This window comes from Robertmurraya sp. FSL R5-0851 (genome assembly GCF_038002965.1).
In the GTDB taxonomy this organism is placed as follows: domain Bacteria; phylum Bacillota; class Bacilli; order Bacillales; family Cytobacillaceae; genus Robertmurraya_A; species Robertmurraya_A beringensis.
The window spans coordinates 4,607,512-4,722,854 of the sequence record NZ_JBBOOE010000001.1 but is presented as its reverse complement, the minus strand read 5'-3'; the positions used below and the strand labels follow the sequence as shown (position 1 = coordinate 4,722,854).

Sequence of the window (115,343 nt, the reverse complement as noted above, 5' to 3'; positions counted from 1 at the left end):
CCCTACTCATATTAATCGTAATAAAGAATTATTTGCTGCAGGTATTACATATGCAAAAAAGGGTGGGTATGTCGACCTGACGACTAGTACCATTCCTCAATTTTTAGAAGAAGGGGAAGTGAAGTGTTTGACAGGTTTAAGATTAATGCTCGAAAATGACATCCCTATTAGTAGTATTACTTTTTCATCAGATGGGCAGGCAAGTCTTCCTTATTTTGATGAAATGGGTGAATTTAAAGGGCTAAAAGTGGGGAAAACGGATTCGTTATTCCGGGAGGTAAGGGATGCAGTCTTAAATGAGAAAATCCCTCTAGAGCAAGCAATTACAGTGATTACATCAAATCCAGCCCAAGTTCTCAAACTTTCTCAAAAAGGGAATATTCAAAAAGGGAAGGATGCGGACCTTGTAATTTTAGATAAAGAAACATTAACGATTCAAACGGTTATTGCAAAAGGTCAACTAATGGTGACAGAGGGCTCTCCTTTAGTGAAAGGGACATTTGAGTAAAATTCTACAAGTAAAACCTGTACCTAAAAAGGTAAGTAGTTCGGTTGTGAAGTACAAAATAGAACGAACCCAAAATAAACGGAGAGATTCCGTTTATTTTGGGAAATACCAACATTTCCCGCAATATAAATGGAGTTTTTCCGTTTATATGAACCTAATCTTTAGATTTAGGTATATATAGAGAAGTTAATCGGAATATTTCCGCTTATATCTGCTTCTTGAGCCCTACTATGCAGAGTAACCGGAATTTCTCAGTCTATGAATTCCCATACCTCCTCGAAAAATTCAACAATGAATAACAACAGTGTGTTTTCTTTCAGATAACTGGTCTTTCTAACTTGAATATCCAAACACCTATCTACCACTTTCAGGACATCAATTCCCAATAGTTTTTGTACTCGAAAGCCGAACCCGTTACTAAGATGGTGCGGGTTTTTGCTTCCTCAAATTATGTAGTCTATACTTTCAAGTTCCCAAATAAAATTAGAGGATGGGGATTTTTGTTTGTAAGGGGGAAGGACATGATAAAACCTTTAAACAGTGAAATACCTGATGTTCATACCAGGATAACCATCCAAGCTGCAGTGGACGCCATTCTGCAGGCTTCTCCAATGGATGAAGTGATTTATGGGTATGTTATAGCGGTTTTGGATCAGACTTTGCCTTCTACAGGAAATCAAGGAGTAACGATCCCTTTGTCAAAACAGACAGCAGATTTATTAGATATGGCTGCTATTCAACTATTGTACATAGAAAAAGGAATTATAACGGAATTTTCTAGAGAAGGGGTATTCTCTACTCTGTCACGTAGTGAGCGGTTAAAGGCAATCAATTTGCTAGAAAGATTAGAAGTACCTTTGGTGAGCTTACCAGAACCGGGGGAATCATCATGTCTAATCCAGATGTTATAGTCATTGGTGCAGGAGGTGGTGGAGCAGTAATAGCGAAGGAGCTTGGGGAAAAGGGATTAAAGGTATTAATTGTAGAAGCGGGCCCATGGTACGGAAATCAAAAGTGGCCGAGTCCCAATCTTCAATCTGGGGAAAAAGAAAGTTCCGAAAAAATGATTTAGATATTACTCTTTATAGGCAACAACTAAACAAGTATGAAGACAATATGAATAATTTGGTTACAGGTAGATTTCGATGGGGCCCAGCAAATAGAGATCGGGCACCATGGGTACGCCTATCACCACATAAGCAAATTATTTGGCAAAGTGCGGGTGTGGGAGGGTCCACACAGCACTATACAGCTAATTCTCCTCGTGCATATTCAGTAGCTATTGACCAAGTATGGCCCCTTTCCTATCGAGAACTCATTCCTTATTATGAAAAAGTAGAAGCCACATTACCGGTTCACTTTGCACCAACAACGGCAAAGGAAGAATTATTTTATTATGGAGCAAAAAAAGAAGGCTGGCAGCTAAACTCCACACTAAATGTTACAAGGCCTGGCTATCGTCCACAGCCCAACGCGATCTTACCCTTAAATAAGAATCTTAATAATGTAAATGTTTCACTTGAACAATTATCGTGGATGGAAGGGTGTACCCTCTGTGGACATTGTATAAATGGTTGTCCACATGGCCCTTCCGTAGATAAAGTTGCCAAGAGATCAACAACCGTTAGTTACATCCCATTGGCTTTGAGTACTGGTAATGTCACGATTAGGCCCAATTCGTTTACCATAAAAATCTTAACAGATACCGGTCATTCACGAGAGTTACAGGCGACTGGAGTCCGAATTAGGGATACATGGACAGGAGAAGAGGAAGAATTAAGAGCAAAGGTGGTTGTTCTTGCTGGAGGTAGCATAGAGAGCCCGCGACTTTGGTTAAATTCTAATCTTCCTGAAAATCCATGGGTTGGTAAGGGGTTAACGAACCACTATATGGACTGGGTAACGGGAATCTTTAATGAAAAAGACCTTATGTCTATCTTAGGTGAGCCTGATATCCATCCTTTTATTGGACATACATGTGGTGCAAGGCTGGATATACCAGGATTAGGTTCCTTGCAAACGGTCGGTATGAGCCCAGGACTAACAGCTTCTCTTTCCTATGGAATTAGTCAATTTGGATGGAGTATCTATGAAAAGGAACAGTCTCAATGGGAATCTTATCATCAAATTGTTGGAAGCAAATTAAAAGATTTAATGTTGAATTACAGAAAAACGTTGAATGTACTAATCACTACAGACGATGAAGTTGATCATAGAAATGGAGTGAACTTATGTTTTTTTTATTAGGTACGGAAACGTCATTGCGCAACGAGGAACTAGGGTACAATTTAGCTCAGGATGAGGAATTAAAAAGGATCATCTTGGATTCAAAGGAGAACGTACATATTCCCATCAGAGACGAGTTAAGAGAATTCTTAATAAAAGAAGGAGTCCCACTACCAAAAAATACACCAGAAAAACCTGTAGGAGATTTTCGTGATATACCTGAGGGTGCCAAATTAAATGATGAAGAGTTAGCTAACTTAATGTCATATAACTTAGCAAGTGGTGTCGCATACGCTGCAAGAGGCCTTACAGAGTCCATACGAGCAGACGTTGGGTTACTTTTTTCAAAGATTATTATGAAAAAAACACTTGCAGGGTTACAAGTAAAACAGTACTTAGAGCAGAAGGAATGGTTACGCATTCCTCCTTATTACAAATCATAAATACAAATTAGGTCTTACTTGAAGTAGGACCTTTTTGAATGTTACTGGGTGTTAACCTGAAACAAGCTCTTTGTTTACAAAAGTCGTATACATGTTTACTTAATGTAAACAACATGTATGCTTTTATGTTTACATGTATACAAAAGTGTATGCATCCTAGTTTAATCATATGTATACGTGTTTGTCGTGGTTGTTTACAATTACGTATACAAAAAGCCATTTGTTTACAAGCTGTTTACAGGTTTACAATTTCATTTCTTTTCAGCAAGGTTCATTGAATAATCTAGTATTTTCCTATACGCTTTAATAGAAAGATACATAGAAATAATCAGCAACTATGAACTATAAATCTATTAAACGAGAAGGGATGATCTATTATGTCAAACTCTAGAATTGCAGCAGTAGATGTTGGAAATGACTCGATTAAAGCGATCTTTGGGGAGATGGAATATGAAATTAATATGCCTAATATTGTTGCCAGGGATACGGAAGATCGACCGGTCATTGGAATAGAGGAACTGGATAGTAAAAATCCCTTTGATGGCATCCACATTAAAGTGCATTCTCCTGCTCTAAAAGACAATAATGCCATTTACCGAGTAGGCCATCTTGCAACGAAAAGCAACAATGCAACAGAATTAGATCCTGGAAGTAGCAAATCAGAAGAAGACCAAACATTGGTCATGCTTTTTGCTACCTTGGCAATGGATGCGGTGAAAGAAGAGAATTCGGGTATTTTTCCTAGATCCAAACAAGTGATTGATGCCAATTACACGCTTGGTACGGGTCTTCCACTACGTGAAGTAAAGGAAGGAAAGGATGCGGGATACCGTTCGAAATTAGTCGGTTCTGTGCACCAAGTAGAATTTCTTGTCACACCTAAGTATCAAGGGTTAAAAGTAAATATTAAATTTAATGAAGTGAAAATATATCCAGAAGGTTTTGCAGCTTATATTAATCTTGTGATGGATACCCAGCTAAAGATTATTAATAAGGATTTAATTGATAAAAGAATTCTTATTCAGGACATCGGAGGACTATCCACGGATATTGCAGTGATTAAAAATCGTAATGTTGATGATGATAAGGCACAAGGGTTCAATCTAGGCGTTTCTGAATCTCTAGAAGCCATAAGAGAGGAAATAAGAACAAAGCACGGGGTGGAGTTAGATAGTCGTCGTGATGTTGTTGAAATTATTACTAGAAAGAATGATCGCAATCACATTATGGTGAAAGGCAGCCGTACGAGTGTTCATGACATAACAGATCGGATTTTACTAGAGCTAGCAAAAAAACAATACCGTTTGTTAAGGAATATTTGGCAAAAGAACTCTCAAACGGAAATCTGTTATTTTGTTGGTGGCGGTGCACATGTATTAAAGGACTATATTAAGACACTAAATAATAATTTAGATGGCTATAATATTGAATTTTTTGAAGATGAAAAAGAGAGTATTTGGATGATGGCTAATGCCTATTATAAGCTTATTACGGATTATGTAAGGAAAGTCGAGAAGCCAAAGAAAGCCCAAGAACCCGTTAAGAATTCATAGGTGATCATATGAAAAAATTAGCTTCCAATGAAGTGAAGAGGGGCCAAGCAATCTCCTTTCGAATTCCATCTGATACACCTGATCATTTATTAAAGTATTTACAAAAGTTGAAGGAAACCGAAAGAAGAAATTTTTCTAGTAAAATAGCGGAGTTTGTCATGCAGGGAGTTAGCCAGTCTTCGTCTAAGGAGCAGGAAACAATCACGATTCCCATTCCTCATAAATTAAGCAAATCCCAACGAAACTGGTTAAAGCATGAGCATTCAGAGGCTTTGCTTGGAAGTATCATGTACCAACTTTTAACAGATCCTGTTCGAGCCACCGCTTTGCTAGCGTCCTTGAATAGTAATGCTCTTGATATATCGGATGCCTTATATTTACAGGAAGAGGTATCTGATCTTGATGAACATTTGAATGATCCAATTCCTGAAATAGCTGTTTCAAAAGAGCCCGAGGCGTCAGAAGACGATTTGGATGCCTTTAGTTGGGAAAGTATCAGCCAGGAAGAACCAGAAGCAACGGACGAGGACCAAGATTACGAAAATGACCTTGATAGTCTCTTAGGTGACTTTCTCTCAAAAATGAATAAATAGTCATACCATATCCCTTTATCTATATCTAGATGAAGGGATTATTTATTATCCTAAAAAAATTTCCCAGGAAGTATTAACAACCTTTTGCCACTCGAATGATTATATATATCTTGTAATATACTTACTTTGTGTATTAAGATTTCATAATTAATAAGGTCATTGTTTGTATGGAGGAGATACAAGTGAAGCCATTTTTGATTATTACTCAAGTTCTTTATGTCCTATCTTTACTGCCTTGGTTTGTTATTTGGGGTATGTCTTTTATGAGCTTTGATGCTGGCATAGGTCTCTATAATTCTTTATTTGTCATCACTATTACCTTATATCCAGTTGCAGTCATTGTTGGCTCGATTCTTTCTTGGGTATTCCATCGAAAAAGAAAGAATCTTGCTGTTATTTTTAATTTGGTTCCGCTGGTATGGGTCATTGCCTTTGCTGTATTTATGTTATGGGTGTAATAAAACGAGAAGGACGATCATGATGAGGGATGTGCTCATGATCGTCCTTTCGTTCGTTCATCGTATTTGTCCGTTACCAGACATTATAAATTTCACCGTTGTTAAGGCAGGTAAACCCATTGGTCCGCGAGCATGTAATTTTTGAGTGGATATTCCTATCTCTGCTCCAAATCCAAGTGCTCCGCCATCTGTAAACCGTGTGGATGCATTGTGGTATAGGGCGGAAGCATCTACTAAACTCATAAACTTTTTCGCTGTTTCTTTGTTCTCAGTTACAATTGCTTCAGAGTGCTTGGTTCCGTATGTTTCAATATGGTCAATGGCTTCTTCGACGTTATTAACGGTTTTGATGGCTAAATCTAAGCTTAAATACTCGTTTGCCCAATCTTTCTCTGTTGCTGGGACCGCATTGGGAATATAAGTTTGAGCCATTTCATCGCCATGAACAGTAATACCATGTTTATTAAAAATATCAACGAGATGACTCTTGTTTTTGATAAGCCAGTCTTTATGAATAATAGCTGTCTCTAACGCATTACATACAGCAGGACGGTCCGTTTTCGCATTAATGAGTATGTTTAATGCTTTATCAACATCTGCTTCAACATCAATGTATAAGTGGCAGTTTCCAACTCCAGTTTCGAGTACAGGAATGGTTGCTTGATTTACGACCGCATTTATAAGAGAAGCACCACCTCTAGGGATGAGTACATCAATATGTTCCTTCATAGTGAAAAGCTGCTGAGTAGCTTCGCGATTTGTACTTGCGATGAATTGAACAGCCTCTCCTGGGACCAATGTGTGATCTAGTGCTTCATGCATGACTTGAACGATCGCTTGGTTTGATGATAAAGCAGATGATCCTCCTTTTAAAACAATAGCATTACCTGATTTAAGGGCAAGACCGGTGGCATCAACGGTTACATTAGGACGTGCTTCATAGATCATCCCAATAACACCTAATGGAACGGATACCTTTTCAACTAATAAACCATTATCTAATGTCCAACTTGATAGAATTTTCCCCGTTGGGTCCTCTAGTGTAGCTACTTGCCTGAGACCTTCTGCAAATTCCGATATTCTTTCTTTAGAGAGGGCCAGGCGATCCATGTAGGCGGCGTCATAGCCTTTGGCTCGACCCGTATCTAAATCAAGCTGATTTGCCTCTAAAATCACGTTTGTCTTTTTTTCTAATGCATCGGCTAAAACATGTAATACTTCATTTTTTTCTGCAGTTGATAGTTGGCTAAGGACTTTTGCTGCTTTTTTAGCAGCAATGGCTTGCGCTTCGACACTTGTAAATTCTGTAGTTACTGACATATAACTCCTCCTTTTATATGACCACAGGTAGGGATAGTTCTAATTCGCAAACAAAGTGTTCGATTGGAACAACCTCATCATTACTCAATTCTTCACCTATAGAATTCATTATTCGTTCAAGTTCTTCCGTTGAATAATTCACTACACCTAATCCCACTCTTTCGCCCTGGTGGTCTAAGATTCGAATAACAGAACCTTTTTCAAACCGTCCATTCACCTTCTCAATATGGGAGGATAGAATGCTCTGTTTACATTCAACAATAGAGAGTTTTCCGTGTTCGTTGATGAAAATCTCTCCCTTTGGACCGGAGTGAAAGGCAATCCATTGTTTCTTTTGATCTAAATTAACCGTCTCGGTAGAAACTTCGAAATATGTTCCTTTGGCGGTACCTTGAACAGCATCATTTAGTATATTTGAAATGGTGGCTTTACCAAGAAACGTACGAATACCTGAAGCCATAGCAATTTTCACAGCATCAATCTTCGACTTCATGCCTCCTGTTCCAACCACACTTCCGGATCCACCTGCACCTTGTTCAATTTCAGGTGTGATTTCGTATACTTTTTCTAAAAGTTTGGCCTGTTCATTTTTGCGGGGATCTGAATCGTATAGTCCTTCGATATCAGATAAAATAATCAATTGGTCAGCTTCAATTAAACCAGCCACTTTAGCTGATAATGTATCGTTATCACCAAACTTTAACCTGTCGACTGTGACAGTGTCGTTTTCATTAACAATAGGTATAATTCCTCGTTCTAATAATACGTTTAGTGTGTTTCGAACATTGTGATAGCGGGTTTCATCTGAAAAATCACTACGTGTAATTAATATCTGTGAGGCGATATACCCGTGGGATAAGAAAATCTCTGAATAGGCTTCAATTAGTAGTCCTTGCCCAATAGAGGCTGCCGCTTGTTTCTCTGGGAGAGATGTGGGGCGGTTAATGCAGCCTAGTTTACGATACCCAGCCGCCACAGCTCCGGAGGATACAAATACGATTTCATGTCCAGCATCCTTTAAAAGAGCAATCTCATCCGCTAATTTTTCCAGTTTTCGCCGACTAATTTCTCCATGTCGACTGGTTAAAGAACTGCTTCCTACTTTTATTACAACCCGTTTCTTCCTGTTTTCAAGGGTCGTCATTTTATCACTCCTGATATAAATTTATCTTTCCTTACTTATTTGTAGTGGATCTAACTAAGAGACTTTCTTTAATCTGCTCGCTGATTTCTTTTGAACGTTTAGCAGCAAACTCAACCGCTTTAGCTATTGCTATTCCTCCACCATTCAGATCTAATGCCTGTAGGCCAGCAGCAGTGGTGCCATTAGGGAGGTCACTTTTTCTCTCAAAACGGCAGGTGTTTCATCTTGTTCCTGAACCATTCTTGCAGCACCGACAATCGTTTGAGCGATAATTTGCCTGGTGGTTTGTATGTCAAAGCCAGCTTTGGCACCTTGTAATTCCATATGCTCCATTAAATAATAAAAATAGGCTGGGCCACTTCCCGCAAGTCCTGTGAAAATATCCATATTCTTCTCATCAATCTGAAAGACCGAACCGATGCAATTGAGTAACTCTTTCGTTTCATAGACATGAATTTCTGTTGTTTTATGACCTGGGGATATGGCAGTAGTGGATTCACCGATTGCACTTGATGTATTCGGCATCACTCGAACTACTTGCTGGTCATCATGAAGGTTTTGTTCTAGGTATGTTGTTGTAATTCCAGCTAAAACGGATAAAATAAGTTGGTTTGATTTAATTTGGTGTTTTAAATAGTGTAATGCTTGATCCACATCTTTTGGCTTCATGGCCAAAATAAAAATATCTATTTGGTCAAACGGTAAATATTCAAGTTTTATCCCTCTAATTCCATACTTTGATTCAAGTGCAGTTAGCTTTTGAGCATTTGAACGGTTTGTAGCAATAATGTTTTCTGGTGTAATCCTTTCTGATTGAACTAAACCAGCAATCATTGCTTCAGCCATAGAACCTGCACCGATAAAGGCAACTTTCTTATTGTGTAGCATCTCATCTCTCCAATTTTGTTCGTATTTTTGTTCGTAATTTATCTCAGAATTTAATACTAACACGGTGGTTTCCATATTCAAGGGGTTCAAGAAATGTTAGGAGCATTTCTTCCAATTAGTTAGTGTAAGCGTTAATATATGGAGTTGTAGCCTCGAGAAAGCCTCTCAGCATGATATAACGCGTGTCAGTCGTAAATATCAAGATTTTTCTGATATATCAGGGTAAGTTATAACTAAATAAACGAACAAGAAAAAGCTCTCAAGAGAACATTCTCTCCTGAGAGCTTTGATTTTAATATACTCTTTGAATTCTTCCTTCAGACTTGTAGTCGATAGGGGAAGTTAATGATTTAACAAACTTTACGGTCGCGTCTAAATCCACATCTCCCACTTCCATATCGGTAGAAAGCTTTCCAATGCTTGTACTGATATTGCCGTACATGTAGTTGTTTACAACTACACTATACTCTTTTGTTGGGTCAATTGGGGTTCCGTCTGGTAAAGTAATGTCCACGACTTTTCCTATTTTTGCCGAATCGTCATATGTGTACGTATACTTGAATCCAGAGATATGATAGTCAAGACCTCTTGTTGTAATTTGTTCATCTAGGATGACACGTAAATCGGCACCACTTAGATTCACTTTGTTCAGGACATTACCAAAAGGCTGAATAGCGAATAGATCACCATATGTGACTTCACCTGCTTCAAGCGGAGAGCGAACCCCACCACCGTTCATTAATGCAAAGTCAGAATCCATGGCCTCTTTCATTCCATCGGCGATTAAGTTACCTAGAGGCAAATCACTATTTTGGCTAGCAACCGTTGGGTATCCTTTTTCAAGGGTAGTAAGAGATTGTCCAACCACCTGTGCTTTAATAGGTTCTACCTTTTCTTTGTACTTTTCTATGATGGCAGCAACTTCTGGATCTGGAGTGTACTTATCTTGGTAAACCGTTTTAATTTCAGCTGATTTTTTGAAAATATCTCCTGTGAAAGGGTCGATTTCTAGGTCGACATCAGAGAAAGCAGAGCCGTAAGAATATGCTTGTACAATTAACTTATTGTCTACAACACGATTCACATACTTATGATTGTGAGCGGCAAAAATGATATCAACCTCATCATTTACTTGTTCTGCAATTTTACTGGCATCATATGCATCTGTGTATCCTTCTTGTTCCGCAGGGTTATGGGCAAGAACAACAATCGCTTCTATATCTTGTGCTTTTAATTCAGCTGTGTACTTGTTAATCGCTGCTACTTCATCTGTAATTTGGAGAGTTTCATTGCCTTTTCTAACAATCATAGATGGAGTTTCTTGAGTAACAACCCCGATCACACCAATCTTTTGTCCACCCGTCTCAAGTACAGTATATGGCTCAGTAATTAACTCACCGTCTCTTGTATCATAAGCATTTGCTGCTACAAGAGGGAAATTCATTCCGTCATAACCAGGGGTACCGTTTGGATGGTCTCCACCGTTGATGATTCGTTTTAATTCATCAATTCCTTCATCAAACTCATGGTTTCCTAGAGTGCCTGCATCAAAGCCGATTGCCTCTAGTACTTCAATTGTTGGTTCATCTTGGAAAAGAGCCGAAATAAGAGGGCTTCCTCCAATCATATCTCCAGCATGCACGATTAATGTATTAGGGTTAGTAGCCTCTTCTTGTTTTAACGCACCAGCGGTATACTCAATTTGTCCAGCCAATGAAGTACCCAATTTGGTTACCGTATCTAGCTGACCATGTAAGTCATTTACACCTAGGAGCTGAACTTTCACTCCGCGGTTAAGGTTAATATTAAAAATACCAAATCCACTTGCATCTGTTTTACCAGTATAAGAGAATGGGCTATTTTCACCAATGTATTGCTCTGCCTTTGGTGAAGTGGTAAACGTTACATTCACATCTCCAGAAATAGGTGCGATTGACCAGTTGTTATCAACTGTTGGTGTAATGACTTTTTCTTCTGAGATATAGTCCATTAAGATTTGACGGTTTTCATCTGCAGAATCAACTACTAGTTCACTGCCCTTTACTCCAGGGAAGTTACCGCCACCACCAGCACGGTAGTTGTTTGTTACAACAATAAATTCTTGTTCAGGGTCAACTGGCTCACCGTTATATTCTAGGTTTATGACACGGCTAGATTCTGGGTTTACTAGATTGCCTTTTGTATCGTACTTAGCAGGCTGTGTTACATCAATTTGATACTCAACTCCATCAATCACATCGAAGTTATAAACAGGGAAGGATGGATTTAAAAGCGATTGTTCCTCTGTTTTGGCTGGATCAATTTGATTGAATTTCCCTGCAGTCATCTCAATCCATTCCTTAACAACCGATCCTTTTACTTTCACAGCCTTTAAAGTGTTGTCGTAAAGGTATAAATCACCAGCGCTACGAATGGTCAAATCGCCTTTCTTAATTTCTGTATATTCTTCAAAACCATTTCGTCCTGCTTTAAATGGCGCACCAACAGAAAGAATAGGAAGGTCTTTTAATTCTGGTTTATTTAGACCAATATACTTTTCTACATACCATTTTTGTGCGTTTGTCACCACTTGAATAGATGGATCATCTTGCACAAGAGCAAAATAACTATAGATATCATCGGTTGTTGTTCCGATAGGAGTGTTTACATATTCAATGGTTGCTTCGTGATCAGCTGTTACAGCTTTTACAATTTTTTCGTCTGGCTTTACTGTATCTATGGCACGTGTAGAAGATTGAGAGTCCGCAACAGACCATTTTCCTTTAATCTTTTGAAGTGTAAGGTCAATAATACCTAGTGCTCCACCACCGTAACCAGCTTGCACAGCTGCAACGCCATTAATGGTTCCTTTTGCATTGTCTACGCCAGGTAGAGGTTGTCCATCCGCACCTTTAAATAATGCATCTAATGAACTAACATCTTTTGCAGGGAATACTTTATGAGTGTGTGAGAATGTAATGGCGTCAATTCCATCAACTTTACTTAGTGCATAGACGGTATCTTCTGAGTTAGCTTCGCTTCCACTAAAGCCAGAGTGAGCCATTGCGATAATCACATCAGCTCCTTCTTCCTTCATCTTTGGTACGAAACGCTCAGCTGATTCTACGATATTTTTTGTAATGACTTTGCCATCTAAGTTTGCTTTATCCCACTCATTAATTTGAGGAGGGACAAAACCGATATAACCGATTTGGATAACAGCTGTTTTGCCGTTTTCATCTTTAACTTTTTTATTAACGATTTTATAAGGTGTATATTTATTTACATCATTGGTTGGATCGTTATCATGATCATCCACATAAACGTTCGCATTAACAAACGAAAAGTCCGCATCATCATAAACTTCATCAAGATATTCTAAACCGTAGTTAAACTCATGGTTTCCAAGGGTTGCCATGTCATAACCCATTAAGTTCATGGCTTTAATAGCTGGGTGAACTTCTCCGTCCTCTAAAGGATCGATCTTGGCTTTGTAGGTTCCAAGAGGAGTCCCTTGAATGAGGTCACCGTTGTCTACTAATACAGAGTTATCTGCCTGTGCTCGTGCTTCTTTTACAAGAGTTGCCGTTTTTGCTAAACCTAACTTTGGAGCAGTTGCATTTTTGTAATAATCAAAGTCTAATAGATTCGTATGAATATCAGTTGTCTCCATGATTCGAAGTTCAACTTCTGATTGAACTTTTTCAACGGAAGACTTTGCTGCAAGTACATTAGTTGGTATTAACGGTGCTGCGATCATGCTGAGAGCAAGTGTGCTAGATAAAATCTTATTACCTTTCTTTTTGCTTTGCAGTTTCATCGATCCATCCATCCTTATTCTATTATTGAGATATTTAGGGTCTCTAAGGTGTAATATAGCATGGTTATTGTAAAGGTGGTGTTAAAAAATTATTAGGTTTATAAAGTTGATTATATAGTCCTAATTTATAAAATATTCGACAAATTTCTCTTGGATCCATCTACCTTTTAATAAAATAATCTGATGGGTCTATATAATTAGTTTGTTAAAAAATGGTATAAAGTGGAACGGTTGTTCTATTACTAAATTAACTTGACGAGTTGATCATTAGAATTTATAATATTCTGCAAAGAAATGAACGAAGAAGCGATGAGAGGAATTAGTACATCTTGTACATGTGTAAAGAGAGTGGGGTCCTAGGCTGAGAGTCCCTGCCACCGCTGACAGATCGAACCTGTCCTTGAGCAGTTAGCTAAAACTAACCGTTTCCCCTCGTTACGGGGTTTTGAGAGGCATCCTTTTTAAGGTTGCTAAAAAGGTGGTACCGCGGATTAACTCTTCCGTCCTTTTAAGGATGGAGGAGTTTTTTTATTTAGATGAAGAATTTAGAGAATGAGGGATGGAAGTGGCTAAACAGCGCATTGTTGTAAAAATCGGGAGTAGTTCATTAACGAATTCGCATGGTGGTCTATCAAAGAATAAGATCGCCGAGCATGTGGCGGCACTGTCTAAGCTGAAGAAGGAAGGAAACGAAGTGATTCTTATTTCTTCAGGAGCTGTGGCTGCAGGTTTTTCAGTTTTAGGCTATCAGACAAGACCTGTGACCATTGCTGGAAAGCAAGCGGCTGCCGCTGTGGGTCAGGGCTTACTCATGCAAAGCTACTTTGAAGAGTTTCAAAAAGAAGGAATCGTGTCAGCCCAGCTTCTTCTAACAAGAAATGATTTTTCCCAACAAGAACAATACAATAATGCCTATTCCACATTATCTGAGCTATTAAAACGTGGGGTTATACCGATTATTAATGAAAACGATTCGGTTGCGGTAGATGAACTCACATTTGGCGATAATGACATGCTTTCTGCTTTAGTTAGTGGTTTAATTCATGCCGACACGCTCATTATTCTTACGGATATAAATGGCTTGTATGACGGAAACCCACGTAAGGACCCGAACGCTAAAAAGTATAATTTCCTCCCAGAAGTTACAGAGGAAGTTTTAGAGGTTGCGGGAGGTTCTGGTTCAAAGGTCGGTACAGGCGGGATGCGTTCGAAGCTTGAGGCAGCCAAAACGGCTTTATCTGTCGGTGTAAAGGTATTTATCGGCAAGGGAGAAGGAACGGATAAGCTATTAGATATCGTTACTGGAAAGGGCGATGGTACCTATATTGGCTATAACCTAGGGACTTCATTAAAAAGTAAGAAACAGTGGATAGGCATTCACTCACAAATTGCTGGGCGAATCGATATTGATTCGGGTGCGGAACATGCTGTCATTCATCAAGGGAAAAGCCTTTTGCCAGCAGGTGTCAAACATGTTGATGGTTCCTTTACGCGCGGTGATGTCGTAGAGGTATGGAATGAAAAAGGTGAGTTAATTGGAAAAGGGCAAATTAATTATACAGTTGATGAACTTTCCAAAATTAAAGGACTTTCAAGTAAAGAAGCAAATATAGTAAATATGCATAATCGGATTGAAGTTATTCACAGAGATAACTGGGTTACTTTTACGAAGGAGAGGAAACAAAGATGACAGAATTATTAGAAAAGGCACGTCTCGCAAGTACTCTAGCAACTAGCTTAGCTCTTTGTACCACCAACCAGAAAAACGATGCATTGCTGCTTATTGCCAATCAGTTAGTAGAGGATACCCCTTTTATTTTACAAGAAAATAAGAAGGATCTTGAGGCTGGAAAGCAAAGCGGGATGGGAGATCACTTACTCGATCGTCTCCAATTAACGGAAGAACGTATTCAAGACATGGCAGAAGGAGTAAGACAAGTAGCTACCTTATCAGATCCTGTTGGAGAGATTCTAGAGGGATGGGATCGCCCAAATGGTCTTCATATTGAGAAAGTCCGTGTTCCTCTTGGAGTTGTCGGAATGATCTATGAAGCAAGACCCAATGTCACGGTTGATGCAGCAAGTCTTTGCCTAAAAACAGGTAATGCGGTGTTGTTGCGAGGAAGTTCATCTGCGATTCATTCAAATAAAGCGATTGTAGCAGTTATTCACCGTGCACTTGAAAAGAGTGAATGTCCAGTGGAAGCGGTGCAGTTACTAGAAGATACAAGCAGAGAAACAGCTTCCCAAATGTTTAAGTTAACAGAGTACCTAGATGTGCTCATCCCTAGAGGAGGAGCAAACCTCATTCAATCCGTTGTAAATAATGCTTCCGTTCCCGTTCTTGAAACTGGGGTGGGGAACTGTCATATTTATATTGATGAAAGTGCTAATCATAAAATGGCCATTGATATTGCCATTAATGCGAAAACTCAGCGTCCATCTGTGTGTAATGCGGCAGAAACGATCCTTGTTCACCAAAAATGGGCAGATCAGCATCTAGAGGATTTAATAAAAGCGTTACAAGAGAAAAAGGTGGAAATACGCGCAGATGAAAAGGCAAGACAAATGGATAAAGATTTACTTCCTGCTACTGAAGAAGATTGGGAAACAGAGTTCTCAAACCTAACAGTAGCGCTTCGAGTGGTATCTCATGTCGATGAAGCAATCAGTCATATTGCTAGCTATGGCTCAAAGCATTCAGAAGCGATCATTTCAGAAACTGCTGAGAATGTAGAGACATTCTTTAATAGAGTTGATGCAGCAGCCCTATATCACAATGCTTCTACAAGATTTACCGATGGCTTTGAATTTGGTTTTGGGGCAGAAATAGGGATTAGTACGCAAAAGCTTCATGCACGAGGTCCAATGGGCTTACCTGCTCTTACCTCTACCAAGTACATTGTTCGAGGAACCGGACAAATAAGAGAATAAAAATAGTCAAAAAGAGAGTAGCAGACTTTTCGAACTACTCTCTTTTTGGTTTAAATTTTTCCCAAAACAAAAGGGTAATTATGGTAGTATATATAGGGAGAACAATCGTATTAACCGAAATGCAATCCTGGTTTAAAGGAGTAAGTATGAAGGAACTTTATACGGAAATTAATAAGAAACTGTATTATTTTACGATAACTGTTGTTATTGCCATTATGTTAATGGGTCTATTAGTAGACAATCCATATTATAGTCAAGATGGATCAGCTTTTTTTCTCCATGCATTATTTCTCACATTCTTTGCTGTTTGTTTATTGTTGTACCCGAGAAATACATCTCATTATTGTCGATTGCTCATCATGATTACATCATTTATGTACTTTTATTCATTATTCTTTTTATATCCTGATACCTGGTCAAACTTTATCTTTTTATGTCTTGTTCCAGCTATATCGATTTTATTTTTTGATCCAAAACTCTTTTACTTTTCACTGGCACTTAATAGTTTTGCGATCCTAATGACGTTCCTATATATCATACTTGTTGATCAAGGTGCTCATTATTCTTATATTCAAGAAGATCTAGTGGGAAATATAATTAATTTTTTTGGTAGTCAAGCCATCATTTACTTTATTTTTTATATTTCCTATGGTCGTTTAAAGAAACAACAACTATATTTTCAACAAATAAAACAGGCAGAGCGTTTGAAGACGACTGGACAACTTGCAGCAGCAGTTGCTCATGAAATCAGAAATCCTTTGACAGTAGTTAAAGGATTTTTACAGTTTTACGAGCAATCCAATGAAGTAGATACTGAGTTGAAGAAACATTTTCATTTAATGGTAGATGAGTTGAATACAGCTGAACAGGTTATATCTCAATTTTTATCGATTGCAAAGCCAGCGAAGGAAAAGGAGCTAGAACCGGTAAATATCAGGCAGGTTCTTCAAAGTGTAACCGATTTGCTCCATTCCTACGGGCTATTACATGATAATCAAATCGAGTTACAAATTGTAGAAGATTCCTATGTCGCAGCTAATACAATTGAGATGAAACAATTATTCATAAATATTATTAAAAATGCAATCGAAGCATCGAATATTGGTGATGTGGTCGTAGTGGCAGCTTCAAAAATAAAGGATATGGTTGAAATTAATATTATTGATTATGGTCAAGGGATGACAGAGAAGGAAATTGAGTCTCTTGGAACTCCATTTTATTCTTTAAAGAGTAAAGGAACTGGCCTCGGAATGATGATTTGTTATAATATCGCAGAGAATTACAAAGGAAAAATAAGCTTCAAAAGTACAAAAGGAAAAGGAACAACCGTTACCATTCGTTTTCCGTCCCTTATATAAACGTCCGAACTCGGGCGTTTTTTTTTATGTACGCGTTTTTTAGAAAAGTAGATTGACAGATTTGTATATACAAGTTAGAATGAAAACGTAAACAAAACATGTATATACAAGTTTTCCGAAATGTAAGCGAATTTATTTCCCTTACTTGTTTCATAATAAAATTGTTTGGTAACTTTTTACCAGGGAGGAATACGAATGAGTAATTATACTCAACCAGCAAAAGACTTGCTTGAACATATCGGTGGTAGCGATAATATTTCCGTTGTTACCCACTGTGTGACAAGAATGCGCTTTGTTTTAAAAGATCCAAAAAAAGCAGATATAGATAAGATTGAGTCCATTAAGCTTGTAAAAGGAACCTTTACTCAAGCGGGACAATTCCAAGTGATTATTGGGAATGAAGTATCGTCCTTTTATAATGAATTTATTAAAATAGCAGGTGTTAGCGATACGTCTAAGGAAGATGCAAAACAAGCAGCGAAGCAGAATATGAACTGGCTTCAAAGAATGATAGCTCACCTTGCAGATATCTTTACTCCATTAATTCCAGCCATCGTTGTTGGGGGGCTTATTCTTGGATTCCGAAATGTAATCGGTGACATCAAAATGTTTGAAGATGGAACAAAGTCTTTAATTGAGATTTCTCAATTTTGGGCTGGAACTCATGCATTTCTATGGTTAATTGGGGAAGCGATCTTCCACTTCTTACCGGTAGGGATTACATGGGCAGTTGCTAGAAAAATGGGAGCAACTCCGATTTTAGGAATTGTATTAGGGATTACGCTTGTATCACCACAGCTATTGAATGCTTATGGTGTGGCAGGTGCAACGGAAGTACCATTCTGGGATTTTGGCTTTGCCAAGATAGACATGATTGGTTACCAAGCACAAGTGATTCCAGCGATTTTAGCAGGTATAGTTCTTTCATTCCTTGAACTAAAACTACGTAAGGTCGTTCCAAATGCGGTTTCCATGATTGTTGTTCCATTCTTTGCCCTAGTACCAACGGTATTAATTGCACATACCGTACTTGGTCCAGTAGGTTGGGCAATTGGTTCTTTCATCTCTGACGTTGTATACTCTGGCTTAACTTCTGCAGTGGGCTGGTTATTTGCAGCTGTATTTGGATTTGCTTATGCACCACTTGTTATTACAGGTTTACACCATATGACGAATGCCATTGATCTACAGTTAATGAGTGAACTTGGTGGAACGAACCTTTGGCCAATGATCGCTTTATCAAATATCGCTCAAGGTTCTGCTGTTCTAGCGATGATTTATATTAACAGAAAGAACGAAGAGGAAAAGCAAGTGTCTATTCCTGCAGCTATCTCTTGTTATCTTGGTGTAACAGAGCCAGCGATGTTTGGTATTAACTTGAAATACGGCTTCCCATTCCTAGCTGCCATGATTGGTTCATTGGTAGCAGCTGTGATCTCGGTAGGAAGCAATGTTATGGCAAACTCCATTGGAGTGGGTGGTCTTCCTGGAATTCTTTCGATCCAACCACAGCATATGTTAACATTCGCTATTGCTATGGTTGTTGCAGTCGTTGTACCGTTCATCTTAACGGTTGTATTTGCCAAGATGAATATTGGAAAAGTATCTTTTAAAAGAAAATAATGTCGAGAGGAACAATTCTTTGTTCCTCTTTTACTATTAAATAAGGGCTGGTGCTACAAAGATGACTCAACCTTGGTGGAAAAAAGCAGTTGTATATCAAATTTATCCAAAAAGCTTTAATGATACGACGGGAAATGGTGTAGGAGATATTAAGGGAATTATTGAGAAGTTAGATTACTTAGCAACGCTTGGGGTAGATGTGGTTTGGTTAACACCAATATATGAGTCTCCACAGCGTGACAATGGATATGATATTAGTGATTATTTCCGTATCTATGAGCCGTATGGGACGATGGAAGACTTTGATTCTTTATTAAAAGAAGCCCATAACCGCGGGATTAAAATTATTATGGATATTGTTGTAAACCATACATCAACGGAGCATCAATGGTTTATTGAATCGAAGTCTTCAAAGGACAACCCGTACCGTGAGTATTATATATGGAAGGATGCGAAAAATGGCGGGGCTCCGACCAACTGGGAGTCAAAGTTCGGCGGAAATGCGTGGCAATATGATGAACAAACCGATCAATACTATTTACACTTGTTTGATGTGACTCAAGCGGACTTGAATTGGGAGCATGAACCGGTTCGTCGAGAAGTTTACGATATGATGAAATTTTGGCTAGATAAAGGGGTGGACGGCTTCCGTTTAGACGTGGTGAATTTGCTCTCTAAGGATCAGCGCTTCTTAGATGATGATGGATCAACCGGTCTTGGAGATGGTCGTAAATTCTATACAGATGGTCCCAAAATTCATGAGTACCTACATGAAATGAATCAAGAGGTATTTTCTCACTATGACATCATGACCGTTGGAGAAATGTCTTCTACTTCTATTGATAACTGTATTAAGTATACAAACCCAGAGCGAAAAGAGTTGGATATGACCTTCAGCTTCCATCATTTAAAGGTTGATTATCCAAATGGAGAGAAGTGGACAAAGGCAGACTTTGATTTCTATAAGTTGAAGCAAATCTTATCTGACTGGCAAGTGGAAATGAATAAGGGTGGCGGTTGGAATGCCTTATTCTGGTGTAACCATGATCAGCCAAGAGTGGTGTCGCGTTTCGGAAATGACAAGGAGTATCATAAAGAGTCAGCTAAAATGCTTGCCACAGTCATTCATATGATGCAGGGTACTCCTTATATTTATCAGGGAGAAGAATTTGGAATGACTAACCCCAATTTCACTTCTATTAATGAGTATCGTGATGTGGAGTCATTAAACATCTTTGAGATTCTCAAAGGAAAAGGCATGGCCGAACAAAATATTCTAGATATCTTAAAGCAAAAATCACGTGATAATTCGAGAACACCTGTTCAATGGAATGATGAGGAGAATGCAGGCTTTACAACGGGTACTCCTTGGATTCAACCAGCAGCAAACTACAAAGAGATTAATGCAGAAAAGGCAATGGCCGACCAAGATTCAGTTTTCTATCATTATCAAAAGCTTATCCAGTTAAGAAAAGAGTACGATATCGTGACAGACGGAAATTATGAGTTGCTTTTAGCCAATCATGATGCTATTTTTGCTTATATACGAGATAATGGTAATGAAAAATTACTAGTCGTGAATAATTTTTATTCCAAAGAAGTAGAGTTTCAATTACCAGAGCATGTGGATACGGAAGGTGTAACTAGCACGATTTTATTATCCAACTATGCTGACTCCTCAGAAGATATAAAGCAAATGAAGCTAAGACCATATGAGTCTGTTGTGTACTATTTAAAAAAGTAAACTGGAGTTTTTAACATGACAAATAAGTATTTAACGATCCATAACGATATTGTACAGCAAATAGAAGCAGGGAGAATTGCCCCTAATACACTTTTGCCCTCTGAGCATGAGTTAAAGGACCGTTACAATACCTCGAGAGAAACGATCCGAAAGGCACTTAACCTACTATCACAAAACGGGTATATACAAAAAGTGCGCGGAAAGGGCTCGATTGTCATTAAAAGTACAAAAGTTGATTTTCCCGTCTCTGGACTAGTCAGTTTTAAAGAACTAGCAGATAAAATGGGACAAAAACCGGTCACTACAGTTCATGAACTCTCTTTGATAAAACCAGATCCATTCATCATGAAACAGTTAAATTTGTCTAGCAAGGACCAGGTCTGGCAAGTGTTTCGGGTGAGGGAAATGGGTGGAGAAAAGGTAATCTTAGATAAAGATTATTTGAATAAAAAATTCGTTCCTGCTTTAACACGGGAAATTTGTGAACACTCTATTTATGATTATCTTGAAAATGACTTGCAGCTAAGTATCAGCTTTGCGAAGAAAGAAATTATCGTGGAAGAACCGACAGAGGAAGACCGGAAGCTATTAGATTTAGATGGTCATCACAATATAGTGATAATAAAAAATTATGTGTATCTGGATGACGCGAGTTTGTTTCAGTACACCGAATCCAGACACAGACCAGATAAATTCCGCTTTGTCGACTTTGCGAGAAGAAATCATCTATAAGGCGAACCCGCCTTCTAGTTTTATAGAAGGGTTCCGTTTTCTAATGAAAGGACGTATGAATTAGCATACGTCCTTATTAACGTTTCTACGTAATTAGATTAACTTGTTAGGTCAAGAGGGTCCGTACTATCGATTGGGGATCACCTGTGCTGATAAACGGAGAAATTCCGTTTAAATTAGTATTTCCTATTAAAAAAGGCAAAATAGACGGAGAGATTCCGCCTATTGCCTTGAAAAATTCGAAAAAGGGGGATTTTCCTTTGTATTAGCGGAAAACCTTCCCTTATTTATCCCGAAACGAGCTCCATTCTGCATTTAACCGAAAAATCTCCGTTTATTTTACTATTGATGGTTACTGGATTAAGGACAAGCCCTTGCTTTGTATCGATTACGCTTCCGAATCAATCATATTAACAATTCTCTCGCATATCTCATGAGTGATAAGAGAGTCGTCGATAGATGGGTCTGGTGTAGAATGTGTTTGAACGCATTCAATAAAATGGTCCATAAGCTGGTAAAAACCACGCTTATATAGCGTCGGTTCCCAGTCACCGAATTTTGTTATGCTAACTTCTTTATCATGATATCTGGTGGTTTCTACTAGGCTGTTCACGACAAATTTCTGATGCCCACACATATATTCAATGATTTCCTCTGTTACACCACCGTTACGATTCATGATTCCGATGGCTATACAACCATCACCAATTAGCTGGATAACGAGCTGATTTAGTGTGTCACCGCTTCTTACATACTCAATCTTTACATCTTTAACCTCAGTATCCATAAGAAACCGCAGCGTATCAACGACATGGATAAAATCCTCTACTACAAATCTACGTACATAATCAGGAGCTGCAAAGCGATTCTTTTGCATGATAATCAGGTTTGGTTTCCCGTGTTCCTTTAGTTCTTTCACACGAGGGATAAATCGTCTGTTAAAACCAACCATGGCAATTTTCCCCTTGTCCTTAGCTAGCCTAACAATTCTCTCTGTTTCATGAAAGTTCATGGATATGGGCTTATCAATGTATGTATGAATCCCATGATCAAGCAACTTTTCTGCTATTTCAAAATGTCCCTCTGTCGCTGTGCTAACAATGGCAGCATCAATTTCTTTTGAAAGTAATTCGTCAATCGTCTTCGCTGTTTCTTGAACACGGTATTTGTTTGAAAGTCGAGTAAGTGTCTCTTCATTTCTCGTACAAAGGACAAGATCAATTCCTTCTTTTTCAGAAAGAACGGGTATATATGCTTTTTTTGCGATATCTCCTAATCCAATGATTCCAATTTTCATAAAAACTCCTCATTTCTATACTTATAAAAAACCCCACAATTCCTATTGTGGGGCATAAATTCTTAAATCTCAATATCTACACCGATGCTATCAAGTCTTCCAACCTCGCGGATGAAGGCAGCCACTTCTTGGTGTTGTTCATTTATTGTATAGGCCTCTACAGCAGCCACGTTTTCGAAACGAACCATAAGAATCACTTGATATTCCTTACTCTTTTCAGAAAGATTGAATGCAGCTTGAACTTCAACTACTCCAGTAATTACTTTTTCCAATGCTTTAAAGCGTTTGATGACTTCTTCCATTTGTTCCTGTGTTGTTGTTTCAGCGAACTTTAATAATACAGTACGTTGTATCATGTTGAACCTCCTATTAATTACATTTTCTTTTCTTGTATTCTATAATGTTCGAGCATATATATCAATAAATACACGAATTTCCATTTTTACTACAGAAAAGGTGTTATTTCGGCAAAATTATTTTCAAGATGAGACAAAACTAGTCAAAGGGGAAAGTTCTCATTCCTAGAAATTAAACTAGTACGCAAATTTCTAGTAGTTTTTACTAGATAGTTATATAGAAAGCTAGTTTTAAAGGAGGATTACTTGTTGAAGATAGCTAAGAACATAAAAAGTATTTTGGGAGTTCTCTTAATTACTCTGTGGATATTTACAACAGCTGTCCCAATTCAAGCGATAGTGAAAAATGATGAGGGGCAATCTTCTGTTACCGTAGACAGTGAGAATGCTTTTATACAGTTTGGAGATGCACAAATTGCTTCCTTTGAGGGAACAATCTCTGATCCATTAAAAGTGGAGGGAGATCTAATGGACCTGAATAATGCGGTGAATCCATCAGTGTTAGCCTACCCGTCCTCCTTAAGCTTTGGATTAGTTCGCCCGGTTGGAAATCAAACGTATAAGATGACCGTTACGTTAACGAACCCAACTAACGAGGAGTTAGCATATACCATTAGCAATGATGAAAATGTAAAAGTGACTGATATGGAAGTAACCATTCCTGCTAAAAAAAGTATGGATATTACGGTAGAAGTGGTGAAACATGGTACTCATGCAAGTGGCCAAGAAGGTACACCAACTTTCGTTAGCGGTTACTTGGATGTAAGCTCATCTGAGGGTAAAATTCGTATTCCATATCAATATGTAATTTATAACCGTTAAAATATATATAAGGAGATTGCCGGGGGGAAGGGCAATCTCCTTTTTCAAAGTTAAGAGATATTGTTATTAAGGTGTTGTCTAGCTCCAGTGCTTAGCCCCTCGATGGAATAATCTAAAGCCATTATTCCTAGGTCATAAGCCAAACCCCTCCAGAAGGCAGGCCTTCCTGCGGTCTTCGTCTTATGCTTGTCGGGGCTGATCAAAGCACTTCCGCTTTTCGAGTTATGCTGTAAAATTCCCATCATAACTCAGCATAATGGCGGATCTTACTCCATCCATTTCGGAAATATTGTTGATGAAGCTCATGTCATTTTCCCTTACGCGGATTTCATAAGTGACTTCATACTCATTACCTGGCATTACGGATTTTGATTTAATCGTATGCTTTTTCGAATTCTCTGATACGACATGTTCTAATGACTTTTCAATCGAGTGGCCATTGTATCGTACGACTAATAGATATGGATTTTCCACTTTAATACGATTTCCAAAGAAGATTAGAATGGCTCCAATGAGTAGTGAACCAAGAACAGCAAGTGGCACAAAGCCAGCTCCGCTAAGAATACCTACAATAATAGCCCAGAACAAGTAGACGATATCAATTGGGTCTTTGATCGGTGTACGGAAACGAACGATGGATAAGGCACCAACCATACCAAGTGATAATAATACATTAGATGAGATACCGATAATGACTAATGATGTGGCCATTGACATAACAATAAGTGAGATATTAAAGGTGTGTGAATAGATCACACCTGTGAACGTCTTTTTATATACCCAATAGATAAAGAGACCAATGACTAATGATGCGAATAATCCAATTAAGGAATCGACGATTGAAAAGCTGCTCGTTTGTTCAAGAAACTTAGACTTAAAAATATCCTGAAAATTAATTGTATCCATTTTCTATTCCTCCAATATTGTTAACCGAACATACGGCTTATTTGATATTTTGAATAAGTGCCTCTTCGTCTGTCATGAAGCTGAACTAACTGCTTGATGACATCAGGTAAAAACTCATCGTATTTTACTTCTAAAATGACAATACCAGGGGTTGTTTCCACCATTGGTACATCTGGATTTAATAGATCATTGTTTCGGAAGCTTGTCTTAACGGAGCTATCGAATGTGACTCGGACATTCCCATACTCATAAATAAAAACCTCTCTCTCGTAATCCACAATGGTCACGGGTTTGATCTGCAGGAGATTCATTTGCATATATAAATCTCTCATCAAAGGTCGTGAATCATTTTCCATCCAAGCGATGTCACCGATTCTTACCTTTTCGTATTCCTCAATGGTCATACGACATTTTTGTTTATAGGTCATATTGTTTCGTTTGCTCTTTTTTTCGAGATTAATGTAGCTTGTGTTATGGTCATACAGACGAACACGGAACTTATCTCGTTCGAAAAAGCCTTCCTTCTTTTGTTGAAGAACTTTATTATCAAAATTATCGAAGTATACACTTCGGATTAAGTATTTCCCGTCATTATTAGCGTTTGGGTCAGCCGTCATCACATGCTGTAACTTGCTTCTTAATAAGTAGCAATCCATTTTTGTGATTTCATGCTTAAGTTCATATCTTCCTTGAACGCCATTTAGCATCATTGCCTTCACTCTGTTCAACTCCTTTATGTTAGCGGCTTGATTCACATTATCGGTGGGCAACCTTAAACAAACCTTAAATGGAATTTACAATTGAAATTTTTTGAAAAGGAAAGCTAGTAAAATAGTAGTAATAATTTTTTCCGTTGAGATACGGAAAAAAGATAGATATAAATGAAATCGCTTTCAATGTAATATGAAATCAACAAGAAGATAACAACACATCTTCTTCATCAAAAGAACTTATCTCTGATTTATTAAACTAACTAATAAGCAATTAAAACACTTTAGGAGGAATTTATGATGAACATTCTATTATGCTGTGCGGCAGGTATGTCTACAAGTTTACTAGTAACAAAAATGGAAGCGGCTGCAAAAGATCAAGGACTTGACTCAAAGATCTGGGCAGTAAGTGCGGATCAAGTAAAAGCGAACATTGATCAAGCGGATGTACTTCTTCTTGGACCACAAGTTCGTTACCTTTTACCTCAAATGCAACAACTAGGAAAAGAAAAGAATATCCCAGTTGATTCTATTAACCCAATCCACTACGGAATGTGTAATGGTGCAGAAGTATTAAAAACAGCAGTAGCTCTAAAAAATAAGTAATTCTATTAAATACTCTCTAAGTAGAGAAGGGAATGAAACGTGATGAATAAATTTCTAGGTTTCCTTGAATCAAAGTTTATGCCTTTTGCTGGTAAATTAGCGGCACAAAGACACTTAGGTGCCTTAAAAGATGGAATCATCCTAGCAATGCCAATGATTATTATCGGTTCTGTATTCCTAATCTTAGGTTTCCTACCAATTCCTGGTTATGCTGATTTCATGGCAAGTGTGTTCGGTGATCAATGGCTAGCAAAATTAATGTATCCAACCGATGCAACGTTTAACATGATGGGTCTTATCGCAGCATTCGGTATTGCGTATCGTCTAGCTGAGCGTTATGGCATTGACGCCATTACAGCTGGGGTTATCTCACTGTGTGCGTTCTTACTAGCTACACCTTTCAATGTACCGTTTACTCCAGATGGAGCAACGGAAGCCATTGCAGTTGGAGGAGCGATTCCAGTTGCATTTATGGGAAGTAAAGGACTTTTCGTTGCGATCTTAATCGGTTTATTCTCAACAGAAGTGTATAACTTTATTCTTAAGAAAAATATCGTTATTAAAATGCCAGATAGTGTACCACCGGCAGTAAGTAAATCGTTTATTGCACTTATTCCTGGTTTTATTGTTATCAGTATTATCTTCTTCCTTCGCTTAGTGATTGAATATTTTGGAATTAGTAGTATTCACGACGTAGTTCAATTAGTACTTGGTAAGCCGCTTGGATTATTAGGCGGAAGCTTAATCGGTTCCATTGTAGCCTACATGCTTATTATGATGCTTTGGTCAGCAGGTCTACACGGAACAAACATCGTTGCAGGTGTACTAAGCCCAGTATGGTTAATGGCTACAGAAGAAAACCAAATTGCGTTCCGTGCTGGTGAAGAATTACCAAATATCTTTACATCACAATTCTTTGAAGTATTCGTCAACATTGGTGGTACTGGTGCTACATTTGGTCTAGCTATGCTCATGCTTTTCTGGGCAAAGAGCCAACAAATGAAGGCGCTTGGTAAATTATCGGCTGGTCCTGGTACATTCATGATCAACGAGCCAATCATTTTCGGTACACCAATCGTAATGAACCCATTACTAATCGTACCATTCTTCTTAACACCAATCGTGTTAATCATTGTGACTTACTACTCTATGAAATTAGGTTTAGTTGCGAAGCCAGCAGGTATTGCAATTCCTTGGACAACGCCGCCAATTATCGGTGGATACCTTGCAACTGGAGGTAAAATTTCAGGAGCGGTTATGCAGGCTGTCAACGTCGTTATCGCTTTAGCTATCTACTTCCCGTTCTTCAGAATGTGGGATAAGATGAAGCAACAAGAAGAAGGCGGAGCAAATAATTCATCTAAAGTGAGCTAATTCATATCAAGACATAAAAACAATTAGTCTCACATGAGTACATGTGAGACTAATTTTATACGGAGGGTTTTAAAATGGCATCTATGGAGGAAACGATATTTCAGATTATTTTACATGGTGGAAATGGGAAGAGCTGCTCAATGGAGGCAATTGCAGCTGCGAAGCGTGGAGACTTTACTGAAGCCCGAGCAAAGTTGCAAGAAGCGGCAGATGCCCTAAACGAGGCACACCATGTTCAAACATCATTAATCCAGGGTGAAATCAGAGGAGAAAAAGTAGAAATCTCTCTATTAATGGTTCACGCACAGGATCATCTCATGAATGCCATTACCATGAAGGATTTAGCAACAGAATTTGTGGATTTATATGAGACGATTAAGTTAGAAAAGGTATCTGGCTAATGATAATAGTCAAATATGATTAAAGGTGTGGGTTAAAACAATCCATGCCTTTATTTTGTTTTAAAAAAGAAGACCACATATGTGATCTTCTATTTTGGTAATTTCACTTTAAAGGTGGTTCCTTTGTTTTTATTTTGACTTGCCTTGATTGTTCCTTCATGCTGCTTAACAATCCAGTGAGCAATAGATAATCCTAGGCCGACTCCACCCGTTTCTCTCGAACGAGCTTTATCTTCGCGATAGAAGCGGTCAAAAATATATTTCATATTTTCTTCCTTGATCCCGATCCCCGTATCACTCACTTCAAATACAATTTTGTGGTCTTCTTCATACGTTTTCACACCAATACTATCATTTTCGCCGGTATACTTTAACGCATTATCAAGCAAAATGACGAGAAGTTGATGCAGACGGACTTCATCGGCTTCCATTTTTATGTCGCAATTCAATTGGAGCCATAAATGCTTGTCCTGTGATTCTGCAATTTCAATATAAGGAGCACAAACGTTTTTCACGAAGGTATCCACATGAATGGATTGCTTCACCAGCTGTGTTTCAGCAGAATCAGCACGAGCAAGGGTTAATAAATCAGAAGTAAGCTTTGATAGTCTTCTAGTTTCGGATAAGCTTAGCGCAATATTTTCAAACTTGTTCGCTATTTTCTCCTGAGGAGAAGTTAACAAAAGCTCGAGTTTATTTTGAATAATGGTCAAAGGTGTTCGTAATTCATGTGAGGCATTCTCCACAAACTCAGCTTGCTTTTTCCATGATAGAATAATCGGTTGCATCATCTTTTTCGATAAAATATAACTGGCTGAAATAGAAAGGACGATAAAGACAATAGAAAAAATAATGATTAGCTTTTGGAAGTTATTGATGATGGTTTCTTCCGCGTCGGTATTGATCATTAATTGTACATAGGCCACTTCATCATCTTCGTTTGTATCTTCAAATAGCAAATATCGAAAGTGGTATTGATCGTCTATTGTTATATTGGTTACCGTATCAAGATTATTTTTATCTAGAGTAAAGTCTTGTAAATAACTTTCGTAAAATAATGATCCGATTTGATCTCCCTCAATAATTTCACCATCTTTATCCCAATTTAAGATAAAAATACGTGGGTTTTTGATTGCCCTTTGGTCATTATTCGGAGGAGTACGATCGATACTATCTAAAGGTCGGTCTCCATTAGTTATATCTGAGAATTCACTCATATGTTTCTCTTTTACCATTAAAAGTTCTTCGTCCGTCTTTTTAAATAACGTCCCTTGAACCTGGCTGAAAATAATAATTCCAAAAATCGTAAAAATGATCGTAAAGGCAATAAGGTTAAAGATCATGAATTTGAGCTGTTGGCTACGGAAGATTTTCTCCTTAAACATTTCCTTCACCTTCTGAAAGCATATAGCCTAGCCCACGAAAAGTTTTGATATATTGATCATAATCGTATTTTTTTAAGTTTTTGCGTAAGTTACTAGCATACACTTCCACAACCGTCGTTGACGTATCTGACTCAAATCCCCATATTCGATCAAAAATCTGCTCTTTCGTTAAGATCGTATTTTTATTATTGATTAAATACTCAAGTAAATCGAATTGTTTTCCATTGAGTTTTATCACTTCTTCCCCAATCGACGCCGTTTTATTTTTTAAGTTTAAATGTAATTCTTTAAAGGACAGGATATTCTCTTTGAAGGAGCCAACCGAACGTCGTACCATCGCTTCTAAGCGCAGCAAAAGCTCCTCGCGATGAAAGGGTTTGACTAAGTAATCGTCTGCCCCCACCTTAAATCCTTTGATCTTATCATCTATGCCGTCTTTTGCCGTCAGGATAATCACAGGCGTCGTAATATTCTTCTTTCGCAGTTCCTCAAGTACCTCGTATCCATTCATATGAGGCATCATGATGTCTAATATGATCACATCAAAAATATTTTGTTCCGCTAAGTACAATCCTTCTTCACCATCAAATGCTTGTTCAATCTGAAACATTTCCTTGGTGGTTTCCTTAATGGATTCCGAGAGGACTTTGTCATCTTCTATAATTAATAAATTCAATTTTGTCGCCTCCTTTACCGAATTGTTTTTCCTTTAGTTAATTAAGTTCGATTATAGGGGCAAAAGCGAGAAATGCAAATTATTTCTTGTTTATAAATTTTTTTAAGGTTTTGTTAAGGTTGGACAAACATAATAGGCTTATCAAATCGAAAAGGAGCCAAGTTGATGAAACGAAAATATAAATTTACGAAGCTAATTGCACCTTTATTGTGCACCACATTATTATTTGCCTGCAGTAATACAGAAGAGGAATCAACTTCAAATTCAGGTACTAGTACAGCTACAGAGGTTAATATAGAGAGCTTAAGCACACTAGGAGACAGCGACATACAATCTGTTGTAAGTGGACTTGTTAGCTATAGTGACGATGATCTTTATACAGACTGGGAAAATGAAGAGGTAACGAGTATTCAGTTGAATGGATCAACAGCAACCTATGAAGGATCTGGCGGTGTAGTTGTTTCAGGAAGTACCGTTACGATTAAAACAGGTGGCGTATATGTACTTAGTGGAACATTAGCCGATGGTCAAATTGTTGTAGATGCAGAGGATAACAATACCGTTCGCCTCGTATTAAATGGAGTAGATATTACTAGCAGTTCTTCAGCTCCGATTTATGTGAACAATGCAGAGAAGACAGTCATATCATTGCCTGAAGGAACGGAAAATACCGTCACAGATGGAACACAATATGTGTACGATGATGTAGAAGCAGAAGAACCAAACTCAGCTATTTTTAGTAAAGGCAATTTAACGATTAATGGTGAAGGAAAGCTTGTCGTTGAAGCGAACTTTAATAACGGAATTACAGGGAAAGATGATCTGAAAATTACTGGTGGAAATATCGAAATTACCGCTAAGGATGATGCAATTGTTGGACGGGACCTGCTAGCTATTAAGGATGGAACGTTCACCATCACAGCCGGTGGTGATGGCATGAAAACGACCAATGATGAGGATGCGGAAAAAGGAAACCTTGCAATTGAAGGTGGAACGTTTAACATTACGGCAGAAAATGATGGAATTCAAGCCCAAACATCCCTATATACATTAGGTGGAGACTATAACATTACGACTGGTGGAGGAAGCCCTGAGACGGTGGCAGCAAATGAAAATGCTATGGGTGGAAGAGGCCAAAGTGAATCAACCACTACGACAACATCGACAGAAACAAGCAGCTCAAAAGGGTTAAAGGCAACAGCTGAGCTGGCTATCGCTGGTGGAACGTTTAACATTGATTCACTTGATGACGCCGTTCATAGTAATGGTAACGTCCTTATTGAAGGTGGCGAATTAACGATTGCAACGGGAGATGATGGCATTCATGCGGATTCTTCAGTCTTAACGAAAGGTGGAAATATCACCGTTACTAAGAGTTACGAGGGAATTGAAGGTGGAGTCATTGCAATTGCAGATGGAACCATCGATGTAACGGCAAGTGATGATGGACTCAATGTTGGTGGCGGAGTCGATGGATCCGGCATGGACATGGAGAGCAGCACATCATCGGATATGTTGCTTCAAATCAGCGGTGGGTATGTGTCTGTCAATGCACAAGGCGATGGACTTGATTCGAATGGAAACTTTGTTATGACTGGTGGAACAGCGGTTGTAAGTGGTCCAACAAATAACGGAAATGGTTCATTAGACTATAATGGGACCTTTGAAATCTCTGGAGGATTATTAATTGCAGCTGGTAGCTCTGGAATGGTCCAAGCAAGCTCTGACACGTCTGAGCAAAATGGCATTCTGATGACATACCCAGCAACTCAAAGTGCAGGTACACTAATACACCTAGAAGATAGTGAAGGAAATACCATAGCCACATATGCACCAGAAAAAGAATATTCTTCTGTCTATATCAGCTCGCCGGACTTAGTGAAGGACTCTAGCTACACATTAATAGACTCTCGGAATAACTAAGTCATTTTTATGGGATTTGTAAAAAAATAACTGGAAATTAGCTTCGATTCGATGAAAATTCCTTTTTTTCATTTCCTTTTTCAAAAAAATGCATACCAAATAAGCCTTGCTTATAAAATTTTTAAAAATGATTAAGCAGACTTTTTAAAAATGACATTTTCGAGATTCAGCTTTTCTTTTTTAACGTCGTACCAAGCATCAATATGTTGGCACATCATAATGGCATAAGTCCGAATGTACCACATTTTCGTGGAACGATGACGACCTAATTCTAAATGATAATCAACCTTTTCACGTTTGTTCGACCGTTCTACAGATGTACGACGCTTATAAGTTAGCTTCCACTTTTCAGACGTTCTCGGAGTCTTAGTAAACAACCGAAGGTTGTCCTTCCGGAATGTATGAAATGTTCGACCGTATTTAGCTTTAGAACAGGGATTCTCACAAGTAATTTTTGTGCCGCATGCGAGTGGACATCTCCATTTCTGCCGGTTTTTGGATTTATCAAAACCATTGGGCTTCATTTTTAACCCTGCAGAACAAATTGGTGTCCCTTCGGGAGATATTTGTATATCGCTTTCAGTGCTGAAATTTTTCTTGGTTCGAACATTCAGATCAATGAAAGGCTCGATATTATAATGATCTAGCAATTCATAAATAGGTTCCGCATCATGAGCAGCATCCAAGAGAATCTTACCAATTGTGCCCAAGGTAGTGCGTTGCGAAAATTCAATAGAACTGGCAACAAGACTGACAGAATCATGCCGGGAAGCTGGTTGAAGTCTTGGATACAAGGGTAGGTCGTATCGACTGTCGCTAGTGGATAACATGTAGAGATGGTATCCGTTGAAGTAGCGTTCCCGTGAACTGTCCCACCCTGAGTCGATGTCAGGTTGGGAATAATGACGAGGATGGTTACAATTCGTTAGTCCTTGGGCACTGCATTCACAAGTACGCTTGCTTCTTGGAAATCTAGCCGTTTCAATCGGGGTACCGTCTCCGACAACCCCTAGAGCGTCCAAGTCTCCGAGTAAGCCTAGGTTCGCTGATACATGGAGAAATTGAGATTGAAATAATTCAAATAATCGATCGCTTGGCAGCACTTTTTTCTTAGCATCATAACGAAAAAAACGATCGATTAACTTTCTAACTATACCTGGACTTGATGGGGACGCTTTTTCGCCTTTCTTGGGTTTCTTCTTTTTCTTTTTTTGGCGTTTCGGTTTGATATTGGGTTTTATATTAGCGTTATCCCTTCCCCATAAACGGTGGAAAAAATCGTAGAAAGTCCCTATACCAGGAACTTTCCCCGGTTCAAAGCCACTCATGATGGCATAGAAAGGCACTCGATACAATTCATCAACCCATTCAGTAATACTGAGAGTTGGTTTAGCCAAAAGAAGCAAAAGGTAAGAGCGCATCATAGAAGACGGATCACGAGGCTCCGGACCTTTATTCGAATAAGAGCTCCGAAGCCACGAGGTAATCTGAGAAAGGTCAGTGATCCATAACTTGTAAATAATGGGCCAATCATTATTTACAATAGTAAGGACGTTACCAGAGTAATGCTTTCTTAATTGTTCTAAAACGAAGTTTTGGTAATCTTCATGACTAACGACAGTTGGCTTCACCTCAACACCCCAATTCACGGTTTATAAGGAAATAAATCCCTTCGCCGGCGATTATTGTGGTGTTTTCAAAAAGTCAAGTATTTTCGACAAAAAAATCAACAAAATTTCACTGAGGAATTTCCAATTCTTCTTATAAAACGTGAAACATCCCCCTACTAAAAGTAGGAGGAATCAAATAAAAATGGTACAAGAAAATCCTTGTACCATCTAACTCGGCGAATGCCGAGAGTCTATATTATACTCTGGAGGAACTTCAACAGGTACGGAAACAAATGGTTTATATACGGATGGAGAATATAGTGGCGGCACGAAGGTGGTCGAGTTCACCATTTCCGACGTAGTAACCTGGCTGAATGAATCAGGTGTGACAGAAGCCCAAAGCGGTATGGGTGGAATGGGAGGCCGTGGTGGCGGTGGTGGAATGAGAGGCGATGGAGGAACACCTCCTGAAGGAATGGAACGACCAGATAGAGGTACAGCACCTGGAACGGATTCAAGCACGACTGATCAAAGTACTACAACAGGTGATAGTTTATAAGAATTTGTAAAAGGTAGAAGGGACTCCTTCTACCTTTTTAACATGGAATATGCTTTTGGTTTTTCACATCATAAAGTCCTTGAGCGGTAAGTTTAATCTCTGGAATGACGGGTAGAGATAAGAAGGATACGGTTAAGAACGGGTTGAAGCCTTCACCTACACCAATTTCTTCGAGTGCAAAGGTTAGCTTATTTAAGCCAGCGTACACTTCTTCATATGTGCCCATTGAAAGAAGGCCAGCAATAGGGAGGTGTAGAGAGGCCAACACTTCTCCATCTTTCACAACCACAAGTCCGCCCTGCATTTCTTTTATTTTTTGAGCAGCAAATAAGATATCAGAGTCGCTAGTTCCAGCGACCACTAAATTATGTGAGTCATGAGCAACTGTTGATGCAATCGCTCCATTTTTCAATCCTAATCCTTTTACGATTCCTACACCAATTTCGTTCGTATAATGATGCCTTTCAATGACGACCAGCTTGCATTGATCTTTTTCAAACGATGGTACAAAACAACCTGTTTCATTTACCATTACTTCTTCAATAAGATGATTGGTTACAAGGCTGTTTTTATTGATTTCTATAATATTTGCTTTGTTTTCAATAATAGGAAGATGTAATGCCTCTTCGGTAAAATCATGAAAACAAACGGTATTAACATATTCAGAAGAGATATCTACTTCCTCATTTTCTGGGAAATAAATTAATTGCCCATGTTCAACCATAAGATTTCCATCTTTAAATACATGGGAGATGCTTACAGATTCTAGATCATCTAGCAGTAAAAAGTCCGCGTCATATCCTGGTGCAATCGCTCCTTTTTCCTGTAAACCAAAGCATTCAGCTGTATTAATGGTAGCTAACTGAATAGCCGTAAGGGGGTCGAGTCCTTCTGAAATGGCTAATCGAACATTGTAATCAATACTACCTTCATGAAGGATATCATCAAGATGCTTATCGTCTGTGACAAATAGACAGCGTCTAGCATTTCGTTCATTCACAACAGGAAGTAGCTTCTTTAAATCTCTAGCCACGGTGCCTTCTCGAATCATCAGGTACATCCCGCGGCGCAAACGAGCCATCGCATCTTCTGCCGTGGTACACTCATGGTCGGTACGCACACCAGAAGTCATAAAGACATTAATGTCCATATCGCTCAGACCGGCAGCATGACCATCAATTTTTGCGTTTAACCGCTTTGCTTCATATAGCTTATTTAACATCGATTCTTCCGCATTTTTCACAGCGGGAAAATTCATCACCTCTGCTAAACCGAGCACTCTTGGATGGGAAAACAAGGGGGACAAGTCCTCAATCTCAAGTGTGGCACCCGCTAACTCAAAGCTAGTGGCAGGTACGCAGGAAGGAAGCATAAAATAAAAATTGAAGGGGAGATTTTCCGATGTATCTAGTAAAAGTTGAATGCCTTTTACACCCAGTACATTGGCGATTTCATGAGGATCGGCAACAATAGTGGTCACTCCTTTTAGAAGCTCAACCTTCGCAAATTCCTTCGGAGATACCATTGATGATTCAATATGAACATGACCGTCCAGAAAAGCAGGGCATACATATCGGCCGCCTGCATCAAATTCCTTTTTACCAGAATAATGCCCTACACCAACGAAGGCACCATCTGTAATAGCAACGTCACCTTCATAAATTTCACCGGTAAATACATCAATAATCTTGCCATTTTTTATAACAAGATCAGCCTCTATTTTCCCTGAGGCTGCTTCAATACGTTGTTTTAGTTTGTTTTTATCCATACTCTCCTCCTAGAGTGTCTAAAAGAGACTAGTATTCTGTTTTGCCAGAAGATACTTCCCACATTTTAAAAGGTAGATTATACTCGCCAACCGTAATTTGATTCATCATAATCGTTCTATCTTCAATTGGCAAGCTAATTTCTTCATAAATAAAGTGATCATCAAAGCCAATTTGAGCTGCTTCCTCTTTCGTACACGCATAATAGACGGCCTTTGGTCTCGCCCAATAAATCGCTCCGATGCACATCGGACACGGCTCACAGCTTGTATAAATCTCACAATCTGTCAGTTGAAAGCTGCCTAAATAGGAGCAAGCTTCACGAATCGCTTGAACCTCTGCATGGGCAGTAGGGTCATTGCTGCTGGTGACCTCATTTTTGCCTTTACCGATAATTTCCCCGTCCTTAATCACAATTGCCCCAAAGGGACCACCATGATTACTTAACACATTTTCACACGCTAACTTAATCGCTTCATTCATAAAAAATACTTTTTCCAATAGAATCACCTTTTCTAGTGAGATTGAGTAAAAAACTAACCTTTGTAAAAAGGTTAGTTTCTTTTGGGTGGAGGGATTAAAGAAGCTTCATATAATAGGTGGGTTTATTTCTGTATTATATGTATGTTTGAATATTCTGTCTGTTATGTTGTGATATTTTTTAACAACAAAAAAAGCTCTTCCCTGGAAAAGGTAGGAGCAACTTGTCAGATTATTTACGTTGAGTTAATTTGGTGTTATTTTATAGGTACAAAGAACCAATAGATTCAAATCACTTGAAATATGTTTACATTATTATTTCTAAAAAATAAGGAGTATAGAAAGGGGATTGATGAATAAAAATAATATAAGGGAGTAAGAAGAATTTACGCTGTTTTTAATATAATATTTACCTAACATTACCTAGTGTGAAATTTACATAAAACCTCTTTTTTTTTCATTTTTTTTAGTGTACACTACTAGTAAATAAGTAATGTTTATTACAGAGTCTTTTTCATTAGATAAGGGCGCGAAGAAATATGACTTGTACGTGGGCACCTGAGTCATATCGAGCGATTGGTGCAACCGACCTTTACAACTACATTCCATAGAATGAGCTGTAAAGGTTTTTTTATTCCCAAATTTAAGAAAAACCTCTCGAAAAAACATAAAAAATTAAAAGGGGGACCTTTCTTCATGTTAAAATCATTAAAGAAGAAAATGAAAGACCAAGCTGGTTTAACACTAATTGAACTACTTGTTGTTATTGTTATTTTGGGGATTATTGCTGCTGTTGCGATTCCGATGGTGATGAATAATAAGAATGATGCATTGATTAATACAAACAAACAAAATCAAACAGTATTACAAGATGCTGTTAATAGATACTACACAGTTGAGGGTTCGTATCCTTCAACAATTGATGGGTTGGCTCCAAAATATATTGATTCTATTCCTAATTGTGCAGAGGGTGGTACTGGATTCGCTCTTAATGAAGGGAAAAATAAGGTTACAACAACTTGTAAAGTAAACTAATCTATGAGTTGCCGTCGTCTTTAAAGGCGGCGGCAGTTTTAAATTATAAATAAAAAGGGGCTGAATGTATGCTCATAATAGATCTAATAGTTATTATACTGTCCCTGTTATTCGGAAGCTTCTTCAACGTAGTAGCTATCCGCCTACTAAAAAAAGAATCCATCTCCTACCCACCATCCCACTGTACCTCCTGTAATCACAGGCTAGGTTTCTTTGACTTATTTCCTCTATTTAGTTATCTATTCTTAAAAGGTCGTTGTCGTTATTGTAAAGAAAAAATCTCTCCTTTATATCCATTAGGAGAAGCTATGACTGCCATTATATTTTTTGTTGTTTACAAAGAAATAGGGCTTACTTTTGAACTAATTCCTGCCATCCTATTATCAACATTATTAATTCTTTCTGTTTTAACAGACATCCGTGAAAAATTGATTTTAGACGTCATTACTCTTCCTAGTATTGTAGTTCTTGTCATTGTGCGTATCTTTATAGGGGAAGAACCATTTTTAACATACTTAACAGGCGGTGTGGTAGGTTTTGGTTTGCTCTTGTTGCTTGCTGTTGTTAGCAAAGGCGGCATGGGTGGTGGTGACATTAAGCTATATGCAGCTATTGGAGTGGTACTCGGCCCAGCACTGACTGTAATGAGCTTGGTTTTAGCTTCATTTGTAGGAGCTGTTGTTGGGATACTATTAATCGCGTTTAAAATTGTTAAACGTAGAGAACCGATTGCTTTTGGGCCGTCGATTATGATTGGAACATTAGTGGCTTACCTGTACGGAGAGGATATTTGGACTTGGTATAGCTCATTACTCCTATAAGGGGCAGATAAAAATGAACAACGAAAAGGGAGTCACATTAATCGAATTATTGATCTCTGTTGTTATTGCTGGAATGGTGATTGTACCGTTGCTCTTAATTATGACGGGTTCATTTACCAGGACGGTAGAGCAAGGTGAAGACACGCAATTGAACTATTATGGTCAACAAATTATGGAGATTATCCGTGAAAAGGGGTACATAAGCGGAACCTCCCCTACACAATATTATTGCCAAAAAGATCAGGGCTGCGGCACCGCTACTATAGCTAACTATGATGCGAAAGTAACAATTACAGTAAATCCGGTTACGTATAGTGCGATTGAGTTCTTTGAAGTAACAGCAAAAATAGTATCAACTGACTCTTCTAGTTTAGAACTTGTCACGGTGGTGAAAAAGCAGTGAGAAATCAAAAGGGTGTAACACTAATTGAGTTACTCATTGTCATTTTAATTATGGTAAGTATCTCCGCACTTGCCTTTTCCCTGTTTAGCTATGGGACTAAAATGGAACGAGCAGTAGCAAAGGAAAATGAACTCCAGCGTGAGGCTCGTTTTATTATGGAAACGATCTCGAATACGGTGAGAGATGGAAATGAGATTAACAGTAAAATTGTTTACTCTAATGGTGAAATAAAATTAGTATCAGGAACTGTGTTATCCAAGAATGTTAAGAGCTATACGGTTACTGAACAGTTAGTAGAAGGTGGAACGAAAAAAAGATACAAAGTGACACTAGTATTAGAAAAAGGTGATCACGAGTATAAGGTTTCAACAGAAGTCTTTAATGATGCACAAAAAAGAGTTAGGTATTAAGTGGTCGATGGGGGATGAACATGATACAAAGATCAAAAGGTAACGAATCAGGAGCAGCATTAATGATTGTTCTCTTTATTGTTGTCCTTGTTAGTATCGTTGGAACAGCCATGTTATCGACCACTACTTATGGCCTTCAAAATGTTGTTAAAACAACGAAGGAACAAGAGGAATTTTATCGGGCAGAAGGTGCGATTGAAATTGTCTTGTCTGAGATGAGTAATTATAAAAACTCCAGCACAGGAAATAGTGGCCCTTTTGCCTATTTGAAGGATATTACAAATAATACGAAAACCTATCAAATTGGTGAAAAAAATGTACAGGTAAAAGTTACAACAAACCCAACAAACATAAGTTCCATCACACCAAATTCAAATATGCAAACGGTGAAAGTAACCTTACAGGCAAGCTATGCAAATGCGAACCAGTCAAAAGTTGTCCGAAATATAGATTTTGATGTTAACGTGAGTGCAGATGCATTAACTAAAACAACAACAGCATACGGTTATGTATCTCCGGGACATTTTATTGAAAAGGACCAATTCAAGGAAGGTCTTCGGATGTCCATTGCTTCAATTGATTATAACAAGGTTATTGCGGATCTAGGGATTAATTGGAATAGCTACACAACTTCAATTGGGCCTAATGAAATTAAAAAGGGTGACATATACACTTTTCCAAAAGGAATTACAAAATTCTCTCAGATCTCTATAAGTGGCGGTGGAGAAACCATAATTATTCCTAAAGGCGCCATTGTATATGTAAAAGATATAACGATTGGTGGAAGTGGAAACGCAGTAACTCAATTAGTCATTGAGGGTGTATTAATTGCAGAGTCAATTACACACAATGGAAACTCGGTAGTAACAGTAAATAGCGGTTTAATAGCAAAAAACTATAATGGGACAGCACACTTTGAAGTAAATGGAAGAGGGGAAGGCATGGAATGTTCTGACATTAAAAATGTTTGTTCCATTCTTAATGGGACAGCTTCATCAGATAAATATTCATCTAGTCTAGATTCAGATACGATCAATTTCTCAACCAATCGATAAATCAACCATAGAAAGAAGGTGCAACATGTTCAACTTCAAGAAAAACGATACATTCTCGGGCATAGACTTCCGCGATCAGTACCTAACTACTGCGAAGGTAAAAATCCAAAACAACAATCCTGTTTTACTTGATATAGATGTCATCAATACAAAGAATTCCATAATAGAAAATTCAAGAATATCCGATGTAAAAAGTATAGCCGACTTGTTGAAGGAGAAGGTGTTGGACAAGCATGTTCATCTGGCCTTTCCAACACAAAACATCATTGTGAGACGAATTACCTCGCTTCCTGATTTAAAGGAAGATGCGCTTGCGAAGCTTCTTCAATACCAAGTAGGGGAAAGTATTCATCTTCCGTTTGAAAAATCTATTTATGATTTTGTGAAGATCGGGACGATTAAGGCGGAGCCAGACGAGCAGATGGATATTGAAAAATTGACGGCTGTGGAGTTTGCTTCTGAGTTAAGAGAGATGGCAACCGATAAAGCGGATATTCTGTTTTTTGCGACATCATTACCATTATCTGAGGACCTATTGGAAGTGAGTATTCAAGCAGGTTTGAAGCCATTGAGTGCGGAGATTCGCGGGACGGCATTACAGCGATTGATTTCACATACAAACCCTGAGTGGTTGCATGATACCGAGATGGTTGTTGATTTGTCTAAGGAATCCATTGATATTCATATTTTCGCCAATGGTACCATTGCCTTTTCAAGAACCATGACAGTGGGAGCAATGGAGATTGAACAGGAAGATTTATTTTCAACCAGTGATGTGTTGCCCTTTGATGGATTTGTAGAAAATTTAGTAGAAGCAGCTGCTTCTGTTGAGGAATCTGCTCTTTATGAAGAGACCTATATTAATGATGTGGTCACAGAAATAGAAAAAGCACAAAACTTCTTTCGATTCTCTTTAAGCAAGGGAAATAGCCATTTTAAACGAGTCATTGTTACCGGGAAAAACGCTTGTCAATTTGTATCTGTCCTATCTGATCGTCTTGAGGTAGAAGTAGCGGATATTGATTTTTCAAAGATTGTCGCGAACAATTTCCATAAAAAAGACCTATTGAATTCAACAAGCGTTGCGATTGGACTAGCTCTTAAAGGAAATGAAACCGTAAAGAAGAAGTGGAAAAAGTAATGGTGGTAGATAGGAGAGATCGTAGTGAACTTTAGCATTGATTTATTGCCACAGGAGAGGAGAAACAGGTTAAATAGATTGCCGTATTTACTGGGTGCAGCAGGCTTGTTTCTTGTGATCTCCGCATTACTCATTATTTTATTTATTATGGTGAAAAGTTCGGTACACGAGCTGGACGAGAAAGTTGCAAAAAGTACGGAAGCGAGAGATACGGTGTTAGCGGAGATTACGGCCCGTCGAACGGGTGTGACAGAATATAATTTCGTAGATAAATATAATAAAATTCATGGATTTTTAAATGGGATTTATAAAAACCCAATCACCATAAAAGAAGATCTATACCAGTTTCTACCCGAAGGTGGTTCCGTCTCCAACTATACCTTTGAAAACACGGGTGCACTAACCATGACGGTTATGTTCCCAACCAAAGATGCAGCGGCAACCTACCTTCAGCAGTTGTTAGAGGCTGATTTTGTGACAGAGGCAAAGGTGACGAGTATTAGTTTAAATACGGAGACCAATTTGTACGAAGCATTTTTTGAAGCAACTGTTGTGACGTTAGAAGGTGAGCAGCAATGAAATTAGAGAGTTTGCTAAAAGAAAAGATACTAATTATTGCGATCGCGATATTGGTTTTATTTTGTGGGATCTTTTACTGGGCTATCTTACGACCAATTGCTGCAGAAAAAGCAGTAAAGGAAGCGGACTTACAAAGAATTGAAGCTGACACGACCAGCTATGAAAAGGTGCTCCAATCGTTAGAGCCACAAACGATGACCGAAGCCGAAAAGCAGGAGTTATTTCAAGGAATTCCTGGACGTCCAAATATAGAACAGGTCATCAAAGATATTGAAAAAACAGAAGGAGAAACAGGAACATCGGTTTCTACTATCTCTTTCCAAACGGAGTCAGACGAAGAGGCTCAAGCTGAAGCGACAACTACCGCTGATGGAACGGTTGAGCAGGATCAGTGGAGTACCTTATTTCCTGAATCGATCTACAAGCTTCTTGAAGAAAGAGTAAGTGAAGTTAAGGAGTTTACGGTTTCTTACAATGATGTGCAAATCTCATTGAATGGCAGTGATGAAGACATCAATGAGTTCGTGGATAAGCTTGAACATTTGCCGAGAGTGTTTCATATACAGAATGTCACATACTCTTTAAATTCTGAAAAGGGTAATATGGATGCAACCATCTCTGCACGAGTGTTTTATTGTGAAGCCTTTCAACAGATATTGGAATAACTAATGAACAAAAGGAGAGCAAACGAATGGCACTTAAGCGAAAGCGTATAGGCGATTTGCTTATTGAAACAAATGTAATTACAGACGAGCAATTAATGGATGCCCTGCTTCAGCAAAAAAGTTCTGGTTTGCGTCTCGGTGATCAATTAGTTGCGATGAATATCGTGGATGAAGACACGATTATTCAAGTGCTGGAATTTCAGCTCGGCATTAAAAAAGTGAATTTGTATGAGCTTGAGATTGATCGAAAGCTCATTAATATTATAGATGAAGAGTTAGCGAGAAAGTACCAGCTGCTTCCGCTTAAAAAGACGAATGATAGATTGCTAGTGGCGATGGTCGACCCACTCGATTATTTTGCGATTGACGATCTTCGCTTGAGCACCGGCTTCAGGATTGAGCCAGCGATAGCAAAGAGGCATGAAATTCAAGTAGCATTAAATCGTTACTATGGCATGCAAAAATCGATTGATAAAATGATTGAGGATATGCCATTAAACGAGGATGACGAAGGCTTTTTAGAAGCGCAGCAGTCGGATGATTCCCCAGTCGCGAAAATGGTGAATCAGCTTTTGAGCCAGGCGCTTCAAGTTGGGGCTAGTGATATTCATATTGACCCGCATGAACACGAAACGCTTATTCGTCTTCGTGTGGATGGGGTTCTGCGAACAGAGCGTACCCTCCCGAAGAACATGAACAATGTTCTTGTCTCAAGAATCAAGATTATGTCCAAGCTGAACATCGCTGAAAAGCGCCTTCCACAAGATGGTCGATTTAAAATGGAGATTGATATGAGAAATATAGATTTACGTGTATCAATTCTTCCAACCGTGTTCGGGGAAAAGGTTGTTATGCGTTTGCTGGACACAGGAAACGTTGTTCTCGGAGTTGAAAAGCTTGGTTTTTCAGAGAGAAACGAGGCCAATTTCCGAAAAATGATTAGCAATGCTTATGGAATCATTCTCGTTACTGGTCCTACAGGGTCAGGAAAATCCACCACCCTTTACACGGCATTGCAAAAGCTAAATACTGATGAAGTGAACATCATCACGGTTGAGGATCCGGTTGAATATCAGATCCGAGGAATTAATCAAGTTCAGGTAAAAGCGAATATTGGTATGACGTTTGCGGCGGGACTTCGCTCCATTCTCAGACAGGACCCGGATATTATCATGCTGGGTGAGATTCGTGATACAGAAACCGCGGAAATTGCTTTGCGGTCAGCCCTAACTGGTCACCTTGTATTAAGTACGCTTCATACGAATGATTCTGTTTCTGCGGTTAGCCGATTGATGGATATGGGGATTGAACCCTTCCTCGTGTCTTCAGCTGTGACTGGGGTTGTGGCACAGCGTTTGGTACGGAAAATATGTAAAAACTGCGCCAGCCCGTATGATCCAACACATGAAGAAAGAGAAGTGTTCCAATCAAGAGGAATGGTAACGAGCAACTTGAAAAAGGGGAAAGGTTGCTCGGTATGTAATAACTCAGGCTATCGCGGACGTATGGCCATTCATGAGACGCTCCTCATTGATGATGAGCTACGCAATATGATTACACAGAAAATGCAGGACTCTGCTTATCGTAAGTACGTAAACACAAAAGGCTTCGTATCGATGTTTGAGGACGGACTGGAAAAAGCTGCACAAGGGTTAACAACTTTAGAAGAGGTTTATCGCGTAACGGTAGAATAATGGGGGAAATTCAAGATGATTCAAAAACTATTATTATTCGCATTTCAAAATGGAGCATCGGATTTACACATTACGACGGCAGTTACTCCTATTGTAAGAATCAATGGGAAGTTAAAGAAGGTAGGAAGCCAAGCTCTCACTCCTAACGAAACAGAGGAAATGGCAAGAGAGCTCATGACTCCAGAGCTGCAGGAGCATTTTGACCAAAAAGGTGAAGTTGATTTTTCCTATGCCTTACCGGGAATCTGCCGCTTTCGTGTGAATGTTTTTAGACAGAGAGGCTCTGTGGGGATTGTTTGTCGTGTGATTAATAGTAATGTACCAAACTTTCTTGACCTTCATCTCCCAGACATTATCAAGGTGTTTGCACAGAAGACACAAGGATTATTAATCGTTACAGGACCAACGGGAAGTGGGAAGTCCACGACGCTTGCGTCCATTGTTGATTTTATAAATGAAAATATGAGCAAGCATATTTTAACGCTAGAAGATCCAATTGAATACTTGCATAAGCATAAAAAAAGCATCGTGAATCAGCGGGAGATTGGGTTGGACTCTAATTCCTTTGCGATCGGTTTACGAGCGGCACTACGGCAGGACCCTGATGTGATTCTTGTGGGAGAGATGCGAGATCTTGATACGATTCGTACAGCGATTACAGCTGCTGAAACAGGTCATCTGGTTCTGGCAACTCTCCACACATCCGGTGCAGCCCAAACGGTGGATCGAATCATCGATGTGTTTCCAGCTGAGCAGCAACAGCAAATCCGTACCCAGCTTGCAGGTACTTTAGTGGGGGTTGTCTCCCAACGATTATTGCCTGTTGCCAAAGATGACGGAAGAAGAGCGGCTATGGAGATTTTAGTGAATAATCATGCGGTTGCCAATTTGATTCGCTCTAATAAAATTCATCAAATTCAATCCATTTTGGAAACCAATAAAGCTCTTGGTATGCAAACGATGAATATGTCAGTCAGAGAGCTTGTTCAAAGTGGGACTATTACCAAACAAACGGCTGATGAGTTTATTCCGAATTGGGATGCTCATCAGTAATCATGGACATTACGCGCTATAGGCGGTGAAATCATGCAATTTAAATACAAGGGAATTCACTCCCTTACCGGCAAAGAGCAAAAAGGAAAACTCATGGCTGCCAATCAAGCAGCAGCAGCAGAGGAGCTTGAACGTAGAGGCTTATATATTGCTGAGCTAAAGGAAATAAAAGAATCCATTTTAAATAAGGATCTTAATATAATTATTGGAGCACCTGTAAAAAATCAGGATTTCGTTATTTTTTGCCGTCAGTTAGCTACCTTGCTGAATGCAGGAACGCCGATTGTCGATGCCATCCATCTTTTGTCCGAGCAAGTGTCATCCAAGCCGTTTCAACAAGCATTAAAGACCATTTATCAAGATGTTCGTTCCGGGACATCACTGTCGAAATCATGCTCACTGTTTCCGAAAATCTTTGACCGTATTTTTGTCAATATGGTTCTTGCTGGGGAAACGAGTGGAGACTTAGAAAATGTCATGAACCGGTTGGCGATCTTTTATGAAAAAGATCGGAAGGTAAAGGAAAAGGTAAAGTCAGCGATGGTGTACCCGATTGCTGTTTCCATTGTTGCGGTGATCGTTGTCGTGATCCTTTTAACAAAGGTACTTCCGAGTCTATTAAACAACTTACTATCTGTAGGTGGAGAAATTCCTGTTCCGACGAAAATCGTGATGGCCGCGTCTGATTTCTTGATTCATCAATGGTATATCGCCTTAGGCATTGTCATCTTACTAGTAGTAGGTTTTATTGCCACCAAGCGGAATCCAAAGGGACGATATATGCTTGATTTAATCGCATTGAAGACGCCCATCTTTGGGACATTGTTGCAGAAAACGATTTTAGCTCGTGTATCACGAACGATGGCTTCTCTGTTTGCCAGCTCAGTACCGGTGCTCCAAACCTTAACCATGAGTGCAGAGGTGGCGGGGAATTCAGTTGTTGCAAAGGTGCTGGAGGACTCAAAGAATTCATTAAGACGGGGAGAAAGCTTATCCACTCCGTTAGCAAATAGCTGGGTATTTCCTAAGATTACGACGCATATGGTACGAATCGGGGAAGAAACGGGTCAGCTTGATACGATGTTTGAGAAAATTGCCGAGTTTTATGAAGACGATGTGGAGGAAATGTCTACTCGTTTGAGTGCCATTTTAGAGCCGCTTATGATTGCGGTGTTGGGAAGCATCGTCGGGTTAATCGTAATGGCTGCGATGCTACCGATGTTTTCCATCTATGAAAATTTTAAATAACAGCAAACCCCAAAAAAAGCTGACTCACATAGAGTCAGCTTCAACTTTTACGCCACTCGATTCCAATTCGAAATATCTTCTTCAAGCGGTAGATTGTTTGCCCGTGCTTTTTTCGCCGCTCGGAAGAACATGACCACTAAGACCACAGTTCCGATCAACCCACCAATCCATGAAGTATTCATAGAAAGTCCAAATCCAATTTGGGCATTTAATATATACGTGATCACCATTACGAGCATAAAAATTCCTGGTACGAGTGCAATATAGTAGTTCTTTTTCGCGATGTAAAGGTACATGGCTGCCACGAATAAAGCAATAACAGCTGTGGACTGGTTAGCCCAGCTGAAGTATCTCCATAATAAGTTGAAATCCATTTGAGTTAGAACGGCAGATACTGCAAATAATGGGATAGCAATCCATAAACGGTTGCTCAGTTTCTTTTGTGCTACATTGATATATTCAGCAATAATCATACGTGCACTACGGAAAGCTGTATCACCCGATGTGATGGGAAGAACGACTACACCAAGGATTGCTAATGTACCACCGATTGCACCAAGTAGTGCAGTAGACGCTTGGCTAACAACAGCTCCAGGTCCACCAGCGGCTAGAACTTCTTGTAATCCTGCATAACCACCATCAAATACGCTCATGGCAGCCGCCGCCCAAATCATAGCGATCACACCTTCTGTGATCATCATGCCATAAAAAATTTTACGGCCTTGTTTCTCGTTTTGTGTGGTACGAGAGATGATTGGTGTTTGTGTAGCATGGAAGCCAGAAAGAGCTCCACAAGAGATCGTAAAGAATAACAATGGTAATACTGGTAGATTATCTGGGTGGAAGTTTGTTAATGATAGTTCAGGAATTGGGGCACCTGTGACAATTAACATAATTCCAACACCTAGCGCACTAATTAGTAGCAAAGCTCCGAAATATGGGTATAAACGTCCAATTAATTTGTCCACTGGAAGTAAAGTAGCTAAAATATAATAAATAAAAATCGCAACGATAATGATTGATAAGGCAACTTTTCCGTCCATCACAACATGTAATAAGCTAGCTGGAGTGGTGACAAACACAGTTCCAACTAGTAAAAGAAGAAGAACCGCAAATCCATTTACGACGTGCTTCATTACTTTTCCTAAGAAGCGGCTCGCCAGCTCAGGTAGATGAGCTCCTTTGTTACGGATAGAAATCATACCGGTTAGATAGTCATGAACAGCACCTGCAAAAATACAGCCAATGACAATCCATATGAAGGCCACCGGTCCGTAAAGAGCTCCTAATATCGGTCCGAAAACAGGTCCTGTACCAGCAATATTTAGTAGCTGAATAAGGGAGTTCTTTGGTGTGCTCATTGGCACATAGTCAATGCCATCGTTATTCACATACGCAGGTGTCGCACGATCCGCCTTCACCCCAAAGATTTTTTCAACGAATTTTCCATAAGTAAAGTAACCAACGATGAGTAGGGCAATTCCTGCTAAAAAGGTATACAAACTAATTCCCCCTTATAATATTAATGAATGCGTTTTCAAAAATAATTATAAAAGACAAGAACATTTGTAAGGGGGATTTTGGACTGAAAAGCGGTTTTCTAACATTATCATGTCGTTAACCTGAATTAACCTGCATGATAAGTAGATAATTAGATTTCAAGTCTTGCTCGGAGTGCTTTCACGTAGTTTCTACTTACGGATAGAAGCTCCTTTTTTCCTTCAAGTTCTAGCTGATAAGCTCCGTTAAACCACGGAGTTAGCCGCTTGACATAGGTTAAATTCACAAGAAAGCTTTTATGAATACGGAAAAAGCCAAAGGGAACGAGCCTTGATTCAAACTCCTTAAGAGGGAGCTTCGTAATGAGCTCATGTTCCTCGGTAACAAGCTTTGTATTCTTCTCATCTCTCACAATATAGTAAACTTCCTTTGGATCAATAAATAAAATCTCCCCGTCTGCTTCAATCGCAAGCTTTCCAGATGTTTTGTTTTGCTCTTTCATTGGGGCCAGCTTTTTTTCTAATCTCAAGATCGTTTCGCGTAGCTGATCCTCATCATAAGGCTTCAGCAAATAATCTAGGGCATCATACCGAAAGGCTTCGGCAGCGAACTCAGGATAGGCGGTAGCAAATACAATATAAGGAGGTTTTTTAAATTCCTTAAGTGCCTTTGCTAACTCCATACCGTTCATACGAGGCATTTCCACATCTAAAAAGATCACATCTGGCTGAAGCTGTAATACCTTCATAAGGGCGGCTTCACCTGATTCTGCTTCCCCAACCACCTGAATGGTTGAAAAGGACTGTAGCAGATGCTTTAGTTCTTCGCGACTGTATGGTTCGTCGTCCACCACCATCACTTTAATAAATGGATCCATTTTCATTCACCTCGCCAATTGGTATTGAAAACTGTATGCTCGTACCTTGTTGTAATATGCTGTTGATTTGTAGGGTTGTTTTTTCACCAAATACAAATGATAGACGACGGTTTACATTGTATAGCGCGACTCCGCTTCCGGTTTCAGATGATATGGGTTGCGCTAATAATTGCTGAATTCTCTCTGGAGGAATTCCTTCGCCATTATCTTCAATGGTGACAAGGATATGTGTTGGTTCTTTTTTAGTCGATATATGGATGTAACAATTCTTCTCTTTATCTTTAAATCCATGCTTAATCGCATTTTCAACAATGGGTTGAAGCGTAAGCGGAGGGATATTTTGCAACAATGTATTTTCGTCTATATCATAGGTGACCGATAATTTATTAACGAATCGTGCTTCCTCAATAGCTAAATAAGCTTTCACATGCTTCAGTTCCTGCTCAAGTGTGGTTAAGCTTTGAGTGGTAACGGACAGGTTTTGGCGTAAAAAATGCGACAGTGAAACGAGTAGCTTGCGTGCCTTCATAGGGTCCAGGCGAATGAGCGACAAAATCGTGTTTAGTGTATTAAATAAAAAATGCGGACTGATTTGTGCCTGCAGAGCTTTGATTTCCGCTTCTTTTGCCAGCTGATACGCACGGTCAACATCCGCTGTTTCTAGCTGGTTACTTAATAATGAACTTAATCCTGATACAAGCTCCATAATCACAGGAGTGATTTCTTTTTCAGAACGAAAATAAAATTTTAACGTTCCGATCGTTTCACCTTGTTGTCGTAATGGCGCAACAACGACAGCACCAAGAGGGCAACTTTTTTCGCGGCAATGGATGGCATTTTTATCAGCAACGATCGTTTCGCCTTTTTGGATAGCAGACTGAGTAATTTGCGTTTGTATAGGGCTCCCGACTTGATGATGATCATAACCAAGCCCCACATGCGCAAGAATTTCTTTCGTATTGGTCATAGAGACCGCACTTGTACGGATTTCATTATGGAGAATATGACAGACGGCTTTTGCTGAATCATGGGACAGTCCATGGCGTAAATGGCTAAGCGTTTTTTCAGCAATACGAAGCGTTTTCTGTGCTTGAATGGCACCCGTTCGCTCCTCTTCATTTATCACACTTTTGATGATGAGCAAAAAGAGTGCGCTTCCAATTCCATTTGCAAGAATCATAGGAACACCGATGATTTCTACAAGTGTCCAAGCTTTTTCAAACGGGCGAGAAATCAGTAATATAATGAGCATTTGAACGGATTCTGCTAGGGCACCGATAAAAAAGGCAGATGGTAATCGAACATGTTTATTTTTGCGGTGAAACAGACCTGCGAGAACTCCAGCAATGATGGCGGCAAGCCCACAAGAAATTCCAGTAAAGCCACCAAGCGTAAACCGGTGGAGACCGGCAATGATTCCTGCTCCAATACCGACCTTATAACCTCCAAGCAACCCAGCAATAACCACGCCTACGACACGTGAGTTCGCAATCGCTTCATCTGGATTCAAACCCGCTGTCCACGAGCTAAAGTGCAAGCTTTCCGTGCTTAATGTTAATCCCGAATAAGTTCCAATAATGCCAAAGAAGCCAAAAAAGAGGATGGCCGTATATCGCTGTTTTCGATCCAGTTGTTCTTGATAAATCATGTCCCGGAAAAAGGGAAACCGTGTTAACACGAACGCAATCGTAACAATAATACCCAACCGTTCGACCATCGTGAGCAATAATTCAAACATGGCGCAAGACCCCTTATCGTGATTACTCTTCAACTTATATTTTAGCAGTTTTGTTGGGTGGGGGGCATTTTTATTTTTAGTTGCTGGGGTTTCAGTGCCCGTTGGGGAGGAAAAAGTAGTTAATCAGTAAGATAGGGACGTTCTAATTGCCCGCAGCGACCCAATAAGTCACCAACCGGTCAAATAGCACATCTCTAATTGCCCACAGCAACCCAAAAGGTCACCAACCGGTCAAATAGCGCCTCTCTAATTGCCCGCAGCAACCCAATAAGTCATCAACCGGTGAAATAGCGCCTCTCTAATTGCCCACATCAACCCAAAAGGTCACCAACCGGTGAAATAGCGCCTCTCTAATTGCCCGCAGCAACCCAAAAGATCATGAACCGGTCAAACAGCACATCTCTAATTGCCCGCAAGCAACCCAATAAGTCACCAACCGGTCAAATAGCGCCTCTCTAATTGCCCGCAGCGACCCAATAAGTCACCAACCGGTCAAATAGCGCCTCTCTAATTGCCCGCAGCGACCCAAAAGATCACCAACTGGTCAAATAGCGCCTCTCTAATTGCCCGCAGCAACCCAATAAATCCCCAACCGGTCAAATAGTGCCTCTCTAATTGCCCGCATCAACCCAAAAAATCATCAACCGGTCATATAGACCAGCCCAAAAATATAAAAATATGAGGTTTGCGCTTCCGCCATCCTGGGTATTTCATTAAAACAAAAAAGAAGCAGCGGATGGTCAATCATCCACTACTCCTTTTTTGGAATATGATCAAATATTTCCTTTGATTCGAGGCTGTCAACAAAACGGTTGAGCCAGTCATAGTAATCTAGTGCATATTGATATTTTTCAATATCTAACACTGCTGAAGCCTTTACTTCGTCACTGGTTTCTGGATTTTCAACAAGAGCACGAAGCTCTTTCAGTGATCTATTAATAGTAGAGATATTAAGGGAGATGCCTGTTCGCCAGCTTGTGGAAAACAGGGCTGAGAAGGATTCGTACCAGTCGTCTGCTGCTTGGTATAAATCTTTTCTTTCACCTTTCTTCCACACTTTTTCTACCATATTTAGTTCTTGAAGCTGTCTAACAGCTGTGCTCATACTCGTTTTGCTCATTCCAAGCTCGTCTTTCATTTCATCAAGAGTCATTGGCTTTTCACTAAAGTATAATAATCCATACAGTCTTCCTACCGAATGGGTAATTCCGTAAAGACTCATATTTTTAGCCATCGAATCAATAAAACGATCTCTTGCTTTCAATAGTTTGTCTTGTTCATTCAAGATATTTTCACTTCCCTGAGCTTTCTATCTATAGAGTATCATATTGAATTTAAAAGTAGAAACGTATTATTTTGGAGGATTATGGAGCATTCAGGAGGAATTTTAACCATTCTACTGTCTGATTTGTACAGTTAAAACTTTACGAACAATATCTACGGAATATACAGAAATTTCGGCTTTGTTAAACACATGACAATCAAGCTACAATAAAAGGGCAGGAAAACTTCAAACTACTCACTCTCTTCGTTTTTCCTCTTATATACAATACACATCTTATCAATCTATAAATCTATCAAATAAATAGAGAAACAAAAAAGGGGTTATAAAATGAATAAAATTCATGTGAAAAATCTCACGAAGGTGTTTGGCTCAAATCCAAAAGAGGGAGTTAAGCGCTTACAACAAGGGCAAAGCAAAGAGCAAATTTTAAAAGAAACCGGCATGACCGTTGGTGTTAAAAATGCTTCCTTTGAAGTGAAGCCAGGAGAATTCTTCGTTCTTATGGGACTTTCAGGAAGTGGTAAGTCGACATTGATTCGCTTAATCAATCGTTTGATTGAACCGACCAGTGGAGAGGTTCTCATTGATGGTGAAGATATTACAAAAATGAATAAAAATGATCTGATGCAAACAAGAAGAAAAAAGCTATCAATGGTGTTTCAAAAGTTTGCTTTGTTTCCACATCGGAATGTACTAGAAAATGTGGCGTATGGTCTCGAAGTACAAGGAGTAGAAAAAAGCGTTAGAGAAGAAAAAGCTCGTAAATCTATTGCGGATGTTGGGTTAGAAGGATATGAAAATAGTTTTCCTGATCAACTGAGTGGTGGAATGCAGCAACGAGTGGGGCTTGCGAGAGCTCTTGCGAATGACTCTGATATTCTTCTTATGGACGAAGCGTTCAGTGCACTTGATCCCATTATTCGTAAGGAGATGCAGGATGAGCTTCTTCAACTTCAAAGTAAGCTTGGAAAAACGATTCTCTTTATCACACATGATCTTGATGAAGCGCTGAAACTTGGCGATAGAATTGCGATTATGAAAAATGGAGAAATCGTTCAAATTGGAACGGCTGAAGAAATTCTTGAAAATCCAGCGAATGAGTATGTGTACAACTTTGTTGAGGACGTGGACCGTTCGAAGGTACTCATGGCTTCTAATATTATGAAAAAGCCTGACGTCATCACAACATGGAAAGATGGCCCAAGGGTAGCGATGAAGAAGATGGAGGATGCAGGCCTCTCAAGTATTTTCGTAGTAGATAAGGATAAAAACTTAAAAGGAATTTTAACGATCGATGCGGCCATCAAAGCCTATAAGGAAAACAAATGGGTGGAAGATGTGCTAGAGTCAGATTTCCATACGACTGCTCCTACTACTCCACTAAGTGAACTGATTGGTATAGCAGCGGAATCAAGATATCCTATCGCTGTTGTGGAGGAAAACAAGTTAGTAGGAATTATTGTTAGAGTTTCGATCCTTTCGGGACTTGTGTTAGGGAAAGAGCAAAGCGAGGGGATGAAAGAATGAACTACTTTACATTACCGTTAGAGGATTGGACGAATAATTTTGTTTACGACTGGTTGATTCCGGTCATGGGTGGCTTTTTTGATTCAGTCAGCTCCATTATCTCTTTTTTCATCAATGGCGTGGCTGATTTATTTCTTATGATTCCAGCTGAAGTCATTGCTATATTATTGATTTTATTAGCTTGGAAACTTGCTGGAAAAGGAATTGCTATTTTTACTTTAATCGGTACTTTATATCTTGGTTCCGTTAACCTGTGGGAAGATGCGATGTTAACCTTGGCCGTTGTGGTTGTAGCAACCGTCTTTTCCATCATCATTGGTTTACCATTAGGGATTTTAACTGCCAAATATGCAGTTTTAGATAAAATTGTTCGTCCAATATTGGACTTTATGCAAACTTTACCGAGCTTTGTGTATTTGATACCGGCTATTCTGTTATTTGGATTAGGTGAAGTTCCAGCGGTTATTTCAACGTTTGTGTTTGCGACTCCGCCAGCGGTTCGTATGACAACCCTGGCTATTAAACAAGTGCCTGAAGATATGGTCGAAGCAGCTAGGGCTTTTGGATCCACTTCATGGCAAATGCTTGTAAAAGTGCAGCTACCTGTTGCTATCCCAACGATTATGGCAGGGGTAAATCAAACGATTATGTTGGCCCTATCCATGGCAGTTATTGCATCTATGATCGGTGCACCTGGTCTTGGTTCAACCGTATTAGCAGGAATATCGAGCGTTAATGTTGGATTAGGTTTGGTTGGTGGATTAGGAATTGTTGTGTTAGCTATTATCCTAGACCGTATTACTCAAGGTTTAGGTAATAAAAATAAAAAATAGTCAAGGAGTGGGGAAGATTGAAAAAACTAAAGGTAAGCTTATTATTACTACTGGCCTTCATTTTACTTGTAGGTTGTAGCAGTGGAGCAAGTACTTCCGGAGAAGCTGGAGAAGACAGCAAAAATGTCACCATTAACTTTGGGGTAACACCGTGGACGAGTACAATCCCACCTACAAAGGTTGCCAAGCTTCTTCTTGAAGACATGGGTTATACAGTTAAAGAAACAAATGCTGATGCTGGTGGAGTATATACGGGTCTCTCAAAAGGGGATCTGGATGTATTTATGGATTCATGGCTTCCAGTCATGCATGCGAACTATATGGAGCAGTTTGGAGATAAACTTGAAGATACAGCAGTAAGTTATACAGATGGAGAGCTTGGTTGGGTCATTCCAACGTATGTTGAAGGAATTGAGTCTGTAGAAGATTTAAAGGGCAAGGAAGATTTATTTGGTGGGAAGGTTTATGGAATTGAAGAGGGTGCAGGAATGAGTGTAACCTCTAAAAAAATGATTGAAGAGTTAGGGCTGGATTTTGAATATGTAGCATCAAGTGAAGGCGGTATGTTAGCTCAAGCACAGCGTATCATGGCGAAAGAAGAGCCTGTTCTTTTCCTTGGCTGGAGACCACATCCAATGTTTGCTAACTATGATTTAAAGGTACTACCAAGTCCAGAAGGATACTTTGATACATCAGAAGTTCACGTGATTACAAACAATGAGTTAAAAGATAAAGCACCAGAAGCATATGAATTATTAAGCAACTGGAGCATGAATGTATCTGATATTGAAAAGATGATTGTTGAAATTGAAGATAATAATCGTGATGCGGAAGAAGTAGCACAGGAATGGATTGATAACCATCCTGATGAAGTAAAAGCAATTAAGGGTGAGTAATTTCTGGTTGAAAGGCTGACAATTCAAAGTCAGTCTTTTTTTGTGAAAAAAAGTGTAGATTTACACCTTGTATACTTGGTATAATATACCTGAAATGGAACTTATAGTGTATTTTAGGGGGATGAATATGAAGTATAGACGTAGAAATACCACGGCTTTCACCGTACTAGCTTACTTTACTTTCTTTGCAGGGGTATTTCTTTTTAGTATCGGTCTTTATAATGCTGATAGCCTTGAACTAAATGAAAAAGGGTACTATATCGCTGTTATGATCTTAGTGGCTGTAGGAGCAATCCTGACACAAAAAGTAACAAGAGACAATGCAGAGGATAACGAAATTCTCGCAGAACAAGAGCGTCAGCGTTCACATTCGAATAGTAGTGAGTAAGAAAGGGGGAATGACACTGGTCATTCCCTCTTTTTCCCTAGTTAATAGCCTGTACACTTTTAAAATTTATGAATCTAATGTAAAGAGAATGTAAATAAAACACTGGTTCGCTGACAGTGAATAGTATGTAGAAAGGTGGTTACTTTTTTGGACACTAGCGAGTTAAGACAGATGGTTGAGAGCATTACGGTAAACAATCTAGAAAATCAAGATGTAGAAGTTATCAATAATAGCCCTCTTCAAATGATCGGGAAGGGGCGACAGGGAGCTGTATTTCATTATACCGACGATGTATGTGTCAAGGTATTCGGTAATGAAGAGGATTGTGAGAGGGAGTATGAAGCATTATCTATGGGACAGCATACAGGTTTGTTCCCTAAGGTGTATGATCATGGACCTCTTTTTATTGTTATGGAAACCATTAAGGGAATTGATTTGAGGGAGTACTTACAATCACACCCGTTAACAGAAGAGTTATCAGCAAAACTTATAGAAATGCTGATTATTTTTAAAGAAATCGGCTATGAGAGAATCGATCATCATAAGAGACAAATTTATCTCCAAGCAGATGGCAGTCTCCGGGTCATTGACGTAGCAAGGACGATTTGGCGTGACCGGGTATATCCATATCCTCGCAAACTATTAACCTCTTTAGGAGAAACTCATAGGGAGACATTTCTATCTCATGTTAAGGCTTTTTCTCCAGAACTTCTCGAGGAGTGGAGCTATTATATGCGCATGGAAGAGCTGGCCAGAGAAATTTACCCTTTGCTATTAGAGAGTGGAAAAACGAAGAAAGTGGTTAAGGATCTTAGTAGTCGCCTGTTGACGAAGGATGAGAAGGAAAATGCTAACAATCTCGTTAACTTAATGCACAAGGTTTTTAAAGAAGAATGGGTAAAAACAATGTTAGCTAGAGGGCAAAACCCTGATGAAGTGATGCAGAAAATTGACGAGCACTGGGATGCACTAGAGCAGAAACAGCAACAACCGGTAGTAGAAGAAGAGTCAAATAAAAGACTAGAAAAAATTGATTTTAGCGAAATCCAACGTATTATTAATGGACTGAATAAGCCAGACAAAAAAGAGAAAGATGACAAGAAAACCAAAGAGGATAAAAAGAAGTTTGAAAAGGCTTCGCCAGCTGAGAAAAGCAAAATGTTAAGACAGGAACTAACCTCCCTATTAATGCAAAAAATCATGGATAACAGTAAAAAGGGCAAAAAGTAAGGAGAGTTATAATGAAAATATTAGTAATCTGGCGTCTACTCACGGTTGGAGGGGTGAATGCTGGGTGGCGTAATCGGGCGATATATTTTAAAAAATATGGCATAGAAACCGAGTTTCTGTATACGACAGATCACGGTGGGATGCATATTATGGAAGATGTAGCTCCTGTTTACTTGACGAAGGACAAAGACGAAATAGTGAAAATTATCCAAGATAATCAATATGACGCAGTCATTGTTGTTGATACAAAGGATGCCTTTAAGTGGCTGCAAATGGCCAATTATAACGGACCAGTAATAGTCGAAGCACGTACCCCAGAACTGATTAAACTTACTCCTCATATCAAAAATTTTCACGGCATTGAACCAGTAGCCATCATTGTTCCCTCCCATTACCAAAAAAGGCTTGTGTCCATTCTTATTGAAGGGATTCCAATCGAGGTGATTTATAACGGAATCGACCCAGCTTATTATTACGCACTTAATGAAGAAGAAATCGATTATGATGCAGTGCCTATCCTGCCAAAGGATAAAAAGGTCATCGGTTGGATTGGTCGATTAGATAAAAGGAAGAATTGGCCGATGCTGGTGGAAATCGCTAAAAGAGTTAAACAGGAACGCAGTGATATTGAATTCTGGGTCATTGGTGGAGCACAAAGTGTGCAGAGAGAAGAGTTTGCTGCAGTGTGGAAAGAAGAAGGATTAACTGACATCATTAAGTGGTTTCCGGTCATTCCTTATCAGCAAATGCCACATGTGTATGCAAAAATTCGTCAATCGGGTGGCTGTACAATCGCGACTACAAAGACAGAGTCATTTGGAAATACTTTTGTGGAATCCATGATTTGTGGAGTTCCAGTGGTAGCCTCTCGAATGATGCCCGTCACAGAAATTGTGAAAGATGGAGAAACAGGGAAACTATTTCACGGAATGAATGTCGATGAGGCAATTAAGAAGCTATATTTCATTATCGACCAGCCTGAAGTACAGAAAGAGATGTCTGAGGCGGCGATCATGCACACACTTGAGAACTTCCATATTCACCGAGTGGCCGAGAAATATGTTCAATTTTTACTAGAAATCATGCGAAAAGAAACAGGTAGAGACGGTGTGGTGAAGGTGGATGATGATTAAGCCAGTTTCATACGTAAAGAGGTTAGAAGGAAAATCAAACACTCACTTAATTAAGTTTGACGATGGACATGAATATGCTGTGAAGTATTTCATACCTGGGTTCGAAAAATCATTGCCAAATGAATGGGTAGCATACTGCCTAGCTAGATACTTACAACTGCCCATTCCACACGCTCAAATTATAGAAATGCCATCTGAATTCTCCAATGAAATTCCTGATTTTATCAAAAGTGAAAGTCGCTATCAGTTTGCTTCGCGATATATTCCGGATTGTTACAATGGACACGAAGTCTCTCAAATTAAGAAAATCGTAAACGAGCAACAGCTAGCTTCAATTATTTTATTTGATTATTGGTTATCAAACCGCGATCGAACGAAGAAAAATATTTTACTAAAAGAAGCGGGCCATGAGGCGTATTATCTATGGATCATTGACCATGCAGAATGCTTTGGTTCTTATAACTGGACAGGAGAACAAGTTGAAGATCTTCCTGTGAAAATATTAAAAAGTGCAACTCACCGGTTAATGGCCCAATTTGTAGGAGGAGAATCGGACTTTTATGAAGCGTTAAAAGTGATTCAAACCATCCCTAACTTTCTAATTGAGGAAATTGTCAGCATCATCCCAGATGATTGGCAAGTTAGCGCGGAAGAGAAAAAAATACTTTCTCAGTATTTAATCAGGCGCCGTAAGAAGATGCTTCCTCGAAGTTTAAAGAAATTCATGGCAAGAGAGTTCCTCCCGTTTCTTTCAGCAGAAAGCAATAGAGGGGAGGGAGAAGGATGAAGGTACGAAAGGCAATTATCCCTGCTGCAGGATTAGGAACAAGATTCTTGCCAGCAACAAAAGCTCAGCCGAAAGAAATGCTGCCCATCGTCGATAAACCGACGATCCAATATATTGTCGAAGAGGCCGTAGCAGCTGGAATTAAGGAAATTGTGATTATTATCGGACGAGGCAAACGTTCGATTGAAGATCATTTTGATAAATCATATGAGCTCGAAGACACCTTAACGCGAAAGAACCAGTTAGAGGTATTAGAAGAAATTCGCAAGTTATCCAGTTTAGTAACCATCTATTATGTGAGGCAAAAGGAACCTCTTGGATTGGGGCACGCAATTTTATGTGCGAAAAGCTTTATTGGTCAGGAACCGTTTGCCGTCATGTTAGGTGATGACATTGTGGAATCGGAAGTGCCTTGCTTAAAGCAGCTCATGAATGTTTTCGAGTACTGTAACAGCTCGGTTGTAGCTGTTCAAACGGTGAGCGACGATGAGGTGAGCAAATACGGAATTGTAAAACCAAAAGGAGCCATCGGAATTCCTAATTTATTTTCACTTGATTCATTAGTCGAAAAGCCAAGGAGAGAGGATGCTCCCTCAAACTATGCGATTATCGGAAGATACGTTTTTAGGCCGGAAATTTTTGAGAAGCTTGAGTCATTACCGATCGTTCCTAATGTCGAACTGCAGTTAACTGATGCAATTAATGAACTGAATAAAGAGCAAGCCGTATTTGCTTATTCCTTTGAGGGTACACGTTACGATATTGGAGACAAACTCGGGTTTGTGAAAGCAACACTCGATTTTGCGCTAAGAAGGGAAGATATGAGGGAAGTGGTTTTAGAGTATATCAAAGGCATCTATGAGGATATGGATTTTCGACAACGAGAGAATGATGAAGTATGAGAATAACTGTAATTGGAACAGGTTATGTAGGATTATCTACAGGCGTTTGTTTAGCGGAAATCGGCCACCACGTAATATGTATTGATACTAGTGAGGAAAAAATTAACCTTCTTCGTGGAGGGAAATCTCCCATTTATGAACCAGGAATGGAGGAATTGCTTACTAAAAATATGGTGGCCAAACGGTTGCAGTTTACTACGTCGCATCAAGAAGGTTTGAAGAAGTCAGAGGTGATCATCGTTGCAGTGGGTACTCCTCAGCAAGATAGCGGGGAAGCGGACTTAACGTATCTATTTCAGGCGATCCAAGATGCTGCTCCTTACATCGAAAAAGGCTCAATTATTGTGATAAAGAGCACCGTTCCCGTTGGCACAAATGAAAAGGTGAAAAAATTGCTGGAGGCCTTTGGTCAAAACAAAGTCTCACCCTTCGTTGTATCCAATCCGGAATTTTTGCGACAAGGCTCAGCTGTGCTAGATACATTACATCCTGACCGCATTGTGATTGGGTGTGAGAATAAGGAGGCAGCTGCAGTAATCGAAATGATGTACGCTCCTCTCAACGCAAGTGTTGTCAAGACAGATGCAAGAAGTGCGGAAATGATTAAGTATGAATCAAATGCCTTTTTAGCAACGAAAATCAGTTTTATAAATAACATAGGAAACCTGTGTGAGGCAGTAGGTGCAAACGTAGAAGATGTATCTAAGGGAATGGGGCTAGATCAACGGATAGGGGCAGCCTTTTTACAAAGTGGAATTGGTTATGGTGGGTCCTGTTTTCCTAAGGATGTTAGCGCACTCTTAGCCGCCGCGAAAGAGTATCATGTACCTTTTTCAATGATTGAAGAAACGATGATGATTAACAACCGACAGAAGCTGCTTCTTGTAAAAAAGGCTTTGAATCGTTTTGGAGATTTAAAGCATAAGAAAATAGCTGTGCTTGGCTTTTCTTTTAAACCGGAGACGGATGATATGAGAGAAGCACCCTCGATTACCATCATTCATTCTTTATTGAACGAAGGAGCCTCTGTAATCGGATACGACCCGGTGGCAACGCGTAATGCTAAAGGAATTTTCGGAGAACAAATCGCGTATGCTACCTCGGTGGAAGCGGCGATAAAAGATTCAGATGCTGTCTTTATCGTTACGGAGTGGAAGGAAATCAAGCAGCTCGTATTATCAGAAGTCATTTCTCAAATGAAACAGCCAATCGTTTTTGATGGAAGAAACAGTTTTTCGGAAGAAGCTGTTCGAGACTGTGAGGAAATTGAATATTATCCGATCGGTAAGCCAGCCATCATTATTAGAAAAAGCTGAAGACATTCCTTCAGCTTTTTTACTGTTTCGGTTCGTAATTTAGATCTTTAAACAATTCCCTTTTTTCTTCCTTGGTTAAATCTCTCCACTGACCGACGGGGAGGTTGCCAAGATGAATGTTCATAATTCTTGTACGCTGAAGGCGAACGATTCCGTACCCTAAGCTTGAACACATGCGGCGAATTTGTCGGTTTAAGCCCTGTGTTAAAATAATTTTAAACACGTACTTTGATTGTTGCTCCACTATACAAGGAAGGGTTTTTGTATCAAGAATTTCCACACCAGATGACATTTTTGCAACAAACTCTTTGGTGATGGGTCTGTCTACAGTGACAATATACTCTTTCTCATGTTTGTTTTCTGACCGAAGGATTTCATTAACGATGTCCCCGTCATTTGTTAGCAGAATTAAACCATCAGAGTCCTTGTCGAGCCTTCCAATATGGAAAATCCGTAGTGGATGGTTCACGAGATCGATAATATTTCCTTTAATATGACGCTCCGTTGTACTTGTAATTCCAACTGGTTTATTCAGTGCAATATATACATAGTTTCTAGCTACCACGATGGATTTGCCGTTCACCCTCACATCGTCTCCCGCTTCCACCTGACTGCCAAGCTCCGCGACACGTCCGTTAATCGTCACTTTCCCTTCGCTAATGAGCTTGTCTGCTCCGCGTCTAGAAGTAAAGCCCGATTCGCTAATAAATTTATTTAATCTCATTATTTTTACATCCTTTAGGTGTTTTGTCCTTTAAAGGATACAGCAATTGTTTGCCTGTTTTCAAGCGGATGGTGGGATGTAGGGTTTCATTCACTTTAATTTCTCTCCTTTTCTAGAAGAACCGATTGAATCTATCAAATGATAGGAGTACGATAAAACAATAAGATTACTAGTTCATTAGGAGAAGTTGCCCAATGCGAAGCTACCTTATTTTAGCGATGTGTGGCCTGTATTTGATTCAATATTTTGTAGAGCTTAACTGGCTTCGGTATGTGGTGGTGGCTCTAGCTTTAATTGCGTTTGTCGGAAGTGCTCCGAAAGCAGATCCTCTACCAAGGCTTCTTGGCTTTTTTATGATGGGATTTGGAATTGCCCTTGAAATAGGGAAGGGGACAGGTGTCGAAGGAATAAGTGATGGTCTGTTTCTGATTTTACCTCTTCTTTGTTTAATTACATTAGCCCCATTATTGTCCATACCCTTACGGTTTGGAGGCTACTTTGAGGCAGTAGCTCTGCTTCTAAAAAAGCTGATGCAGCAGCCAAGGAAACTTTATGCCGGAATTACGGGTACTTTGTTTTTATTAAGCCCGGTCTTAAATCTTGGTTCGGTTCGGATTATCAATGAATTTTTAGATGAGTTAAAGCTTCCATCGATGATGTCAGCGAAAAGCTATCTCGTGGGCTTTACGACCGCTATTTTTTGGTCGCCGTATTTTGCATCGGTTTCTTTAGTGCTTCATTATTTACATGTTCCGTTCACCCAGTACATCGGATATGGAATGGTTCTGTCCTCTTTGCATTAGCAGTTATTGTGATCGTACTTGTCCTCACCTATATGGGAATTCACCAGATTGCTGTTGTGGGTGCACTGGCTATGCAGCTACAGCCGGCTGAGCGTGGAATAACGAGTATTTCTCTAGCCTTATTATTGTTACTCACATGGGCGATGTCCACGTCGCTTAGTCCGTTCTCTGGCTTAAATTTAATGGTTAGCCGATTTGCAGGGATTTCTGGTGTTCAGGTTGGGTTGCGAGCAAATGGAATGCATATGTCCATCGTAGCGATCGTAGGAGTTATGATTATTTCATTTGTTAGTTAACAAGTCATCAAATTTTACCTCCTATTAACTAAAATGTTCACCAAACCTCTTAGATTCTAAGGGGTTCTTTTTTTACAATGAAAGAGCTGTACCGTTATACTTGTATATAAAGATAAGATGAGTTGAACTCTTAAACCAATAGGCAAGGAAGGGAGTCTTAATAATGGGTTATCATAAGCAGTATTTTCTAAAAACAAACCGTCACAAAGAGCTCTATCACATGGTGAGCAAGCTAGCAGATTCCTTTAAAGAACGCTCAGAACAACACGACCGGGAAGGGAGTTTTCCCTATGAAAATATCGAGGAGCTAAAGAAAAGTGGCTACTCAAAGCTTTCTGTTCCAGAAGAATGGGGTGGTAAAGGAATTTCACTTTATGAGCTGGTTCTTCTACAGGAAAGACTCGCCCAAGGAGATGCTTCGACTGCTCTCTCTATTGGCTGGCATCTAGGAATTGTCATGGACACTGCTGAAAAGAAGTTATGGAAAAAGGGTGCTTTTGAGGAAATCGCAAAAGACATCGTTCATAATGGAGCCTTATTAAACAGTGCGGTTTCTGAGGCAGCAACAGGGAGTCCAACAAGAGGAGGTAGACCGCAAACTCTTGCCGTACAAGAAGGGGAGCATTGGGTATTGAACGGCCGCAAAACATTTACGACCATGTCTCCTGTATTGGATTATTTTATTGTCGTTGCAGCGGTGGAGAAAAATGGCGAAATTGCTCAGTTTATTGTTCCACGTGAAACAAAAGGGTTGGAAATCGTCGAAACATGGGACACCATGGCGATGCGTGGAACAGGAAGTCATGACATTCTTTTACAAAATGTGAGAGTTCCTCACGATGCACTTGTACAAGTTCTTGATCAGGAATCTAAGAAAAAGGCAAATGGTTGGCTTCTGCATATACCAGCCTGTTATATGGGAATCGCCTTGGCAGCAAGAAATTATGCCGTGAATTATGCAAACCATTACAAACCTAACTCTATCAAAGGTCCTATTAGTGAGCTTCCTAATATTCGTCAGCTTATCGGGGAAATGGAACTGAAGTTAATGAGTGCAAGAACCTTTCTTTATTCCGTAGCGGAAAGATGGGATCAAGATGTTGAACATCGCTATGAGCTACATGCGGAGCTTGCAGCTGTGAAACATGTGGTCACCAATACAGCCATGGAGGTTGTTGACAAAGCCATGCGCATTGTAGGAGCGCAAAGTCTTTATCATAAAAATCCCCTTCAAAGATATTACCGAGATGTACGAGCGGGCCTCCATAATCCGCCAATGGATGATGCGGTTGTGTCGATGCTCGCACAAAGAGCGAGTAAGGAGAAATAGATCTGTCAAAAAATAGCCTTTCTTTCATGTGAAAGGTTATTTTTTTTCGAACCATTTAATGCTATCCTAGTATAAAGCAAACGTTTGCACAAACCCCCCTTGTGCATATGAGAGGAGATATACATATGGACCAATCATGGTGGAAAGAAAGTGTTGTTTATCAAATCTATCCGCGAAGCTTTAAGGATAGCAATGGTGATGGAGTAGGTGACCTTCAAGGGATTGTTGAAAAACTTGATTATTTAAAGGAGCTCGGTGTTGATATCATTTGGTTGTCTCCTGTATATAAGTCACCAAACGATGATAATGGATATGATGTGAGCGATTATCAAGATATTATGGATGAGTTTGGAACAATGGCAGATTGGGAACATTTGATTCAGGAGATGCATGATCGGGAAATGAAGCTCATGATGGACCTAGTAGTAAACCATTCATCAGATGAGCACCACTGGTTTCTGGAAGCGAAAAAGTCAAAGGACAACCCATACCGAAATTATTATATTTGGCGTAAGGGAAAGGATGGCAAAGAGCCTACGAACTGGGAATCATTCTTTAGCGGTTCGGCATGGGAATATGATGAAACGACCGATGAATACTTTCTCCATCTTTTTAGCAAGAAACAACCTGATTTGAATTGGGAAAACGCAAAGCTCCGTAAAGAAGTATACGATATGATGAATTGGTGGATTGACAAGGGTGTGGATGGCTTCCGAATGGATGTAATCAATCTAATTTCTAAGGCAGGATACCAGGATGCGCGGAATATGGAAGGGAAAAAGTATGCGTCAGGTGCAGAGTATTTCTTTAATGGACCTAAAATACATGAGTACTTACAAGAAATGAATAAAGAGGTGCTTTCAAGAGGGGTCGTTACGGTAGGTGAGACGCCAGGTGTAGATGTGGAGCAGGCAAAGCTTTATACCGGTTCCGATCGAAACGAGCTGAATATGGTATTCCAATTTGAGCATATGGATCTTGATTCAGGCCCCGGTGGGAAATGGGATTTGCGTCCGCTGAAGCTAAAAGACTTGAGAGACAATTTTACCAAATGGCAAAAGGGGCTTGAAGGCGAAGGTTGGAATAGCTTGTACTTAAACAATCATGACCAGCCTCGTATGGTTTCGCGATTTGGGAATGACGGGAAGTATCGTGTAGAATCAGCAAAAATGCTTGCGACTTTCCTTCACACGTTACAAGGAACGCCATATATTTATCAAGGTGAGGAAATTGGCATGACGAATGTCAAATTTGACTCCATTGAGGAGTATAAAGATATTGAAACATTGAATATGTACAAGGAAAAGGTCAAAGAAAACAACGAAGATGAAGCGAAAGTGATGGAATCAATCTATGTAAAAGGGCGGGACAATGCACGAACTCCCGTACAGTGGAATGCTAGTGAGAATGCTGGTTTTACAACTGGAACGCCATGGATTGCGGTAAACTCAAATTACAAAGAAGTGAATGTCGAACAAGCAGTGGCAGATCCAGATTCGATTTTCCATTACTATAAAAAACTAATCAAGTTAAGAAAAGAGAATGAGGTCATCTTGTATGGGGCATATGATGTCCTTCTTGATGATCATGAACAAATCTATGCCTATACGAGAACGCTTAAGAAAGAAAAGCTATTGGTTATCCTGAATTTCTCTGACCATCGACCGGAGTTCAAGCTTCCAGAAGATATGATCTGTCGTGATGTAGAAGTATTAATTAGCAATTACGAGCAACCAGAGGAGCCGGATGTGAGTTCGATCAAGCTTCGTCCATACGAGGCAGTGGTGTATAAATACAGATAAGAAAGGCGAGGGGGAACCCTCGCCTATTTTAGTACTTTTTCTATCACTCGTTTGGTCAGTGTGGGAACAACTTCTAAGGAGTAGGTCATTTCAAGTCTTTCTAATCGTTTATGCGCATCGATCCCGTATGGTCCGATATTGACGACAGGAACATTGATATCGCGTATATCTTGGAAATTGATAAAATGCTTCCGTCCCCAACTTGGATTGTTATTTGTGACTGCTTGAAGTCCTGCATCATCATCGCTTAATGCAACAAAGCTCATATCAGAGATATACGGGAAAAAGTTCCGCGTGACGATCGGATATGGGTAATCTGGCTGTACTTCAGCAACGGCTTCATCAAGTGCAGAAATAAGGGTTGATTCATCAGGTGTTTTCCCGGTTAGTTCAATTCTTGGTGAATACAATGATGAATAAAACAAAATCATAGCAGGGCTCTTGTCCTTCATCCATTTCCATGCTTCCTCTACCACACGCGCAGCGTACATCCGGCTATCCAATGTTTTGTCTTGTTGCAGCTGATCTTTAAATTGGTTCATATGTTCTTTATACATGTCCCCGTGTTCAGCAAGCAGATTTTCTTCCATCTGTTCATAAGTAAACACTCTTGTTTTCCAAGGAATTGGTCGGTAGACTTCTCCACTTATTTTACAATACTTTTCATAGCGCTCTTCATAGGTTCGTAAGGCACGATCGAAAGCGATTGCCGCTTGTTCGATAAGTTTGTCGATGACATCCTTTGGCGTCCACGAATGAATAAAGAAATTATAATACACATAAGCAGATAAGGCCGTTTGTACGTCATACGAAGGCTTCATATCCATTTGTTTTAGTGATACAGGAGGGACGGTCGTTTCCCCTAACGCCTCGTTGCAAAGTTCCGGATTATAATTGATTTGCTGTGTTAATTCAGCTGCTAAAAAATTCGGATCTAATCCTTCAAAGCAAGCTCCGACATGTGTTTCCGAACCGGTGATGAAAAAGGAAGGCAGGAGCTTGCCGACGGTTCCTTTGTATATGTATCGATTTTGATCCCCTTTGAATCGTGGAGCTACGAAATCAGCGTTGATCGCTGCAACATAGTCGAAGTGATGCTCCGTCTTCCATCTTTTTAATGTTTTTAACGATGATAGAATTCCGTTTGAACTATCCTCCTCGTCACATTCTGCCAAGAAGACAAGATTTCCATCAAGCTCTTCAGGATGTTCGGAGTAATATTTTAGTAGATAAAGGTGGCTAGCAAGTCCGCTCTTCATATCTAAGGTTCCTCTACCGAAGAGCCAGTTGCCAGATTCAAGCTGTTCCTTTACCTCTTCTGTTAGGTCTTCTTTCTTTAAAGCTTCAGCTAACTCATCAGGATAACAAGCAAGGCTTTTTAATTGATTGAAATCATCAATCCCAACGGTATCCACATGGCCCATCAGAATGACCGTGCGGTTACTTGAGCTTTTTGTTCCTTTTACAAAGGCAAGAACATTATATCTTTCGTAATCGTCATCAATGGTTGGTTCAATGACGAGATGTGATTGGTTTTCTTGAAAATATGGAAATGAAGTCAGGAGGGTATGCAATGAATGGGAGATGACTTTTTCTCCATCTGTATTGACGACACTTTCAATTTGAACGAGCTGTTTGGTGAAAGCTAACACATCAGTAAGACAAGGTAATAGCATGGGTTTTCTCCTTTTTCTTTGAAGGCTGTTTTCATAATGTTTGTTGTTTTGGAAAAATCCCAGAAGCCGGATTTTTCCCCGCATAACGCTGAGTTTATTGGTCTATTTGGAGAGTAGCTCTTTTCTAAGGAGGATAAAATCCTGATTGGTTGCTGAAACATATAGTTTAATTCTGAAAAAGTGTGTATATAGCAACAATGTTTTAGAAAAGGGCCTCCTTGAAATAATCATCTACCTTCACTATACGACAATGAATTCTTATTAGAAAGTAGCAAGTGTAAGAGGATTGTAACAATATGGCTGATTCAATGAGGTGGTTACCTCCTATAATGAGAACATTGAAAAATTTAAAGATGGTTAGGTGATACGATGCATGGGAAACATGTTCCTGTTGATTACAGCCAAAATCCGTTTATTGTCATCTGGGAAGTAACGAGAGCTTGTCAGCTTAAGTGTGTGCACTGTCGAGCGGACGCACAGTTGGTGCCAGATCCAAATGAGTTAACCCATGAGGAAGGGATCGCTTTAATTGACGAAATTTATGAAATGAACAACCCGATGCTTGTTTTTAGTGGTGGTGATTGCATGATGCGTGACGATCTACTGGAACTAGCAGATTATGCGGTTAAAAAAGGAATGCGTGTTTCTATGACTCCTAGTGCAACAGCCAATGTAACAAAGGAGAAGATGAGACTAGCGAAGCAAGTCGGTTTATCAAGATGGGGGTTTAGCTTGGATGGACCTACAGCAGATATTCATGACCAATTCCGCGGCATTCCCGGTTCGTTTGACTTAACACTTGAGAAAGTGGCGTACTTGCGTGAGCTAAACATGCCGCTACAAATCAACACAGTGATTTCACGGTACAATTACGATCATCTCGAGCAAATGGCCAAGTTAATGGAAGAGCTCGATGTGGTGATGTGGTATATCTTTTTACTTGTACCTACCGGAAGAGGCCAAGTGGATGATTGTTTAACGCCACTTGAACACGAAAAGGTATTTAGGTGGCTGTACGACTTAAGTAAAAACGTTCCTTACGATATAAAAACAACGGCAGCACAGCATTATCGGCGAGTGGTTCTTCAGCAAAAAATGAAAGAGCATAAAGTAGCAACTGGTCGTATTCGGTACGAAGATACGATGACGATGGATCAGGACAGTATCCGAGATGGTCTAAAGCGTGCGCCAAAGGGTGTAAATGATGGAAATGGGTTTATCTTTGTTTCTCATACGGGTGATGTGTTTCCAAGTGGATTGCTCCCAATAAAAGTCGGGAATATCCGTGAGAATCGGTTAGAGCATATTTATCGAACATCTCCAGTCTTAAAGGAACTTCGTAATCCAGACCTCTACAAAGGAAAATGTGGGATGTGTGAATATCGTCATATATGTGGAGGTTCCCGTTCTCGAGCATATGCTATGACAGGGGACTACTTAGCGAGTGAACCGTTTTGCGTGTATGTTCCACAAAGCTTACGATAGCTGCTTGTACAGAGTAATAAAAAGAGGTAAGCCTGCTGATTCATGACAGCAGGCTTTTGGAGTCAACTATTTTGAACGTTTCGAAGAATTTCATATGCTTTATCACCGGCTTCAATTGTTAGACTCTCCCACATTTCGTCTCGAAGTAAATCTAGTTCAATAATCATCCTGGCTAAGGTAATCGCATCTTCATTTTTCATCATCATTCTTCCTTTCCTTTTCCTTTCTTGATGCTACCCATTTTCTATAGACCTCTTCCATTTCGGTAAGAGTGAAATCAGCTGAGTCTTTACGAACTGTGAGGGCACCGGCTTTTGTTAGGAGACTCTCATACTCTTTTCGCCTTTTCTCAACCATTTCTCTTAGAAGCGCCATGGGGAGTTCATCCTTTCTTTTTGGTATTAACGTAATTGTAAGTGGGTTGGGAGTAATTATCACTTCAACTGTTAGTTTAATTAACATCCTTTTTAAAACTTGTCAGAATTTCTTACAAGTTAGACGTCTATTGTGTAAGGTAATGGTATAATCTAGAAGCAAACGGTGTGGGAAACGGAGGAATAAACCATGGGGGAAGATACATCATATAAAAGTCGAAAAGTCATAACGATTGGTGTAGTAAGTGAATTAACAGGCCTTTCCGAGAGGCAAATCCGTTATTACGAGGAAAGAAAGCTCATATTCCCTGAGCGGTCTGAACGAGGAAACCGAAAGTATTCATTCTCTGATGTAGAAACGCTAATAGAAATCGCAAATAAGCGCGAAGAAGGTGTTCGAACGTACGAAATTAGACAGGATATGATTAAGAAAAATAATTTAGCCAAAGATGAGAAACTCCGTAACAAAATGCTTCGTGGACAAATTAACGCTAGGTTTGGAATTCAAAAAAATCAATAGCCTTTGTATGAAGCCTGCATAAGGCTTTTTTGTTTGTGTAAAAGATGATTGAATATTTTGTACACTCTATTAATATGTTACAATTATAATATTAAGGGTGACTAAATAATTTGTAATATTTTTTCGGTAATGGAAATGGAGGGATCCACCATGAAGAAGCTTTTTAAGTACATATTTCCCTATAAATATGCCACGATAATGGCGTTATCACTTACCGGCTTTGAGTTGGTGGTTGAGCTGATACAGCCTGTCCTCATGGCTAAAATCATCGATGAGGGCATTACAAACGGAGACATGTTTCCCGTCTACCTTTGGGGCGGTATACTTTTACTTCTTTCTTTTATTGCCTTTGTTGCAGGAATAGTAAACTCCTTTTACTCCTCCCATGTAGGTCAAGCGGTCGGTTACGATCTTAGGAGAGACCTGTTTGATAAAATCCAACAATTTGCCTTTAAGGACTTTCAGGAAATTCCGACTTCGTCCTTAATTACGAGGCTGACAAACGATGTAACTCAAATACAGAACTTCCTCTTTATGAGTCTACGTATTGCGCTCCGAGCACCTTTGTTTATTCTGGGTGGAATGATTATGGCGTTCACGGTCAACGTGAAGCTTGCTACTATTCTGCTGATTTCCGTGCCTCTTTTAATGGTGATTGTTTTAACTCTAATTCGAAAGGGAGTCACTCTGTTTCAGCTTGTTCAAAAAAAGCTTGATAGAGTGAACAGTATCATTCAGGAAAATTTAGTAGGCATCCGTCTCATTAAAGCGTTTACAAGGGGACCCCATGAGCAGGGACGGTTTGAAAAAGTAAACAAGCTACTAAGAGAAGACAATAAAAAAGCCCTTCAAATTATGGAGATGACGATGCCCATTCTCATGTTTGGAATGAATGTTGCGATGGTGATCATTCTTTGGTTTGGTTCTCTTCAGCTGGATATCGGTGGGGCACAAGCAGGGGAAATCGTCGCTGTGCTTAATTATGGAACGAAAATTATGTTTGCTTTTACCGTTTTTTCATTTGTTATGATGAATTACTCTAGGGCACAAGCTTCATCGGGAAGGCTTGTTGAAATCCTTGAGCAAGAAACGGATGCTGAACAGCTGAACACTCCTTCAACAGGGGAAAAAATAGATGGACGGGTGGAGTTTCATCACGTGAGTTTTCAATATCCACAAGCGCTTAAACGAACACTTGATGATATTAGCTTTACGGCCGAGGTAGGTCAAAGAATTGGAATCTTAGGGGAAACAGGATCAGGAAAAACATCTTTGTTTCAGTTAATTCCTCGTTTGTTTGAAGTAACTGAAGGACATATTACGATTGATGATGAGGACATCACAAAGTATGAAAAGGAAGAACTGCGAAAGCAAATCGGAATGGTCCCGCAGGAAGCGCATTTATTTACGGGGACGGTAAAAGAAAATATTGGCTGGGGGAAGGAGAATGCCACTTTTGATGAGATTATAGAAGCTGCGAAAAAGGCAGAAATTCATGAGTTCATCATGACTCTTCCACACCAATATGAAACCATGGTTGGACAGCGTGGGGTGAATTTATCAGGTGGTCAAAAGCAACGGCTCTCCATTGCTCGGGCCATCGTAAGACAGCCAAGGATCTTGTTATTAGATGATAGTACGAGTGCGCTTGATTCCAAAACGGAGGCTAACATTCTAACCTCAATAAAGGACCAAGCCTGCACCACTTTTATCATAGCTCAAAAAATTAGCTCCGTAATAAAATCCGATCAAATCCTTCTCCTCGAAGAAGGTATGTTGGTCGCAAAAGGAACGCATGAACAATTGCTAAAAGAAAGCGACAGTTACCGTAGAATATACAAGTCCCAAATGCAAAAGGAGATGGAGCAGCTTGCATAAACCTGACACAAAGCCAAAAGCAAAGAATATAAAAGGAACGCTGCTTAGGGTTCTTGGCTACGCAAACAAGGAAAAGGTACTGCTCTCTTGGGTTTTATTTATGGTGATTGCAAGTTCTGTTTTTTCCCTGATTGGACCCTATTTATTAGGAGTGGCGGTTGACGATGTGATCGCAGGAACCAATAAAGAACGCTTTTTGTTATTGTTATTTGGAATCATCATCGTCTTTCTATTGCAATCAGCGGCTCTTTTTTTTCAGAACAATTGGATGATTGGTATTGCCCAAGAAATTGTCTTCCGAATGAGAAACCAGCTCTTCAAGAAGCTACATATGCTCCCCATCTCTTTTTTCCAGAAGCGTCAGCATGGTGAGCTTATGAGTCGCTTAACGAATGATATGGAAAATGTCAGTCGAACATTAAATTCAGCCATTATTCAAGTGGTGACAAGTACGTTAACGATAGTAGGAACCATTGCCATGATGTTATGGCTGAGTCCTTTGTTAACGGTATTAACATTAACGATTGTCCCTGTCATGTTTGCCGGACTGAAATGGATTACGAACCGCACAGGGAAGTTTTTTAAGGAGCAGCAAAAAACGCTCGGCGATATGAATGGTTTCATTGAAGAAACACTGTCCGGGCAAAAAATAGTAAAAATGTACTCGCAGGAACGGAAAGTCATCGATCAGTTTGCGGAGAAAAACGATGCGTTGAAAGAATCAAACTATTGGGCTCAAACATACTCAGGTTTTATTCCAAAACTGATGAATATGCTAAACAATGTAAGCTTTGCAATCATTGTTGGAATTGGTGGAATTCTTGCGATTAAGGGCTCCGTGTCAATTGGTGTCATTGTTACCTTCACTACATACTCTAGGCAGTTCACGAGACCATTAAATGATCTCGCTAACCAGTTCAACATGATTTTGTCGGCTGTAGCTGGTGCGGAGCGTGTGTTTCAAATTGTGGATGAAAAAGAGGAACAGGAGGATGAAGGGAAGGCAGTATCGATTGATCGTTTGCATGGAGAGATTGTATTCGATCAGGTGGGCTTTTCCTATGATGAGGGCCTTGCGACATTAAGGGATGTGAGCTTCCAAGCAAGAGCTGGTGAGACGGTTGCCCTAGTTGGACCAACGGGAGCGGGCAAAACGACCGTAATCTCCTTGCTTGCTCGTTTCTACGACAGTAATCAGGGGACGATTTGGATTGATGGAAGAGACAGCAAGGAAATTACACGAGATAGCTTAAGAAAGCAAATGGGTTTTGTTTTACAAGATTCCATTCTTTTTGAATCAACCGTTCGGGAAAATATTCGCTTTGGTCGTCTAGCTGCTACGGACGAAGAGGTGATCCAGGCAGCCAAGGAAGCCAATGCGCATGACTTTATCATGAAGCTTCCAAATGGTTACGATACTGTGCTAAATGGGGAAGGGGCAGGAATTAGTCACGGGCAGCGGCAATTGTTATCCATTGCCCGTGCACTGCTAGCGGACCCAGCTCTGTTGATTCTAGACGAGGCGACAAGCAGTATTGATACGATTACGGAAATGAAAATTATTGAGGCGTTGGAAAGGCTCATGAAGGGCCGAACCACATTTGTGATTGCCCACCGCCTGAACACGATTCAAAATGCAGACCTAATTGTTGTGTTAAAGGATGGTCAAGTAATTGAAAAAGGCTCAAACAAAGAGCTACTGAAACAAAATGGATTTTATGCAGACTTAGTTCGTACGCAGCAACAAAAGGCAATCATGTGAAAGTTGGCCCTTAGTGGGTCAGCTTTTTCTTCTTTTATAGCAAAAAATAAGCGGTAGTTGGGCAAGGTAAGGAGGTAGAAAGGAGCGGAAAACAGTGGTGTATGATTGCGTGATTGTCGGTGGAGGAATTGCTGGATTACAGTGTGCAGTTCAGTTAGGAAGATATATGTACAAGGTACTTGTTATTGATTCTGGAGATGGCCGGTCTACTCTGTGCCGAAGCTATCATAATGTGCTTGGCTATCCATCGGGTGTGAGCGGGGAGTATTTACGGTCCATTGGTGAGAAACAGGCGAAGCAGTATGGAGTTGAGTTTTTACTAGAAAAAGTTGAAAAGGTGGAGAAGAAAAAAGAGATTTTTCATGTGACCACTCATCATGGGGATGAGAAAAAGGCAAAGAGATTGTTAATTGCAACCGGAGTAATGGACCGGATTCCGCCAATCCCCGAGCTGTACCCATGCCTAGGGCAGAGTGTGTATATTTGTCCAGATTGTGATGGATATGAAATCAAAGACGAAAAATGTATCGTAATTGGCTCAGGTAATGTCGGAGCCAATGCGGCCTTGACTTTATTGTATTGGTCAAAAAAGCTTATTTATGTGAATCATGAGCGAAAAGAAGTGGATGAAAAACTCCTAAAACAGCTTAAAAAGGAAAATATTGAGTACTATGAACAGTCGATTGAACAAGTACAAGCGAAGGACAGCCAGTTTCAAGGTGTCACTTTAATAGATGGAACACAGTTAGTTTCGAACCACGGATTTGTCGCATTTGGAAACAATGAGGTTCGTTCGGAGCTAGCGGCTCAGCTTGGAGTAGAACGGATGGAAAATAAACATATTCTTGTTGACCCTCGTTCAAAAATGACGAATATCAAACATGTTTGGGCAGCAGGTGATGTGGTAGCCCATTCCGAGCAAGTAACAGTTGCCATGGGAGATGGGCTTCAAGCAGCGATTTTTATTCATAAATCATTGATGAATGAATCTTAAATGGGAAACTGGCCGTTTTTTAGGACGGCCAGATGAATAATACATGCGATGGATTAACAAAATTACAGCAAAAAGAACCCATAACATCGTACCCAAAAAGAAATCGGTATTGCGTAAAATCCTTGTAAGCGGTAAACTGTTAACAACAGTGCAACCTTTAAAAGGTTATTTTTTTGCTTCATTTATGCAAACGGTTGCGCTATCTAAAAAGCCGTTTACAGCATGAAAAAATAGAATGTCAGAGGGGTTATATATGAAGAAGATATGGTGGAAGGAAGCTGTGGCCTATCAGATTTATCCAAGAAGCTTCCAGGATTCAAATGGAGATGGAATTGGCGATTTACAGGGAATCATTCAACGACTTGATTATATAAAAGATCTTGGGATTGATGTGATTTGGATTTGTCCTATGTATAAATCACCAAATGACGATAACGGATACGATATATCTGATTACGAAGACATTATGGAAGACTTTGGAACGATGTTGGACTTTGATGCTCTGTTAGCAGCTGTTCATGTTCGTGGAATGAAACTGATTATTGATCTGGTTCCTAATCATACAAGTGATGAGCATCAATGGTTTATCGAATCACGTCAGTCTAAGGACAATCCAAAGCGCGATTGGTATATTTGGCGTGACGGGAAAGATGAAGCAGAGCCAAATAACTGGGAAAGTATTTTCGGAGGTTCTGCTTGGCAATACGATGAACAAACGAAGCAATATTATATGCATGTGTTTTCAACCAAGCAGCCTGACTTGAATTGGGAAAACCCTGAAGTTCGTGAAGCTGTCTATAGTATGATGAACTACTGGTTGGATAAAGGCATAGACGGGTTCCGGATTGATGCGATTAGCCATATTAAGAAGCGTCCAGGATTCCCAGATATGCCAAACCCAGAAAATAAGAAATACGTTTCTTCTTTTGACATGCATATGAATCAGGAGGGAATTCATGAGTTCCTTGCTGAAATGCAAGAAAAGACGTACGGCAAATATGATGTGATGACTGTGGGAGAAGCGAATGGGGTGTCGGTAGACGAAGCGCATCTTTGGGTAGGAGAAGAAGAAGGTAAGATGAACATGGTATTCCAATTTGAGCATCTGGATCTATGGGATACTGATCCTGCCAAAGGTCTTGATATTTTGGGCTTGAAACAAGTGCTCACACGCTGGCAAAAGGGATTAGAAAAGGACGGCTGGAATGCGCTGTTTATTGAAAATCATGATAAGCCGCGAATTGTCTCCACATGGGGGAACGACAAAGAATACTGGTACGAAAGTGCAACAAGCATGGCCGCGATGTATTTCCTCATGCAGGGAACACCATTTATTTATCAAGGTCAGGAAATTGGAATGACCAATGTTCAATTCCCAAGTATTGACGATTACGATGATGTGGCTGTCAAAAATATGTATCGTTTGAAGCGTGAAGAAGGGGTTTCACATGAGGACATTATGGAAATCATTTGGGCCACTTCAAGAGACAATAGCCGTACTCCAATGCAATGGTCGGACGATCACGAAGCGGGATTTACAACAGGAACACCTTGGATGAAGGTGAACCCAAACTATAAAGACATCAATGTGAAAAAGCAGCTAGAAGACGAACACTCTATCCTCTCTTTTTATAAAAGAATGATTCAGCTGAAAAAGAACAATGACGTGTTTACGTACGGTAAATATGAACTTCTATTAGAAGAAGATCCGCAAATTTATGTGTATACACGAGAAAACGAGAACGATAAGGTTGTTGTTCTATCGAATCTAACAGGGGAAGCAGCAACATTTGCTATAGACGGGCTAGAATTAAAATACGATCAGCTGTTATTAGCCAACTACGAGGTAGATTCCCACGACAATACGAACGGATTTACAATCAAGCCGTTCGAAACAAGAGTATATCGTTTGACATAATATTGCTTAGACCATATCCCCCATTGATATGGTCTTTTCAATTTCTTAACACGATCTTAGCAATTCTCTTCATTCCAACAAACTATACTGATAATAAGACAGGAAAGAAATCAGTGGGGAGGGTCTGGATGGAAATTACCGTTTGCGGGACAGGGTATGTTGGATTGGTAACAGGTGTTTGCTTAGCTGAAATAGGGCATGAGGTGGTTTGTTTTGATACGGATGAACAAAAAATCAATCTTCTCAAAGAGGGCATTTGTCCGATTTATGAACCGGGGTTAGAAGAGTTACTGTTAAAGCAGCTTCACGGAAAAAGACTCCACTTTTCTACAGATGCAAAGCAAGCTTATAAGGAATCCGATGTAATTTTTCTAGCCGTTGGAACTCCAGAAAAAGAAGATGGAGCAGCAGACCTAACATTCATTGAACAAGCTGTAGAAACCATTGCACAGTATATCATTTCACATACAATCATCGTAACAAAAAGCACCGTCCCCATCGGTACCAATGACCGGCTCCAAGCAACATTTGACGAGAAAGGTGTTTCTGTCGATGTAGTCTCTAATCCAGAATTCCTAAGAGAAGGTTCTGGCATCTATGATACGTTTCACGGTGATCGGATTGTGATTGGTTCCAATCACAATGAAGCCAAGGAGATAGTAGAGAAAATCTTTCAACCTCTTCAAATTCCGATTATTCATATGAGTGTTCGAAGTGCGGAAATGGTTAAGTATGCATCCAATACCTTTTTAGCGACAAAGATATCGTTTATTAATGAAATAGCGAAGCTTTGTGAACATACAGGTGCAAACGTAGAGGATGTAGCGCTTGGAATGGGGATGGACAGTCGAATTGGAACGCCATTTTTAAAGGCGGGAATTGGTTTTGGCGGGTCCTGTTTTCCAAAGGATACAAAAGCATTAGAAAATGTGGCAAGTATGTACGGATACGAGTTTCAAATTCTCCAATCCGTGATAAAGGTGAATGAAAAGCAAAAGTCACTTCTTTTTGAAAAGGCAATGGATCGGATGGGGACGGTTGAAGGAAAAAACGTTGCTGTTTTGGGTCTTTCCTTTAAACCAAATACAGATGATATAAGGGATGCTCCCTCTATTCCGCTGATAGATAATTTGTTAGAGGCAGGGGCCCTTGTCCGAGCGTATGACCCGGTTGCTCACAATCATGTCAAAAAGAGATATAAAAAAGCAATCCACTATTCAGAAACGATTGAGAACGCTATAGACCAAGCTGATTTAGTATGTATCGTAACGGAGTGGGGAGAAATTAAAGAATTTCCACTCGAGAAGTACAAACAAATGATGCGAGAACCACTTCTTATCGACGGTCGAAATTGTTATAAGCTAGAAGAAGCGCAGCAAGCAGATATCACGTATATCTCCATCGGTCGAGAAGTAGTGGAGAGGAAAACACCTATATTTCGTTATTAAATAGATCTTCAGTGGTCAGGGAATTGTATCTCCCTGCCTTTTTTCGTATCATAAAAATTAAAAAGGGTGCGGTGTATGGCGAAACAGGCAAAAACCAATGCGATGCGAATTCTAGATAGTAAAAAAATCGACTATGAATTAATCACCTACGATTCACAAGATGGGAAAATTGATGGAGTGTCTGTGGCAGAAAAGATAGGAAAAGACCCGAACCAGGTGTATAAAACGCTGGTTGCCCAAGGTGCGAGCAAGCAACTGTATGTTTTTATCGTTCCTGTTGAGAAGGAGCTAAACCTGAAAAAAGGGGCACAAGCATGTGGTGAGAAGAAAATAGAGATGATTCCCGTCAAGGATATTCAAAAATGGACAGGTTATATTCGTGGCGGATGCTCTCCCGTTGGCATGAAAAAACAATACCCAACGGTCGTTGACGAAAGTGCAGAGGAATTATCCTCCATCATCGTAAGTGGTGGGAAAATCGGAGTCCAAATGGAACTGAAGCTGCAAGACTTACTTTCTGTTACAGGTGGAAAAATAGCGGGGCTCACGAATGAATAAGTAAAAATCATATTTGGTCATCCTCTATGTTAGATCATGTGCTAAGACAAGGTGAGAATCGCATATATTTTAATGCTCCACGTATGAATTTTCAGCAAAGGATGTGTGCAGATGGCTGGGAGTGTTAGAAACTACTATGCTGGCGGAAATACAGCTAAGGGTTTTCATAGCTTATTTGATGACTGTTTAAAAGATTTACAGAGAGTTTTTATATTGCAAGGGGCTCCGGGAACAGGAAAATCAACACTTATGAAGAAAGTGGGAGAATACTGGACAGGAAGAAATTATCAAGTGGAATACCTGCATTGTCCGTTAGATACTTCCTCTGTTGATGGAGTGATCATTCCGGAGCTCAAGGTGGGAATTGTGAACGGTTCGAGCTTCTATACGATTACCCCAAGAGCACTTGGTGCAATTGAGGAATACGTAAACCTAGGAGAAGCCTGGGACTCAAGCAAACTAGTAGAACACAAGGATCAAATTCTTAGATTGTCCATGCTAGCAGGTAATGCCAAACAAAAAGCATATGAGCACTTTGCCGAAGCGTTAAGCATTCATGACAATTGGGAAAAAATCTATATTGAAGCGATGGATTTCCAGAAAGCAGATGATTTAACTAGAAAATTAGTCTCACAGTTTTATGGAAGTATGACCTTAAATAAAGAATCAGCGGTAAAGCACCGGTTTCTAGGCGCAGCTACTCCGGTTGGAGCGGTTGACCATGTTCCAAATTTAACAGAAGACGTTGCAAAAAGGTATTTTATAAAAGGAAGACCGGGCTCCGGAAAATCAACGATGTTAAGGAAAATTGCTGAAGAAGCACAAGTCCGCGGATTAGATGTAGAAGTGTATCATTGTGGATTTGATCCAAATAGTTTGGATATGGTCATTGTTAGAGAGTTAGGAATGGCTATCTTTGATAGTACGGCGCCACATGAATATTTCCCAAGCAGAGATGGAGACGAGATTGTTGATATGTACGGCTCCGTCATTGCTAGTGGAACCGATGAAATTTTTGAAGAAGAGATTTCAAACCATAAAACAGCCTATAAAAATATGATGGATCAAGCGATCGGCTTTTTAAAGGAATCCAGTGATTACAATCAAGAACTCGAGCAAATATATACAGATGCTATGGACTTTGACAAGGTTAATGAACTAACCGAACGTGTTCAAGAAATGATTCATCAGCTCGAAGAAAAATAATGGATCACTCACCCCTCATAGGCGTTTTGCATACATTACAACGAGATGTATGTAGAGAGGGGTATGAATGTGAACTATTATCATCCAAATTATTTTTTAGATGACCGACAGCAGCCAACAACTGGCGGGTTCCCAGGTGGATTTCCAGGAGGAGGCTTCCCAGGCGGTGGATTTCCAGGAGGAGGTTTCCCGGGTGGTGGATTCCCAGGCGGAGGAGGTTTCCCAGGAGGGGGCTTTCCGGGCGGCGGTTTTCCAGGAGGAGGCTTCCCGGGCGGCGGTTTTCCTGGTGGGGGTGACCAATACGGTCCACCATCAAGCCCACCACCTTCTTACACACCGCAACAAGGTGTTTCCCCTTTTGCGGTCGACCCTGGTGCCATTAGAAGATGCCGATTCCGCTTCACGTATATTTGGTTAGTTAATGGAAATAGCTTCTGGTTCTATCCAACGTATGTTGGAAGAGATTCTATTGCGGGATACCGTTGGAGAAATAGACGTTGGGTTTATTATGGGACTGATTTAAGAAGAATCAGTAGCTTCCAATGCGGTGGAAGATAATAAACATTAGAGCTGGCATGAACTCATCTGGGTTCATGCCTTTTTCTATGGACCGTCCTCATTATGGGATGGAAGCTCAGGTTAAGCACCTGAACTGATAGACGGAGAAATTCCGCTTAATTGGTAATTGTTATTAAAAAAGCTTTAATTAGACGGAGAGATTCCGCCTATTGGCTCAAAAAACCCGAAAAGGGGAGGTTTTACCTTGCATAAGCGGAAATCCTTCCCTTATTTACCCCGAAATGAGCTCCATTCTGCATTTAACCGGAAAATCTCCGTTTAACGTACTTTTGTTGAGCATGGAGAGTTTTCCTTTTTTATATACCAATAACGATGTCCTTACGACTGTCATATCAGCACGTATTTTAAGAAAAGCACTTCAAAACGGGCCCCTACTTTCGAGGATGTCCGATTTTAATAAATTTTTACAGTTGCATTGTTGGAAAATTTACGAAAAAACTTTTACAATAAAGTTATGTCACAATAAAGGAGCACTGTATGAAAGAGATCCTCATCCTAACGAAATTATTTCGAGCGAATGGAAATCGCGAGAATGCTTATTATATGGAAAAATATATGCGAAACCAGTTTCCTTTTCTAGGAATCAAAACGCCATTAAGACGAGAGCTTATGAAGCAGTTTTTTGAGGAAACGGGTATATTAAAACAGCCATATAATGAAGAGTTTGTCGAAGAGGTCTGGGCCCTTCCAGAAAGGGAGTTTCAAGCAGCTGCACTTGATTATATGGAAAAATCGTTAAAAAAGCTGGAAAAAAGGCATCTGCCTGGAATTGAAAAGCTCATCACCACCAAGTCATGGTGGGACACGGTTGATGTTCTCGCTCCCAAAGCAGTCGGAAAAATAGCAGCCGATCATCCAGAAGTAATTAAAGAAACGATTGATAATTGGGCGTATGGTGATGATTTATGGTTAAGGCGCGCAGCAATTCTTTTTCAGCTAAAATATAAAAAGAATACAAATGAAGAGCTTTTGTATCGTTATTGTAAAGAAAACGCCGACAGCAAGGAGTTTTTTATACAAAAGGGGATTGGCTGGGCATTGCGTGAATACTCAAAAACGAATCCGAGCAGTGTAAAGAATTTTATTGAGCGCACGTCTTTATCTAAGCTCAGCATTCGTGAAGGTAGTAAATACATATAGAGGTGGAACTGATTATGATTAAATGCATCGCTAGTGATATGGATGGAACATTATTAAACTCAAAGCAGGAAGTATCCGAAAAGAACCTCGAGGCGATTCAAAAAGCATTGAATTCAGGCGTAGAAGTGGTTATTGCAACGGGTCGCTCCTACGAAGAGGCTATGTCAGTTTTACAAGAATCTGGCTTACAGCTACCGCTTATTTGTGCCAATGGGGCAGAGATTCGAACAAAAGAAGGCGAAATTGTCAAAGCTCATCCCTTAGATCACAAAATCGCGAAACAAGCAGCCGATGTGTTAAATCAAGAAGGCGTTTATTACGAAATTTATACAAGTGAAGGTACTTACACTGTCGATTATGATAAGGGCGTTGAGATCATTATTGATATCTTTACAACTGCAAATCCTGAGCTTTCGAGAGAGCTTGTGGAAGAAGAAGCGCAACATAGATATGAGAAAGGCTTGGTTCATATTGTGGATAGCTATGAGCCAATTTTAAACGGAGAAAAAACCATTTATAAGCTATTAGTTTTCCATAAGGATCATAGCTTTTTAGATGAGGTGGAGCAAAAGCTTAAGCAAATTGATCATCTAGAAGTAACCTCTTCAGCATTTGGGAACTTAGAGCTGATGAACACACAATCCCAAAAGGGTATTGCATTAGCTGAGTTCGTGGAAGAAAGGGGAATTGCCCTACAAGACACCATGGCGGTTGGCGATAATTATAATGATTTATCCATGTTTCGAGTGGTTGGCCGATCAGTAGCCATGGGCAATGCAAACGAGGATATTAAAGAACAATGCACTCACGTAACATTGAGAAATGACGAAAGCGGTGTAGGGGAAGCCATCCTAAAAGCATTAGCTGAGTAAAATAGAAAGGCTTGAGGAAAAATCCTCAAGCCTTTTCTTTCGGTGCTAATCCATGCAAAATAAATTGAATCGTTGCTTCGATTTCTTGTTCATCATCCCAAGCTAGCTCGGGAAAAAGAAGATAACGACCGATTAGGAAACCAAAAATACTGGAAGCGGTCATCCGAACCACTTGATAAGGAGGAAGGTCAATCAGTTGCCCGTTCTCTTGATAATGCTTGATAATAGCTTCCATTCTTTCGTAAACCTTAATCGCAATATGCTCCTTGAATTGCTTTTGTAGTTCTGGTTGAAAAGGGAGTTCCTGCAGAACAATTTTGAACAAGGGAATGTTGGCATTTAGAAACGCGGCCCGATTATGAATCATAGCCCGTAAAAAATCTTCTAAGCTTTCAAAATCCTGGTTCAACACTTTATTCAAATCTTTTATCACGAAAGGTGCAATTAGCTTTGCCATCATGGGAGCAACAATCGATAACAAGAGATCCTTTTTTGTTTTATAATGGCGGAAAATGGTCCCTTCGGCAACACCTGCTTTCTTTGCGATTTCACTCGTGGAGGTAGCGGCGTAGCCTTTTTCAGCGAAGGATTCAATAGCAGCTTCGAGAATGAACTTTTGTTTATCGGTAAGATTTTCGTTTTTATCTATAATCTCATCAATCATATGATTATCTGACATATAAACTCCTTGTTAAATAGAACGGTATTTTTTTAGGGCAAGGATGTTTAGAACCATGAAAAGAAGTGAAAATCCTGCTAACATAAGCAAATCAAATGAAATCTCACCCCACCCATACCCTCTTATCATAACATTTCTTAAGGCGTCTGCTCCATAGTACAAGGGAGTGAGTGGGCCAATCCAGCTTAAATAATCAGAAATGGTTTCTAGATTAAATAATCCGGAGAAAAGTAGTGTGGAACAATCACAAGCGGAATAAACTGAATCATTTGTAACTCATTGTTAGCGAATGCCGACAATAGGACCCCGAGCGTTAAGGCGGTCAGAGATAAAAGTAAGGTGATGACAAGAACATAAACGAACGCACCCTCCATCATCATTCCAAGAACATAGATGGCATAGGAGGCAATAATGGTCGCTTGTATCATCGTGAAAATTCCAAAACCAACCACATAGCCAATGACGATTTCCCATTTTCGAAGGGGACTGCAGAGCAGCCTCTCAAGCGTTCCAGTCGTTCGTTCACGTAAAAAGGAAACCCCAGCAATAAGAAATACGAAAAAGAAGATGAAAAATCCTAACAACACGGGTCCAAACGAATCAAACTGGCTCATCTCGCTTGAACCGTGAAGATAGTTGACTTCAAGCATGGTAGCGGAAGAGTCAGGCTGCATGGACTTCAGTGACTCTTGTAGCCACTTCATCGTCGCTCCGTTGATGGTCGGGTCACTACCTTCTAACGTTAGCTGAAGAGAGGTACCTGACATACTCACATAGCCATCAATGCTTCGTTCCTTTAAGGCAGTCTTTGCTTCGTTGGTTGTTTCGTATTGGTTGATGGTTGCTTCATCATCATCAAGCTGTTCTACAAGGGGAGCAGGAACGTCAACGTAACCTACTTTTGGTGAGTAGCTTTCTCCATTAAAGACGAGATGAAGCATCGTTAAAACAAGAATGGGAGCCATAATGAGCAGTAGCATCGTTCGTTTATCACGAACAATTTGTTTTAAAATTCTTCTTACAAGGGCCATGATGCGCATCAGTTCCCACCTCCATAACTCAAAAAGGCATCTTCAAGACTCGTACTGTTCATGCTTTCTTTTAGGGCTTGAGGAGTACCGACAGCGATTAAGTGTCCATCCCTTATCATCCCTAATCGATCGCACTTATCTGCCTCATCCATGACATGTGTGGTGACAATAATGGTTACTCCACGCTGTTTTAGCTCATAAAAGGAAGCCCAAATGCTCTTTCGAAGCACAGGGTCAATCCCAACCGTAGGTTCATCTAAAATTAATAACTTTGGTTCATGGATAAGAGCGATTGCCAGCGAGAGTCGTCGCTTCATTCCTCCTGAGTAATTAGACACTTGTTTATCAATATGATCACTTAGCTGAACAATCTCCATACAAGCTTGAATTCTTTCTTTTTGACGTGCTCCATTTATTCCGTATAAAGATGCAAAAAACTGAAGGTTTTCTCTTGCCGTTAGTTCCCCGTATAGGGCATCCGATTGAGCCATATACCCGATTTTTGAGATTACCTCAAGTGAGGGCATTAAGATGCTAAAGACTTTGTTTTCCCCAGTTGAAGGAAGCTCAAGTCCCACTAGCTGCTTCACGAGTGTCGTTTTCCCTGCACCGGATGGACCAAGTAACCCGAAGATTTCTCCTTCGTTAATATCTAAATCAATTCCTTTTAATACTTCTTGCTTTCCAAAGTGCTTTGTCACCTGATCAATTTGGACGATTGGATTCATGTGAATCCCTCCTTATAATAAAAGTGAGTAATCACTCACTACTATCATAAGCGAAACTTTTTCAAATGAAAAGGGAGATTTTGTGAATATTTTCGACAGAGGTTTTCTTTTGATTTTAGTATAATAAGGACAAACAATCGTCTCGAGGTGCATAATAATGGCTGATTTTCGAGTAAGTGAGATCATTCACCGACCAATCGAAGAAGTATTTAGTTATCTATCAAACCTAGAACATGCTACAGAACTATTGCCGTTTGTGACGGATATGGAGAAATTGTCTAATGGACCAGTCGGACATGGAAGCCGATTCTTGGAAACAAGGCTTGTAAGAAGAAGGAGTATTCAAGCGGAAGTTCACATTACCGAGTTCGCTCGACCCACTTCCTTTACTTCAAAAAGCGTATCCAATGGAGTAGAAATCCTATATCACTATACTTTTTCGGCGATTGAGGAAGGTACCCAGGTTGAGATGAAGGCCGAAGTCAAAACGGGAGGTTTTTTAAGCTTCCTTACGAAAAAACAGTTAGTTAAAATAATTAAAAATGAAGATGGCGGACAATTACAAAAGTTAAAAGAAGTACTTGAGACAGAAGCAGTTCATAGATAAAGAAAGAGCCCACAGGCTAGGAATCCTGTGGGCGAAGATTTAAAATTTATACGTCCAGAAACGTTCGTTATTTACCCAAGCAATCATGTCGGGGTCATTTGCTTTAAGCTTTTCGGCCATATTTTGAATCATTAATTGCGTTTGCGACGCATGAGCCTTGATCGTGGCAATTTTCTGATCAGATACAGCAGTGACATCATTGACGATGTCTGGTGCTCCGAGCTCATCCAATGTGTTTTTTGAAAAAGCTACACAGTGCAGATTTGGTCTTTTTTCTGGAGCTAATCGCCCGACGGCTTTCACGACCGCAGCCCCCGTCGCATCGTGGTCAGGGTGTACGGAATATCCTGGGTAAAACGTGATGATTAAGGACGGGTTCACATCCGCAATAATTTCTCCCATATGATCCGCTAATTTTTCAGGATCTTCAAACTCTACCGTTTTATCGCGATATCCAAGCATACGCAAATCTTGGATTCCAATCGATTGTGCTGCGTTTTGAAGTTCCAATTTACGAATTTGCGGGAGCGACTCTCTTGTTGCAAACGGTGGATTCCCTAAGTTCCGTCCCATTTCACCAAGTGTTAAGCATGCATATGTGACAGGTGCCCCGTTTTGGATATGCAAAGCAAGGGTGCCTGAAACGCCGAATGCCTCGTCGTCAGGGTGAGGGAATATAACTAAAATTTGACGTTCTTTTTCCATGATGCGCTCCTTTCTACTCAAATGGTGTTGGACTGATTTGGAAGGCAACTGCTAGTTTACCTTGATAATCATGTCCAGCCATTAATAATCTATTTTGATCATCTACTTCAAAATGAGTGATTCCTTCCGCATAAACCCAGCCAATGTTCAGCTTCAAGCCAATGCGGTAAGGCCCATTTCCTTTGATTTGACCAATCTCATATTTCACCAGTGCATTGCGAATAAATGCCCCTGAGGAAAAAAAGGATTCATCATTATGAGTCGCATACGCTCCATTTGTCGTTTCTAAATGTATATACACATCTTGGTTCGCAAGACGGTTTAGCTCTTTTTGAACTTCTTCCACTATGACGAGCTCCATGTTATTTCCTCCTTCACTTCGTTAACGCATGTAATAATCTTTATTTTACTAAAAACATGAGGGAAAAGCGAAAAGTAGGATTGGTTGATTTTACAACAAAATTGTGTTGGTAAGAGTTTTTGGTTTCCTTTTGCGGAAAGTTTAGGTATAATGAGAGCAATTTAAATAGTATTCCTTCGGGGTCGGGTGCAATTCCCAACCGGCGGTGATGAAGCAAGAGCTTCTTAGTCCGTGACCCGTTTGAGTGTTCATTCAAACGGTGGATCTGGTGAAACTCCAGAGCCGACAGTAAAAGTCTGGATGGGAGAAGGAAAAAAATTCTGGTTTATGTGTATGGGTGAAGTGTACCCATTTTTAGACCTTTATTTGACATTGCCATTTTTCTGACCCCGTTCCTTTATTGGTGCGGGGTTTTTATTTTTTTATGACTCCATTTCGAAGGAATATGGTGGCTACAGGTTATAAAAGAGTGTTTATGACTTGTTGCTAGGTGTAAATCAGGTTCAAAGGTCATAAACGATGATTTATGACACGTATGGAAAGAAAAAAGGGATGCGTAGGTCATAAAAGTTTGTTTATGACCTGTGTTGGTGAAGATTTCATCTCTAAGAGTCATAAGCATTTGATACAGTCTTACGAGAGATTCCCGAGGTTTTCGGAAATGCTACAAGAAGGAACTGGTAAAACGAGCGGTATAAGTAACTAAACCAAGGAAGGAGGCAAGAGATATGTTTACAGGGATTATTGAGGAAATTGGACTTGTAACCAATACAAAGAATACAGGACAATCTTCGGTGTTAACGATTGAGGCCAATCATATTCTTGCGGATGTAAAGCTCGGCGACAGTATCGCCGTAAATGGGGTTTGTTTGACGGTTACTTCTTTCACCTCTAACGCATTCACCGTTGATGTGATGCCAGAAACGATTAAGGCAACCAGCTTACGAGATGTGGAACCAGGGTCCCATGTCAACCTGGAAAGGGCGATGGCGGCTGGCGGCCGATTTGGTGGTCATTTTGTGTCGGGGCATGTGGATGGCCTCGGGGTGATTAAAGAAAAGAGAGAAGTTGCCAACGCTGTGTACTACGAGATAGAAGCAGCGAGCGATCTCTTACACTACATTATTGAAAAAGGGTCCGTTACGGTAGATGGGACAAGTTTAACCGTTTTTGGTGTGTCAGAGACAAGTTTCCTTCTTTCGCTGATCCCGCACACGTTATCGGAAACGATAATTGGGCGAAAAGGGGCTGGGGACATCGTAAATATTGAGTGCGATATGATTGGCAAGTACATTTCACACTTTTTATCCAAACAATCCACTCAAACCATTCAAAAGAGTTCTTCTCTCACCACTCAATTTCTAGAGGAAAATGGGTTTAAATAAGGAGGAAAAGACATGTTTAATTCGATTGAAGAAGCATTGGAAGACTTAAAGAATGGAAAAGTAATCATCGTCTGTGATGATGAAGATCGAGAAAACGAAGGGGATTTCCTTTCGTTAGCGGAAAAAACAACTCCAGAGGTCATCAATCTAATGGCCACGCATGGAAGAGGGTTAATCTGTGTTCCAATCGAAGAAGAGCTAGCTCAGAAGCTCGAGCTCATGCCGATGGTAGCAAGAAACACCGATCCCCATGGGACAGCCTTCACCGTTAGTATTGATCATAAAAGCTCAACGACTGGTATATCGGCCTTTGAGCGTTCGGATACCATCTTACAAATGCTCAACCCTGAATCTAAGGCAGCTGATTTTAAACGCCCAGGTCATATTTTTCCACTCATTGCAAAAAAAGGCGGGGTGCTTAAGCGTACGGGTCATACGGAGGCGGCTGTTGACTTGGCCATATTATCCGGAGCAAAACCAGCAGGGGTTATTTGCGAGATCATGAATGAAGACGGGAGCATGGCACGTGTTCCACAGTTAAAAGAGATTGCTGATAAGTTAAATGTTAAAATGATTACGATTAAAGATTTGATCGAGTATCGTAACCGCGAAGATCGCTTAATTCAAAGAGAAGTCGAAATTGAGCTTCCTACCGAGTTTGGCCAATTCCGAGCTGTGGGTTATTCCAATTTGATCGATGGCAAAGAGCATGTGGCTTTAGTAAAAGGAACCATTGACCCTAGCAAACCAGTTCTTGTTCGCGTTCACTCCGAATGTTTAACGGGGGATGTGTTCGGATCGTATCGCTGCGACTGCGGTCCACAGCTACATTCGGCATTAAGTCAAATTGAGCAAGAAGGTGCAGGAGTGTTACTGTATTTGCGTCAAGAAGGTCGAGGACTGGGACTGTTGAACAAGTTAAGAGCGTATAAGCTGCAAGAGGAAGGTTACGATACGGTTGAAGCGAACGAAAAGCTTGGCTTTGGTGCCGATTTAAGAGAATACGGGATTGGAGCTCAAATTTTAAAAGATTTAGGAATTAGTCAAATTCGACTGTTAACGAACAATCCTCGAAAAATCAAAGGATTAAAAGGGTATGGATTGGAAATTGTCGATCGCGTGCCGATCCAAATGAAATCACGAGAAGAGAACGAAAAGTATTTAAAAACAAAACAAAGTAAATTAGGACATTTACTACACTTTTAGGAGGAATGGATTATGGGAAGAAGTTTTGAAGGAAATTTAGTTGGCAGTGGGTTAAAGGTTGGAATCGTTGTAGGTCGTTTCAATGAGTTTATTACAAGCAAATTGCTTAGCGGAGCACAAGATGCTCTGAAAAGACACGGTGTGGCTGACGAAGATGTAGATGTGGCTTGGGTACCAGGTGCATTTGAAATTCCACTAATCGCTCAAAAAATGGCACAAAGCAAAAAATATGATGCAGTAATCACATTAGGAACGGTTATTCGTGGATCCACTCCACACTTCGATTATGTATGTAATGAAGCAGCAAAAGGCGTACAGGCAACCACATTAAACACAGGTGTTCCTGTTATTTTCGGTGTGTTAACAACGAATACAATTGAACAAGCAATCGAAAGAGCAGGAACAAAGGCTGGAAACAAAGGCTGGGAATCAGCGGTTTCAGCGATTGAAATGGCGAATTTAGGTCGTATGTTTGAATAAAAATAGATGAAAGCCGCTGGAATTAAACCTCCAGCGGCTTCTATTTTATGCGTTCACTTTTGCACCAAAAGTACGGTACGCACCGTGCATCGTTGGTCCAACATATTCATTTAACTTAAATCCATGTGCGATCGCCGCTGTAATGAAGTCTTTTGCTGTCGCAACAGCGTCCTTCACGGAAGCTCCTTTTGCAAGCTCGGCTGTAATAGCTGAAGAGTAAGTGCAGCCTGCGCCATGAATGTAAGTGGTGTCAATTTTTTCACTTTCTAATAAAGTAAATTCTTCGCCATCAAACAGAAGATCAACTGCTTTTTCATGATTTAGCTTACTTCCACCCTTAATTAATACATACTTGGTACCAAGGGCATGAATCTTTACCGCTGCTTGCTTCATATCTTCAATCGTACGAAGAGGAGGTGTTTGGGCCAGCTGACTTGCTTCGAATAGATTTGGGGTGACAACAGTTGCTCGTGGTACTAGGATTTCACGAAGAGCATCCGTAGTTTCTGGGTGCAATACTTCGTCTTCGCCTTTACATACCATAACTGGATCAATAACGACGGTTTGAAGTTGGTTTTCATCGATTACCTTAGCAGCTAGTTCAATGATTTCTACTGTACCTAACATGCCTGTCTTCATTGCATCGATTCCTACGGAAAGAATCGTTTCAAGCTGTGCTTCTAGCGTTTCAATCGCGATAGGGAACACATGGTGATGCCAATGATTTTTAGGATCCATTGTTACAATCGTTGTTAGAGCGGTCATTCCATATACACCAAGCTCCTGGAATGTTTTTAAATCTGCCTGAATGCCAGCGCCTCCGCTTGTGTCAGAACCAGCGATTGTCATTACCTTTTTTAATGTCATGTGTTGAACCTCCTATGAGCTTTATTTTTTCATCATAGTCTAGTTTCCTAGATGTTTCTAGTATTTTCTTTCGGTTACCTAAATTAGTAATAAACTGTGCTGAATTTGTAAATAAAGGCGAGCACACTTAATAGTCTTTCTCCTCTTTCCATATTAAAATAGAGGCATATATTCTTTAAGAAAGGTGGACGATGAGCCTGAGTAGAACAGGGATTATTTTAGCAGGTGGACAATCAAGTCGTATGGGACAAAACAAGGCATTGATGATGATAGATGGTGTGCGGGTCATCGACAGAATTGCAAACGAACTTGAAAAAATCACGGATGAACTTCTTATCGTCACCAACACGTTTCAAACGTATGAATATTTGAACATACCGATGGTTGAAGACGAGCAAAAGGGGAAAGGTCCCCTTGCCGGAATACAAGCAGGGCTTAAAGCTTCCAGGTCCGAGAAAAACTTAATAGTGGCCTGTGATATGCCGTTTATCTCTTCAAGCCTGGGGGATTTTTTACTAGAGGAGTTAAAAGACTACCAAGTAGCCATACCAAAGCTTGAAGGTCGAATGCATCCTTTGTTTGGTGCGTATCGAAAGGATGCATTACAAGCAGTTTCGCAGTCTTTAGAAAAGAACGAGCTTCGTATCATGAGCCTCCTTCAAAACCTTCAGGTGAGATATATTTCAGAAGATATCTTGAATAGAAAAGGCATCCTTATAAAGGAAACCGCTGTTTTTAATATGAATGATCAAATAGAGTATGAAAAAGCGTTAAAGCTGGATCGTGATGGAACCTCGTTTTGTGAGAACAGCGGAGGAATATGATACAATCGAGTCAGTTTAAAGAACGAAAGGGAGGTGCAGACATGAATTTTGAAATATCTAAAGAGCCCCTTGATACGCAATCGATTATTGATAAAGTCGTTCAAAGGGAAGCGGGAGCTATTACGACGTTTATTGGTACGGTAAGAGAATTAACCGCTGGAAAAAAGACTTTATACTTAATTTATGAAGCATATGAGAGCATGGCTGTTAAAAAGCTGGAGCAAATTGGACGTGAAATCGAAGAACGCTGGCCGGGAGCAAAGGTGGCGATCTCGCATCGAGTGGGGAAGCTAGAAATTACGGATATAGCTGTTGTCATTGCTGTATCTACCCCCCATCGTGCAGATGCGTATGAGGCCAATCGTTATGCCATTGAGCGAATCAAGGAGATTGTTCCTATTTGGAAAAAAGAGCATTGGGAAGACGGAGAAGAATGGATCGGAAATCAACTTGAAACGGTTGCTTATCCAAAAGGAAAACCAGAGGAGAGTGATCTAAATGAATAAAGTCATGTTTTTCGCTCATCTGCGTGATGCGGTTGGGGAAGAATCGGTATCGGTAGACCTTACAGGGAAAACTGTTGCAGAGTCTAAAGTAATTCTAAGTGAGCAGTATGGAGTGAATTTGGATTCCGTTATGGCAGCTGTAAATGAAGAATTTGCTGGTGACGAAGATGTGTTGATTGATGGAGATGTGGTTGCGTTTATACCACCAGTTAGTGGGGGCTAAGTAGAATAGCTGAGCTGGACAGAGGAAGGAGGTTTTTAGCATGGATGATCGGTACTCGAGGCAAATTCTTTTTTCACCGATTGGAAAAAGTGGACAGGACAAGCTAGGCTCTAAGCATGTGCTGATGATCGGTGCTGGTGCACTTGGATCGGGAAATGGTGAAGTGCTTACGCGCGCGGGTGTAGGGAAGCTAACGATTGTGGATCGAGATTATGTGGAAGCGAGCAATCTCCAAAGACAGCAGCTGTACACAGAAGAAGATGTTCGAGAGAAGCTTCCGAAGGCGATTGCAGCTGAAAAGAGATTGAGAGCTATAAACAGCGAGATTGAGATTGTGCCGATTGTTGGCGACGCATCGCCTGACATCTTAGAGGAGCTTGTTGTGGATGTGGACTTGATCTTGGATGCGACGGATAATTTTGAAACGCGAATGGCCATTAACGATATTTCTCAAAAGTATAAAATCCCTTGGATCTATGGTGCATGTGTAGGAAGCTTTGGTATGAGCTTTACGATCATTCCTGGCAAAACTCCTTGCTTGAATTGTTTGCTGAAAAGAATTCCTATTCAAGGAATGACCTGTGATACAGGAGGAATCATTGGACCGGCTGTGCAGATGGTCATTGCTCATCAATCAGCAGAGGTTCTGAAGATTCTGGTGGAAGATTGGGAGGCGGTTCGTGATTCATTCGCGAGCTTTGATTTATGGCGAAATCAATACACGAGCATGAAAATGGGAAAAGCGAAGGACCCGGGATGCTTGTCTTGTGGGGATCTTCGAGAGTATCCGTATCTCGATAAGGAGAATCTTTCACGCTCAACAGTCCTTTGTGGTCGTGATACGGTGCAAATTCGCCCTCCACGACAAAGTGAGTTGAATTTAGCGGACTTAGCGGATCAACTAGTAAGGTTGGGGTACGTGGTGAAGGCAAATCCGTATTTGCTTTCGGTTGAAATGGACGAGCAGCGTGTGGTTCTTTTTAAAGACGGTCGGGGGCTTGTTCATGGGACGAAGGATATGAGTCAGGCGCGGTCAATTTATCAGAGATTGTTGGGGTAGTTTGGTAGTAGGAGAGACGATTTTTGAGTGCTTACTTATTAAAAGACACAAGAAAAGACGTATGAATACGTCTTTTCTTTATTTATTAACATTTCTACATTCGGTCCGCGCATTTATCGGTTGGCAGATCAGGTTAAGCACACCCGAGCTGGTAAATAGACGGAGAAATTCCGCTTAAATAGTGATTATGGTTAAAAAAGCCCTAAATAGAAGGAGAGATTCCGCCTATTGGCTCAAAAACTACGAAAAAAAGGAGATTTTGCTTTGCATAAGTGGAAAACCTCCGCTTATTTCCCCCGAAATAAGCTCCAATCTGTATCTAACCGGAAATTCTCCGCTTATTCCACTTTTGCTGGTCACTCGATTAAGGACAAGCCATCATATTTAATCTACTAATATCTTCTATACGACTTCTTTCTGCAAAATTCTACAAAATCCATCGTCAACCGTTATAATAAATTCTAGGAGTTTGTAAGGAGGGTGAAGATGAACGAGAAAGAGGTACAGTCGCAATTAGAGGCCTTGCAGAAGGAGCTTACGGAAGCGAAGCAACAAATGGCGGCCTCGCTTGCATTCAACGAGATACACCATCACAATCAATCAAAAGTGAGAGGTATTCCGAAATCAATAGTATGGAAGTTGTTGGGAATGGTCCTCTCCATTCTAGTTATAATCGGAATCATTTTCACGATAAAAGGGACCCATCAAGCTACCGTACAATCGGGTAGTTTCATAGAGCAAATAAAAGACTTGTCGTCCCTAGCGTCATCACAGGCGTACGTGAAGGCGGTAATTGAAAAAGAGGACAACCAGCTGTTTGGGAAGGATATTAGCACAAATCTTCCGGGAACAAAAAGAAAGTTTCTTCTTATTATCCCAGGCACTGTTACAGCGGGAGTCGACTTAGCGGGAATCACTGAGACCAATCTCCATGTTAACGAAGAAGAGAAGATAATAGAAATCAAGCTTCCACAAGCCTCTATTATCCAAGAGCCCACACTAGATTTTGACCAAGCTCAGGTGTTTTCCGTGGAAGGAATCTTTCGGAATGAAGTGAATTGGAATGAGGCTTACGAGCTCGCAGAGGAGGCCAAGGGGCTTGTAAAGGAAGAGGCCATTTCTCAAGGGCTCATTCAGGTGGCAGAACAAAATGCAGAGAAAACATTTACGGAGTTTTTCTCAGCCCTTGGATATCGAACGGTGATCACATATGAAGAGTAATTGGAATGGCTGGGAGTCCTACATCGGGGACGAGTTTAAAAAGGAATACTTCACTAAGCTAGAACACATGATTGAAGAGGAGTATGAACAGTATACGGTCTATCCGAAAAGAGAGCACATCTTTTCTGCATTACAGTACACAAGGTATGAGCAGGTGAAGGTCGTCATACTTGGTCAGGATCCTTATCACGGCCCAGAGCAAGCTCATGGCCTGAGCTTCTCGGTCCTGCCAGGTGTTCCTACGCCTCCATCGTTAAAAAATATTTTCAAAGAGTTACAGAATGATGTTGGCGCACCCGTACCAAACCACGGGTATTTAAAAAAATGGGCCGATGAAGGGGTTCTTTTGTTAAACACGGTCTTAACCGTTCGATCAGGTCAGGCACATTCTCATAAAAAAATGGGCTGGGAAATCTTCACGGATGCAGTGATTACCAAGCTTAGTGAAAGACAGAAACCGATGGTGTTTGTGCTATGGGGGAAACCTGCACAAGAGAAAAAGAGATTGATTTCGGACCACCATCATATCATTGAAGCTCCGCATCCAAGCCCACTTTCTGCTCATCGTGGCTTCTTTGGGAGCCGACCGTTTTCAAAGGCAAATGACTGGCTGAAAGAGAAGGGCTACACAGAGATTGATTGGACCATCAAATGAGATAGGAGGGGATTACATGAAGGTAGAAAGAAAGGACTGCTTTAAGTGTCAGTATTTCTACGTGACCTGGGATCCTCATTTTCCAAAGGGATGCAAAGCATTTGGATTTAAAACAAGGCAGCTTCCGTCGGTAGAAGTAATGAAAAGCTTCGGGACAGGCTTGCCTTCGTTTTGAGAAAAAGTAACGCTATTCTTTGGAAATATCAGTGACAGGTCGTATACTATAGGGTAGACAAGGGTATGAGGTGAATGAATTGGATATTAGTGTGCAAAAGCTACTTTTAAAAATGGAACAGGAGCTGCTGGCAGCCAAAGCAAGTGGGACGAATTCACAAGTGAGAGAACGAGTTCAAGCGATCAAAACGTTATGCGAGCTTGTCCTTGAAAGCCAATCGGGTGAGACCAGACGTGAGCTACCTCGAGTAAATCCTGTGATTCCAACAAACGAAAGGCAAATTCTAACTCCTTCACCCCTTCAAACACAGCCGAAAAAGTTGCAAATAGACGATGAAAGCAATGGAGATTCACTGTTTGATTTTTAACATAATGAGGTGGAGAGGTTGAAAACATTTATTATCATTGGAGCCATTAATGCTTTTTTAGCAGTGGCATTGGGGGCTTTCGGGGCCCATGGTCTAGAAGGTCGAGTGGAACAAAAATATTTAGAGATTTGGAAAACCGGAGTCACGTATCAAATGTTTCATGCTACTGGCTTACTGATTGTAGGTGTATTGCTTGGACGCTTGCCGGCAAACGCGCTTTTATCTTGGTCAGGCTGGATGATGTTAATTGGTATCATTCTTTTTTCAGGTAGCTTGTACGTTATGACATTAACGAAAATTAGCATCCTTGGTGCAATTACACCATTAGGGGGCTTGGCGTTTTTAGCTGCATGGATTTTAATCATAGTAGCAGCAGTAAAATATTTGTAAACAACAAGGAGCATCCTGCAATTGAAGGATGCTCCTGTTTTTATGCGTTATTAGCGAGGAGGATAAGAAGCTAATCCAGGAACAAAGCCAGGATAGTCATACTCAAGTTCCTCATCAAAGGTTGCATAGGCGAAGTATACCATTGGAATTAAGTATCGCATACCGGTTTGTGGATCGCTTAAGATTAAGTGATCACGCCCAGCAGCTTCAATAATTCCCTTAAAGGTCCTTGCTAAGCCTTCATCGTTTCCGTCAAAATTGGTGTACACAGTAGTTAGCTTTCCTTTGTTTAGACGAAAGATGTTTTCAATATACGATTCCTCTAGCGGCAGCATACCTGGCACTTGAGGACCAGCTGTTGGCGCGTTAAAGGCGCCTGTGTAACCTGGAACAGCTCCAGCAGGTGGAAGTGTTGAACCCGCTGGCATAGTAGGATATGCTTGGGGTGCACCGTATGTAGGCGCACCGGTGCCAGCGCCGGCTACTTGGCCTGCTGGCGGATATTTTGGTGCACTTGGCTGGATGGGGGCTCCAAAATAAGGTTGTTGGTACCCTGTTTGTCTGTAGAAAGCATTTGGATCATAATTTTGTGACAAAGAAATCCCTCCAATTAGTAATCGTATTTAATATACTTTTGGACAATCCTGCTGGGATGGACTGAAGAAGCAGTGTGCCTTAAAACGACCTGTGTTCCACTGGTTATACCACTGAGCGGGACAAGGGCCCGATGGTCTAAAAAACCAAAGAGCATTTGAAGCGGGATGAAATCGCTCCCCTTTTATTACACGTCTTGCAAGCTTTATCTCATTTTTTCTTGCAGCTTGGTAAAAGTAACCTTTGACGGTTGCTTCAAATCCACCCGGACGCTGAAAGACCATTTTTTGTATGTCACGAATGTCTTTAAAATCCAGACACTGTCCTCTTACTCTGTTCACACCAACATTTCCAACTAACAGCATACCTAAATTTCCTTCGCCTTCCGCTTCTGCTCGAATTAATCGGGCCAAAAGCTTTACATGCTCTTCTGTGTAAGGGATCACACCCATGAATTTCACCTCTCTTCGTGTTGTACCTTCTGTGGTGAGATGAAAGGGTCAAATAAAGGAACAGCTCACTAATTCATTCGTATGTGAAGGGAAATTCTTTTATTCCTAGGAAATAGAAAAAACCCCCTAGCAAAAGCTAGAGGGTTCATAAATGCTTAGTTTACGTGTAAGAAGCTATGTAGACGATCAATTTCTAGTAAATTTCCTATAAAGAAGGCACCAAATTCACCGTAACGTGCACTCACTTCATCAAAGCGCATTTCGTACACGAGCTTTTTAAATTGTAAAGCTTCATCTGAGAAGAGTGTTACTCCCCATTCGTAATCGTCAAAGCCAACAGATCCGGTAATGATCTGCTTTACTTTTCCTGCATACCGTCTACCAATCATCCCGTGACTGCGCATCATGGAACGGCGTTCTTCCATCGGTAGCATGTACCAGTTGTCATTTCCTTGGCGACGCTTGTCCATTGGATAGAAGCACACATGCTTTGCTTTTGGTAGAGTTGGATACAAACGAGCAAGGATTTCAGGGCTTTGATAAGGGTCCTGATCAGCTGGAAGATAGTTGCTTAGCTCTACTACAGATACATAAGAATGAGCTGGAATGGTATATTCAGCAAGCATCGTCTTATTGAATTCTGTTTCGATTTCATTTAATTCTTCCATCGTTGGACGTAAAATCATCATCATAAAATCAGCTTTTTGACCAACAATTGTATATAAAGCATGGCTGCCTTCTTTCTTATCTTGAGTGGCATTCCATTTTTCTACTAAACCTAAAAATTCATGAATCGCGGTTTGTCTGTCGTCGCTTGATAGTAATTTCCAAGCACTCCAGTTAATTGTACGGAAGTCATGTAAACAATACCAGCCATCAAGGGTTTGTGCTGCTTCTGCCATTTGTTTCACTCCTTATTAGAATTATTATAATGTACAAAACATACTATACCATAGTTTCACCAGTAAACGTGTGAATAAAACCTGAATTTTCACTATGGTTTGATTTAAAAAGGATATTTTTAATGAGAATGGCAGATAGTAAAGAAGATAAGGATTTTTGTGGACTATTCAGAAAACAAAAACTTTTTATGTGGAAACGGTAACAATCTGTGAAACGGTTGAAATTTTATGTGGTAAGCGTATGCTAAAGGTATAGTACATAAGGGAGGATTCGTCATGAGCGACCTATTTACAGGACTGAAGGAAAAAGTAAGTGGACAAAACATTAAAATCGTTTTTCCTGAAGGTTTAGACGAAAGAATTATTAATGCAGCTGGACGTTTAGCTGAAGAGAATGTTTTAACGCCTATTTTAATAGGAAATATAGAAGCAATTGAATCAAAGGCAAAAGAATTAGGCGTGTCTTTAGAGAAGGCTGAAATCTACGATCCAAGTCAATTTGCAATGATGGATGAGTTAGTGGCATCTTTTATTGAAAGAAGAAAAGGGAAAGTAACGGAAGAGGATGCACGCAAGATTTTACTTGATGAAAATTACTTTGGAACGATGCTTGTTTATTCAAACAAAGCGGACGGACTAGTAAGTGGTGCAGCCCATTCAACAGCTGATACGGTAAGACCTGCGCTTCAAATCATCAAAACAAAAGAAGGCGTTCGTAAAACATCAGGTGTATTTGTTATGGTACGCGAAGAGGAAAAGTATGTGTTTGCTGATTGTGCAATCAATATTGCTCCAGATGCACAAGACTTAGCTGAAATCGCTGTAGAAAGTGCAAAAACAGCAAGAATGTTTGATATCGAGCCGAGAGTGGCTATGCTTAGCTTCTCAACAAAGGGTTCTGCGAAATCTCCAGAAACGGAAAAGGTATCTGCTGCTGTTCAAGAAGCAAAGCTTAGAGATCCTCTTCTTGTATTAGATGGAGAGTTCCAATTTGATGCTGCGTTTGTTCCTTCTGTAGCAAAGAAAAAAGCTCCAGACTCAGTAATTCAAGGGGATGCGAACGTATTTGTTTTCCCAAGCTTAGAAGCTGGTAATATTGGTTACAAAATTGCTCAGCGTTTAGGAAATTTTGAAGCAGTTGGACCTATTTTACAAGGCTTAAACCGCCCTGTGAACGATCTTTCTCGCGGTTGTAACGAGGAAGATGTATACAAGCTGTCACTTATCACAGCTGCTCAAGCATTAAGTCAATAATTACTAGTGAGCCAGTTCTCTTTAACTGGCTCTTTTCTATGGTAAAATAAAGGCAAGAAAACACGAGGAGACGGAAACGATGGAAGAAGCGCAGAAACTATTAAACCAGCCTACCTGGCGAATTATTGATCAATCAAGTACGGGACTTCATATGAGTGCTCTTCATTCGTTTGGGTATGATGATACGCTCTGCGCCTCGATTGGTACCAAGGGAGCACCAGCGACGGTTCGGGCTTGGGTTCATGCTGATACCATTGTACTTGGAATCCAAGATACTAGATTGCCTTATATAAGTGATGGATTACAGTACTTGAAAGGTCGAAACTACGAGTATATCGTTCGGAACTCAGGTGGATTAGCTGTTGTCCTCGACGAGGGAGTTCTCAATCTATCAATTATTCTCCCAGAACAGGAAAAGGGAATTGATATCAATCGCGGATACGATGCGATGTGGACGCTTATTCAAGAGATGTTTGCTGATTTTGAACGCTCGATTGAGGCTCGAGAAATTGTAGGATCATATTGTCCGGGAAGCTATGACTTAAGCATTGATGGAAAAAAGTTTGCTGGAATCTCACAGCGGCGTTTGCGAGGCGGTGTGGCGGTTCAAATCTACCTTTGTGTAACGGGAAGTGGAAGCGAACGTGCCAAGGTTATTCAAGAGTTTTATAATCGAGCTACTAAGGGGGAAGAGACGAAATTCTCTTATCCAAAAATAAAGCCAAGGGTTATGGCTTCTTTATCTGAATTGTTTGGGGTTTCACTTACGGTTCAAGATGTAATGCTAAGGCTATTGCTCACCTTGAAAAAGAAGGCAGGGATCTTGCAAGCGGGCGTGTTAACGGAAGAAGAATTGCAAATGCTTGATTCGTATGTCTTAAGAGTCGTGGAGCGGAATGATAAATTTTTAGTTGAGGCGAATGAATAAGAGAAGTACAAAAGCCGTACCCAATAAAGGTACGGCTTTTCAACTAAGAGATATTATTGCCTACTCTCCCAAAATATATCTATTTTCTACTCAGCAATCTTTTCGAGATTTCCATTTCGGTCCATTTTGAATTTAGTGGCTGGGCGGTCTTCTTCTTCCTCTAACACCACTAGTTTACGAGCGCGATTCATGATTTTCATTAATGTCTCGTAATCTTCCTGGATGATTTCTGTATTTTGCTCAAGATGATTAATTTTTCCTTCTAGCTCTTCATTACGTCTCTTCAATGAAGCGATTTCGCGCTTCAGTCTCTCATTCTCACTTTTTAAAATATCCACTTGAATATTAGACCCACCTAGTGATCGTAGATACGAGATTACCGTTTCCATATTCATGTCTCTTGGAGCTTGCGTTTGTGATGCGACCGGGCTTGGTAAGGCCACTTGTGTAACGCTTTGAGCGATCTCTGCTGGCTCAATAGCCATTTCTTCTGAGAAATTTGGTACTTCATAAGTTTCTACTTCAGCTGCTGCAATTGGGCCAACTTCTTCTAGTGTTGGAACTGGTGGTGAGTATAATAGTTTCTTTTTCCCACCCTGGTCTTTTCCTAGTATTCTTTGACGCTGCTTTCGTTGCTTTTTAGCTAATTGTAATGCTTTTTCGTAGCGATGCCTTACAACGGCATTCCAGCGGAAACCACATGCTGCAGAGGTACGATTAAGCTTGTCCCCAACCTCTTCAAATGCATTTAGCTGTGTGCTTCCTTCTCTAACATGTCGTAAAACGGTTTCAGCTAGTAATAAGTCATTTTCATCTGTCCATGCATCTTGTCTAACTTTCATTCTACTCAACTCCCTAACCAGAATACATTTTCAAGTTCTTAGTTAAAGCATGACCACATGCGGCTGGTTTTATACAAATTGATTGCAAGGATAGTAGAGTTTTTTTCGAAAATATTTAAGATTTGACTAGATAGACAGGTTTTTTATGGATATTCGGCTAAGGATTACAGCTTGCATTAGGAGAAAAGAAACGGTAAAATACCGTTTAGATTATTAAAAAGAGTTTACTTGGCTTAGTTTGCACCGAAGAAAGGGTTGTAATATAGATGGCAAATGAATTTCGTGTGTGTGACGATTGTCAGGCCGTAAATTTAAAAACGTTGATTCCTCGACTAAAGGATATGGATCCTGAGGCAACGATTGAAATTGGCTGCCAATCATACTGCGGACCAGGGAGAAAGAAAACATTCGCATTCGTGAATAACCGTCCCCTTGCTGCGCTAACAGAAGAAGAATTAATGGATAAAATTAATAAGAAGCTGAAAAAATAAAATCACCTATTGGTACGGAAGATAGGTGGTTTTTTCTTTGATTATTTGTCTGATGGGATGCAAAATCGAGCCTTTATTTCGATAGAAATACCAGCGAAGAGAATGCAGCCCATCAGACATGTTACTACCCGAGTTGGGGAGAAAAAGGTTGAATGTTGTCTTCTAAATTTGTCGAAATTCTGTAGATTTTTTCCTTTTTTAGGGTGAATTGTAGAATGAATCAAGTTATAATAGTTTAAAGATAGATAGGAAGAGGGATTCTACAGTGGCATATTCACAGGAAAAGCTAGTGGAGGAAAAGGTTTTTAAAGATCCCGTTCATCGTTATGTACATGTGAGAGACCGTGTGATTTGGGATTTGATTGGTACGAAGGAATTCCAACGTCTACGCCGGATTAAGCAGCTTGGAACGACATATCTTACATTTCACGGGGCAGAGCATAGCCGTTTTAACCATTCGCTCGGAGTCTATGAAATCATTCGTCGCATTATTGATGATGTATTTGATGGACGACCGGAGTGGAACAGTGAGCAGCGTTTGCTTTCACTTTGTGCTGCACTCCTTCACGACCTCGGACATGGTCCCTTTTCGCATTCGTTTGAAAAAGTATTCGACCTCGATCATGAAGCTTTTACACAAAAGATTATTCTTGGCAACACAGAAGTAAATAGGGTTCTTACAAAGGTAAGCAAGGATTTCCCGAAGATGGTCGCTGAGGTGATCGCCAAAACCTCACCGAACAAGCTCGTGATTAGCTTGATTTCTAGCCAGATTGACGCGGATCGTATGGATTATTTACAGCGTGATGCGTACTTTACAGGTGTGAGCTATGGGCATTTTGATATGGAACGGATTCTACGCGTGATGCGGCCAAAAGAAGATCAAGTCGTGATCAAGCAAAGTGGTATGCATGCAGTGGAAGACTACATCATGAGTCGATACCAAATGTATTGGCAGGTGTACTTCCATCCCGTTACTCGTAGTGCAGAGGTCATTTTGACCAAGATTCTCCACCGTGCCAAGCATTTGTACCAAAAAGGCTACCAATTTAAGCACGAACCGATTCACTTTTATTCTGTATTTGCTGAAAATATTACCCTTTATGACTATTTGAAATTAGATGAAGCCGTTATTCTCTATTACTTCCAAATGTGGGAAGAGGAAGAGGATTTGATCTTGCGTGACCTGTGTGTCCGTTTTATGGATCGAAATTTGTTTAAATATGTGGAGTTTGACCCAGCGAAAGAATATAAGAAGCTAAGCGAGCTTTCTACCTTATTTGCTAAGGCGGGTCTTGACCCGGAGTATTATTTAGTCGTTGATTCCTCGTCAGACTTACCATACGACTTTTATCGACCAGGTGAGGAAGAAGAGCGCCTGCCGATTCAACTTCTTATGAAAAATGGAGAAGTAAGAGAGCTTTCAAGAGAATCTCAGATCGTTGATGCCATTTCAGGGAAAAGAAGAACAGACCATAAGTTGTATTTCCCTGCAGATCTTTTAAAGGACGATTCATCTAAAAAGAACATTAAAAAGCAAATTCGCAACTTACTAGACCTATGAGATAGGTGCTTGATATAAATATAGAAGTAGGAGAGGGTCTCATTGTTAAAGGATCATGCCAAAATAATGCAAGCTTTTGCAGCGGCAGGGGAAATTGTTGGTCGGAAAAAACTGCAAAAAATGATTTATATAGCGAAAAAAGTAGATTTTCCTTTCCAAGAGAGGTTTCAGTTTCACTTTTATGGACCTTACTCCGAAGAGTTGACCCTTCGTGTAGAAGAGCTATGCAATATGGGCTTTCTTAACGAGGTGAAGGAGAAAAAGGGCGGTTACATGCAGTACCGCTACTCCTTAACAGATGAGGGTATGGAATTTTTAAATATGAACCTAGTGGAACTTCCGGCTTTAGAGGATTGTTTAACCGACATGAATAGCCAGAATGCTAGGTTTCTAGAACTCGTATCAACCGTACTTTTCTTTGACGATTTAGAAGTAGAGGAAGTAAAGGAAAAAATCTTTACTCTAAAGAGCAAGCAAAAATACACCGAAGACGAAATTAAGCAGGCGTATGAATATATTGAAGCATTAAAGGGGAAAGTGGTCCCTGTATAAAAGAGAGGCTTGGACTTTTTATGTCCAAGCCTCTTTTGTAAAAAATATGTTGTCGGTTGTTATGCAGAATCGAGCCTGTATTCCAATAGGAATACCAGCGAAGAGAATGCATAACAACCGACACCCAAAAACTAATTTTACTCGTCAGACAGCCTTTTTCCAGCAATCCCATAATTATTTTTCGTCATTTCATCAATGAATACAACGACTTTCTTAGCAGGTGCTCCCGTTGTTTCCACGACAGCAGCGGTTACTTTTTCCACAAGAGCTTTCTTTTGGTCGTCAGTACGGCCTTCTAGCATTTTTACAGTTACGTATGGCATGATGATTGCCTCCTTGAGAGATATGTAAGTTCTTCTTAACCTAATCATAATGTTCCAAACGTGAGAAAGGAATACTCATTTTTCCATTTATCCTATATTTCATGTATAATTTGGCTAAGTAGAGTCTTCGAAAAGGAGTTGACGTGTTGGAGCAATTATCTAGGTTTTTAGCTTTTGATATAGAAATGATTCCATACGTGGTTATTACGTTGATCGTAGCGTTTTCTGTCCATGAATTTGCCCATGCGTGGGTGGCCTATAAGTTTGGGGATGATACGGCGAAAAATCAGGGCAGACTAACTCTAAATCCGATGAAGCACTTGGACCCCTTTGGCACATTGTTAATTTTTATTATAGGCTTCGGTTGGGCAAGACCTGTTCCAGTCAATCGCTTTTTCTTTAAAAATCCTCGGTTAGCAAGTATTCTTGTATCAATAGCAGGGCCCCTTAGTAATCTAATGCTATCCGTTCTTGGCTTTGTGTTATTGTATGGATTGGTGGCTACTGGTGCGGTGGAAACTCTACCCTCATACGTGTTTGAGTTTCTTAATATATTTTTGTATTTAAATGTTGCTTTATTTGTGTTTAATCTGCTGCCATTTCCACCGTTAGATGGATATCGAATTATTGAAGACCTCGTACCGGTGAATGTACGGGCTAAAATGACACAGTATGAGCAATATGGAGCACTCATCTTTCTTATTTTAGTTATAACTCCACTTGATCAATATACGATTGATCCATTGTATTCGACAGTCGTTCCGTCGATTCTTTCGACTTTAGATCAGTTCTTTTATCAGTTATTTTTGTAGGAGGCGTTCATTTTTATGGAAGAAAAAAAGAAGAAGAGTATTGGTTTTAATATTATTAAAAGTGATCCAACCGAAGGGCATGGAGGATTTGGTGTTGGAGCTCTCTCCTTAGATAATGTTTCACCGGTTATTATTGATGTGGATGCCGGGGATGCGATCATTGATGTGGGTGCCATGCACGCAAGAAGTGTGGTGGAAAAAGGGATTAAGTTTTTAAAAACAAAGGAAGAAGTTCCAAACGCCAAGCCCTACTGGTTGGTTTGGGTCACAATTGACCGAAAGCAGGAAGGACCTTATTATGCGGGTGTGACGGCTTGCGAAATGACCGTAGACCGTGAAATTCGTCGTGGCTATAAGTCACTACCTGAGCATGTGAATCGCATGGATAAGTCGATTAAACGTCAGATCATCGTCGATCATATGGATAGTCGTTCAAAAGGAATTCTAACTGATTTTCTGAAAAATCATGATGCAGGTATGTGGGAAAGATCGGAAGAGAAACTGAAGACAGATCTTCAAGGATAGGAAATTATTCCAAAAAGGTTTTTTTAACAAATTGTTAGGAAATACTTGCCGTTTTCCGTTAAAAAAAGTAAACTTTAAACAGCGATAACACGCTATAGCACTAGGACAGAAAAAGCCCCGAGTACATGTGACTCGGGGCTTTTTCGTATATTTGAATAGTGATGGGTGGTTAGCTCCAATCGAAAATCCTCTTATACCACGTCTTTTTCTCTTTCTTTTCTTCTTTTTTCTTTTCAGTTGGCTTTTCGGCATCATGATCAAGATGATCGATGCAGTGCTTGGTTGGTTCTGTGCCTGCAATAAAATAGGTGAGTCGTTTGATTGGACAGTCATCGGTTGCTAGAAGGCCACTTTCAGGGTCAATATATACTCCAACGGTTCCTTTAGGGGCTTTGAAGTTTTTGATCGGCTCGTCAGCTAATGCGTCCTCCATATAGTTGACCCAAATATTTTTCGCGTACGATTTCTCGGCAACGATTTCAATTGGATTTCCTTGGTCATAACCGGTCCATACCGCGGTCACTAGCTGAGGAGAATAGCCGACCATCCAGCTATCAGAATCAGTGGAACCAGACTTTCCAGCATAAATTCGGGTCATATCATTGATCATCGAGCTGCCGGTTACATTGGAGTATCCATCGAGCTTCTTATCAAACATTCCTGTCATCATATGAGTCATAACGAACGCTTCCTCAGCTTTTAACACACGCTCATTTTTCTTTTCATACTCGTAAATGACTTCCCCACGATGGTCTTCCACTCTTTTTATAAGAACCGGGTTAACTTTTTTTCCACCGTTAGCAAACAAGCTATAGGCATTGGCCATATCAATCACCTTTACCCCACTAGTTCCAAGTGCCAATGACGGTACTTTTTCCATCGGAGTTGTAATTCCAAATTGCTTGGCTGTTTTTACGAGTGTTTCTTCGCCTAAAAATAAATGTGTTTTAACCGCATACACATTATCGGAAAGGGCGAGCGCTTGTGCCATCGTAATTTCTTTTCCCGCGTACTTATTATTAAAATTATGTGGTGTATACTCCGCTCGGTTATCGTCAAAACGGAAGGTCGTCATTTCGCTTCTCACTAATGAAGCTGGCGTAAATCCTTGTGATATCGCCGCATAATACAGAAGTGGTTTGATGGTAGATCCTGGTTGACGAACCGCTTGAACCGCACGGTTGAACGGGCTTTCCACGTAATCTCTTCCACCAACCATCGCCTTAACATACCCGTTTTTTGGATTCATCGACACAAGTGCTACCTGCAATTCAGATTCCTTTGCCATATGAGTAGAAACATTTTTCTCTGCTAACTCCTGCTGTTCGGTATCAAGTGTCGTGTACACACGAAGTCCACCAAGCTCAATTGTTCGGTCATCCAAACCTAAATCATTTTTTAATGCTTGCTTGACGGCATCCTGAAAATACGGGGCAATTTGTGTCACCGCATGGGAGTGCTCACCAATGAAGGATAAGGTTTCATGAATAGCTGCGTTTGCATCGGATTCAGTAATATATTTACTTTTTACCATCGAATCCAAAATAATTTTTTGACGGCTCTTTGCATTTTCCTCCGAAATAAGAGGAGAGTAGATGCTCGGTCCTTTTGGAATTCCAGCTAGCATAGAAGCTTCAGCTAGAGTCAAGTCAGCGGCATTTTTACCTAAATAATATTGACTCGCTGCTTGAATGCCATATGCTCCTTTTCCATAATAGATCGTATTTAAGTAACCTTCGAGAATCTCATTTTTAGTATAATTCATTTCGATTCGAATCGTGTACAGAGCTTCTAGTAGCTTACGCTTCCACGTTTTTTCATGCTCAAGAAATAAATTTCGGGCATACTGCTGACTAATCGTGCTTGCACCTTGAACTTTGGCCATTGCCTTGATGTCAGCAAGAGCAGCACCAGCAATTCGTTTAAAATCAAATCCGTTATGCTTGTAAAAGGATCGGTCCTCTATCGCCACGGTTGCTTCAATTAAATGGGGGGAAATTTCATCGATTCCTACCCAGTATCTTTTTTCTCCATTATTGCTTTCACCGATAACCTGCCCATCATCCGAGTAATATAGAGATGATTGAGGCACGGCAAGAGGAGGAGGGCCCTGCACCTTGGCGTATATAAGAACACCGGTTACTAATAAAACAAGTAAACCAAGTCCGATTGATCCAAGAATGAGTAAGGCACGTATGTATTTCATCGTTCTTCTAAACCGCTGATCCGTAATAACCTCCAAGGATTGACACCTCACCTTCAGATAGATTTTTCCTGTTTTCCCATCTTTCTTACTAGTATGAAAAGAAAGAGGCTGTTTTAAACGCCTATCTATTAAAAAAAGAATTTTTTTCTTGCAATTTTGCTAGATTCATCTATACTTTTTCTCATGTTTGAGTTTTTTTGGGGAAGAATAACAATACAGGAAATTAGTATTGAAACCGATAGATATTTTTTAAATAAGGAAGGATGGCGTAAATGGGACTTTGGTTTACGGAAAAGCAAACTGAGAATTTTGGTATTACAATGAAGGTAAAGCGCACATTACATACGGAGCAAACAGACTTTCAAAAGTTAGATATGGTAGAAACAGAAGAATGGGGCAATATGCTTCTTTTAGATGACATGGTCATGACGTCTATTAAAGATGAGTTCGTATATCACGAAATGGTTGCTCATATTCCATTATTCACTCACCCAAATCCAGAAAACGTACTAGTTGTTGGAGGCGGAGACGGTGGAGTTATTCGTGAAGTGCTAAAACACCCAAGCGTGAAAAAAGCAACACTTGTTGAAATCGACGGAAAAGTAATTGAGTACTCTAAAAAGTACCTTCCAGAGATCGCAGGACAGCTAGACGATCCACGCGTAGAAGTTAAAGTGGATGATGGTTTTATGCACATAGCTACTGCAGAAAACGTATACGATGTGATCATGGTAGACTCAACTGAGCCAGTTGGTCCAGCAGTAAACCTATTTACAAAAGGTTTCTATGCAGGAATCTCTAAGGCGTTAAAAGAAGATGGAATCTTTGTTGCTCAATCAGATAACCCTTGGTTCAAAGCAGACTTAATTCGTTCTGTACAAAAAGACGTAAAGGAAATCTTCCCGATCACTCGCCTTTACATCGCAAACATCCCAACATACCCAAGCGGAATGTGGGCATTCACGTTAGGATCAAAGAAGCATGATCCACTTGAAGTAGCTGAAGAACGTTTCCATGATATTGATACTAAGTATTACACAAAAGAACTTCACAATGCAGCATTCGTGCTACCGAAGTTTGTTAAAGATTTAATCGAAGGATAATAATAAATAAGACGGGGGGAGCTTACCTCCGTTTTTTAATGTGAAAGAATTAGATTGTGGGGGGCAGTTTCCGCCTGAAGGAAGCCTTTGTTACGTAGTAACACCAGCTGGCGGATATGAAACTGACCCCCTCTTAATTTGAGGAGGAAACAAAATGCGTTTTGATGAAGCATACTCAGGTAATGTGTTTATTAAAAGCCATCCAAGCTTTGAGGAAAGTAAAGCGGTATTGTACGGAATGCCAATGGACTGGACAGTAAGTTACCGCCCAGGATCACGTTTTGGTCCAGCGCGTATTCGTGAGGTATCTATAGGTTTAGAAGAATACAGCTTGTACTTAGACCGTGAGCTAGAAGATGTGAAATACTATGATGCAGGTGATATTCCACTTCCATTCGGAAATCCACAGCGTAGTTTAGATATGATTGAAGAGTTCGTGGATCAGGTTCTTGATGCAGGGAAATTCCCACTTGGTATGGGTGGAGAACATTTAGTTTCTTGGCCCGTTTTTAAAGCGATGGTAAAAAAGTATCCGGATTTAGCCATCATACATATGGATGCACACACAGACCTTCGTGAGAACTATGAGGGAGAGCCATTATCTCACTCGACACCGATTCGTAAGGTAGCAGACTTAATCGGACCACAAAATGTGTATTCATTTGGGATCCGTAGCGGCATGAAGGAAGAATTCCAATGGGCGAAGGAAGTCGGCATGCATATTTCTCCGTTCGAAGTACTTGAGCCTTTAAAGAAAGTATTGCCAACATTAGCAGGACGTCCCGTGTATGTGACGATTGATATCGACGTTCTTGACCCAGCACATGCACCAGGAACAGGAACCGTTGATGCAGGTGGAATTACTTCTAGAGAGCTATTAGCTTCTATTCACGAAATTGCACGCTCGGAAGTGAATGTAGTGGGAGCAGACTTAGTAGAAGTAGCTCCAATTTACGACCACTCTGAACAAACAGCAAACACAGCAAGCAAACTCATCCGCGAAATGATTCTTGGATGGGTGAAATAAGGATGAAGTTGTGCACCTGCCAGGATTTGGCGGGTGTTTTTTTATGAGAAGTAGGGGTTAGGTTCCCGTGTGGGCTGGAAAAAAGTGCGAGCGGGAATCAAAGTAGAGGTTAGGTTCCCGCTGGGGTAGCAAAAGTGTTCTCATGGGAACTTAACGTGTGGGCACAGGCAAATGAGGAAAAACGAATTGCCAAAAAGCCACTCATTAAAACCCCTAAAAAACTAGTTATGACCTGTAACAGGAAAAATAGCATTGTATTAAAGTCATAAAGCTCTTTTTATGACCTTACATAGACTAAAACAAGGTTACTCATGTCATAAAAACAAAGTTATGACATGAAAACAAGGTGCTACCCCTCCAATAAGGTCATAAAAGGCATACAACAACTCAAATAGTAGCATCACACCTTGCGCTCCCCCTCCAAAATCTTTATAATTATTAAGTTATAGAGAATGCAATGATAAAAGGAAGTGTATGGCCGTTGCCGATTCAACCAGCGGATCAAATTCCCGTAAAAATTAAGGTACATACGACGATTGAGAATGGTGGGGAAAAGGAAACTTTTGAACTCACAACTTTTGGTCGATACTATGTAAAGAATGCGAGCGGCTACCTTCAATACGAGGAAAGTACAGAAGAGGGGCCGATGAAGACCACGATGAAGCTCACAGATGATGGAATTCTTCTGATGAGAAGTGGCTCGGTGAAAATGCGAATGCTGTTAGAAGAACAGAAGCAGCATCGTGGCAGCTATACAACTCCATTTGGAGAGCTGCTAATGATCACAGATACAAAAGAACTTCAGCATAGATGGAACAGTGAGAGTAGTATAGGAACGATTGAGGTGTTATACGATCTTTCGATACAAGGCTCAAAAGCAGGTACATACAAATTGCAAATCGTGTTTGAGGAGGAAAAACGTTGAATATCGTTGAACAGGTACAATTGAAACTTAAAGAAGAAATAAGAGCGGCAGTAATAAAAGCAGAGTTAGCAACAGAGGAGCAGCTTCCAGATGTAATTTTAGAAACACCAAAGGATAAAGCAAATGGAGACTACTCGACCAATATGGCGATGCAGCTAGCGAGAGTAGCAAAGAAAGCACCGCGTGCGATTGCGGACGCACTTGTGGCAAACTTTGATCAATCAAAGGCGTCCATTGAAAAAATTGATATTGCTGGTCCTGGATTTATCAATTTTTACATGAACAATAATTACTTAACTGATTTAATTCCTACCATTCTTACAGCTGGTGATAAATACGGAGAAACAACAGTTGGAAATGGACAGAAAATTCAGGTTGAGTTTGTGTCTGCGAATCCAACAGGAGACCTTCACCTTGGTCATGCTCGTGGAGCGGCTGTTGGGGACTCTCTTTGTAATGTGTTAGCAAAAGCGGGTTACGATGTATCTCGTGAATATTATATTAACGATGCAGGAAACCAAATCAATAATCTTGCCCTATCAGTAGAAGCGCGTTACTTCCAAGCACTTGGGTTGGAAAAAGACATGCCAGCTGATGGATACCATGGGGAAGATATCATTGGAATCGGTAAGCGTTTAGCTGAAGAGTATGGCGACAAGTTCGTGAATGCGGATGAGAAAGAGCGCTTTGACTTTTTCCGTAGCTACGGGTTAAAAGAGGAAATGGCCAAGCTGAAGCAGGATCTTGAGGACTTCCGCGTGCCATTTGACGTGTGGTACTCTGAAACCTCTCTTTATGGAGATGGAAAAATTGATGTAGCTTTAGACAAACTTCGTGAAAATGGCTATATTTACGAAGAAGATGGAGCCACTTGGTTCCGTTCAACCGATCTAGGAGATGACAAAGACCGCGTGCTTATTAAGCAGGATGGTTCTTACACCTACTTAACACCTGACATCGCTTATCATAAAAATAAGCTTGATCGTGGATTTGAAAAGCTTATTAATATTTGGGGTGCCGATCACCACGGGTATATTCCTAGAATGAAAGCAGCGATCGAAGCATTAGGGTATGGAAAAGATGTACTTGAGGTCGAAATCATCCAGCTTGTTCACCTGTACAAAAACGGTGAAAAGATGAAGATGAGTAAGCGAACAGGAAAAGCGGTTACGATGCGTGATCTTGTTGAAGAGGTAGGATTAGATGCGACTCGATATTTCTTTGCGATGAGAAGTGCAGATACGCATATGGACTTTGACCTGGACTTAGCTGTATCACAATCCAATGAAAATCCAGTATACTACGCCCAATATGCACATGCTCGTATTTGCAGTATCCTTCGTCAAGGGGAAGAGAATGGGTTCACGTATGATACGAACGCTGATTTCTCTTTAATCGGCGCTGAGAAGGAAATTGAAGTGCTTAAAAAGCTTGGTGAGTTTCCTTTAGCAGTGGCAGAGGCCGCCGAGAAGCGCATGCCACACCGAGTGACGAACTATATTTATGAACTTGCTTCAACTTTCCATAGCTTTTACAATGCGGAAAAAGTATTGGATGCGGAAAACGTGGAGCGCACAAAGGCACGCCTTTCATTAATTAAAGCGGTTCAAACGACGTTAAAGAATGCACTGAAATTAATCGGAGTTTCCGCTCCTGAAAAAATGTAACAAGTGAGAGGCTTCCGGATGGGGAGCCTCTTTTGAAACTTAAAGGTGGAGGAAGACATGATTAGAGACTGTTCAGTTGAAAAGTTTTTAGAAAATAAACATCGCTATACGACGATCGATGTACGGTCACCAGGTGAGTTCGCTGATAGCCATATTCCTGGGTCGGTCAATATTCCTCTTTTTACAAATGAAGAGCGGGCATTGATTGGAACCCTTTATAAGCAAGAAGGCCAAAAGGAAGCCAAATGGAAGGCGATGGAGATTGTTAGTCCAAAAATTCCTGATATGCTTGCACGAATTCAGGAGATTGAAGAGTCTGGTCGCGAGCCCATGGTGTACTGCTGGAGAGGTGGAATGAGAAGCCAATCCGTTGCCACATTTGCCACACTGGCTGGGCTTCATGTTAGGAGGATTGAGGGGGGCTACCGTGCCTATCGTGAGCATGTGGTGGAGCATCTCTCTGACTTAATTCCTGCTGAATCAGTGGTCATTACCGGGATGACGGGAACAGGGAAAACGGACATTCTTCAGCATCTAAAAACGGCAGGATATCCCGTGCTCGATTTAGAAAAGTACGCAAACCATAAGGGGTCGGTGTTTGGCTCGATTGGTGGGGAAGTTCCACATAACCAAAAGATGTTTGATGCTCTTCTTTTTGAAGATTTAAAGAAACTCAAAGGCTCTCCATATTTCATTATGGAAGGAGAGAGCAAACGAATTGGACATGCTGTGCAGCCAACAGAGTTAGCCGAGAAAAAATTGAAAGGACTTCATATTACCGTCTATTCCTCCATTGAAAAACGAATGGAACGAATTTATGAGCAGTACGTGAAGCCTTATGAGCACTCAGATGCTTTTCATGAACGTGTTGAGCTTGCTTTAAAGATGATTATTAAGAGAATAAAATCATTTGATATTCAAATGGAGCTCCTAAGATGTGTGGAAGAAAGAGAGTATATGCCCCTTATCAGACTGTTAATGGAGCATTATTATGATCCGCGCTACGGCAATAAAGTAGGGGACTATGAGAACCCGGAAATTTTTGTTTGCAGCGATTCGATTTTAGAGGCGACAAACAAGATAGCGGAGATTATTGAGCAATCAAGAAGAGCAAAAATCGAAGTATAAAATAGCTTTGTGGGGAATGCTTTAAGGTATACGGATGATTTTTGGAGGGGTACTATGAAGCTTGTCCTTTTATCTTTAGTAACGGGTTTTTTCGTCGGGTTTATTTTTGCACTCTTTCGTCTGCCCATTCCGGCACCACCTGCTTTAGCAGGTATCACTGGAATTGTTGGAATCTATTTAGGTTTTAAAGTGTTTGAGCAGTTAACTCCATGGCTGCAAAGTTTTGGAAAATAAGGGAAGCCTGAAAGTCTTGTCCTTAATAAGCGGAGATTTTTCCGTTATATGCAGAATGGAGCTCATTTCGAGGGAAATAGGGGGAGGTTTTCCGCTTATGCAAAGCAAAATCCCCCATTTTTGAATTTTTCGAGCCCATAGGCGGAATTTCTCCGTTTATTTAAGCGTTTTTAAAGAATAATTTCTAGTTAAGCGGAATCTCTCCGGCTATTTAACAGCTCGGGTGCTTAATCTGAACCCCCAACCGAAAAAATGGGTCATTTCCATTCAATCGCAGCCCCACCCACTCGTTTCACCCCCCGAATGCGGCTAATGTCTTCTACGAGTTTGAGGCATGCCATATCCTTCGCCTTTGCTTCAATCATAAAGTCAACATCCACATTCATGGAACGGAGAAGGTCGATCAAGGGCATGATATATTCCAAATCCACATAGTCAGCATGTGCTCGGTACATTTTTTCCGACTTCGGGGAAGAAATATGGATCTTCGGTTTTAAAGAACAACCTTCCCATGTTTGAAAAACTTTTGGTAGCAGAGTATCGAGAGGCTCTTCACTCAAATTGGCCATATGATGGTGATAATCAAAAACCAGACGAATGCCCTCTTTCTGACATACAGAAAGGGTCTCCTCGGTTGTGTACGTTTTATCATCATTCTCTAAGGTGGTGACCTCTTTGATATGGGAGGGGAGAGATTGGATGTTTTCGTGAAATCGTTTTAGTGACTGTGTTTTGTCCCCGTAGGCCCCTCCGACATGAATATTGAGGACCCCTTCTTTTTCCACTCCCATTGCTTCTAGCATTCTGTAATGATAGTCCATATCAATCACCGCATTCTTTGTTACTTCTTCACGAGGAGAGGTGAACAAAGTATATTGGTTTGGGTGAAAGCTTACACGCATCTGATGTCTTCGAATTAAATCGCCAAGCTCCTGCCACTCCTTTCGAAACGGGGTGACAAAGTCCCAGTTCACCTCTGGATGAGTAGAAAGCGGGGCAATCGAGCTTGATAAGCGATACACTTGAATGCCGTGAGCGATATTATAGCAAACCATTCGTAACGTATTAAAGATATTTTCACCCGTGACAGCCATTAGTTTTTCCTCGCGTTCGGAAGCGGGAAGCTGCTTATACCGGGTAAAGGTCAGGGCTCTTGCAGGCGATGCCTCCCAAAGAGAAAGGGCCGTCGATACATAGCCGAAGCGAATTTTCATTGTTTTATGAACTCCTAACTAAAGAAAATAGGAAATAGGGCGTGCGATCCACTCCATTATTTTTTGCTTGAAGCTTAAATGGTTCAAATCATGAAGGGATAATTTTTTTCCATCTTTTACATCCGTTTCATAAATATTTTTCATAAGTGAGATGATGTCTGGATCATACATATAGCAGTTAATTTCATGATTTAAAAAGAAGCTCCTTTTGTCAAAGTTGGCTGAACCAGAATCACAAATCCGGTCATCAATGATAAGGATTTTTGCATGGTAAAAGCCTTTGGCATAACCGTAGACATTCGCCCCTTTAGAAATAAGCGTGCGCAAATAAGGAAACGAGGCCTCTCTCACAAACGCGTGGTCAGGAGTTTGCGGTACAAGGATAGTCACTTCCACACCGCGATCCAATGCAGCCAATAAATCTTGAAAGATGCGCTTGCTAGGGATGAAATAAGGAGAACCGATGTGAATCGATGTCTCAGCCCCTCGAATCATTCCGGAGAAGGTTTCTTCGAGATAAAACCCTTCTGAAGGGATAATTTGGTGACGAATTGGTCCTGAAACTGGTTCAGGAAAATAAGTAGGAATACTCAGAAGATGTTCCTGCGTCTCCTCTTCCCAGTCCTTTAAGAACTCACGTTGTAGATCATGAACCCCTTCACCCATAACTTTTAAATGATAGTCACGCCAAGGGTTCAGCTTTGGATCCTCATTTAAATACTCTTTTCCGACATTGAAACCACCAATATAGCCAAGCTTTCCATCAATGACTGTAATTTTTCGGTGATTTCGAACTTGTGAACGGTAAAAGAGAAAAGGAAATTTCGGTTTATGGCTATACGAAAAGTGAATGCCGGCTTGTTTGGCTTCATTTACAATTTTACGTGGAACACTAAAGCATCCTGCCCAATCGAGGAGCAGTCTAACTTCCACTCCTTCTAATGCTTTGTTTTTTAAAATTTGAAGAAACCTACGGCCATATGGATCATCTTTTAATATATAAAAAAGAACATGGATATGCTCGTTTGCATGTTCGATTTCTGAAAATAAGTCCG

The 115,343-nt window shown here is 40.2% G+C and carries 116 protein-coding genes, 2 pseudogenes, 2 riboswitches and 1 other annotated feature (2 of these 121 only partly in view); of the genes and pseudogenes, 83 read left to right on the top strand and 35 right to left on the bottom strand.

What is annotated here, in order from left to right:
- From iadA to MKX65_RS24000, 8 genes are all read left to right on the top strand, one after another.
- Positions 1–508, top strand: the final stretch of a protein-coding gene (gene iadA / locus MKX65_RS24035; RefSeq protein WP_340906084.1) for a beta-aspartyl-peptidase. It extends 665 nt beyond the left edge of the window; the window shows 508 of its 1,173 coding nt (coding positions 666–1,173); the start codon falls outside the window, past its left edge; the stop codon is at positions 506–508.
- A gap of 521 nt (positions 509–1,029) precedes the next feature.
- Positions 1,030–1,419, top strand: coding sequence for a hypothetical protein (locus MKX65_RS24030; RefSeq protein WP_340906083.1), 390 nt, complete (start codon positions 1,030–1,032; stop codon positions 1,417–1,419).
- On the top strand, positions 1,398–1,580 hold the full coding sequence (locus MKX65_RS24025; RefSeq protein WP_340906082.1) for an FAD-dependent oxidoreductase: 183 nt from the start codon (positions 1,398–1,400) through the stop codon (positions 1,578–1,580). Before MKX65_RS24030 ends, MKX65_RS24025 begins: the two co-directional genes overlap by 22 nt.
- Before the next feature lie 44 nt (positions 1,581–1,624).
- A complete protein-coding gene (locus MKX65_RS24020) occupies positions 1,625–2,755 on the top strand; it encodes a GMC family oxidoreductase N-terminal domain-containing protein (protein WP_340906081.1) in 1,131 nt (376 codons plus the stop codon).
- Positions 2,740–3,177, top strand: a complete 438-nt coding sequence (locus tag MKX65_RS24015; protein ID WP_340906080.1) for a DUF3231 family protein — start codon at positions 2,740–2,742, stop codon at positions 3,175–3,177. The genes MKX65_RS24020 and MKX65_RS24015 overlap by 16 nt, the downstream gene beginning before the upstream one ends.
- 377 nt (positions 3,178–3,554) lie before the next feature.
- The gene (locus MKX65_RS24010) at positions 3,555–4,730 is read left to right on the top strand and encodes a ParM/StbA family protein (RefSeq protein ID WP_340906078.1); all 1,176 of its coding nucleotides are present in this window, start codon (positions 3,555–3,557) and stop codon (positions 4,728–4,730) included.
- Between the two features lie 8 nt (positions 4,731–4,738).
- Positions 4,739–5,323 carry a hypothetical protein gene (locus MKX65_RS24005; RefSeq protein WP_340906077.1) on the top strand — a complete coding sequence of 195 codons (585 nt, stop codon included), beginning with the start codon at positions 4,739–4,741 and terminating at the stop codon, positions 5,321–5,323.
- A gap of 182 nt (positions 5,324–5,505) precedes the next feature.
- On the top strand, positions 5,506–5,781 hold the full coding sequence (locus MKX65_RS24000) for a hypothetical protein (protein ID WP_340906076.1): 276 nt from the start codon (positions 5,506–5,508) through the stop codon (positions 5,779–5,781).
- A 57-nt stretch (positions 5,782–5,838) separates the two neighbouring features.
- Here the strand turns inward: MKX65_RS24000 and MKX65_RS23995 are convergent, their stop codons facing one another.
- From MKX65_RS23995 to MKX65_RS23980, 4 genes and pseudogenes are all read right to left on the bottom strand, one after another.
- On the bottom strand, positions 5,839–7,101 hold the full coding sequence (locus MKX65_RS23995; protein ID WP_340906075.1) for a glutamate-5-semialdehyde dehydrogenase: 1,263 nt from the start codon (positions 7,099–7,101) through the stop codon (positions 5,839–5,841).
- Positions 7,102–7,114: 13 nt separating this feature from the next.
- Positions 7,115–8,245: a glutamate 5-kinase gene (proB, locus tag MKX65_RS23990; protein ID WP_340906074.1), complete on the bottom strand. Its 1,131-nt coding sequence runs from the start codon at positions 8,243–8,245 to the stop codon at positions 7,115–7,117.
- Positions 8,246–8,276: 31 nt separating this feature from the next.
- Positions 8,277–9,091: pseudogene (proC, locus tag MKX65_RS23985) on the bottom strand (pyrroline-5-carboxylate reductase).
- A gap of 334 nt (positions 9,092–9,425) precedes the next feature.
- Entirely contained in the window at positions 9,426–12,932 is a 3,507-nt protein-coding gene (locus tag MKX65_RS23980; RefSeq protein ID WP_340906073.1) for a bifunctional 2',3'-cyclic-nucleotide 2'-phosphodiesterase/3'-nucleotidase, read from the bottom strand.
- Between the two features lie 300 nt (positions 12,933–13,232).
- Positions 13,233–13,443 (top strand) — a binding site (T-box leader).
- 54 nt (positions 13,444–13,497) lie between these two features.
- Here MKX65_RS23980 and proB (MKX65_RS23975) point away from each other — a divergent pair.
- From proB (MKX65_RS23975) to treR, 6 genes are all read left to right on the top strand, one after another.
- Positions 13,498–14,622, top strand: a complete 1,125-nt coding sequence (gene proB / locus MKX65_RS23975; protein ID WP_340906071.1) for a glutamate 5-kinase — start codon at positions 13,498–13,500, stop codon at positions 14,620–14,622.
- Complete coding sequence (locus tag MKX65_RS23970; RefSeq protein ID WP_160547732.1) at positions 14,619–15,866, top strand: glutamate-5-semialdehyde dehydrogenase; 1,248 nt, start codon at positions 14,619–14,621, stop codon at positions 15,864–15,866. Before proB (MKX65_RS23975) ends, MKX65_RS23970 begins: the two co-directional genes overlap by 4 nt.
- 80 nt (positions 15,867–15,946) lie before the next feature.
- Positions 15,947–17,224, top strand: a complete 1,278-nt coding sequence (locus MKX65_RS23965; RefSeq protein ID WP_340906070.1) for a HAMP domain-containing sensor histidine kinase — start codon at positions 15,947–15,949, stop codon at positions 17,222–17,224.
- Positions 17,225–17,419: 195 nt separating this feature from the next.
- Positions 17,420–18,847, top strand: coding sequence for a PTS system trehalose-specific EIIBC component (treP, locus tag MKX65_RS23960; protein ID WP_160547733.1), 1,428 nt, complete (start codon positions 17,420–17,422; stop codon positions 18,845–18,847).
- Between the two features lie 61 nt (positions 18,848–18,908).
- Positions 18,909–20,591, top strand: a complete 1,683-nt coding sequence (treC, locus tag MKX65_RS23955; RefSeq protein WP_160547734.1) for an alpha,alpha-phosphotrehalase — start codon at positions 18,909–18,911, stop codon at positions 20,589–20,591.
- A gap of 15 nt (positions 20,592–20,606) precedes the next feature.
- Positions 20,607–21,323: a trehalose operon repressor gene (treR, locus tag MKX65_RS23950; protein ID WP_160547735.1), complete on the top strand. Its 717-nt coding sequence runs from the start codon at positions 20,607–20,609 to the stop codon at positions 21,321–21,323.
- A gap of 388 nt (positions 21,324–21,711) precedes the next feature.
- Here treR and MKX65_RS23945 read toward each other — a convergent pair whose 3' ends face one another.
- On the bottom strand, positions 21,712–22,620 hold the full coding sequence (locus MKX65_RS23945; RefSeq protein ID WP_160547736.1) for a Gfo/Idh/MocA family oxidoreductase: 909 nt from the start codon (positions 22,618–22,620) through the stop codon (positions 21,712–21,714).
- Positions 22,621–22,682: 62 nt separating this feature from the next.
- Entirely contained in the window at positions 22,683–22,976 is a 294-nt protein-coding gene (locus MKX65_RS23940) for a Dabb family protein (protein ID WP_160547737.1), read from the bottom strand.
- A gap of 249 nt (positions 22,977–23,225) precedes the next feature.
- Here MKX65_RS23940 and MKX65_RS23935 point away from each other — a divergent pair, with 249 nt between their 5' ends.
- On the top strand, positions 23,226–23,798 hold the full coding sequence (locus tag MKX65_RS23935; protein WP_160547738.1) for a hypothetical protein: 573 nt from the start codon (positions 23,226–23,228) through the stop codon (positions 23,796–23,798).
- A gap of 222 nt (positions 23,799–24,020) precedes the next feature.
- On the opposite strand, the gene MKX65_RS23930 is transcribed toward MKX65_RS23935, so the two are convergent.
- Both MKX65_RS23930 and MKX65_RS23925 read right to left on the bottom strand, forming a co-directional pair.
- Positions 24,021–24,704 carry a DUF4956 domain-containing protein gene (locus MKX65_RS23930; protein WP_340906068.1) on the bottom strand — a complete coding sequence of 228 codons (684 nt, stop codon included), beginning with the start codon at positions 24,702–24,704 and terminating at the stop codon, positions 24,021–24,023.
- Between the two features lie 20 nt (positions 24,705–24,724).
- Positions 24,725–25,414, bottom strand: coding sequence for a polyphosphate polymerase domain-containing protein (locus tag MKX65_RS23925; protein ID WP_160547749.1), 690 nt, complete (start codon positions 25,412–25,414; stop codon positions 24,725–24,727).
- Positions 25,415–25,714: 300 nt separating this feature from the next.
- Between MKX65_RS23925 and MKX65_RS23920 the strand changes: the two genes are divergently transcribed.
- The 3 genes from MKX65_RS23920 (at position 25,715) to MKX65_RS23910 (ending at position 27,795) form a co-directional block, all read left to right on the top strand.
- Positions 25,715–26,020 carry a PTS sugar transporter subunit IIB gene (locus tag MKX65_RS23920; RefSeq protein ID WP_251522896.1) on the top strand — a complete coding sequence of 102 codons (306 nt, stop codon included), beginning with the start codon at positions 25,715–25,717 and terminating at the stop codon, positions 26,018–26,020.
- A gap of 42 nt (positions 26,021–26,062) precedes the next feature.
- Positions 26,063–27,394 (top strand): PTS cellobiose transporter subunit IIC, encoded by a 1,332-nt coding sequence (celB, locus tag MKX65_RS23915; RefSeq protein ID WP_340906376.1) that lies wholly within the window; start codon positions 26,063–26,065, stop codon positions 27,392–27,394.
- 74 nt (positions 27,395–27,468) lie between these two features.
- On the top strand, positions 27,469–27,795 hold the full coding sequence (locus MKX65_RS23910; protein WP_251522890.1) for a PTS lactose/cellobiose transporter subunit IIA: 327 nt from the start codon (positions 27,469–27,471) through the stop codon (positions 27,793–27,795).
- Positions 27,796–27,884: 89 nt separating this feature from the next.
- Here the strand turns inward: MKX65_RS23910 and MKX65_RS23905 are convergent, their stop codons facing one another.
- On the bottom strand, positions 27,885–29,180 hold the full coding sequence (locus MKX65_RS23905; protein WP_340906066.1) for a sensor histidine kinase: 1,296 nt from the start codon (positions 29,178–29,180) through the stop codon (positions 27,885–27,887).
- Positions 29,173–29,856 (bottom strand): response regulator transcription factor, encoded by a 684-nt coding sequence (locus MKX65_RS23900; protein WP_340906065.1) that lies wholly within the window; start codon positions 29,854–29,856, stop codon positions 29,173–29,175. The genes MKX65_RS23905 and MKX65_RS23900 overlap by 8 nt, the downstream gene beginning before the upstream one ends.
- Positions 29,857–30,021: 165 nt before the next feature.
- Between MKX65_RS23900 and MKX65_RS23895 the strand changes: the two genes are divergently transcribed.
- A complete protein-coding gene (locus MKX65_RS23895) occupies positions 30,022–31,779 on the top strand; it encodes a carbohydrate-binding domain-containing protein (RefSeq protein ID WP_340906063.1) in 1,758 nt (585 codons plus the stop codon).
- Between the two features lie 131 nt (positions 31,780–31,910).
- Here MKX65_RS23895 and MKX65_RS23890 read toward each other — a convergent pair whose 3' ends face one another.
- On the bottom strand, positions 31,911–33,410 hold the full coding sequence (locus MKX65_RS23890) for a transposase (RefSeq protein WP_340902990.1): 1,500 nt from the start codon (positions 33,408–33,410) through the stop codon (positions 31,911–31,913).
- Between the two features lie 313 nt (positions 33,411–33,723).
- Here MKX65_RS23890 and MKX65_RS23885 point away from each other — a divergent pair, with 313 nt between their 5' ends.
- Positions 33,724–33,948 carry a hypothetical protein gene (locus tag MKX65_RS23885; RefSeq protein WP_340906062.1) on the top strand — a complete coding sequence of 75 codons (225 nt, stop codon included), beginning with the start codon at positions 33,724–33,726 and terminating at the stop codon, positions 33,946–33,948.
- A 37-nt stretch (positions 33,949–33,985) separates the two neighbouring features.
- On the opposite strand, the gene ade is transcribed toward MKX65_RS23885, so the two are convergent.
- Both ade and MKX65_RS23875 read right to left on the bottom strand, forming a co-directional pair.
- A complete protein-coding gene (gene ade, locus MKX65_RS23880; RefSeq protein WP_340906061.1) occupies positions 33,986–35,716 on the bottom strand; it encodes an adenine deaminase in 1,731 nt (576 codons plus the stop codon).
- 28 nt (positions 35,717–35,744) lie between these two features.
- Positions 35,745–36,197, bottom strand: a complete 453-nt coding sequence (locus MKX65_RS23875) for a nucleoside deaminase (RefSeq protein ID WP_445677959.1) — start codon at positions 36,195–36,197, stop codon at positions 35,745–35,747.
- A gap of 513 nt (positions 36,198–36,710) precedes the next feature.
- A riboswitch (cyclic di-GMP riboswitch) is annotated at positions 36,711–36,794 on the top strand.
- A 96-nt stretch (positions 36,795–36,890) separates the two neighbouring features.
- Here MKX65_RS23875 and MKX65_RS23870 point away from each other — a divergent pair.
- From MKX65_RS23870 to MKX65_RS23820, 11 genes are all read left to right on the top strand, one after another.
- Positions 36,891–37,229 carry a type II secretion system protein gene (locus tag MKX65_RS23870; RefSeq protein WP_340906059.1) on the top strand — a complete coding sequence of 113 codons (339 nt, stop codon included), beginning with the start codon at positions 36,891–36,893 and terminating at the stop codon, positions 37,227–37,229.
- A gap of 68 nt (positions 37,230–37,297) precedes the next feature.
- Positions 37,298–38,050, top strand: coding sequence for a prepilin peptidase (locus MKX65_RS23865; RefSeq protein ID WP_340906058.1), 753 nt, complete (start codon positions 37,298–37,300; stop codon positions 38,048–38,050).
- A gap of 13 nt (positions 38,051–38,063) precedes the next feature.
- Positions 38,064–38,453 (top strand): type IV pilus modification PilV family protein, encoded by a 390-nt coding sequence (locus MKX65_RS23860; protein WP_340906057.1) that lies wholly within the window; start codon positions 38,064–38,066, stop codon positions 38,451–38,453.
- A complete protein-coding gene (locus MKX65_RS23855) occupies positions 38,450–38,863 on the top strand; it encodes a prepilin-type N-terminal cleavage/methylation domain-containing protein (RefSeq protein ID WP_340906055.1) in 414 nt (137 codons plus the stop codon). The genes MKX65_RS23860 and MKX65_RS23855 overlap by 4 nt, the downstream gene beginning before the upstream one ends.
- Positions 38,864–38,883: 20 nt before the next feature.
- Positions 38,884–39,918 carry a hypothetical protein gene (locus MKX65_RS23850; RefSeq protein WP_340906054.1) on the top strand — a complete coding sequence of 345 codons (1,035 nt, stop codon included), beginning with the start codon at positions 38,884–38,886 and terminating at the stop codon, positions 39,916–39,918.
- 25 nt (positions 39,919–39,943) lie between these two features.
- Positions 39,944–41,059: a type IV pilus biogenesis protein PilM gene (gene pilM / locus MKX65_RS23845; protein WP_340906053.1), complete on the top strand. Its 1,116-nt coding sequence runs from the start codon at positions 39,944–39,946 to the stop codon at positions 41,057–41,059.
- Positions 41,060–41,083: 24 nt separating this feature from the next.
- Positions 41,084–41,638 carry a hypothetical protein gene (locus MKX65_RS23840; protein WP_340906052.1) on the top strand — a complete coding sequence of 185 codons (555 nt, stop codon included), beginning with the start codon at positions 41,084–41,086 and terminating at the stop codon, positions 41,636–41,638.
- A complete protein-coding gene (locus MKX65_RS23835; RefSeq protein WP_340906051.1) occupies positions 41,635–42,303 on the top strand; it encodes a hypothetical protein in 669 nt (222 codons plus the stop codon). The genes MKX65_RS23840 and MKX65_RS23835 overlap by 4 nt, the downstream gene beginning before the upstream one ends.
- A gap of 26 nt (positions 42,304–42,329) precedes the next feature.
- The gene (gene gspE, locus MKX65_RS23830) at positions 42,330–43,997 is read left to right on the top strand and encodes a type II secretion system ATPase GspE (protein WP_340906049.1); all 1,668 of its coding nucleotides are present in this window, start codon (positions 42,330–42,332) and stop codon (positions 43,995–43,997) included.
- 15 nt (positions 43,998–44,012) lie between these two features.
- On the top strand, positions 44,013–45,050 hold the full coding sequence (locus MKX65_RS23825; protein WP_160545942.1) for a PilT/PilU family type 4a pilus ATPase: 1,038 nt from the start codon (positions 44,013–44,015) through the stop codon (positions 45,048–45,050).
- Between the two features lie 33 nt (positions 45,051–45,083).
- Entirely contained in the window at positions 45,084–46,298 is a 1,215-nt protein-coding gene (locus MKX65_RS23820) for a type II secretion system F family protein (protein WP_340906047.1), read from the top strand.
- 47 nt (positions 46,299–46,345) lie between these two features.
- Here MKX65_RS23820 and MKX65_RS23815 read toward each other — a convergent pair whose 3' ends face one another.
- From MKX65_RS23815 to MKX65_RS23800, 4 genes are all read right to left on the bottom strand, one after another.
- Complete coding sequence (locus tag MKX65_RS23815; RefSeq protein ID WP_340906045.1) at positions 46,346–47,800, bottom strand: carbon starvation CstA family protein; 1,455 nt, start codon at positions 47,798–47,800, stop codon at positions 46,346–46,348.
- A gap of 149 nt (positions 47,801–47,949) precedes the next feature.
- Positions 47,950–48,675: a LytR/AlgR family response regulator transcription factor gene (locus MKX65_RS23810; protein ID WP_340906044.1), complete on the bottom strand. Its 726-nt coding sequence runs from the start codon at positions 48,673–48,675 to the stop codon at positions 47,950–47,952.
- Positions 48,659–50,413, bottom strand: a complete 1,755-nt coding sequence (locus MKX65_RS23805) for a sensor histidine kinase (RefSeq protein ID WP_340906043.1) — start codon at positions 50,411–50,413, stop codon at positions 48,659–48,661. The genes MKX65_RS23810 and MKX65_RS23805 overlap by 17 nt, the downstream gene beginning before the upstream one ends.
- Positions 50,414–51,164: 751 nt before the next feature.
- Positions 51,165–51,701 (bottom strand): GbsR/MarR family transcriptional regulator, encoded by a 537-nt coding sequence (locus MKX65_RS23800; RefSeq protein WP_377057429.1) that lies wholly within the window; start codon positions 51,699–51,701, stop codon positions 51,165–51,167.
- A gap of 324 nt (positions 51,702–52,025) precedes the next feature.
- Between MKX65_RS23800 and MKX65_RS23795 the strand changes: the two genes are divergently transcribed.
- The 9 genes from MKX65_RS23795 (at position 52,026) to MKX65_RS23755 (ending at position 60,710) form a co-directional block, all read left to right on the top strand.
- Positions 52,026–53,225, top strand: a complete 1,200-nt coding sequence (locus MKX65_RS23795; protein ID WP_160545937.1) for a betaine/proline/choline family ABC transporter ATP-binding protein — start codon at positions 52,026–52,028, stop codon at positions 53,223–53,225.
- The gene (locus tag MKX65_RS23790) at positions 53,222–54,058 is read left to right on the top strand and encodes an ABC transporter permease (protein ID WP_160545936.1); all 837 of its coding nucleotides are present in this window, start codon (positions 53,222–53,224) and stop codon (positions 54,056–54,058) included. Before MKX65_RS23795 ends, MKX65_RS23790 begins: the two co-directional genes overlap by 4 nt.
- Positions 54,059–54,075: 17 nt before the next feature.
- Positions 54,076–54,954, top strand: a complete 879-nt coding sequence (locus tag MKX65_RS23785) for a glycine betaine ABC transporter substrate-binding protein (RefSeq protein WP_160545935.1) — start codon at positions 54,076–54,078, stop codon at positions 54,952–54,954.
- A gap of 127 nt (positions 54,955–55,081) precedes the next feature.
- Positions 55,082–55,342 (top strand): YiaA/YiaB family inner membrane protein, encoded by a 261-nt coding sequence (locus MKX65_RS23780; protein WP_160545934.1) that lies wholly within the window; start codon positions 55,082–55,084, stop codon positions 55,340–55,342.
- Positions 55,343–55,489: 147 nt separating this feature from the next.
- The gene (locus MKX65_RS23775) at positions 55,490–56,572 is read left to right on the top strand and encodes a hypothetical protein (RefSeq protein WP_340906040.1); all 1,083 of its coding nucleotides are present in this window, start codon (positions 55,490–55,492) and stop codon (positions 56,570–56,572) included.
- An 11-nt stretch (positions 56,573–56,583) separates the two neighbouring features.
- Positions 56,584–57,705 carry a glycosyltransferase family 4 protein gene (locus MKX65_RS23770; RefSeq protein WP_340906038.1) on the top strand — a complete coding sequence of 374 codons (1,122 nt, stop codon included), beginning with the start codon at positions 56,584–56,586 and terminating at the stop codon, positions 57,703–57,705.
- On the top strand, positions 57,695–58,492 hold the full coding sequence (locus MKX65_RS23765; RefSeq protein ID WP_340906037.1) for a HipA family kinase: 798 nt from the start codon (positions 57,695–57,697) through the stop codon (positions 58,490–58,492). The genes MKX65_RS23770 and MKX65_RS23765 overlap by 11 nt, the downstream gene beginning before the upstream one ends.
- Entirely contained in the window at positions 58,489–59,394 is a 906-nt protein-coding gene (gene galU / locus MKX65_RS23760; protein ID WP_340906036.1) for a UTP--glucose-1-phosphate uridylyltransferase GalU, read from the top strand. Before MKX65_RS23765 ends, galU begins: the two co-directional genes overlap by 4 nt.
- The gene (locus MKX65_RS23755) at positions 59,391–60,710 is read left to right on the top strand and encodes a UDP-glucose dehydrogenase family protein (protein ID WP_340906035.1); all 1,320 of its coding nucleotides are present in this window, start codon (positions 59,391–59,393) and stop codon (positions 60,708–60,710) included. The genes galU and MKX65_RS23755 overlap by 4 nt, the downstream gene beginning before the upstream one ends.
- A 19-nt stretch (positions 60,711–60,729) precedes the next feature.
- Here MKX65_RS23755 and rluF read toward each other — a convergent pair whose 3' ends face one another.
- Entirely contained in the window at positions 60,730–61,434 is a 705-nt protein-coding gene (gene rluF / locus MKX65_RS23750; protein WP_340906033.1) for a 23S rRNA pseudouridine(2604) synthase RluF, read from the bottom strand.
- A 194-nt stretch (positions 61,435–61,628) separates the two neighbouring features.
- Here rluF and MKX65_RS23745 point away from each other — a divergent pair, with 194 nt between their 5' ends.
- The 4 genes from MKX65_RS23745 (at position 61,629) to MKX65_RS23730 (ending at position 65,665) form a co-directional block, all read left to right on the top strand.
- Complete coding sequence (locus tag MKX65_RS23745) at positions 61,629–62,237, top strand: hypothetical protein (RefSeq protein ID WP_340906032.1); 609 nt, start codon at positions 61,629–61,631, stop codon at positions 62,235–62,237.
- A gap of 8 nt (positions 62,238–62,245) precedes the next feature.
- Entirely contained in the window at positions 62,246–62,533 is a 288-nt protein-coding gene (locus MKX65_RS23740) for a hypothetical protein (RefSeq protein WP_340906031.1), read from the top strand.
- 163 nt (positions 62,534–62,696) lie between these two features.
- Entirely contained in the window at positions 62,697–63,863 is a 1,167-nt protein-coding gene (locus MKX65_RS23735; RefSeq protein WP_340906029.1) for an acyl-CoA dehydrogenase family protein, read from the top strand.
- Between the two features lie 125 nt (positions 63,864–63,988).
- The gene (locus MKX65_RS23730; RefSeq protein ID WP_340906028.1) at positions 63,989–65,665 is read left to right on the top strand and encodes a glycoside hydrolase family 13 protein; all 1,677 of its coding nucleotides are present in this window, start codon (positions 63,989–63,991) and stop codon (positions 65,663–65,665) included.
- Positions 65,666–65,688: 23 nt separating this feature from the next.
- On the opposite strand, the gene MKX65_RS23725 is transcribed toward MKX65_RS23730, so the two are convergent.
- Positions 65,689–67,341: a M20/M25/M40 family metallo-hydrolase gene (locus MKX65_RS23725; protein WP_340906027.1), complete on the bottom strand. Its 1,653-nt coding sequence runs from the start codon at positions 67,339–67,341 to the stop codon at positions 65,689–65,691.
- A 369-nt stretch (positions 67,342–67,710) separates the two neighbouring features.
- Between MKX65_RS23725 and MKX65_RS23720 the strand changes: the two genes are divergently transcribed.
- Entirely contained in the window at positions 67,711–68,826 is a 1,116-nt protein-coding gene (locus MKX65_RS23720) for a TIGR04053 family radical SAM/SPASM domain-containing protein (RefSeq protein WP_340906026.1), read from the top strand.
- A gap of 62 nt (positions 68,827–68,888) precedes the next feature.
- Here the strand turns inward: MKX65_RS23720 and MKX65_RS23715 are convergent, their stop codons facing one another.
- A complete protein-coding gene (locus MKX65_RS23715; protein WP_340906025.1) occupies positions 68,889–69,026 on the bottom strand; it encodes a hypothetical protein in 138 nt (45 codons plus the stop codon).
- A complete protein-coding gene (locus MKX65_RS23710; protein WP_119710325.1) occupies positions 69,016–69,201 on the bottom strand; it encodes a hypothetical protein in 186 nt (61 codons plus the stop codon). The genes MKX65_RS23715 and MKX65_RS23710 overlap by 11 nt, the downstream gene beginning before the upstream one ends.
- Before the next feature lie 189 nt (positions 69,202–69,390).
- Between MKX65_RS23710 and MKX65_RS23705 the strand changes: the two genes are divergently transcribed.
- The 12 genes from MKX65_RS23705 to MKX65_RS23650 all read left to right on the top strand — a co-directional run bounded on the left by MKX65_RS23705 (position 69,391) and on the right by MKX65_RS23650 (position 82,075).
- A complete protein-coding gene (locus tag MKX65_RS23705; RefSeq protein WP_066057067.1) occupies positions 69,391–69,720 on the top strand; it encodes a MerR family transcriptional regulator in 330 nt (109 codons plus the stop codon).
- 150 nt (positions 69,721–69,870) lie between these two features.
- Positions 69,871–71,598, top strand: a complete 1,728-nt coding sequence (locus MKX65_RS23700) for an ABC transporter ATP-binding protein (RefSeq protein WP_340906022.1) — start codon at positions 69,871–69,873, stop codon at positions 71,596–71,598.
- Positions 71,591–73,360 (top strand): ABC transporter ATP-binding protein, encoded by a 1,770-nt coding sequence (locus MKX65_RS23695; RefSeq protein WP_340906021.1) that lies wholly within the window; start codon positions 71,591–71,593, stop codon positions 73,358–73,360. Before MKX65_RS23700 ends, MKX65_RS23695 begins: the two co-directional genes overlap by 8 nt.
- A 94-nt stretch (positions 73,361–73,454) precedes the next feature.
- Positions 73,455–74,354, top strand: a complete 900-nt coding sequence (locus MKX65_RS23690) for an NAD(P)/FAD-dependent oxidoreductase (protein WP_340906020.1) — start codon at positions 73,455–73,457, stop codon at positions 74,352–74,354.
- Between the two features lie 43 nt (positions 74,355–74,397).
- A complete protein-coding gene (locus MKX65_RS23685; RefSeq protein WP_160545921.1) occupies positions 74,398–74,580 on the top strand; it encodes a hypothetical protein in 183 nt (60 codons plus the stop codon).
- 27 nt (positions 74,581–74,607) lie between these two features.
- The gene (locus MKX65_RS23680) at positions 74,608–76,272 is read left to right on the top strand and encodes an alpha-glucosidase (protein ID WP_340906019.1); all 1,665 of its coding nucleotides are present in this window, start codon (positions 74,608–74,610) and stop codon (positions 76,270–76,272) included.
- Positions 76,273–76,400: 128 nt separating this feature from the next.
- A complete protein-coding gene (locus MKX65_RS23675; protein ID WP_340906018.1) occupies positions 76,401–77,720 on the top strand; it encodes a UDP-glucose dehydrogenase family protein in 1,320 nt (439 codons plus the stop codon).
- Positions 77,721–77,795: 75 nt separating this feature from the next.
- On the top strand, positions 77,796–78,278 hold the full coding sequence (ybaK, locus tag MKX65_RS23670; protein ID WP_340906017.1) for a Cys-tRNA(Pro) deacylase: 483 nt from the start codon (positions 77,796–77,798) through the stop codon (positions 78,276–78,278).
- 111 nt (positions 78,279–78,389) lie between these two features.
- Positions 78,390–79,484 (top strand): PRK06851 family protein, encoded by a 1,095-nt coding sequence (locus MKX65_RS23665; protein ID WP_340906016.1) that lies wholly within the window; start codon positions 78,390–78,392, stop codon positions 79,482–79,484.
- A gap of 63 nt (positions 79,485–79,547) precedes the next feature.
- Positions 79,548–80,042, top strand: coding sequence for a hypothetical protein (locus MKX65_RS23660; protein WP_445677936.1), 495 nt, complete (start codon positions 79,548–79,550; stop codon positions 80,040–80,042).
- 498 nt (positions 80,043–80,540) lie between these two features.
- Positions 80,541–81,203 carry a DNA alkylation repair protein gene (locus MKX65_RS23655; RefSeq protein ID WP_340906014.1) on the top strand — a complete coding sequence of 221 codons (663 nt, stop codon included), beginning with the start codon at positions 80,541–80,543 and terminating at the stop codon, positions 81,201–81,203.
- 14 nt (positions 81,204–81,217) lie between these two features.
- On the top strand, positions 81,218–82,075 hold the full coding sequence (locus MKX65_RS23650) for a Cof-type HAD-IIB family hydrolase (protein WP_340906013.1): 858 nt from the start codon (positions 81,218–81,220) through the stop codon (positions 82,073–82,075).
- Between the two features lie 25 nt (positions 82,076–82,100).
- Here MKX65_RS23650 and MKX65_RS23645 read toward each other — a convergent pair whose 3' ends face one another.
- The 3 genes and pseudogenes from MKX65_RS23645 to MKX65_RS23635 all read right to left on the bottom strand — a co-directional run bounded on the left by MKX65_RS23645 (position 82,101) and on the right by MKX65_RS23635 (position 84,513).
- Positions 82,101–82,754: a TetR/AcrR family transcriptional regulator gene (locus MKX65_RS23645; protein ID WP_340906011.1), complete on the bottom strand. Its 654-nt coding sequence runs from the start codon at positions 82,752–82,754 to the stop codon at positions 82,101–82,103.
- A 12-nt stretch (positions 82,755–82,766) separates the two neighbouring features.
- Positions 82,767–83,794 (bottom strand): annotated as a pseudogene (locus MKX65_RS23640) (ABC transporter permease).
- Positions 83,794–84,513: an ABC transporter ATP-binding protein gene (locus MKX65_RS23635; RefSeq protein ID WP_340906010.1), complete on the bottom strand. Its 720-nt coding sequence runs from the start codon at positions 84,511–84,513 to the stop codon at positions 83,794–83,796. Before MKX65_RS23635 ends, MKX65_RS23640 begins: the two are co-directional and overlap by 1 nt.
- Before the next feature lie 157 nt (positions 84,514–84,670).
- Here MKX65_RS23635 and MKX65_RS23630 point away from each other — a divergent pair, with 157 nt between their 5' ends.
- Positions 84,671–85,120, top strand: a complete 450-nt coding sequence (locus tag MKX65_RS23630) for an SRPBCC family protein (RefSeq protein ID WP_340906009.1) — start codon at positions 84,671–84,673, stop codon at positions 85,118–85,120.
- 39 nt (positions 85,121–85,159) lie between these two features.
- On the opposite strand, the gene bshB2 is transcribed toward MKX65_RS23630, so the two are convergent.
- Positions 85,160–85,825 (bottom strand): bacillithiol biosynthesis deacetylase BshB2, encoded by a 666-nt coding sequence (bshB2, locus tag MKX65_RS23625; RefSeq protein ID WP_340906007.1) that lies wholly within the window; start codon positions 85,823–85,825, stop codon positions 85,160–85,162.
- A 13-nt stretch (positions 85,826–85,838) separates the two neighbouring features.
- Positions 85,839–86,186, bottom strand: coding sequence for a YojF family protein (locus tag MKX65_RS23620; RefSeq protein ID WP_119710310.1), 348 nt, complete (start codon positions 86,184–86,186; stop codon positions 85,839–85,841).
- 168 nt (positions 86,187–86,354) lie between these two features.
- Positions 86,355–86,502, top strand: a riboswitch (FMN riboswitch).
- A gap of 412 nt (positions 86,503–86,914) precedes the next feature.
- Between MKX65_RS23620 and ribE the strand changes: the two genes are divergently transcribed.
- From ribE to ribH, 3 genes are read left to right on the top strand one after another with little or no spacing between them, the layout of a single operon-like run.
- Entirely contained in the window at positions 86,915–87,571 is a 657-nt protein-coding gene (gene ribE, locus MKX65_RS23615) for a riboflavin synthase (protein WP_160545908.1), read from the top strand.
- A 12-nt stretch (positions 87,572–87,583) separates the two neighbouring features.
- On the top strand, positions 87,584–88,777 hold the full coding sequence (locus MKX65_RS23610; RefSeq protein ID WP_340906004.1) for a bifunctional 3,4-dihydroxy-2-butanone-4-phosphate synthase/GTP cyclohydrolase II: 1,194 nt from the start codon (positions 87,584–87,586) through the stop codon (positions 88,775–88,777).
- Positions 88,778–88,789: 12 nt separating this feature from the next.
- A complete protein-coding gene (gene ribH / locus MKX65_RS23605) occupies positions 88,790–89,257 on the top strand; it encodes a 6,7-dimethyl-8-ribityllumazine synthase (RefSeq protein WP_160545906.1) in 468 nt (155 codons plus the stop codon).
- A gap of 45 nt (positions 89,258–89,302) precedes the next feature.
- On the opposite strand, the gene pdxK is transcribed toward ribH, so the two are convergent.
- Positions 89,303–90,124, bottom strand: a complete 822-nt coding sequence (gene pdxK / locus MKX65_RS23600; RefSeq protein ID WP_340906002.1) for a pyridoxine/pyridoxal/pyridoxamine kinase — start codon at positions 90,122–90,124, stop codon at positions 89,303–89,305.
- 191 nt (positions 90,125–90,315) lie between these two features.
- Here pdxK and mobA point away from each other — a divergent pair, with 191 nt between their 5' ends.
- The 9 genes from mobA (at position 90,316) to MKX65_RS23555 (ending at position 95,545) form a co-directional block, all read left to right on the top strand.
- Positions 90,316–90,948 (top strand): molybdenum cofactor guanylyltransferase, encoded by a 633-nt coding sequence (gene mobA / locus MKX65_RS23595; RefSeq protein WP_340906000.1) that lies wholly within the window; start codon positions 90,316–90,318, stop codon positions 90,946–90,948.
- A 41-nt stretch (positions 90,949–90,989) separates the two neighbouring features.
- Positions 90,990–91,454 (top strand): molybdenum cofactor biosynthesis protein MoaE, encoded by a 465-nt coding sequence (locus MKX65_RS23590; protein WP_160545904.1) that lies wholly within the window; start codon positions 90,990–90,992, stop codon positions 91,452–91,454.
- Positions 91,447–91,677 (top strand): molybdopterin converting factor subunit 1, encoded by a 231-nt coding sequence (moaD, locus tag MKX65_RS23585; RefSeq protein WP_340905998.1) that lies wholly within the window; start codon positions 91,447–91,449, stop codon positions 91,675–91,677. Before MKX65_RS23590 ends, moaD begins: the two co-directional genes overlap by 8 nt.
- 40 nt (positions 91,678–91,717) lie before the next feature.
- Positions 91,718–92,737: a MoeB/ThiF family adenylyltransferase gene (locus MKX65_RS23580; protein WP_340905997.1), complete on the top strand. Its 1,020-nt coding sequence runs from the start codon at positions 91,718–91,720 to the stop codon at positions 92,735–92,737.
- 486 nt (positions 92,738–93,223) lie between these two features.
- The gene (locus MKX65_RS23575) at positions 93,224–93,958 is read left to right on the top strand and encodes a DUF4230 domain-containing protein (RefSeq protein WP_340905996.1); all 735 of its coding nucleotides are present in this window, start codon (positions 93,224–93,226) and stop codon (positions 93,956–93,958) included.
- Entirely contained in the window at positions 93,948–94,613 is a 666-nt protein-coding gene (locus MKX65_RS23570) for a uracil-DNA glycosylase (RefSeq protein ID WP_340905995.1), read from the top strand. Before MKX65_RS23575 ends, MKX65_RS23570 begins: the two co-directional genes overlap by 11 nt.
- A 16-nt stretch (positions 94,614–94,629) precedes the next feature.
- Positions 94,630–94,788: a uracil-DNA glycosylase gene (locus MKX65_RS23565; RefSeq protein ID WP_340905994.1), complete on the top strand. Its 159-nt coding sequence runs from the start codon at positions 94,630–94,632 to the stop codon at positions 94,786–94,788.
- A gap of 79 nt (positions 94,789–94,867) precedes the next feature.
- Positions 94,868–95,155: a YwdI family protein gene (locus tag MKX65_RS23560; protein ID WP_340905992.1), complete on the top strand. Its 288-nt coding sequence runs from the start codon at positions 94,868–94,870 to the stop codon at positions 95,153–95,155.
- 18 nt (positions 95,156–95,173) lie between these two features.
- Positions 95,174–95,545: a DUF423 domain-containing protein gene (locus MKX65_RS23555; protein ID WP_160545898.1), complete on the top strand. Its 372-nt coding sequence runs from the start codon at positions 95,174–95,176 to the stop codon at positions 95,543–95,545.
- A 50-nt stretch (positions 95,546–95,595) separates the two neighbouring features.
- Here MKX65_RS23555 and gerQ read toward each other — a convergent pair whose 3' ends face one another.
- The 3 genes from gerQ to hemQ form a co-directional block, all read right to left on the bottom strand.
- Entirely contained in the window at positions 95,596–96,141 is a 546-nt protein-coding gene (gene gerQ / locus MKX65_RS23550; protein ID WP_340905989.1) for a spore coat protein GerQ, read from the bottom strand.
- Positions 96,142–96,168: 27 nt separating this feature from the next.
- Positions 96,169–96,591 (bottom strand): cell wall hydrolase, encoded by a 423-nt coding sequence (locus MKX65_RS23545; protein WP_340905987.1) that lies wholly within the window; start codon positions 96,589–96,591, stop codon positions 96,169–96,171.
- Between the two features lie 155 nt (positions 96,592–96,746).
- Complete coding sequence (hemQ, locus tag MKX65_RS23540; protein WP_340905986.1) at positions 96,747–97,493, bottom strand: hydrogen peroxide-dependent heme synthase; 747 nt, start codon at positions 97,491–97,493, stop codon at positions 96,747–96,749.
- Between the two features lie 276 nt (positions 97,494–97,769).
- Here hemQ and pta point away from each other — a divergent pair, with 276 nt between their 5' ends.
- Both pta and MKX65_RS23530 read left to right on the top strand, forming a co-directional pair.
- Positions 97,770–98,747, top strand: coding sequence for a phosphate acetyltransferase (pta, locus tag MKX65_RS23535; protein ID WP_340905984.1), 978 nt, complete (start codon positions 97,770–97,772; stop codon positions 98,745–98,747).
- A gap of 79 nt (positions 98,748–98,826) precedes the next feature.
- Positions 98,827–99,675, top strand: coding sequence for a lipoyl protein ligase domain-containing protein (locus MKX65_RS23530; RefSeq protein WP_160545894.1), 849 nt, complete (start codon positions 98,827–98,829; stop codon positions 99,673–99,675).
- Positions 99,676–99,761: 86 nt separating this feature from the next.
- On the opposite strand, the gene MKX65_RS23525 is transcribed toward MKX65_RS23530, so the two are convergent.
- On the bottom strand, positions 99,762–100,517 hold the full coding sequence (locus MKX65_RS23525; RefSeq protein ID WP_160545893.1) for an RsfA family transcriptional regulator: 756 nt from the start codon (positions 100,515–100,517) through the stop codon (positions 99,762–99,764).
- Positions 100,518–100,783: 266 nt separating this feature from the next.
- Between MKX65_RS23525 and MKX65_RS23520 the strand changes: the two genes are divergently transcribed.
- The 3 genes from MKX65_RS23520 to MKX65_RS23510 all read left to right on the top strand — a co-directional run bounded on the left by MKX65_RS23520 (position 100,784) and on the right by MKX65_RS23510 (position 103,124).
- Positions 100,784–101,008, top strand: a complete 225-nt coding sequence (locus MKX65_RS23520; RefSeq protein WP_066056936.1) for a DUF1450 domain-containing protein — start codon at positions 100,784–100,786, stop codon at positions 101,006–101,008.
- 265 nt (positions 101,009–101,273) lie between these two features.
- The gene (locus tag MKX65_RS23515) at positions 101,274–102,572 is read left to right on the top strand and encodes an HD domain-containing protein (protein WP_340905982.1); all 1,299 of its coding nucleotides are present in this window, start codon (positions 101,274–101,276) and stop codon (positions 102,570–102,572) included.
- A gap of 42 nt (positions 102,573–102,614) precedes the next feature.
- On the top strand, positions 102,615–103,124 hold the full coding sequence (locus tag MKX65_RS23510; protein ID WP_119710292.1) for a YwgA family protein: 510 nt from the start codon (positions 102,615–102,617) through the stop codon (positions 103,122–103,124).
- Positions 103,125–103,261: 137 nt separating this feature from the next.
- On the opposite strand, the gene MKX65_RS23505 is transcribed toward MKX65_RS23510, so the two are convergent.
- On the bottom strand, positions 103,262–103,495 hold the full coding sequence (locus MKX65_RS23505; protein WP_160545892.1) for a 2-hydroxymuconate tautomerase: 234 nt from the start codon (positions 103,493–103,495) through the stop codon (positions 103,262–103,264).
- A 137-nt stretch (positions 103,496–103,632) separates the two neighbouring features.
- Between MKX65_RS23505 and MKX65_RS23500 the strand changes: the two genes are divergently transcribed.
- Positions 103,633–104,259, top strand: a complete 627-nt coding sequence (locus MKX65_RS23500) for a site-2 protease family protein (RefSeq protein ID WP_340906375.1) — start codon at positions 103,633–103,635, stop codon at positions 104,257–104,259.
- Between the two features lie 15 nt (positions 104,260–104,274).
- Entirely contained in the window at positions 104,275–104,784 is a 510-nt protein-coding gene (locus MKX65_RS23495) for a YwhD family protein (RefSeq protein WP_160545891.1), read from the top strand.
- 169 nt (positions 104,785–104,953) lie between these two features.
- On the opposite strand, the gene MKX65_RS23490 is transcribed toward MKX65_RS23495, so the two are convergent.
- Positions 104,954–107,026: a PBP1A family penicillin-binding protein gene (locus MKX65_RS23490; RefSeq protein WP_160545890.1), complete on the bottom strand. Its 2,073-nt coding sequence runs from the start codon at positions 107,024–107,026 to the stop codon at positions 104,954–104,956.
- Between the two features lie 236 nt (positions 107,027–107,262).
- Here MKX65_RS23490 and speE point away from each other — a divergent pair, with 236 nt between their 5' ends.
- The 6 genes from speE to MKX65_RS23460 all read left to right on the top strand — a co-directional run bounded on the left by speE (position 107,263) and on the right by MKX65_RS23460 (position 113,074).
- Entirely contained in the window at positions 107,263–108,093 is an 831-nt protein-coding gene (gene speE, locus MKX65_RS23485; protein ID WP_119710289.1) for a polyamine aminopropyltransferase, read from the top strand.
- Between the two features lie 154 nt (positions 108,094–108,247).
- Positions 108,248–109,120, top strand: a complete 873-nt coding sequence (speB, locus tag MKX65_RS23480) for an agmatinase (RefSeq protein WP_160545889.1) — start codon at positions 108,248–108,250, stop codon at positions 109,118–109,120.
- 457 nt (positions 109,121–109,577) lie between these two features.
- The gene (locus tag MKX65_RS23475) at positions 109,578–110,045 is read left to right on the top strand and encodes a DUF1934 domain-containing protein (protein ID WP_340905979.1); all 468 of its coding nucleotides are present in this window, start codon (positions 109,578–109,580) and stop codon (positions 110,043–110,045) included.
- On the top strand, positions 110,042–111,712 hold the full coding sequence (gene argS / locus MKX65_RS23470; protein ID WP_340905977.1) for an arginine--tRNA ligase: 1,671 nt from the start codon (positions 110,042–110,044) through the stop codon (positions 111,710–111,712). The genes MKX65_RS23475 and argS overlap by 4 nt, the downstream gene beginning before the upstream one ends.
- 57 nt (positions 111,713–111,769) lie before the next feature.
- On the top strand, positions 111,770–112,840 hold the full coding sequence (mnmH, locus tag MKX65_RS23465; protein ID WP_340905976.1) for a tRNA 2-selenouridine(34) synthase MnmH: 1,071 nt from the start codon (positions 111,770–111,772) through the stop codon (positions 112,838–112,840).
- Positions 112,841–112,894: 54 nt separating this feature from the next.
- The gene (locus tag MKX65_RS23460; protein ID WP_160545886.1) at positions 112,895–113,074 is read left to right on the top strand and encodes a XapX domain-containing protein; all 180 of its coding nucleotides are present in this window, start codon (positions 112,895–112,897) and stop codon (positions 113,072–113,074) included.
- A gap of 257 nt (positions 113,075–113,331) precedes the next feature.
- Here MKX65_RS23460 and uvsE read toward each other — a convergent pair whose 3' ends face one another.
- Positions 113,332–114,288, bottom strand: coding sequence for a UV DNA damage repair endonuclease UvsE (gene uvsE, locus MKX65_RS23455; protein ID WP_340905973.1), 957 nt, complete (start codon positions 114,286–114,288; stop codon positions 113,332–113,334).
- An 18-nt stretch (positions 114,289–114,306) separates the two neighbouring features.
- Positions 114,307–115,343, bottom strand: partial view of a cardiolipin synthase gene (cls, locus tag MKX65_RS23450; protein WP_160545884.1) — the 3' portion only. The gene runs 166 nt beyond the window's last position; only the last 1,037 of its 1,203 coding nucleotides appear in the window; its start codon lies off the right edge, out of view — the gene reads right to left on this strand; the stop codon is at positions 114,307–114,309.

Bases quoted from the DNA above. Each gene is read 5' to 3' on its own strand.
- MKX65_RS24030 (WP_340906083.1), top strand. From the start codon at position 1,030: ATGATAAAACCTTTAAACAGTGAAATACCTGATGTTCATACCAGGATA.
- MKX65_RS24025 (WP_340906082.1), top strand. From the start codon at position 1,398: ATGTCTAATCCAGATGTTATAGTCATTGGTGCAGGAGGTGGTGGAGCA.
- MKX65_RS24020 (WP_340906081.1), top strand. From the start codon at position 1,625: ATGAATAATTTGGTTACAGGTAGATTTCGATGGGGCCCAGCAAATAGA.
- MKX65_RS24015 (WP_340906080.1), top strand. From the start codon at position 2,740: ATGTTTTTTTTATTAGGTACGGAAACGTCATTGCGCAACGAGGAACTA.
- MKX65_RS24010 (WP_340906078.1), top strand. From the start codon at position 3,555: ATGTCAAACTCTAGAATTGCAGCAGTAGATGTTGGAAATGACTCGATT.
- MKX65_RS24005 (WP_340906077.1), top strand. From the start codon at position 4,739: ATGAAAAAATTAGCTTCCAATGAAGTGAAGAGGGGCCAAGCAATCTCC.
- MKX65_RS23995 (WP_340906075.1), bottom strand. From the start codon at position 7,101: ATGTCAGTAACTACAGAATTTACAAGTGTCGAAGCGCAAGCCATTGCT.
- proB (WP_340906074.1), bottom strand. From the start codon at position 8,245: ATGACGACCCTTGAAAACAGGAAGAAACGGGTTGTAATAAAAGTAGGA.
- MKX65_RS23980 (WP_340906073.1), bottom strand. From the start codon at position 12,932: ATGAAACTGCAAAGCAAAAAGAAAGGTAATAAGATTTTATCTAGCACA.
- MKX65_RS23970 (WP_160547732.1), top strand. From the start codon at position 14,619: ATGACAGAATTATTAGAAAAGGCACGTCTCGCAAGTACTCTAGCAACT.
- MKX65_RS23965 (WP_340906070.1), top strand. From the start codon at position 15,947: ATGGTAGTATATATAGGGAGAACAATCGTATTAACCGAAATGCAATCC.
- treP (WP_160547733.1), top strand. From the start codon at position 17,420: ATGAGTAATTATACTCAACCAGCAAAAGACTTGCTTGAACATATCGGT.
- treC (WP_160547734.1), top strand. From the start codon at position 18,909: ATGACTCAACCTTGGTGGAAAAAAGCAGTTGTATATCAAATTTATCCA.
- treR (WP_160547735.1), top strand. From the start codon at position 20,607: ATGACAAATAAGTATTTAACGATCCATAACGATATTGTACAGCAAATA.
- MKX65_RS23945 (WP_160547736.1), bottom strand. From the start codon at position 22,620: ATGAAAATTGGAATCATTGGATTAGGAGATATCGCAAAAAAAGCATAT.
- MKX65_RS23940 (WP_160547737.1), bottom strand. From the start codon at position 22,976: ATGATACAACGTACTGTATTATTAAAGTTCGCTGAAACAACAACACAG.
- MKX65_RS23930 (WP_340906068.1), bottom strand. From the start codon at position 24,704: ATGGATACAATTAATTTTCAGGATATTTTTAAGTCTAAGTTTCTTGAA.
- MKX65_RS23925 (WP_160547749.1), bottom strand. From the start codon at position 25,414: ATGATGCTAAATGGCGTTCAAGGAAGATATGAACTTAAGCATGAAATC.
- MKX65_RS23920 (WP_251522896.1), top strand. From the start codon at position 25,715: ATGAACATTCTATTATGCTGTGCGGCAGGTATGTCTACAAGTTTACTA.
- celB (WP_340906376.1), top strand. From the start codon at position 26,063: ATGAATAAATTTCTAGGTTTCCTTGAATCAAAGTTTATGCCTTTTGCT.
- MKX65_RS23910 (WP_251522890.1), top strand. From the start codon at position 27,469: ATGGCATCTATGGAGGAAACGATATTTCAGATTATTTTACATGGTGGA.
- MKX65_RS23905 (WP_340906066.1), bottom strand. From the start codon at position 29,180: ATGTTTAAGGAGAAAATCTTCCGTAGCCAACAGCTCAAATTCATGATC.
- MKX65_RS23895 (WP_340906063.1), top strand. From the start codon at position 30,022: ATGAAACGAAAATATAAATTTACGAAGCTAATTGCACCTTTATTGTGC.
- ade (WP_340906061.1), bottom strand. From the start codon at position 35,716: ATGGATAAAAACAAACTAAAACAACGTATTGAAGCAGCCTCAGGGAAA.
- MKX65_RS23875 (WP_445677959.1), bottom strand. From the start codon at position 36,197: ATGAATGAAGCGATTAAGTTAGCGTGTGAAAATGTGTTAAGTAATCAT.
- MKX65_RS23870 (WP_340906059.1), top strand. From the start codon at position 36,891: ATGTTAAAATCATTAAAGAAGAAAATGAAAGACCAAGCTGGTTTAACA.
- MKX65_RS23865 (WP_340906058.1), top strand. From the start codon at position 37,298: ATGCTCATAATAGATCTAATAGTTATTATACTGTCCCTGTTATTCGGA.
- MKX65_RS23860 (WP_340906057.1), top strand. From the start codon at position 38,064: ATGAACAACGAAAAGGGAGTCACATTAATCGAATTATTGATCTCTGTT.
- MKX65_RS23850 (WP_340906054.1), top strand. From the start codon at position 38,884: ATGATACAAAGATCAAAAGGTAACGAATCAGGAGCAGCATTAATGATT.
- pilM (WP_340906053.1), top strand. From the start codon at position 39,944: ATGTTCAACTTCAAGAAAAACGATACATTCTCGGGCATAGACTTCCGC.
- MKX65_RS23835 (WP_340906051.1), top strand. From the start codon at position 41,635: ATGAAATTAGAGAGTTTGCTAAAAGAAAAGATACTAATTATTGCGATC.
- gspE (WP_340906049.1), top strand. From the start codon at position 42,330: ATGGCACTTAAGCGAAAGCGTATAGGCGATTTGCTTATTGAAACAAAT.
- MKX65_RS23825 (WP_160545942.1), top strand. From the start codon at position 44,013: ATGATTCAAAAACTATTATTATTCGCATTTCAAAATGGAGCATCGGAT.
- MKX65_RS23820 (WP_340906047.1), top strand. From the start codon at position 45,084: ATGCAATTTAAATACAAGGGAATTCACTCCCTTACCGGCAAAGAGCAA.
- MKX65_RS23810 (WP_340906044.1), bottom strand. From the start codon at position 48,675: ATGGATCCATTTATTAAAGTGATGGTGGTGGACGACGAACCATACAGT.
- MKX65_RS23805 (WP_340906043.1), bottom strand. From the start codon at position 50,413: ATGTTTGAATTATTGCTCACGATGGTCGAACGGTTGGGTATTATTGTT.
- MKX65_RS23795 (WP_160545937.1), top strand. From the start codon at position 52,026: ATGAATAAAATTCATGTGAAAAATCTCACGAAGGTGTTTGGCTCAAAT.
- MKX65_RS23790 (WP_160545936.1), top strand. From the start codon at position 53,222: ATGAACTACTTTACATTACCGTTAGAGGATTGGACGAATAATTTTGTT.
- MKX65_RS23780 (WP_160545934.1), top strand. From the start codon at position 55,082: ATGAAGTATAGACGTAGAAATACCACGGCTTTCACCGTACTAGCTTAC.
- MKX65_RS23770 (WP_340906038.1), top strand. From the start codon at position 56,584: ATGAAAATATTAGTAATCTGGCGTCTACTCACGGTTGGAGGGGTGAAT.
- MKX65_RS23765 (WP_340906037.1), top strand. From the start codon at position 57,695: ATGATGATTAAGCCAGTTTCATACGTAAAGAGGTTAGAAGGAAAATCA.
- galU (WP_340906036.1), top strand. From the start codon at position 58,489: ATGAAGGTACGAAAGGCAATTATCCCTGCTGCAGGATTAGGAACAAGA.
- MKX65_RS23755 (WP_340906035.1), top strand. From the start codon at position 59,391: ATGAGAATAACTGTAATTGGAACAGGTTATGTAGGATTATCTACAGGC.
- rluF (WP_340906033.1), bottom strand. From the start codon at position 61,434: ATGAGATTAAATAAATTTATTAGCGAATCGGGCTTTACTTCTAGACGC.
- MKX65_RS23745 (WP_340906032.1), top strand. From the start codon at position 61,629: ATGCGAAGCTACCTTATTTTAGCGATGTGTGGCCTGTATTTGATTCAA.
- MKX65_RS23735 (WP_340906029.1), top strand. From the start codon at position 62,697: ATGGGTTATCATAAGCAGTATTTTCTAAAAACAAACCGTCACAAAGAG.
- MKX65_RS23730 (WP_340906028.1), top strand. From the start codon at position 63,989: ATGGACCAATCATGGTGGAAAGAAAGTGTTGTTTATCAAATCTATCCG.
- MKX65_RS23725 (WP_340906027.1), bottom strand. From the start codon at position 67,341: ATGCTATTACCTTGTCTTACTGATGTGTTAGCTTTCACCAAACAGCTC.
- MKX65_RS23720 (WP_340906026.1), top strand. From the start codon at position 67,711: ATGCATGGGAAACATGTTCCTGTTGATTACAGCCAAAATCCGTTTATT.
- MKX65_RS23715 (WP_340906025.1), bottom strand. From the start codon at position 69,026: ATGAAAAATGAAGATGCGATTACCTTAGCCAGGATGATTATTGAACTA.
- MKX65_RS23710 (WP_119710325.1), bottom strand. From the start codon at position 69,201: ATGGCGCTTCTAAGAGAAATGGTTGAGAAAAGGCGAAAAGAGTATGAG.
- MKX65_RS23705 (WP_066057067.1), top strand. From the start codon at position 69,391: ATGGGGGAAGATACATCATATAAAAGTCGAAAAGTCATAACGATTGGT.
- MKX65_RS23700 (WP_340906022.1), top strand. From the start codon at position 69,871: ATGAAGAAGCTTTTTAAGTACATATTTCCCTATAAATATGCCACGATA.
- MKX65_RS23685 (WP_160545921.1), top strand. From the start codon at position 74,398: ATGCGATGGATTAACAAAATTACAGCAAAAAGAACCCATAACATCGTA.
- MKX65_RS23680 (WP_340906019.1), top strand. From the start codon at position 74,608: ATGAAGAAGATATGGTGGAAGGAAGCTGTGGCCTATCAGATTTATCCA.
- MKX65_RS23675 (WP_340906018.1), top strand. From the start codon at position 76,401: ATGGAAATTACCGTTTGCGGGACAGGGTATGTTGGATTGGTAACAGGT.
- ybaK (WP_340906017.1), top strand. From the start codon at position 77,796: ATGGCGAAACAGGCAAAAACCAATGCGATGCGAATTCTAGATAGTAAA.
- MKX65_RS23665 (WP_340906016.1), top strand. From the start codon at position 78,390: ATGGCTGGGAGTGTTAGAAACTACTATGCTGGCGGAAATACAGCTAAG.
- MKX65_RS23660 (WP_445677936.1), top strand. From the start codon at position 79,548: ATGAATGTGAACTATTATCATCCAAATTATTTTTTAGATGACCGACAG.
- MKX65_RS23655 (WP_340906014.1), top strand. From the start codon at position 80,541: ATGAAAGAGATCCTCATCCTAACGAAATTATTTCGAGCGAATGGAAAT.
- MKX65_RS23650 (WP_340906013.1), top strand. From the start codon at position 81,218: ATGATTAAATGCATCGCTAGTGATATGGATGGAACATTATTAAACTCA.
- MKX65_RS23645 (WP_340906011.1), bottom strand. From the start codon at position 82,754: ATGTCAGATAATCATATGATTGATGAGATTATAGATAAAAACGAAAAT.
- MKX65_RS23635 (WP_340906010.1), bottom strand. From the start codon at position 84,513: ATGAATCCAATCGTCCAAATTGATCAGGTGACAAAGCACTTTGGAAAG.
- MKX65_RS23630 (WP_340906009.1), top strand. From the start codon at position 84,671: ATGGCTGATTTTCGAGTAAGTGAGATCATTCACCGACCAATCGAAGAA.
- bshB2 (WP_340906007.1), bottom strand. From the start codon at position 85,825: ATGGAAAAAGAACGTCAAATTTTAGTTATATTCCCTCACCCTGACGAC.
- MKX65_RS23620 (WP_119710310.1), bottom strand. From the start codon at position 86,186: ATGGAGCTCGTCATAGTGGAAGAAGTTCAAAAAGAGCTAAACCGTCTT.
- ribE (WP_160545908.1), top strand. From the start codon at position 86,915: ATGTTTACAGGGATTATTGAGGAAATTGGACTTGTAACCAATACAAAG.
- MKX65_RS23610 (WP_340906004.1), top strand. From the start codon at position 87,584: ATGTTTAATTCGATTGAAGAAGCATTGGAAGACTTAAAGAATGGAAAA.
- ribH (WP_160545906.1), top strand. From the start codon at position 88,790: ATGGGAAGAAGTTTTGAAGGAAATTTAGTTGGCAGTGGGTTAAAGGTT.
- pdxK (WP_340906002.1), bottom strand. From the start codon at position 90,124: ATGACATTAAAAAAGGTAATGACAATCGCTGGTTCTGACACAAGCGGA.
- mobA (WP_340906000.1), top strand. From the start codon at position 90,316: ATGAGCCTGAGTAGAACAGGGATTATTTTAGCAGGTGGACAATCAAGT.
- MKX65_RS23590 (WP_160545904.1), top strand. From the start codon at position 90,990: ATGAATTTTGAAATATCTAAAGAGCCCCTTGATACGCAATCGATTATT.
- moaD (WP_340905998.1), top strand. From the start codon at position 91,447: ATGAATAAAGTCATGTTTTTCGCTCATCTGCGTGATGCGGTTGGGGAA.
- MKX65_RS23580 (WP_340905997.1), top strand. From the start codon at position 91,718: ATGGATGATCGGTACTCGAGGCAAATTCTTTTTTCACCGATTGGAAAA.
- MKX65_RS23575 (WP_340905996.1), top strand. From the start codon at position 93,224: ATGAACGAGAAAGAGGTACAGTCGCAATTAGAGGCCTTGCAGAAGGAG.
- MKX65_RS23570 (WP_340905995.1), top strand. From the start codon at position 93,948: ATGAAGAGTAATTGGAATGGCTGGGAGTCCTACATCGGGGACGAGTTT.
- MKX65_RS23565 (WP_340905994.1), top strand. From the start codon at position 94,630: ATGAAGGTAGAAAGAAAGGACTGCTTTAAGTGTCAGTATTTCTACGTG.
- MKX65_RS23545 (WP_340905987.1), bottom strand. From the start codon at position 96,591: ATGGGTGTGATCCCTTACACAGAAGAGCATGTAAAGCTTTTGGCCCGA.
- hemQ (WP_340905986.1), bottom strand. From the start codon at position 97,493: ATGGCAGAAGCAGCACAAACCCTTGATGGCTGGTATTGTTTACATGAC.
- pta (WP_340905984.1), top strand. From the start codon at position 97,770: ATGAGCGACCTATTTACAGGACTGAAGGAAAAAGTAAGTGGACAAAAC.
- MKX65_RS23530 (WP_160545894.1), top strand. From the start codon at position 98,827: ATGGAAGAAGCGCAGAAACTATTAAACCAGCCTACCTGGCGAATTATT.
- MKX65_RS23525 (WP_160545893.1), bottom strand. From the start codon at position 100,517: ATGAAAGTTAGACAAGATGCATGGACAGATGAAAATGACTTATTACTA.
- MKX65_RS23520 (WP_066056936.1), top strand. From the start codon at position 100,784: ATGGCAAATGAATTTCGTGTGTGTGACGATTGTCAGGCCGTAAATTTA.
- MKX65_RS23505 (WP_160545892.1), bottom strand. From the start codon at position 103,495: ATGATTAGGTTAAGAAGAACTTACATATCTCTCAAGGAGGCAATCATC.
- MKX65_RS23500 (WP_340906375.1), top strand. From the start codon at position 103,633: ATGATTCCATACGTGGTTATTACGTTGATCGTAGCGTTTTCTGTCCAT.
- MKX65_RS23495 (WP_160545891.1), top strand. From the start codon at position 104,275: ATGGAAGAAAAAAAGAAGAAGAGTATTGGTTTTAATATTATTAAAAGT.
- speE (WP_119710289.1), top strand. From the start codon at position 107,263: ATGGGACTTTGGTTTACGGAAAAGCAAACTGAGAATTTTGGTATTACA.
- speB (WP_160545889.1), top strand. From the start codon at position 108,248: ATGCGTTTTGATGAAGCATACTCAGGTAATGTGTTTATTAAAAGCCAT.
- MKX65_RS23475 (WP_340905979.1), top strand. From the start codon at position 109,578: ATGATAAAAGGAAGTGTATGGCCGTTGCCGATTCAACCAGCGGATCAA.
- mnmH (WP_340905976.1), top strand. From the start codon at position 111,770: ATGATTAGAGACTGTTCAGTTGAAAAGTTTTTAGAAAATAAACATCGC.
- MKX65_RS23460 (WP_160545886.1), top strand. From the start codon at position 112,895: ATGAAGCTTGTCCTTTTATCTTTAGTAACGGGTTTTTTCGTCGGGTTT.
- uvsE (WP_340905973.1), bottom strand. From the start codon at position 114,288: ATGAAAATTCGCTTCGGCTATGTATCGACGGCCCTTTCTCTTTGGGAG.